The sequence below is a fragment of the Microbispora rosea genome (assembly GCF_900156315.1).
GTDB lineage: Bacteria > Actinomycetota > Actinomycetes > Streptosporangiales > Streptosporangiaceae > Microbispora > Microbispora rosea.
The window spans coordinates 75839-190164 of record NZ_FTNI01000007.1 but is presented as its reverse complement, the minus strand read 5'-3'; the positions used below and the strand labels follow the sequence as shown (position 1 = coordinate 190164).

The 114326-nt window shown below is 72.1% G+C and carries 101 protein-coding genes and 1 pseudogene (1 of these 102 cut by a window edge); 52 read left to right on the top strand and 50 right to left on the bottom strand.

Annotation, left to right across the window (positions count from 1 at the left end; all coding sequences use genetic code 11):
* Together BXA11_RS12765 and BXA11_RS12760 are read left to right on the top strand one after the other, a co-directional pair.
* Positions 1 to 130 carry the final stretch of an SDR family NAD(P)-dependent oxidoreductase gene (locus BXA11_RS12765; protein WP_051761250.1) on the top strand. Its footprint begins 632 nt before the window's first position, so 130 of the gene's 762 nt are visible here — the last part of the coding sequence; the start codon falls outside the window, past its left edge; it ends in the stop codon at positions 128 to 130.
* An 84-nt stretch (positions 131 to 214) separates the two neighbouring features.
* Entirely contained in the window at positions 215 to 1009 is a 795-nt protein-coding gene (locus tag BXA11_RS12760) for a maleylpyruvate isomerase family mycothiol-dependent enzyme (RefSeq protein ID WP_076434678.1), read from the top strand.
* Positions 1010 to 1088: 79 nt separating this feature from the next.
* Here BXA11_RS12760 and hemQ read toward each other — a convergent pair whose 3' ends face one another.
* Together hemQ and hemG are read right to left on the bottom strand one after the other, a co-directional pair.
* Positions 1089 to 1790, bottom strand: a complete 702-nt coding sequence (gene hemQ, locus BXA11_RS12755; RefSeq protein WP_076434677.1) for a hydrogen peroxide-dependent heme synthase — start codon at positions 1788 to 1790, stop codon at positions 1089 to 1091.
* A gap of 88 nt (positions 1791 to 1878) precedes the next feature.
* Positions 1879 to 3327 (bottom strand): protoporphyrinogen oxidase, encoded by a 1449-nt coding sequence (gene hemG, locus BXA11_RS12750; protein WP_076434676.1) that lies wholly within the window; start codon positions 3325 to 3327, stop codon positions 1879 to 1881.
* A 276-nt stretch (positions 3328 to 3603) separates the two neighbouring features.
* Here hemG and BXA11_RS12745 point away from each other — a divergent pair, with 276 nt between their 5' ends.
* Positions 3604 to 4782: an ROK family transcriptional regulator gene (locus BXA11_RS12745; protein ID WP_076434675.1), complete on the top strand. Its 1179-nt coding sequence runs from the start codon at positions 3604 to 3606 to the stop codon at positions 4780 to 4782.
* A gap of 79 nt (positions 4783 to 4861) precedes the next feature.
* Here BXA11_RS12745 and BXA11_RS12740 read toward each other — a convergent pair whose 3' ends face one another.
* The 7 genes from BXA11_RS12740 to BXA11_RS43095 are packed head-to-tail and all read right to left on the bottom strand — an operon-like array spanning position 4862 to position 10461.
* Entirely contained in the window at positions 4862 to 6187 is a 1326-nt protein-coding gene (locus BXA11_RS12740) for an alkaline phosphatase family protein (protein WP_030505421.1), read from the bottom strand.
* Positions 6187 to 7299 (bottom strand): metabolite traffic protein EboE, encoded by a 1113-nt coding sequence (eboE, locus tag BXA11_RS12735; RefSeq protein ID WP_030505422.1) that lies wholly within the window; start codon positions 7297 to 7299, stop codon positions 6187 to 6189. Before eboE ends, BXA11_RS12740 begins: the two co-directional genes overlap by 1 nt.
* Position 7300: 1 nt before the next feature.
* Positions 7301 to 8143 (bottom strand): TatD family hydrolase, encoded by an 843-nt coding sequence (locus BXA11_RS12730; protein ID WP_030505423.1) that lies wholly within the window; start codon positions 8141 to 8143, stop codon positions 7301 to 7303.
* Between the two features lie 6 nt (positions 8144 to 8149).
* A complete protein-coding gene (locus tag BXA11_RS12725; RefSeq protein WP_076434674.1) occupies positions 8150 to 8653 on the bottom strand; it encodes an EboA domain-containing protein in 504 nt (167 codons plus the stop codon).
* Positions 8619 to 9470: a sugar phosphate isomerase/epimerase family protein gene (locus BXA11_RS12720; RefSeq protein ID WP_239104969.1), complete on the bottom strand. Its 852-nt coding sequence runs from the start codon at positions 9468 to 9470 to the stop codon at positions 8619 to 8621. Before BXA11_RS12720 ends, BXA11_RS12725 begins: the two co-directional genes overlap by 35 nt.
* On the bottom strand, positions 9467 to 10312 hold the full coding sequence (locus BXA11_RS12715) for an SCO3242 family prenyltransferase (protein WP_076434673.1): 846 nt from the start codon (positions 10310 to 10312) through the stop codon (positions 9467 to 9469). The genes BXA11_RS12720 and BXA11_RS12715 overlap by 4 nt, the downstream gene beginning before the upstream one ends.
* Complete coding sequence (locus BXA11_RS43095; RefSeq protein WP_156080698.1) at positions 10309 to 10461, bottom strand: hypothetical protein; 153 nt, start codon at positions 10459 to 10461, stop codon at positions 10309 to 10311. Before BXA11_RS43095 ends, BXA11_RS12715 begins: the two co-directional genes overlap by 4 nt.
* Positions 10462 to 10896: 435 nt before the next feature.
* On the opposite strand from BXA11_RS43095, the gene BXA11_RS12705 reads away from it, so the two are divergent.
* The 3 genes from BXA11_RS12705 (at position 10897) to BXA11_RS12695 (ending at position 16668) form a co-directional block, all read left to right on the top strand.
* Positions 10897 to 12036 (top strand): sugar phosphate isomerase/epimerase family protein, encoded by a 1140-nt coding sequence (locus BXA11_RS12705; RefSeq protein ID WP_030505427.1) that lies wholly within the window; start codon positions 10897 to 10899, stop codon positions 12034 to 12036.
* A gap of 126 nt (positions 12037 to 12162) precedes the next feature.
* The gene (locus BXA11_RS12700; protein WP_083744187.1) at positions 12163 to 15474 is read left to right on the top strand and encodes a PQQ-dependent sugar dehydrogenase; all 3312 of its coding nucleotides are present in this window, start codon (positions 12163 to 12165) and stop codon (positions 15472 to 15474) included.
* Positions 15475 to 15642: 168 nt separating this feature from the next.
* On the top strand, positions 15643 to 16668 hold the full coding sequence (locus BXA11_RS12695) for a DUF4349 domain-containing protein (protein ID WP_076434671.1): 1026 nt from the start codon (positions 15643 to 15645) through the stop codon (positions 16666 to 16668).
* Between the two features lie 70 nt (positions 16669 to 16738).
* On the opposite strand, the gene hemE is transcribed toward BXA11_RS12695, so the two are convergent.
* A complete protein-coding gene (hemE, locus tag BXA11_RS12690; RefSeq protein WP_076434670.1) occupies positions 16739 to 17776 on the bottom strand; it encodes a uroporphyrinogen decarboxylase in 1038 nt (345 codons plus the stop codon).
* Positions 17777 to 18343: 567 nt separating this feature from the next.
* Here hemE and BXA11_RS12685 point away from each other — a divergent pair.
* The 5 genes from BXA11_RS12685 (at position 18344) to BXA11_RS12665 (ending at position 21859) form a co-directional block, all read left to right on the top strand.
* Positions 18344 to 18940, top strand: a complete 597-nt coding sequence (locus tag BXA11_RS12685) for a DUF3000 domain-containing protein (protein WP_030505431.1) — start codon at positions 18344 to 18346, stop codon at positions 18938 to 18940.
* A 3-nt stretch (positions 18941 to 18943) separates the two neighbouring features.
* Positions 18944 to 20167, top strand: coding sequence for an HRDC domain-containing protein (locus BXA11_RS12680; protein ID WP_076434669.1), 1224 nt, complete (start codon positions 18944 to 18946; stop codon positions 20165 to 20167).
* Position 20168: 1 nt separating this feature from the next.
* Complete coding sequence (locus BXA11_RS12675) at positions 20169 to 20564, top strand: VOC family protein (protein ID WP_076434668.1); 396 nt, start codon at positions 20169 to 20171, stop codon at positions 20562 to 20564.
* Positions 20565 to 20657: 93 nt separating this feature from the next.
* Entirely contained in the window at positions 20658 to 21227 is a 570-nt protein-coding gene (locus tag BXA11_RS12670; RefSeq protein ID WP_076434667.1) for an RNA polymerase sigma factor, read from the top strand.
* Entirely contained in the window at positions 21224 to 21859 is a 636-nt protein-coding gene (locus BXA11_RS12665) for a hypothetical protein (RefSeq protein WP_076434666.1), read from the top strand. Before BXA11_RS12670 ends, BXA11_RS12665 begins: the two co-directional genes overlap by 4 nt.
* Positions 21860 to 21947: 88 nt before the next feature.
* Here the strand turns inward: BXA11_RS12665 and BXA11_RS12660 are convergent, their stop codons facing one another.
* Positions 21948 to 24410 (bottom strand): alpha/beta hydrolase, encoded by a 2463-nt coding sequence (locus BXA11_RS12660; protein WP_143734225.1) that lies wholly within the window; start codon positions 24408 to 24410, stop codon positions 21948 to 21950.
* A 240-nt stretch (positions 24411 to 24650) separates the two neighbouring features.
* Here BXA11_RS12660 and BXA11_RS12655 point away from each other — a divergent pair, with 240 nt between their 5' ends.
* The 4 genes from BXA11_RS12655 (at position 24651) to BXA11_RS12640 (ending at position 28554) form a co-directional block, all read left to right on the top strand.
* Positions 24651 to 25835, top strand: a complete 1185-nt coding sequence (locus tag BXA11_RS12655; RefSeq protein WP_076434664.1) for a thiolase family protein — start codon at positions 24651 to 24653, stop codon at positions 25833 to 25835.
* Complete coding sequence (locus BXA11_RS12650) at positions 25832 to 27937, top strand: 3-hydroxyacyl-CoA dehydrogenase NAD-binding domain-containing protein (RefSeq protein WP_076434663.1); 2106 nt, start codon at positions 25832 to 25834, stop codon at positions 27935 to 27937. Before BXA11_RS12655 ends, BXA11_RS12650 begins: the two co-directional genes overlap by 4 nt.
* Positions 27938 to 28084: 147 nt before the next feature.
* On the top strand, positions 28085 to 28255 hold the full coding sequence (locus tag BXA11_RS43090; RefSeq protein ID WP_159454772.1) for a hypothetical protein: 171 nt from the start codon (positions 28085 to 28087) through the stop codon (positions 28253 to 28255).
* A gap of 62 nt (positions 28256 to 28317) precedes the next feature.
* Positions 28318 to 28554: a hypothetical protein gene (locus BXA11_RS12640; protein ID WP_076434661.1), complete on the top strand. Its 237-nt coding sequence runs from the start codon at positions 28318 to 28320 to the stop codon at positions 28552 to 28554.
* 85 nt (positions 28555 to 28639) lie between these two features.
* Here the strand turns inward: BXA11_RS12640 and BXA11_RS12635 are convergent.
* Positions 28640 to 29714, bottom strand: a pseudogene (locus BXA11_RS12635) (alkene reductase).
* Positions 29715 to 29843: 129 nt separating this feature from the next.
* On the opposite strand from BXA11_RS12635, the gene BXA11_RS12630 reads away from it, so the two are divergent.
* Together BXA11_RS12630 and BXA11_RS12625 are read left to right on the top strand one after the other, a co-directional pair.
* Positions 29844 to 30215, top strand: coding sequence for a MerR family transcriptional regulator (locus BXA11_RS12630; RefSeq protein WP_030505443.1), 372 nt, complete (start codon positions 29844 to 29846; stop codon positions 30213 to 30215).
* A gap of 131 nt (positions 30216 to 30346) precedes the next feature.
* Positions 30347 to 30967, top strand: coding sequence for a LysE family translocator (locus BXA11_RS12625; protein ID WP_083744185.1), 621 nt, complete (start codon positions 30347 to 30349; stop codon positions 30965 to 30967).
* Here the strand turns inward: BXA11_RS12625 and BXA11_RS12620 are convergent.
* Both BXA11_RS12620 and dxs read right to left on the bottom strand, forming a co-directional pair.
* Positions 30933 to 32414 carry an amino acid permease gene (locus tag BXA11_RS12620; protein ID WP_076434660.1) on the bottom strand — a complete coding sequence of 494 codons (1482 nt, stop codon included), beginning with the start codon at positions 32412 to 32414 and terminating at the stop codon, positions 30933 to 30935. The genes BXA11_RS12625 and BXA11_RS12620 overlap by 35 nt on opposite strands.
* 66 nt (positions 32415 to 32480) lie before the next feature.
* A complete protein-coding gene (gene dxs, locus BXA11_RS12615) occupies positions 32481 to 34394 on the bottom strand; it encodes a 1-deoxy-D-xylulose-5-phosphate synthase (protein WP_076434659.1) in 1914 nt (637 codons plus the stop codon).
* A gap of 240 nt (positions 34395 to 34634) precedes the next feature.
* On the opposite strand from dxs, the gene BXA11_RS12610 reads away from it, so the two are divergent.
* Complete coding sequence (locus BXA11_RS12610) at positions 34635 to 35426, top strand: neutral zinc metallopeptidase (RefSeq protein WP_083744184.1); 792 nt, start codon at positions 34635 to 34637, stop codon at positions 35424 to 35426.
* On the opposite strand, the gene BXA11_RS12605 is transcribed toward BXA11_RS12610, so the two are convergent.
* The 5 genes from BXA11_RS12605 to BXA11_RS12585 all read right to left on the bottom strand — a co-directional run bounded on the left by BXA11_RS12605 (position 35423) and on the right by BXA11_RS12585 (position 41403).
* Positions 35423 to 36643: an ROK family transcriptional regulator gene (locus tag BXA11_RS12605; protein WP_083744183.1), complete on the bottom strand. Its 1221-nt coding sequence runs from the start codon at positions 36641 to 36643 to the stop codon at positions 35423 to 35425. The genes BXA11_RS12610 and BXA11_RS12605 overlap by 4 nt on opposite strands.
* Positions 36644 to 36725: 82 nt before the next feature.
* Complete coding sequence (locus BXA11_RS12600; RefSeq protein ID WP_030505449.1) at positions 36726 to 37973, bottom strand: sugar ABC transporter permease; 1248 nt, start codon at positions 37971 to 37973, stop codon at positions 36726 to 36728.
* Complete coding sequence (locus BXA11_RS12595; protein ID WP_030505450.1) at positions 37970 to 38746, bottom strand: ATP-binding cassette domain-containing protein; 777 nt, start codon at positions 38744 to 38746, stop codon at positions 37970 to 37972. Before BXA11_RS12595 ends, BXA11_RS12600 begins: the two co-directional genes overlap by 4 nt.
* A 217-nt stretch (positions 38747 to 38963) precedes the next feature.
* Positions 38964 to 40085: a sugar ABC transporter substrate-binding protein gene (locus BXA11_RS12590; RefSeq protein WP_076434657.1), complete on the bottom strand. Its 1122-nt coding sequence runs from the start codon at positions 40083 to 40085 to the stop codon at positions 38964 to 38966.
* Between the two features lie 592 nt (positions 40086 to 40677).
* On the bottom strand, positions 40678 to 41403 hold the full coding sequence (locus tag BXA11_RS12585) for a sulfite exporter TauE/SafE family protein (RefSeq protein ID WP_076434656.1): 726 nt from the start codon (positions 41401 to 41403) through the stop codon (positions 40678 to 40680).
* A gap of 176 nt (positions 41404 to 41579) precedes the next feature.
* On the opposite strand from BXA11_RS12585, the gene BXA11_RS12580 reads away from it, so the two are divergent.
* Positions 41580 to 41894 (top strand): hypothetical protein, encoded by a 315-nt coding sequence (locus BXA11_RS12580; RefSeq protein ID WP_143734224.1) that lies wholly within the window; start codon positions 41580 to 41582, stop codon positions 41892 to 41894.
* A complete protein-coding gene (locus tag BXA11_RS12575) occupies positions 41875 to 42210 on the top strand; it encodes a type II toxin-antitoxin system PemK/MazF family toxin (RefSeq protein ID WP_204053635.1) in 336 nt (111 codons plus the stop codon). The genes BXA11_RS12580 and BXA11_RS12575 overlap by 20 nt, the downstream gene beginning before the upstream one ends.
* Before the next feature lie 181 nt (positions 42211 to 42391).
* Here the strand turns inward: BXA11_RS12575 and BXA11_RS12570 are convergent, their stop codons facing one another.
* Positions 42392 to 45166: an aconitate hydratase gene (locus BXA11_RS12570; RefSeq protein ID WP_076434653.1), complete on the bottom strand. Its 2775-nt coding sequence runs from the start codon at positions 45164 to 45166 to the stop codon at positions 42392 to 42394.
* Between the two features lie 259 nt (positions 45167 to 45425).
* Positions 45426 to 46145: a metal-dependent hydrolase gene (locus BXA11_RS12565; protein ID WP_231513698.1), complete on the bottom strand. Its 720-nt coding sequence runs from the start codon at positions 46143 to 46145 to the stop codon at positions 45426 to 45428.
* Between the two features lie 399 nt (positions 46146 to 46544).
* Between BXA11_RS12565 and BXA11_RS12560 the strand changes: the two genes are divergently transcribed.
* The 8 genes from BXA11_RS12560 to BXA11_RS12535 all read left to right on the top strand — a co-directional run bounded on the left by BXA11_RS12560 (position 46545) and on the right by BXA11_RS12535 (position 52564).
* On the top strand, positions 46545 to 47279 hold the full coding sequence (locus BXA11_RS12560) for a PadR family transcriptional regulator (RefSeq protein WP_030505456.1): 735 nt from the start codon (positions 46545 to 46547) through the stop codon (positions 47277 to 47279).
* Positions 47276 to 47992 carry a DUF1707 SHOCT-like domain-containing protein gene (locus tag BXA11_RS12555; protein ID WP_244303583.1) on the top strand — a complete coding sequence of 239 codons (717 nt, stop codon included), beginning with the start codon at positions 47276 to 47278 and terminating at the stop codon, positions 47990 to 47992. The genes BXA11_RS12560 and BXA11_RS12555 overlap by 4 nt, the downstream gene beginning before the upstream one ends.
* 85 nt (positions 47993 to 48077) lie before the next feature.
* Positions 48078 to 49187 (top strand): HesA/MoeB/ThiF family protein, encoded by a 1110-nt coding sequence (locus tag BXA11_RS12550; protein ID WP_204053634.1) that lies wholly within the window; start codon positions 48078 to 48080, stop codon positions 49185 to 49187.
* Positions 49188 to 49267: 80 nt separating this feature from the next.
* The gene (locus BXA11_RS45320) at positions 49268 to 49393 is read left to right on the top strand and encodes a hypothetical protein (RefSeq protein ID WP_264295178.1); all 126 of its coding nucleotides are present in this window, start codon (positions 49268 to 49270) and stop codon (positions 49391 to 49393) included.
* Between the two features lie 401 nt (positions 49394 to 49794).
* Complete coding sequence (locus BXA11_RS12545; RefSeq protein ID WP_076434651.1) at positions 49795 to 51009, top strand: hypothetical protein; 1215 nt, start codon at positions 49795 to 49797, stop codon at positions 51007 to 51009.
* Entirely contained in the window at positions 50984 to 51622 is a 639-nt protein-coding gene (locus BXA11_RS12540; RefSeq protein ID WP_143734223.1) for a DUF6879 family protein, read from the top strand. Before BXA11_RS12545 ends, BXA11_RS12540 begins: the two co-directional genes overlap by 26 nt.
* 80 nt (positions 51623 to 51702) lie before the next feature.
* Positions 51703 to 51831: a hypothetical protein gene (locus tag BXA11_RS45315; protein ID WP_269321757.1), complete on the top strand. Its 129-nt coding sequence runs from the start codon at positions 51703 to 51705 to the stop codon at positions 51829 to 51831.
* Between the two features lie 103 nt (positions 51832 to 51934).
* Complete coding sequence (locus BXA11_RS12535; protein ID WP_051761144.1) at positions 51935 to 52564, top strand: DUF6879 family protein; 630 nt, start codon at positions 51935 to 51937, stop codon at positions 52562 to 52564.
* 65 nt (positions 52565 to 52629) lie between these two features.
* On the opposite strand, the gene BXA11_RS12530 is transcribed toward BXA11_RS12535, so the two are convergent.
* Positions 52630 to 53073, bottom strand: coding sequence for a MarR family winged helix-turn-helix transcriptional regulator (locus BXA11_RS12530; protein WP_076434650.1), 444 nt, complete (start codon positions 53071 to 53073; stop codon positions 52630 to 52632).
* 75 nt (positions 53074 to 53148) lie between these two features.
* Here BXA11_RS12530 and BXA11_RS12525 point away from each other — a divergent pair, with 75 nt between their 5' ends.
* On the top strand, positions 53149 to 54135 hold the full coding sequence (locus BXA11_RS12525) for an alpha/beta hydrolase (RefSeq protein ID WP_239104968.1): 987 nt from the start codon (positions 53149 to 53151) through the stop codon (positions 54133 to 54135).
* Between the two features lie 83 nt (positions 54136 to 54218).
* Here the strand turns inward: BXA11_RS12525 and BXA11_RS12520 are convergent, their stop codons facing one another.
* From BXA11_RS12520 to BXA11_RS12505, 4 genes are read right to left on the bottom strand one after another with little or no spacing between them, the layout of a single operon-like run.
* A complete protein-coding gene (locus tag BXA11_RS12520) occupies positions 54219 to 54653 on the bottom strand; it encodes a VOC family protein (RefSeq protein ID WP_143734222.1) in 435 nt (144 codons plus the stop codon).
* Entirely contained in the window at positions 54650 to 55225 is a 576-nt protein-coding gene (gene mug / locus BXA11_RS12515; RefSeq protein WP_076434770.1) for a G/U mismatch-specific DNA glycosylase, read from the bottom strand. The genes BXA11_RS12520 and mug overlap by 4 nt, the downstream gene beginning before the upstream one ends.
* Before the next feature lie 28 nt (positions 55226 to 55253).
* Positions 55254 to 55760: a cupin domain-containing protein gene (locus BXA11_RS12510; protein ID WP_076434648.1), complete on the bottom strand. Its 507-nt coding sequence runs from the start codon at positions 55758 to 55760 to the stop codon at positions 55254 to 55256.
* A gap of 40 nt (positions 55761 to 55800) precedes the next feature.
* Entirely contained in the window at positions 55801 to 56172 is a 372-nt protein-coding gene (locus BXA11_RS12505; RefSeq protein WP_076434647.1) for a DUF4267 domain-containing protein, read from the bottom strand.
* An 88-nt stretch (positions 56173 to 56260) separates the two neighbouring features.
* Here BXA11_RS12505 and BXA11_RS12500 point away from each other — a divergent pair, with 88 nt between their 5' ends.
* A complete protein-coding gene (locus BXA11_RS12500) occupies positions 56261 to 56833 on the top strand; it encodes a TetR/AcrR family transcriptional regulator (protein ID WP_076434646.1) in 573 nt (190 codons plus the stop codon).
* An 82-nt stretch (positions 56834 to 56915) separates the two neighbouring features.
* On the opposite strand, the gene BXA11_RS12495 is transcribed toward BXA11_RS12500, so the two are convergent.
* A complete protein-coding gene (locus BXA11_RS12495; protein WP_076434645.1) occupies positions 56916 to 57512 on the bottom strand; it encodes a TetR/AcrR family transcriptional regulator in 597 nt (198 codons plus the stop codon).
* 199 nt (positions 57513 to 57711) lie between these two features.
* On the opposite strand from BXA11_RS12495, the gene BXA11_RS12490 reads away from it, so the two are divergent.
* The gene (locus tag BXA11_RS12490) at positions 57712 to 59202 is read left to right on the top strand and encodes an MDR family MFS transporter (RefSeq protein WP_239104976.1); all 1491 of its coding nucleotides are present in this window, start codon (positions 57712 to 57714) and stop codon (positions 59200 to 59202) included.
* Positions 59203 to 59321: 119 nt separating this feature from the next.
* Here the strand turns inward: BXA11_RS12490 and BXA11_RS12485 are convergent, their stop codons facing one another.
* The 3 genes from BXA11_RS12485 to BXA11_RS12475 all read right to left on the bottom strand — a co-directional run bounded on the left by BXA11_RS12485 (position 59322) and on the right by BXA11_RS12475 (position 64290).
* Positions 59322 to 61808, bottom strand: coding sequence for a polynucleotide kinase-phosphatase (locus BXA11_RS12485; protein WP_076434643.1), 2487 nt, complete (start codon positions 61806 to 61808; stop codon positions 59322 to 59324).
* Positions 61805 to 63241, bottom strand: coding sequence for a 3' terminal RNA ribose 2'-O-methyltransferase Hen1 (locus tag BXA11_RS12480; protein WP_076434642.1), 1437 nt, complete (start codon positions 63239 to 63241; stop codon positions 61805 to 61807). Before BXA11_RS12480 ends, BXA11_RS12485 begins: the two co-directional genes overlap by 4 nt.
* Before the next feature lie 131 nt (positions 63242 to 63372).
* Complete coding sequence (locus BXA11_RS12475) at positions 63373 to 64290, bottom strand: LLM class F420-dependent oxidoreductase (RefSeq protein ID WP_076434641.1); 918 nt, start codon at positions 64288 to 64290, stop codon at positions 63373 to 63375.
* 92 nt (positions 64291 to 64382) lie between these two features.
* Between BXA11_RS12475 and BXA11_RS12470 the strand changes: the two genes are divergently transcribed.
* Entirely contained in the window at positions 64383 to 65513 is a 1131-nt protein-coding gene (locus BXA11_RS12470; RefSeq protein WP_143734221.1) for a glycoside hydrolase family 18 protein, read from the top strand.
* Positions 65514 to 65619: 106 nt separating this feature from the next.
* Here BXA11_RS12470 and BXA11_RS12465 read toward each other — a convergent pair whose 3' ends face one another.
* Positions 65620 to 66585: an NADP-dependent oxidoreductase gene (locus BXA11_RS12465; protein ID WP_076434769.1), complete on the bottom strand. Its 966-nt coding sequence runs from the start codon at positions 66583 to 66585 to the stop codon at positions 65620 to 65622.
* A gap of 119 nt (positions 66586 to 66704) precedes the next feature.
* Between BXA11_RS12465 and BXA11_RS12460 the strand changes: the two genes are divergently transcribed.
* Entirely contained in the window at positions 66705 to 67322 is a 618-nt protein-coding gene (locus BXA11_RS12460; protein ID WP_076434639.1) for a TetR/AcrR family transcriptional regulator, read from the top strand.
* Here the strand turns inward: BXA11_RS12460 and BXA11_RS12455 are convergent.
* Positions 67283 to 68551 (bottom strand): class I SAM-dependent RNA methyltransferase, encoded by a 1269-nt coding sequence (locus BXA11_RS12455; protein WP_083744180.1) that lies wholly within the window; start codon positions 68549 to 68551, stop codon positions 67283 to 67285. The two genes, BXA11_RS12460 and BXA11_RS12455, sit on opposite strands and share 40 nt — an antisense overlap.
* Positions 68548 to 70590 (bottom strand): APC family permease, encoded by a 2043-nt coding sequence (locus BXA11_RS12450; protein ID WP_076434637.1) that lies wholly within the window; start codon positions 70588 to 70590, stop codon positions 68548 to 68550. Before BXA11_RS12450 ends, BXA11_RS12455 begins: the two co-directional genes overlap by 4 nt.
* A 106-nt stretch (positions 70591 to 70696) precedes the next feature.
* Here BXA11_RS12450 and BXA11_RS12445 point away from each other — a divergent pair, with 106 nt between their 5' ends.
* Both BXA11_RS12445 and BXA11_RS12440 read left to right on the top strand, forming a co-directional pair.
* Entirely contained in the window at positions 70697 to 71365 is a 669-nt protein-coding gene (locus tag BXA11_RS12445; RefSeq protein WP_030505479.1) for a potassium channel family protein, read from the top strand.
* Positions 71365 to 72033 carry a potassium channel family protein gene (locus tag BXA11_RS12440; RefSeq protein ID WP_076434636.1) on the top strand — a complete coding sequence of 223 codons (669 nt, stop codon included), beginning with the start codon at positions 71365 to 71367 and terminating at the stop codon, positions 72031 to 72033. Before BXA11_RS12445 ends, BXA11_RS12440 begins: the two co-directional genes overlap by 1 nt.
* A 60-nt stretch (positions 72034 to 72093) precedes the next feature.
* Here the strand turns inward: BXA11_RS12440 and BXA11_RS12435 are convergent, their stop codons facing one another.
* The 6 genes from BXA11_RS12435 to valS all read right to left on the bottom strand — a co-directional run bounded on the left by BXA11_RS12435 (position 72094) and on the right by valS (position 78641).
* Positions 72094 to 72762: a DUF3159 domain-containing protein gene (locus tag BXA11_RS12435; RefSeq protein ID WP_030505481.1), complete on the bottom strand. Its 669-nt coding sequence runs from the start codon at positions 72760 to 72762 to the stop codon at positions 72094 to 72096.
* 16 nt (positions 72763 to 72778) lie between these two features.
* Positions 72779 to 73171, bottom strand: a complete 393-nt coding sequence (locus BXA11_RS12430) for an OB-fold nucleic acid binding domain-containing protein (RefSeq protein WP_030505482.1) — start codon at positions 73169 to 73171, stop codon at positions 72779 to 72781.
* A 175-nt stretch (positions 73172 to 73346) separates the two neighbouring features.
* Positions 73347 to 74030 carry a DUF3710 domain-containing protein gene (locus tag BXA11_RS12425; RefSeq protein WP_083744179.1) on the bottom strand — a complete coding sequence of 228 codons (684 nt, stop codon included), beginning with the start codon at positions 74028 to 74030 and terminating at the stop codon, positions 73347 to 73349.
* Between the two features lie 47 nt (positions 74031 to 74077).
* Positions 74078 to 74515 carry a dUTP diphosphatase gene (gene dut / locus BXA11_RS12420; protein WP_030505484.1) on the bottom strand — a complete coding sequence of 146 codons (438 nt, stop codon included), beginning with the start codon at positions 74513 to 74515 and terminating at the stop codon, positions 74078 to 74080.
* A 91-nt stretch (positions 74516 to 74606) separates the two neighbouring features.
* A complete protein-coding gene (locus tag BXA11_RS12415) occupies positions 74607 to 75860 on the bottom strand; it encodes an AI-2E family transporter (protein ID WP_076434634.1) in 1254 nt (417 codons plus the stop codon).
* 255 nt (positions 75861 to 76115) lie between these two features.
* Positions 76116 to 78641: a valine--tRNA ligase gene (gene valS / locus BXA11_RS12410; protein ID WP_076434633.1), complete on the bottom strand. Its 2526-nt coding sequence runs from the start codon at positions 78639 to 78641 to the stop codon at positions 76116 to 76118.
* A 69-nt stretch (positions 78642 to 78710) separates the two neighbouring features.
* Here valS and BXA11_RS12405 point away from each other — a divergent pair, with 69 nt between their 5' ends.
* Positions 78711 to 79028 (top strand): DUF4235 domain-containing protein, encoded by a 318-nt coding sequence (locus BXA11_RS12405; protein ID WP_030505487.1) that lies wholly within the window; start codon positions 78711 to 78713, stop codon positions 79026 to 79028.
* On the opposite strand, the gene BXA11_RS12400 is transcribed toward BXA11_RS12405, so the two are convergent.
* The 5 genes from BXA11_RS12400 to BXA11_RS12380 all read right to left on the bottom strand — a co-directional run bounded on the left by BXA11_RS12400 (position 79018) and on the right by BXA11_RS12380 (position 84229).
* Positions 79018 to 80415: an alpha,alpha-trehalose-phosphate synthase (UDP-forming) gene (locus BXA11_RS12400; protein ID WP_076434632.1), complete on the bottom strand. Its 1398-nt coding sequence runs from the start codon at positions 80413 to 80415 to the stop codon at positions 79018 to 79020. The genes BXA11_RS12405 and BXA11_RS12400 overlap by 11 nt on opposite strands.
* 336 nt (positions 80416 to 80751) lie before the next feature.
* Entirely contained in the window at positions 80752 to 81504 is a 753-nt protein-coding gene (locus BXA11_RS12395; RefSeq protein ID WP_076434631.1) for a hypothetical protein, read from the bottom strand.
* A gap of 19 nt (positions 81505 to 81523) precedes the next feature.
* Complete coding sequence (locus BXA11_RS12390) at positions 81524 to 81823, bottom strand: DUF4193 domain-containing protein (protein WP_030505490.1); 300 nt, start codon at positions 81821 to 81823, stop codon at positions 81524 to 81526.
* A 258-nt stretch (positions 81824 to 82081) separates the two neighbouring features.
* Complete coding sequence (locus tag BXA11_RS12385; RefSeq protein WP_239104966.1) at positions 82082 to 83536, bottom strand: sensor histidine kinase; 1455 nt, start codon at positions 83534 to 83536, stop codon at positions 82082 to 82084.
* Between the two features lie 39 nt (positions 83537 to 83575).
* Positions 83576 to 84229 (bottom strand): response regulator transcription factor, encoded by a 654-nt coding sequence (locus tag BXA11_RS12380; RefSeq protein ID WP_030505492.1) that lies wholly within the window; start codon positions 84227 to 84229, stop codon positions 83576 to 83578.
* 244 nt (positions 84230 to 84473) lie between these two features.
* On the opposite strand from BXA11_RS12380, the gene BXA11_RS43650 reads away from it, so the two are divergent.
* Complete coding sequence (locus BXA11_RS43650) at positions 84474 to 84638, top strand: hypothetical protein (protein WP_167769255.1); 165 nt, start codon at positions 84474 to 84476, stop codon at positions 84636 to 84638.
* Positions 84639 to 84829: 191 nt separating this feature from the next.
* Here the strand turns inward: BXA11_RS43650 and BXA11_RS12375 are convergent, their stop codons facing one another.
* On the bottom strand, positions 84830 to 85651 hold the full coding sequence (locus tag BXA11_RS12375) for an inositol monophosphatase family protein (protein ID WP_076434630.1): 822 nt from the start codon (positions 85649 to 85651) through the stop codon (positions 84830 to 84832).
* Between the two features lie 112 nt (positions 85652 to 85763).
* Positions 85764 to 87695 carry a S9 family peptidase gene (locus BXA11_RS12370; RefSeq protein WP_076434767.1) on the bottom strand — a complete coding sequence of 644 codons (1932 nt, stop codon included), beginning with the start codon at positions 87693 to 87695 and terminating at the stop codon, positions 85764 to 85766.
* 131 nt (positions 87696 to 87826) lie between these two features.
* Here BXA11_RS12370 and BXA11_RS12365 point away from each other — a divergent pair, with 131 nt between their 5' ends.
* Positions 87827 to 88828, top strand: coding sequence for a ferrochelatase (locus BXA11_RS12365; protein WP_076434629.1), 1002 nt, complete (start codon positions 87827 to 87829; stop codon positions 88826 to 88828).
* 50 nt (positions 88829 to 88878) lie between these two features.
* Here BXA11_RS12365 and BXA11_RS12360 read toward each other — a convergent pair whose 3' ends face one another.
* Positions 88879 to 90084 (bottom strand): lytic transglycosylase domain-containing protein, encoded by a 1206-nt coding sequence (locus BXA11_RS12360; protein WP_239104965.1) that lies wholly within the window; start codon positions 90082 to 90084, stop codon positions 88879 to 88881.
* Positions 90085 to 90259: 175 nt separating this feature from the next.
* Here BXA11_RS12360 and BXA11_RS12355 point away from each other — a divergent pair, with 175 nt between their 5' ends.
* From BXA11_RS12355 to BXA11_RS12325, 7 genes are all read left to right on the top strand, one after another.
* Positions 90260 to 91453 (top strand): MFS transporter, encoded by a 1194-nt coding sequence (locus tag BXA11_RS12355; protein WP_076434628.1) that lies wholly within the window; start codon positions 90260 to 90262, stop codon positions 91451 to 91453.
* Positions 91454 to 91536: 83 nt separating this feature from the next.
* The gene (locus BXA11_RS12350) at positions 91537 to 92829 is read left to right on the top strand and encodes a D-arabinono-1,4-lactone oxidase (RefSeq protein WP_076434627.1); all 1293 of its coding nucleotides are present in this window, start codon (positions 91537 to 91539) and stop codon (positions 92827 to 92829) included.
* Between the two features lie 500 nt (positions 92830 to 93329).
* Positions 93330 to 95657, top strand: coding sequence for a septation protein SepH (gene sepH, locus BXA11_RS44505; RefSeq protein WP_076434626.1), 2328 nt, complete (start codon positions 93330 to 93332; stop codon positions 95655 to 95657).
* Positions 95658 to 96018: 361 nt separating this feature from the next.
* Positions 96019 to 97413 (top strand): vanadium-dependent haloperoxidase, encoded by a 1395-nt coding sequence (locus BXA11_RS12340; RefSeq protein WP_143734220.1) that lies wholly within the window; start codon positions 96019 to 96021, stop codon positions 97411 to 97413.
* A gap of 126 nt (positions 97414 to 97539) precedes the next feature.
* On the top strand, positions 97540 to 98820 hold the full coding sequence (locus BXA11_RS12335; protein ID WP_076434625.1) for an XRE family transcriptional regulator: 1281 nt from the start codon (positions 97540 to 97542) through the stop codon (positions 98818 to 98820).
* Positions 98821 to 98937: 117 nt separating this feature from the next.
* Positions 98938 to 99900, top strand: a complete 963-nt coding sequence (locus BXA11_RS12330; RefSeq protein WP_076434764.1) for an ATP-binding cassette domain-containing protein — start codon at positions 98938 to 98940, stop codon at positions 99898 to 99900.
* Between the two features lie 46 nt (positions 99901 to 99946).
* Positions 99947 to 100759 carry an ABC transporter permease gene (locus BXA11_RS12325; protein ID WP_076434624.1) on the top strand — a complete coding sequence of 271 codons (813 nt, stop codon included), beginning with the start codon at positions 99947 to 99949 and terminating at the stop codon, positions 100757 to 100759.
* Positions 100760 to 100780: 21 nt separating this feature from the next.
* Here BXA11_RS12325 and BXA11_RS12320 read toward each other — a convergent pair whose 3' ends face one another.
* Positions 100781 to 104044, bottom strand: coding sequence for an AfsR/SARP family transcriptional regulator (locus BXA11_RS12320; protein ID WP_239104964.1), 3264 nt, complete (start codon positions 104042 to 104044; stop codon positions 100781 to 100783).
* A 205-nt stretch (positions 104045 to 104249) separates the two neighbouring features.
* Here BXA11_RS12320 and BXA11_RS12315 point away from each other — a divergent pair, with 205 nt between their 5' ends.
* The 5 genes from BXA11_RS12315 (at position 104250) to BXA11_RS45310 (ending at position 111064) form a co-directional block, all read left to right on the top strand.
* Positions 104250 to 104768, top strand: a complete 519-nt coding sequence (locus tag BXA11_RS12315) for a YbhB/YbcL family Raf kinase inhibitor-like protein (protein ID WP_204053631.1) — start codon at positions 104250 to 104252, stop codon at positions 104766 to 104768.
* Between the two features lie 183 nt (positions 104769 to 104951).
* Complete coding sequence (locus BXA11_RS12310) at positions 104952 to 106910, top strand: hypothetical protein (protein ID WP_143734219.1); 1959 nt, start codon at positions 104952 to 104954, stop codon at positions 106908 to 106910.
* Positions 106911 to 106963: 53 nt separating this feature from the next.
* On the top strand, positions 106964 to 109240 hold the full coding sequence (locus BXA11_RS12305) for a SulP family inorganic anion transporter (RefSeq protein ID WP_076434620.1): 2277 nt from the start codon (positions 106964 to 106966) through the stop codon (positions 109238 to 109240).
* 116 nt (positions 109241 to 109356) lie between these two features.
* Positions 109357 to 110367 carry an NAD-dependent epimerase/dehydratase family protein gene (locus BXA11_RS12300; RefSeq protein ID WP_030505508.1) on the top strand — a complete coding sequence of 337 codons (1011 nt, stop codon included), beginning with the start codon at positions 109357 to 109359 and terminating at the stop codon, positions 110365 to 110367.
* A 37-nt stretch (positions 110368 to 110404) separates the two neighbouring features.
* On the top strand, positions 110405 to 111064 hold the full coding sequence (locus tag BXA11_RS45310; protein WP_076434619.1) for a type II toxin-antitoxin system PemK/MazF family toxin: 660 nt from the start codon (positions 110405 to 110407) through the stop codon (positions 111062 to 111064).
* Positions 111065 to 111182: 118 nt separating this feature from the next.
* Here the strand turns inward: BXA11_RS45310 and BXA11_RS12290 are convergent, their stop codons facing one another.
* Positions 111183 to 111929 (bottom strand): TetR/AcrR family transcriptional regulator, encoded by a 747-nt coding sequence (locus tag BXA11_RS12290; RefSeq protein ID WP_076434618.1) that lies wholly within the window; start codon positions 111927 to 111929, stop codon positions 111183 to 111185.
* Between the two features lie 116 nt (positions 111930 to 112045).
* On the opposite strand from BXA11_RS12290, the gene atpB reads away from it, so the two are divergent.
* A complete protein-coding gene (gene atpB, locus BXA11_RS12285; protein ID WP_076434617.1) occupies positions 112046 to 112834 on the top strand; it encodes a F0F1 ATP synthase subunit A in 789 nt (262 codons plus the stop codon).
* 75 nt (positions 112835 to 112909) lie between these two features.
* A complete protein-coding gene (locus BXA11_RS12280; RefSeq protein WP_030505512.1) occupies positions 112910 to 113194 on the top strand; it encodes a YiaA/YiaB family inner membrane protein in 285 nt (94 codons plus the stop codon).
* A gap of 73 nt (positions 113195 to 113267) precedes the next feature.
* On the opposite strand, the gene BXA11_RS12275 is transcribed toward BXA11_RS12280, so the two are convergent.
* The coding region (locus BXA11_RS12275; RefSeq protein ID WP_208865563.1) for an OmpL47-type beta-barrel domain-containing protein at positions 113268 to 114326 on the bottom strand (1059 nt) is incomplete at its 5' end.

The window sequence follows — 114326 nt, the reverse complement described above, 5'->3', positions numbered from 1 at the left end:
GACCCTGCCCGCCGGCCGTCCCGCCTCCCCGGAGGAGATCGCCGAAGCGATCACGTTCCTGGCCTCGCCGCGGGCGAGCTTCGTCCACGGGACGACCCTCCACGTGGACGGCGGCCGCTGGGCGGTCTGACCCCCTTCCCACCCGGCGCGGCTCGGCGGCCGGCCCTCCGCCGGCCGCCGAACCGCCGTCCACGAACCCGAAGGAGTGATCACCATGGAGACCACGCAGGACACCGCCCGTCGGCTCGCCGCGCTGCACGCCGCCTCGCGGTCGTTGACCGCGCTGGTGTGCGGGCTCTCGGAGGAGGAGCTGAAGCAGCCGTCCTACGCGGACGGCTGGAGCATCGCCCAGGTGCTGTCTCACCTGGGCAGCGGGGCGGAGATCAGCGCGAGGCTGGTGGAGCGGGGCAGGGCCGGGGACATGACCGGTCCGACCCGCGAGGAGATGCTGCCGGTCTGGGCACGCTGGGACGAGCTGCCCCCGCTCGCGCAGAGGGCGGCATGGCGGGAGGCCGACGCCCGGCACCTGGGCCTGCTGGACTCCCTCGACGCGACCGAGCGCGCCACTGTGCGGATTCCGTACTTCGCGGGACAGATCGGCGTTCCCGCCTACCTGGGCTACCGCCTGTCGGAGCAGTCGGTGCACGGCTGGGACGTGACCGTGGCCCTCGACCCCGGCGCGACCGTCCCCGACGAGGAGGCGCGCCTGCTGTGGGAACGCCTCAACCTGGTCACGAGCCGGTTCCACGACCGCGGCACGCTCCGCCGCCTCGCTCCCGCCCGGGTGGCGCTGGAGCTGACCGACCTGCGGCGCACGGTCTGTCTCGACCTGGGAGAGGAACCGCGCATCCGCCCCGAGGAGCCGGCGGACCCCGCGGCCACGGTCACCGGAACCACCGACGCCGTCCTGCGCCTCGTCTACGGACGCAACCGCCCCGGTGCCGACGGCGTCACGGCCAGGGGCTCGGTGGCGCTGGACGACCTGCGCTCCCTCTTCCCGGGCTTCTGACGAGCACGGGCGCCGCGCCGAGTGGGAAAGCCCCGGGCGGCGTCCTCGGCGCCCCGGCCCCAGGCCGGGGACCTGATCGCTAGGGCAGCGCGGCGACGAGCTCGCCGACCGGCTTGCGGGTGCCGGTGTAGAAGGGGATCTCGATCCTGGTGTGCCGCCTCGCCTCGGCTCCGCGCAGGTGGCGCATCAGGTCGACGATGCGGTGCAGCTCGTCGGCCTCGAACGCCAGCATCCACTCGTAGTCGTTGAGCGCGAAGCAGGCGACCGTGTTGGACCGCACGTCGGGGTACTCGCGCGCCATCATGCCGTGCTCGGCCAGCATCCTGCGCCGCTCGGAGTCCTCCAGCAGGTACCACTCCAGGGACCGTACGAAGGGGTAGACGCAGACGAAGCCCCTGGGCTCCTCCTCCGCGAGGAAGGCCGGGATGTGGGACTTGTTGAACTCGGCCGGGCGGTGCAGGGCCATGGCCGACCACACCGGCTCGCTCGCGCGCCCGAGGGCGGTGCGGCGGAAGCGGGTGTAGGTCTCCTGCAGGTCCTCCGGCGAGGCGGCGTGCCACCAGAACATGAAGTCGGCGTCGGCGCGGAACCCGGCCACGTCGTAGCAGCCCCGGGTCGTCACGTCCTTGCCCGCCGCCTGCGCGAGCAGTTCCTCGACCTCGTCGGCCACGCCCTCGCGGGCGTCGGGAAGGCGGTCGCGCAGCCGGAAGACCGACCACATCGTGTAGCGGATGACCAGGTTGAGATCGCGCGCCTTGGGCCGCGGGGCAGGCTCCGTCATGCCTCCATTCTGCCGGTGGGGGGCGGTGGTCCGGCCGCCGGGTGCCTCCCAGATCAGGCCCGTCGGCGGCCGGCGTCCACGCCGCCCCTCAGGCGTCCGCGGCCGGTGTGCCCTGCGTCTCCGGCAGGTGCTGCGTCTCCCGCAGGTGCTCCAGGACGAGCTTGGCGGCGGTGCGGGCGGTCGCGACGCAGGCCGGGATGCCGACGCCCTCGTACGCGGCGCCGCAGACGGCGAGGCCGGGCTGCCCGGCGATCGCGGCGCGCACGCGGGCGACGCGGTCGAGGTGGCCCACGTCGTACTGCGGGAGCGCGCCGCCCCAGCGGGTGACCCGGGTGTCCAGCGGCAGGCCCCGCACGCCCATGATCTCGGCCATCTCGTTCATCGCCAGAGCCGTCAGCTCGGCGTCGTCGCGCTGGAGCACGAGTTCCTCGCCCAGCCGGCCGAGCGAGCACCGCACGATCAGGACGTCGCGGTCGGCCTCGGCGAGGTGGGGCCACTTGACGCTGCTGAACGTCGCCGCCTTGACCGGCCTGCCCTCGACCGGCGGCACGAGGTAGCCGCTGCCCTCCGGCGGCTCGGGGAACGCCGCCCTGGGATAGGCGAGGGTGACGATCCCCATGCTGGCGTACTCGATCGCGGCCAGTTCGGCCGCCGCCTTCGGCGCCTCCCGCCGGAGCAGGCGCGAGGCGGGCCGCGCGGGGACCGCCAGGACGACGGCGTCGGCGTCGATCGTCTCCTCGTCCCTGGTGGGACCGGTGACCAGCCGCCAGCCGTCCGGCGTCCTGATCAGGTCGCGGACGGTGACGCCGGTGCGGATCTGCGCGCCCGACTCCTTGGCCACCGCGGCGGGCAGCGCGCCCAGGCCGTTCCTGAGCGTGGTGAAGACCGGCCCGGCGTCCGCGGGGGCCTCCGCCGTGATGCTCCGGGCCGCCTGCAGCAGCGACCGATCGGTGCGGGCGACGGCGGCGATCCTCGGCATGGTCGCGTCCAGCGACAGCATGTCGGCCCGGCCCGCGTACACGCCGCCGAGCAGCGGCTCGACCAGCCGGTCGACGACCTCGCTCCCCATCCGGGCCCGGATGTACGCCGCCACGGAGACGTCTCCGGTCACGAGCGTCGGCGGCAGGAACTGGTCGAGGGGCACCCGGGCGAGCCCGGCCGGCGACAGGACGCCCGAGCGCGCGAGGGCGACCACGTCGGAGGGGACGCCCATCACCTGCTGCCGGGGCAGCGGGCGCAGCGCCCCGCGCGACAGGACCGCGGCCCGGGTCGTGCCGGGGTCCACCAGGTCGTCGCCGAGGCCGGCCAGCCGGGCCAGTTCCTTGCCCTCGGGCCGCCGCGCCAGCATCGACTCGGCGCCCGCGTCGACCTCGATCCCCGCCACCTGCGAGGCGTACAGCTTGCCGCCGACCCTCGGCGCCGCCTCCAGCACTGTGACCCGCAGGCCGGCGTCGGCCCGGTTCAGGTGCAGCGCCGCGGCCAGACCCGCGATGCCCCCGCCGACGACGACCACATGACGTCCCGCAATCCCGTCCATGGGGCAAAGCTACCGGCCCGTACGCCCGGTGCCCCCACCGGCGCGGGCGTGTCCCGCCGCGAGGCGGGGAGCCCGGCCGCCACGGTAGAGCACACATAGTCATGTTTCGGAACACCGGCCGCCAAAGCCGACAGGAACGCAAGATCCTTAGAAACTTTTCACCTTCTAGGCAAAAAGTAAGGGTTCGTTGTAATAAAGTTGTTGCACTGGGAGCAGAAGTGCAGTCGCTTCTGACACTCATCCGAGTCCCCGACCCCGAAGAGCGGCGTGAAGCGTATGACGGCTCGCCCCGAGAACCCGCACCAGGCGCGAATCCTGCGCCTCCTGCGTCAGGACGGCGCGCGCTCGCGCGCCGAACTCGGCGAGGTGACCCGTCTGTCACCGTCGAAGCTCACACTCGAGCTCGACCGGCTCACCAAACTGAACCTTCTCGAATCGGGCGGGCTCGCGGCCTCGCGGGGCGGCCGCCGGTCGGGCATCGTACGGGTCGCCTCACACCTGCGGTTCGTCGGCATCGACATCGGCGCCACCTCCATCGACGTCGGGCTGACCAACGGCGAGCTGGAGGTGCTCGGCCATCTGTCGAAGCCGGCGGACGTGCGGGACGGCCCCGAGGCCGTGCTGGAGCAGGCCCTCGAACTGGTCGGCAAGCTGCGGGCCGGCGGAACGACCGAGATCCACGGCGTCGGGATCGGGGTCCCCGGCCCGGTGAGCTTCCTCGACAGGACGCCGGTCTCGCCCCCGATCATGCCGGGCTGGGACCGTTTTCCCGTGCGGGAGACGCTGAGCCGCGAGTTCGGCTGCCCGGTGCTCGTGGACAACGACGTGAACATCATGGCACTGGGCGAGCTGCACTCGGGCCTGGCCAGGGCCGTCGGCGACTTCCTGCTGGTGAAGATCGGCACCGGCATCGGCTGCGGCATCGTGGTGGACGGCGAGATCTACCGCGGTGTGACCGGCAGCGCCGGCGACATCGGCCACATCCGGGTGTCGGAGGACGGCCCGCTGTGCACCTGCGGCAACACGGGCTGCCTAGAGGCGTACTTCGGCGGCGCGGCGCTGGCCCGCGACGCGCGGGCCGCCGCGGAGTCGGGCGACTCCCCCTTCCTCGCGGAACGGCTCGCACAGGAGGGCACACTGACGGCGGAGGACGTCGCCACGGCGGCCGCCTCGGGGGACGCCGCCGCCGTACGGATGGTCCGCGAAGGCGGGCGGCACGTGGGCCTGGTGCTCGCATCGCTCGTGAGCTTCTTCAACCCCGGCCTGGTGATCATCGGAGGCGGCGTGGCCGGCCTCGGCCACGCGCTGCTCGCGGAGATCCGCAGCGTCGTCTACCAGCGCTCGCTGCCGCTGGCCACCGGCAACCTGCCCATCGTGCTGTCCGAGCTCGGCGACACGGCCGGGATCATCGGGGCGACCCGGCTGATCAGCGACCACGTCTTCTCCGTCGAGTGAGCGCGCGGCCCGCACGGCCGGGTCAAGACGCCGGACGGCCGCCGTCCCCCGCGGGGGACGGCGGCCGTCCGTAAAGGGCTCAGCCCTTCAGCAGCTGCGTGATCAGGCCCTTGACCTCGGTCGCGGCGTAGGCGTCCCGGTCGAAGGGGCCGAGCAGCACCGGCCCGTCCGCCGCCGCGTCGGGCAGGCGGCCGTGGCTGCCGCGCACCGGCTCCGGGTCGAGCGGCACGACCGACATCTTGTAGCGCATGCCCAGCTTCTTGCGGGCCAGCGCCGTGCCGGCGCGCAGCTTCACCAGCGGGTCGTCCGGGTCCATGAACAGCTCCGCCGGGTCGTATCCCGGCTTGCGGTGGATCTCCACGAGCTTCGCGAAGTCGGGCGCCCGGTCGTCGGACAGCCAGTAGTAGTAGGTGAACCACGCGTCCGGCTCCGCCACGGCGACGAGGTCGCCGGCCCGCTCGTGGTCGAGGCCGTACTTGACCTTGCCCTCCTGACCCAGCACCTCGTCCACGCCCGGCAGCTCGGCCACGACGTCCCGTGCGCGGGCCAGGTCGGCGGGGTCGTTCACGTAGACGTGGGCGACCTGGTGGTCGGCGACCGCGAAGGCCCGGGAGGCCCAGGGGTCGAGATACTCCATGCCGTCCTGCGTGTAGACCTCCAGCAGCCCCGCCCTGCGCAGCGCCCGGTTGACGTCGACCGGGCGGGACGCGTTGGTGATGCCGTACTCGGACAGCACGATCACCGTGGCGTCCTCCTGCAGCAGCGGCGCGAGCGCGGCGTCGACCTCCCGGGCCGCCGCGACGGCCTGCGGCGCGTCGGGCCCGAAGCGCTGCAGGTCGTAGTCGAGGTGCGGGATGTAGACCATGAGCAGGTCCGGCCGTTCCTTCGCGAGGATCCGGCGGGCGGCCGCGATGATCCACTTGGACGAGGTGATGCTCGCCGTCGGCCCCCAGTAGGTGAACAGCGGGAACTCGCCCAGCTCGGCGACCAGGTCGTCGTGCAGCTGCGGCGGCCTGGTGTAGCAGTCGGGCTCCTTGCGCCCGTCGGCGTAGTAGATCGGGCGCGGGGTGACGATGAAGTCGCTGGAGCCGCCCATGGCGTACCACCAGCAGACGTTGGCCGTGCGGATCCCGGGCACCGCGTCCCACAGCTGCTCGCCCTGGATCAGCCGGTTGTGCTGCCGCCACAGGAAGACCTCGCCGAGGTCCCTGAAGTACCAGCCGTTGCCGACGATGCCGTGGTCGCGCGGCATCGATCCGGTCAGCAGAGTCGCCTGCACCGAGCAGGTCACGGCGGGCAGCACGGGCCGCAAAGACGCGGCGGTGCCGACCTTGGACACGTTCGGCATGTGCGCCAGCAGGCGCGGGGTCAGGCCGACGACGTTCACGACGACGACGGGCGCCATCAGATCTCCTTAAGTCCGAGGGCGGCGAGCCGCCGCCGGGTCCAGTCCAGCTCGGCCGCGATGCCCTCCGCGACGTCCACCGGGCCGGGAAGCACGCTCCAGGTGTAGGTCTCGACCTCGAGGTGCCGGGTGAGGGGCGCGTCCGGGGAGGCCAGGAGGCGTTCCAGCAGGTCCTCCAGGTACGGGGTGGTCGTGGCGAGCGGAGGCGGGGGCGCGGCGTGCAGCGGCATGTGGAAGTGCGTGCGCCACGGCAGGTCCGCCGGGAGCCCTCCGGCCAGAGCCTCCGGCAGGTCGTCGGCGTATCCGGCCGCGCAGCGCGTCTGGTGGAGATACCGCTCCTCCTCGTACGCCGCCAGCGCGCGCTGGCCGCCCGGCGGCGCCTCGACGGCGGACGAGACCTGGAGTTTCACGATCGGCAGCCCCAGGGCGGCGGCGTCGGCGGGCTCCTCGAGACCGACGGCGAGGTGGCAGGCGTCGAGGCAGACGCCGAGATGCGCGGGGTCGGTGCCGGCCAGCAGCTCGACCGCCTGGGGCGTGGTCTCCACGATGCAGCCGGGCTCGGGCTCGAAGCCGACGCGGATCGTCTTGCCGGTGCGCTCCGCCAGCTCCCGCAGGCCGCGGGTGAGCGCGTCGAGGTTGGCGGCGACGGCCCCGGCCTTGTCCGGCGTCCAGCCGGTGCGCCAGGCGAGGGGCAGCGTCGAGATCGAGCCCTCGGTCACGTCGTCCGGCAGCAGCGCGGTGAGGATCTCCGCCAGGTCGAGGGTGTAGGCGAGCCGTTCCGGCTCCGCCCAGTCGGGCCGGTACACCCGGAGTTTCACGACCTGGTCGTGGAAGCCCTGATAGGGGAAGCCGTTGAGGGTGACGACCTCAAGACCCAGCTCGTCCAGCCGGGCGCGCAGCCGCGCCAGCTCGCCGGGGTCGGCCCGCAGCGCCCGTGCCGCGCCCGACGACAGCCACAGCCCGAGGCCGAGCACGGGCGCGCCGGTCAGCGCCCGCACCCGGGCGGCGACGCCGGACAGCTGCCCGTGGATCCCGTCGAGGTCCTCGGCGGGGTGGACGTTGGTGCAGTAGGCCAGGTGGACGACGGAACCGGAGGGATGCAGCAGACGCATGTCAGCGCGTCCCGCGCAGGATCGTGTTGCCCTCGTAGTCGCCGCCGGACTCGACGTCGTCCAGGTGCAGGCGCCCGCTCTGGCCGTAGAACGCGACCGGGTTCCGCCACAGCACCTGGTCCACGTCGTCGTCGGTGAACCCGGCGGCCAGCATGGCCTCGCCGACCTCGCGGGTCTTGAGCACATCGCTGCGCCCCCAGTCGGCGGCGGAGTTCACGATCATCCGCTCGGTGCCGTACTCCTTGAGGATCGCCACCATCCGGTCCGGGTCCATCTTGGTGTCCGGGTAGATCGAGAAACCCGCCCAGCACCCGGCGTCGCGGACCATGCCGACGGTCAGCTCGTTGAGGTGGTCGACGAGGACCCTGCCAGGCTCCATGCCCTTGACCACGTCGAGCGTCCGCCGGGTCCCGGCCGCCTTGTCGCGGTGCGGGGTGTGCACGAGCACCGGCAGGCCGTGCTCGTCGGCCAGCGCGAGCTGGGCCTCGAAGACGCGGTCCTCCTCCGGCGTCACCGAGTCGTAGCCCACCTCGCCGACCGCCACGACGGAGTCCTTCAGCAGGTAGCGGGGCAGCTCGTCCAGCACGCCCGCGCAGCGCGGGTCGTTGGCCTCCTTGGGGTTGAGCGCGAGCGTGCAGTGGTGGCGGATGCCGTACTGCGCGGCGCGGTACGGCTCCCAGCCGAGCAGCGCGTCGAAGTAGTCGAGGAAGCTGCCGACGTTCGTGCGCGGCTGGCCGAGCCAGAAGGCGGGCTCCACGACGGCACGGACCCCGGCGGCGTACATGCGCTCGTAGTCGTCCGTCGTGCGGGACGTCATGTGGACGTGGGGGTCGAAGATCCTCATCGGGAATCAGAGCCTCTCGAGAACGTCGGGGGGAACGGGCCGTCCGGCCGCGCGGCGCTCGGCGGCGAAGTCGGCGAGCATGCGCCGCAGCTCCTCGTCGAACCGCCGGTCGAGGCCCTCGACGGACGTGAGCGGGACGGACATGAAAACGCACTTGAGCACGCCCTGCCGGAAGGCGTGGTCGTCAAGCCAGGCCGAGCCGTACGGGCCGAGCGCGGCGGCGACCAGCCGGGTGTCGTTGGTCCGCAGGGCGTCGTGGACGAGCGGGAGAGCGGCCGGACCGAGGTCGAGCTGCGGAAGCGACTCCAGGATCTCCAGCCGCTCCCCCGCGTCGCCCTGCCAGTAGAGCTTCGTGATGGCCGCCACGGGGTCCTGCACGGTCTTCGTGAGCGTTCTCAGCAGCTCCGCGCGGGCGCCCGGGCCGCCCTCCCGCGCGGCCCGCGGGAACACCGCGTAGACGGTCTCAGGGTCGCGCTCAACGTCGGCTACGGCCCGCGCCAGCCAGGTCATGTGCCCTCCTCAGGAATTCGATCGACCTTCGCGCCACGTCGGGCGCCGCGTGGCTGTGCCTCGCCAGTTCGACGGCGACCAGCCCGCCGAAGCCGTCGAGGGCGGCGAGCACGGGCGGGAAGTCGATCTCGCCCTCGCCGAACTCGAGATGCTCGTGGACGCCCCGCCGCATGTCCTCGATCTGGACGTGCACCAGGTGCGGCAGCGCCCGCTCGACGCACTCGGTCACGTCGTACGGCTCCAGGCAGCGGCAGTGCCCGATGTCGAGGGTGAGGCCGAACCTCGGGTGCCCGCCGAGCAGGTCGCGCAGCCGTTCGTATCCGGCGAGATCCGCCACGAGCATGCCCGGCTCGGGCTCGAACCCGAGCGTGACGCCCGCCTCGTCCGCCTCGGAGAGCAGGCGCTCGCACTGCCGTACGAGCCGGTCCCACGCCTCCTGCTCGGGCACCTCGGGCGGCCGGATGCCGCTCCACAGATGCACCACGGGCGCGCCGAGGTCGGCCGCGGTCCGCATGGCCCCGCGCAGGAAACGCACCCGCGCCTCGGCCTCGTCGTGCAGCAGGGTCGGGAAGTGCTTGCGCCGGGGGTCGAGCGTGTAACGGCCGCCCGTCTCGACGGCGAGGGCCAGGCCGAGCCGCTCCGCCAGCGCCGCGATCCGCCCGACCTCCGCCGGGGAGGCCCCGGGCATGAGGTGCCCGTGGTCGAGGGAGACCGCCGCGCCGGTGTAGCCGAGGTCGGCGAGCACCTCCAGTGTCTGGTCGAGCGGGTGGTCGCGGAACCCGTTGGTGCAGTAGGCCCAGTTCATGAGCACGGTCACGAGGTGGCCACCTTCGCCGACAGCCACCGGCCGGCCGGCAGCGCGGCCAGCAGCGCCGCAGCCTGGGCGAGCCTGCCCCGCCCGGCCACCGCGGCCGCCTGCAGCGGGATCAGGCCGAGGATGCTCATCCGCACCGCCTGCCGCACCTGCTCGGGGTCGGGGTCGGCGCGCAGCGCCGCCTGGGCCCTTCCGGCGGTGGCGAGGTAGCCGGCGATCATCGCGGCGGCGCCCAGCCGCCCGGTGGTGTCGCCGCCGCGGCAGGCGACGGCGGCCAGCGCCGCGGACGCGCCGGTCGCGGCCAGCGCCTGCGTGACGGTCGCGGGGGTGGCGCCGTCCACCTCGGCGCGGCCGAGCAGGGTGATCCCGTAGGTGTGGGCGCCGACGGCCAGCGCCATGGGGGCGGCCGCCCGCGTGTTGGAGCCCGCCCCGAGCAGGACGTCGAGCACGCGGCAGGCCGCCATCGCGGCCGGGCCCGCCGCCGTGTGCTTGAGGCGCAGGTCGTAGGCCCAGGCGGCGCCGGCGAGCAGGCCCGCGAGCGCGAGCCCTCGGCGTCCGCCGAAGACCGCGGCGGTGGCCACCCCGGCGCCGGTCAGTGCGGCGGCGAGGCCGAGCGCGCCCTCCGGGCTGATCCGGCCGGAGGGGATGGGCCGTTCCGGCCGCTCCTTCGCGTCGATCTTCCGGTCCGACCAGTCGTTGAGCGCCATTCCGGCCCAGTAGAGCAGCACCGACGCGGCGGCGAGGCCGGGCCGGGCCGATCGTCCGGCCGCCGCGGCGCCGGCGAGCGTGTCCCCCGGAACCGACAGCGCGGCGGGCGCGCGGACCAGCTCCAACCAGGCCCTCACGGCCGCACCGCCGACGGGGCCTGCGCGAACGCCGCCCACCGGGCGTACTGGGTGGGCGGGGCCGCTCCCGCCCGGACCGCCGTCGCCCCGACCACGGCTGTGGTCGCGACGGCCCCCCGGGCGTCGACCAGCCAGACACCGATCGGCACTGTAACTCTCCCGTCAACTCGGGTATGAAGGGTGACCCCGGAACATTCGGATAGTAAGAGGGATCTTTCGGCACTGACAAGCAAAAGTTTCCCGAGAGGGCATAGAAAGTCCCCCCACCTGCACACGAACAGCGTGACGGGATCCCGGTCCCCGGCTCTCACCACGGGCACCGCGGCGCGATCACGACGACACCCGCTCGATGAGCCGGTCGCCCAACAGCCCGACTTTGTCCTCTTCAAAGACAAAGTCAAAAAGATCATTGCAAAACTTCTTCCCCATTGAGCAGAAGTCGCGTAACTTGCTCGCCATGTGGCTCCGCACCGTCCCGAAGGGCCGGAGTGAGACCCGGAGTGAAACAAGGAGCGGAGGCACCCGCGGCACGGCCGCGTCATCGGGGGGACCGAGTTCTTCACGCAGATGGAGTTGGCTAGACGATGAGCGCGTACGAAGAAGAGATGGAGACCGCCGGCAACCTCGGACGCAGGCTGGGGCTCAACCGCCGTCAGTTCCTCGCGGCCACGACCGGCATGGCGGCGGCCGCCGCCGTGGCCGCGGCAGGCCCGATGAAGTCGGCCGCGCGTGCGGCGACCGCGGGCAACGGCGTGCTCGTGCCGCCCGGCAAGCGGGGCATCATCCTGTACACCGTCCGCGACGCCGTCTCACGGGACCCGCGGTCGACCACCCTCCCGTCCGGCTTCCGCCCGGTGCTCGAAGAGCTCAGCCGGATCGGTTACAAGCAGGTGGAGTTCGCCGGCTACGCCCAGCACGCCAACGCCGAGGGCGGCGCCAACCTGGAGACCGTCGAGGGCGCCCGCCTGCTGCGCACATGGCTGGACGACAACGGCCTGGAGGCCGAGGGCAACCACGGCTTCATCCCCGGCTCCTGGCCGCTGAACCAGGCCGACCTCGACCGCTTCAAGCTCCACCTGGAGATCGCCAACATCCTCGGCATGAGCCACGTGGGCACCGGCAACGACCCGACCGGCAGCGCCTACAAGGCCGACTGGGACGTGGCCGCCGACAAGTGGAACACGCTGGGCGAGCTCGCCACCGCGGCCGGCCTCAAGCTGTACACCCACAACCACGACGTGGCCTACAGCTTCCTGCTCGACAGCGGCCCGCTCGACGCCCAGGGCCGGCCCACCCGTTCCTCCGGCATCCGCCGCCTCGAGTACTTCCTCTCGCAGACCGACCCGGGCAAGGTCTGGCTGGAGATGGACATCTTCTGGGCGCACGTGGCCCAGTACAAGTACAAGACCTACACCGCGCCCGACGGCTCCACCCAGACGCAGGTCTTCAACCCGCTCGGCGTCGTGCAGGCCCAGACGATGCGGTTCCCGCTGTTCCACGCCAAGGACGGCAAGATCAACACCGCCACCTCCAACGGGTACGACATGGTTCCGTTCGGCACCGGCGACATCGACTACAAGAGCTTCTTCTCCCAGATGGGCGCCAAGGGCTACCACAACCCGATGTACGAGCAGGACAACGCCCCCGGCGGCACGGCCAACCCGGCGCAGTCCCTGGAGTACTCGAAGCTGAGCTACGACAACATCGCCAAGCTCCGCGGCTGACGCCCGCCCGAGCAGTTCGGCTGATCGCTTGAGTATGGCGGACCGCCACGCGTTCGACCCGTTCCACCGGCACGCGGCGGCCCGCCTTTTCCTGCCACCCCCCCTGGAAGAAGAGGCGCAGCAGACTTGAAGCGTACTCGCATACTGGTCGGCGGTCTCGCCGCCGCGTTGACGCTCCCGTTCGCGGCGACGCTCACCGCCGCTCCGGCCCAGGCGCACGAAGACGCGCTGCACTGGGAGAACTACGAGAAGGTCACCCTCACCAAGGACGTCGGCGAGCCGATCGACATGGCGATCCTGCCGGACAGCCGGGTGCTGCACACCGCCCGCAACGGCGACGTCCGGATGACCGACCCCGCCACCGGCGTCACCAAGGTCGTCAACACGATCGACGTCTACAACAACTCCGAAGACGGCCTGCAGACGATCGGCCTCGACCCCGACTTCGCGAACAACAAGTGGGTCTACGTCTACTACGCGCCCAGGCAGATGACCGGGCCGTACCCGGAGACGACTCCGACCGGCTCCGCGCCCAACTCTCTGCCCGCGGGCGCCGACGAGTCGTACTGGAACCAGTGGAAGGGCTACAACCAGCTCTCCCGGTTCAAGTGGGACGGCGACAAGCTCGACCTGTCGACCGAGCAGGTCATCATCAAGATCGGGACCAACCGCGGGCAGTGCTGCCACGTCGCGGGTGACTTCGACTGGGACGACGAGGGCAACCTCTACCTGGCCACCGGCGACAACACCCCGGCCAGCACCCCCGGCGCCAACGGCTTCGCGCCCAACAACGACGCTCCCGGGATGAACCCGGGCTTCGACGACCGCCGCGGCGCGGGCAACACCAACGACCTGCGCGGCAAGATCCTGCGGATCAAGGTGCAGGAGGACGGCTCCTACACCGTCCCGGACGGCAACCTGTTCCCGAAGGGCACCGCCAAGACCAGGCCCGAGATCTTCGTGATGGGCGTGCGGAACCCGTTCCGCATGGACGTCGACGGGAAATCCGGCACGCTGTCGTGGGGCGACTACGGACCGGACGCCGGCGCCGCCGACCCCAACCGCGGCCCGATGGGGTACGTCGAGTGGAACGTGACCCCGCTGAACAAGCCGATGAACGGCGGCTGGCCGTACTGCACCGGCGACAACTTCAACTACAACCACTGGGACTACGCGAACTCCAAGCCGCGCGAGTTCTTCGACTGCGCGGGCGGCCCGACCAACAACTCCGTGTGGAACACCGGCCTGGAGAAGCTGCCCCCGGCGACCCCGGCCGACCTGTACTACGGCGACCGCGCGAGCGACCAGCCGGCCGAGTGGTCGGGGCTGACCGAGTTCGACCCGGCGCAGAACGGCCAGGCCCCGATGGGCGGCCCGGTCTACCACTACGACGCGGACAACCCCTCGACGACGAAGTTCCCCGAATACTGGGACAACAAGTTCTTCATGGGCGAGTTCTCCCAGGACTACCTGGCGGCGTTCACCGTGTCCGGCCCGGACGGCCCGGTCACCAAAATCGAGCAGGTCCTGCCCAACGCCGAGCTGACCAAGATGGCGATGCCCATCACGGACAACCCGATGGACCTCGAGTTCGGCCCCGACGGCGCGCTCTACGTCCTCGAGTACGGCGACGGCTTCTTCCGCGCCAACCCCGACTCGGGCCTCTACCGCATCGACTACTCGCCCGGCAACAAGGCGCCGCAGGCGAAGATCACCGCTGACAGGACGTCGGGCAGCAACGCGCCGCTCACCGTCCAGTTCAGCGGCGCCAAGTCCACCGACGCCGAGGCGGGCGACCTCACCTACGAGTGGGACTTCGACGGCAACGGCTCCTTCGACGCGAAGGGTGTGACGGCGAGCCACACCTACGACAAGCTCGGGCAGTACACCGCCAGGCTCCGCGTCACCGACGCGGGCGGCAGGTTCGGCCTCGCCACGACCGAGATCACCGTCGGCAACACCGCGCCCACGGTCGGCATCGAGACCCCCGGCGACGGCGGGTTCATCGACTGGGGCAACGCGGTTCCGTTCAAAGTCAAGGTGACCGACCAGGAGGACGGCGACGACCCGACCTGCAGCAGGGTCGCGTGGACCTTCGGCCTCGGCCACGACACGCACGCCCACCCGATCACCACGGGCACCGGCTGCACCGTCACCTGGGCGACCCCGGCCGACGCGCCCGAGCACGGCGAGACCGAGAACATCTTCGGCGTCGTCGTGGTCAGCTATCGCGACAACGGCGCCAACGGCATCCCCGGCGCGAGCAGCGACGCGACGCTGATCCTCAACCCGAAGCTCATGCAGGCCGAGCACGGGGACGACAGCAAGGGCGTCACCAAGACCCAGGACGAGACGGCGTCCGGCCTCAACAAGGTCACCTCGTTCGACGCCGGCGACTACATCGGCTACGACCCGGTGAACCTCAGCGGCATCACGTCCGTGAAGACCGTGGCCACCGGCGCGGGCACCCTGTCGCTGCGCTGGAACTCGCCGACCGGGGCCCCGTTCGCGACCGTCGCGATCCCGGCCGGCGCCGGCTGGCAGACGGTGACCACCGACCTGAAGAACGCCCCGACGGGCAGCGGCAAGCTGTACGTCACCTCGACCGGCGGCGTGGACGTGGACGCGTTCACCTTCGTGGGCGACGGCGTCGCCGACAAGACCCCGCCGGCCGTGACGGCCGCGCTCAACCCGGCCCAGCCGAACGGTGAGAACGGCTGGTACACCGGCAACGTGACGATGACGGTGACCGCGACCGACAACGGCACGGTGTCGAGCCGGCAGTACTCGATCAACGGCGGCGCCACCTGGCTGAGCGCCAACAACGCGGTGACGTTCAGCACCGAGGGCGCCACGGAGGTCCGCTACCGGGCCACCGACAGCGGCGGCAACGTCGGGCAGGGCACCCTCACCGTGAAGATCGACAAGACCGCGCCCGCGCTGACCGTCAGCGGCGTCGAGTCCGGTGACCACGGCGACTCGACCTCGATCACGCCCGTCTTCTCCGCCACGGACGCCGCGTCCGGGGTGGCGAGCGTGACCGCGGCCGTCGGTGACCTGCAGGTCAAGCCGGGCGAGGCGCTCCCCCTCTGGAAGCTGCCGCTCGGCGAGAACGAGCTGGTCGTGACCGCCGAGGACAAGGCCGGGCACGCCACGAAGAAGACGGCGGCCTTCACCGTCACGACCTCCTTCGAGGACGTGAAGGCCCTCCTCACCGCCTTCCGGAGCGCCGGCACGGTGACCGAGGACGGCGACGTGCTGATCGCGCAGCTCGACCAGGCGGCCAACCAGGCCGCCATGGGCAAGAAGGACAACGCGATCAAGGCCCTGGAGCGGTTCACCGGCTTCGCCGGCGACCCCAAGAGGGTGACCGACAAGGCCGCGAGCGACGCGCTCATCCGCGACGCGAAGGCGCTCATCGAGCGGCTGCGCGGCTAGCCAGACGTCCCGTGGGTCCGGCCCGGCCCGGCCGGGCCCACGGGACCCCAACACCCCACAGCCCTCTCACGCCCCGGAAACAGAGACGCCGGCGACCACGGCGGCATCGTGATGCCATCGTGATCGCCGGCGTCGAACTGCCCGTGCCGGTGAACCGATGTAAAGAGCATGAGGCGAATCCGGTACGGCGCGGCGGCCCTGCTGTCCGTCGCCTTTCTGTTGACGGGATGCGGCGGCTCGGGCGCATCCAGCAGCGACGCGGCCGGCAGCGTCGCCGGCACCATGGCACCGGCCGGGGACGCCCCCACGGCCGAGATCCCGGCTCAGGAGCGGGCGCCCGCCACGGGCGGCGCGAGCGGCGGGCAGGAGAAGACAAGGATCGACCCGGCCGCTCGCGCGATCATCTACCAGGCCGAGCTCACCGTCGAGGCCAAGGACGTCCCGTCGGCGGCCGAGCGGGCGAAGGCGATCGTGACGGGCGCGGGCGGATACGTCGCCGAGGAGCGCAGCGCGTCCATTCCCGGCGGCGAGCAGTCGACGATCGCGTTCAAGGTGCCGCCGGCGCGCTACGCCGACGTGCTGGCCCAGATCGGACGCGACCTCGGGAAACGCACCTCGGTGCGGCAGAACGCGCAGGACGTCACCGAGGAGGTCGCCGACGTCGCCAGCCGGGTGAAGTCGGCCGAGGCCGCGCTCGGGCAGTTCCGCACGCTGCTGTCGAAGGCGAACAAGATCGGCGAGATCCTCGAGATCGAGCGGGAGATCTCCAGCCGCGAGGCCGATCTGGAGTCGCTGCAGGCCAGACAGAAGGCCTTGGAGGCGCAGACCGGGATGGCCACCGTCACGCTCACCCTGCTGCCCACGCCGAAGCCCTCGCCCCGCCCCGAGCAGGAGGAGGACGGGACCGGCTTCCTCGCCGGGCTGCGCGCCGGGTGGGACACCCTGACCACGTCGGCCGTGGCGGCGCTGACCGTGCTGGGCGCGCTGCTGCCCTGGATCGTCGTGGCGGGGGTGGTGTGGCTGGCCGTCCGGGTCGTCATGCGCCGGATGCGCCGCCGTGCGGCCCCGCCGGCCGGTCCTGTGCCGCCCGGCGCCGTTCCTCCCGGGCCCGTTCCCCCCGGTCCTCCCGCTCCCCGCGAGGACCGGGACGAGAACCGGGATCAGGACCGGGAGTCCGAGCGCACGCCGCGGTGACGCCGCGGTGACGCCGCGGTGAGGCCTCAGTGAGGTCTCGGTGGTGCCCTAGTGGTACCTCAGGGGTGCTTCAGCGGGCCGACGACTCGTGGACGAAGTCGGTGAGCCGGGCGAGCTGGTCGGGGTCGGTCGAGGGAAGCACGCCGTGGCCGAGGTTGAACACGTGCCCCTCGGCCACCCGGCCCCGTTCGAGCACCTCCCTGGCCCGCCTCTCGACGACCTCCCAGGGCGCGAGCAGGATCGCCGGGTCGAGGTTGCCCTGCAGGGCCTTGCCCGCGCCCACGCGCAGCGCGGCCTCGTCGAGCGGCACCCGCCAGTCGACGCCCACCACGTCGGCGCCGGCCTCGCCCATGAGGCCGAGCAGCTCGCCGGTGCCGACGCCGAAGTGGATGCGCGGCACGCCGAGGTCCGCCAGGCCCGCGAAGATCTTGCTGGTGTGCGGCAGCACGTAGGTGCGGTAGTCCTGCGGCGCGACCGCGCCCACCCACGAGTCGAAGAGCTGGACGGCCGAGGCGCCCGCCGCGACCTGCACGCGCAGGAAGGCGAGCGTGATCGCGCCGAGCCGCTCCATCAGCTCGTGCCACAGCTCGGGCTCGCCGTACATCATGGCCTTGGTGCGGTCGTGGTTCTTGGAGGGACCGCCCTCGATGAGGTAGGACGCGAGCGTGAACGGCCCTCCGGCGAAGCCGATCAGCGGGGTGCCGCCCAGCTCGCCGGTGAGCGCGCCGACCGCCTCCGTCACGTACGGGACGTCGTCCGGCTCCAGGGGCCGCAGGACCTCCATGCCCGCCTTGTCGCGGATGGGGGTCGCGACGACCGGGCCGACGCCCGGCTTGATGTCGAGGTCGACGCCGATGGCCTTGAGCGGGACCACGATGTCGCTGAAGAAGATCGCCGCGTCCGTGCCGTACCTGCGGAACGGCTGCATGGTGATCTCGACCACGAGGTCGGGCGTGGCGCAGGCGGTGAGCATCTCGACGCCCGCGCGCACCCGGCGGTACTCGGGCAGCGACCGCCCGGCCTGGCGCATGAACCACACCGGCGTGTGCGGAACGGGCTCGCGCCGGCACGCGCGAATGAAAACGGAATCGGCGAGCTGGGGTTTCACGGCACCAGCCTGCCATGTCCCGGCGGCGCCCGGCGCGGGGACCCATGACCTGGGGCTCCAGAACGACGCGCGGACGGCCGTTGATCGCGTAAGGTGAACCCCAACCCCTCCTGTGAGTCATCTCACAGCTCGGCAATGTGTTCGTCAATCGGCCATCCGGCATCGATTCCAATACCACTTTCGAGACACGCCGAGTGCGATGCGGGGAAATGTCGCCGGGACGTGCCAACGTCGGATCAGTCCCGAGCGACCGCCACGACCGTGGATCCGACGAGAGGCCCCGGAGCGATGACTTCGATGTGGAGTTCCCCCGAACGCCGCACTGAGCGCTGTGCCGGCAGCGACGCCGCGCGCCCCGCCCGCCCGAGCGGCGCGCCGCGCGCGAGGGGGCGGCGAGACCGCGCGGACGGCCGCGGCGACCGCCGGGACCGCACGCGCGCAAGCGCCCGGGCGCGGACGGCCGACCGGGCGACGGCTCGACTGGCGGCGACGGTTTGACGACTTCCGATGCCCCCCACAGCCACCCCCCTGCTTCGCGCTATCCCGAATCCGACCTACTCTTCCGTCATGACCCTCGGTGAACCGCCTGCGCCTCCCGCCGCCTTCCGGCGCGCGCTGGAGACGCTGCGCCCCGCCGAGGTGCGGCCGGAGATCGAGCTGGAGGACATTCCCGCACCTCAGCGGCTCGCCCCCTATTCCGGGGCCGTCGGGGCGTCGGTGTACCGTGACGACGACGAACTCGCCGTCGGCCGCCTGATCATGCTGTTCGACCCCGAGGGGCAGCGCGGCTGGGAGGGACCGTTCCGCCTCGTCGCCTACGTACGCGCCGACATGGAGCCGGAGATGACCACAGACCCGCTGCTGGGGCCGGTGGCATGGAGCTGGCTCACCGAGGCGCTCGACGCCCACGGCGCGCGATACGCGGCGGTGGGTGGCACGGTCACCCGCGCCGTCTCGGAGGGATTCGGCGGCAAGGCGGACGACCCCGTCACCACGGAGATCGAGCTGCGGGCCTCGTGGTCGCCGCTCGACGAGGACCTGTCGTCGCACGCGGCCGCCTGGTGCGACCTCATGTGCCTCGCCGCGGGCATCCCCCCGCTGCCGCCCGACGTCGCCACGCTGCATCCGCGCCCCGCCCGCCGAGATGATCCGAAAGTTCCTTAGCCCGTGACAGAACCCGTAATCCAGCCGTTGTTGGAGCCGCGCGAGGGAATCCCGCCCGTCATCGAGGACTCCGCCGCGCTCGCGGCCGCCGTCGACGCCTTCGCCCGCGGGTCGGGGCCGGTGGCCGTCGACGCCGAGCGCGCCTCCGGATACCGCTACAGCGGCCGCGCCTACCTGGTGCAGCTGCGCCGGGCCGGCGCGGGCACCGCGCTGATCGACCCGATCAAGTGTCCCGACCTGTCCGCGCTGGACGAGGCCGTACGCGACGCCGAGATCGTCCTGCACGCCGCCAACCAGGACCTGCCGTGCCTGGCCGAGCTCGGCTTCCGCCCGGGGCGGCTGTTCGACACCGAGCTGGCCGGGCGGCTACTCGGCTACGAGCGGGTCGGCCTGGGCACCATGGTCGAGCTCGTTCTCGGCCTGCGGCTGGAGAAGGGCCATTCGGCGGCCGACTGGTCGGCCCGCCCGCTGCCGGAGGACTGGCTGCGCTACGCCGCCCTCGACGTCGAGGTGCTGGTCGAGCTGCGCGACGTCCTGCACGACGAGCTTTCCGGCACCGGCAAGCTGGAGTGGGCGCTGGAGGAGTTCGCGTCGATCCTGGCCGCGCCCGCCCATCCCCCGCGTACCGACCCCTGGCGGCGCACCTCGGGCATCCACCGGGTGCGCACGCTGCGCGGGCTCGCCGTGGTGCGTGAGCTGTGGACGCTGCGCGACGAGATCGCCCGGGAGTCCGACCTCGCGCCGGGCCGCGTGCTGCCCGACGCGGCGATCGTGCAGGCCGCCCTCGACCAGCCGCGCACGACCAAGGCCCTCACCGAGATCACGCCGTTCGTCGGCCGCAGCGCACGCCGCCACCTCAACGACTGGCTGACGGCGGTGAACCGGGCCCGCACGATGCCGGAGGCGTCGCTGCCGCAGCCCGTGGGGCCCGGGGACGGCCCTCCCCCGGCCAACCGGTGGGCCGACCGGGACCCGGCGGCCGCCAAGCGGCTCGCGGCGGCGCGTGCCGTCGTCGCCGCGCTCGCCGACGAGCACCGCATGCCGACGGAGAACCTCCTCCAGCCCGACGCCGTACGCAGGCTGACCTGGGAGCCGCCCGCGCCGATCAGCGAGGAGACCGTGGCGGCGCGGCTGCGCGCACTGGGCGCGCGGGAGTGGCAGATCGGCCTGACCGTCCACCCGCTGGTCAAGGCGCTCGAACGGCTGGAGATCAAGGGAGAGGTGTGACATGCGGGGCGACGGCCGGGACGCGGAGTCTCCCTTCGGCTACCGGTTGCACCACGTCCAGCTCGCCATCCCGGCCGGGGCGGAGGACGACTGCCGCGCCTTCTACGTGGACGTGCTCGGGATGACCGAGATCGGCAAGCCCCCCGCGCTCGCCGCACGCGGGGGCCTGTGGGTGCGGGCCGGCGCCCTGGAGATCCACCTCGGCGTGGAGGAGGACTTCCGCCCCGCGCGCAAGGCGCACCCGGGCATCCTGGTGACCGGCCTCGACGACCTCGCCGCGCGCCTGGCGGCCGCCGGCGTCGAGGTCTCCTGGGACCCGCACTTCCCGGGCCATCGCCGCTTCTACGCCCACGACAACGTCGGCAACCGCCTGGAGTTCCTCTCCCCGGAGACCTGACCGGCGCGTACGACCAGCAATTGAAGAAATGAAGCATTTCGCCCTGGCTCGGTAAGTACAGGTGACCGCATACGCCAGGAAAGGCCGAAATGCATGACTACCACCCGCGAAGTCGTCGCGGCGGATGATGCGACCCTCATCGAGAGATCGCTGCACGAGCCGGAGGTCTTCGCCGTCCTGTTCGACCGGCACGCACCGCTCCTCCACCGCTACGTGACCAGGCGGCTGGGACCCAGCGACGCGGAGGACGTCGTGGCCGACACCTTTCTGGCCGCCTTCCAGAACCGGGGCGACTACGACCGGGGCCGCCCCGACGCCCGCCCATGGCTGTACGGCATCGCCTCGAACATGATCGGGAAACGGCGGCGCGCCGAGACCAGCCTCTACCGCGCGTACCTCCGCAGCGGCATGCACCCGGGGGAGATACCGGGCGCGCAGGTGGAGGACGGAGTCAACACCCTGGCCGTCAACCGGCCGCTGGCGCGCGCCCTGCTGCGGCTCAACCGGGCCGACCGCGACGTGCTGCTGCTCGTCGCCTGGGCCGGGCTGAGCTACCAGGAGGTCGCCGACGCGCTCGCGATCCCCCCGGGCACCGTCGCCTCGCGGCTCAACCGCGCCCGCAACCAGATGCGCCAGGATTTACCAGAGGGAGATTGGCAATGAACGCGCTCACCGGCATGTGGCAGAACGTTCCGGCAGCCTCGCGGGACGACCTCGCCGGGGCCAGGCGGCGGCTGCTGGACGGGATGCAGGCCCGGCCCGCCCTCACCACCTCCAGGCGACGGGTCGTCACCGCCCCTCGGCTGCTGGTCGCGGCCGGCGTCGCGGCGGCGGCCGTAACCGCACCGCTGGTCGCCGGCGGCGGGACCCCGGCGTACGCGGTGACCGAGAACCCCGACGGCACGATCACGGTGGCGCTCAACGAGATGCGCGACCCCGAGGGACTGCGGGCCGATCTGCTGACGGCCGGGGTCACGGCCGACGTGTCGTTCCTGGCGCCGCACACGCGGTGTGCGGACTCCCGGTTCGAGGGCGCGGACCCCTCGTACGGGTCGCGGGGCCATACGGAGGCGCAGCTGCGGAAGGGCGTGGAACAGTGGCGCTCGTTCGCGGCCACCCAGGTGGTCGATGTCCGTGAGATCAGAATCCGTCCGGAGTTCATCCGGCCGGGCGAGACGCTCGTGCTGGAGTTCCGCGACAACCAGGACGCGCGGCGGCCCTGGAGGCTCGGCGCCTGGCTGGCCAAGGCCGGCTCGCCCGTCAAGCCCTGCACACCCGTGGCCGACGCCGGCTGAGCCCTTCCGTGTCCTGCCGGTGAGGGACGGATGGAACAGGCGGAAGCTCCCGGAGGCGCGGCCCTCGCGCCTCCGGGAGCCGTTGTGATCAGACCGCGTCGTCGTCGGTCACGACGAGCCGGGCGAAGCCGTTCCCGATCGTCGCGTTGACCGGCACCGAGGCGACCACCTGGTAGGACTGCGGCGCGGACGCCACCGCGGTGTCGCCGTTGACGGGCACCTGGAAGGTCGCCTGCGGGGACCCGGCCGGGATGACGACCTCCTGCGCCGCCGAGCCGATCACCGGGGCGTCCCCGGTCGCGATCGTCTGGATCTGGACCGTCACCGGCGTGGGGCTTTTCTTCGACAGCCGCACCGTCATCGTGGCCGTGCCCGGGCCGTCGCCCTCGTCCACCGTGGCGCCCTCCACCGACACCTGCGGCAGCCTGTCGGTGCGGGCCTCACCCGCGGCGTCCGTGGTGAACGCGACGTCGGCGAGGTAGACCGCGCCCGCCTGAGTCGCACCCGAGATCCGGATCTCGCTGATCTGCTGCGGCTTGACGCCGGTGAGCGAGCTCAGCGGGACGCGTACCGTGCGCAGCCAGGTCTTGGGCAGCGGCGAGGCCGTGCCGGGGAACGCCGTGAGCGCGTCGCTGACCTCGGACACCTTGACCGTGCGGGACGCGCCGTGCTTGTCGAGGATCTCGACCGCGAGGTCCACGTCGCCGGTCGCCGTCTCGTCCCTGGCGGTGCGGAAGGTGAGCGCGTCATAGCGGGAGACGTTCTGGTCCCGCTTGTCGAGCGGCACCGTCACCGTGCCCGTGGGGTCGCTCCAGGAGAACCGCAGCACCGGTGTCGAGGCGACGTTGTTCGCGTACGTCGCGGGCGTCCAGGACGGCGCCTGCGAGGTGGTCAGCGTGGAGGCGCAGGACGGCAGGCCGCTCTGCGGCGAGCGGTCGAGCATTCCGGCGCAGACGGCCGCGGCGGCCGAGCCGGTGACCCGCGTGGACGGCGCGAGCGACGTGAAGGAGGCCACGTCGAAGCGCTTGCCGGCGGGCGCCTGGGCGACGGCGTGCACGACGGCCCTTCCGGCGGAGGCGGCGGCGCCGCCACTGCCGTCGAACAGCGGCAGCAGACCCTGCTCGCCGCCCTGGACGAGGCGGAAGAACCCCGCGATGTACGCGGTGCCGACGGCGTACTGCTCGGCGGCGGTCAGCCGCGACGGCGCGGTGCCGCCGCAGACCGGGTCGTTGCGGTTGGACCAGTCGTCGGACGCGGGCGCGTGCGCCACGCCCGGGGTCCACTCGGTGTTGAAGAAGTTGTGGTCGGCGCCCATGACCATCAGCGAGGAGCGGAAGGCCGGGTCGTCGTCCTCGGCGTATCGGGAGTCGTCGTAGAAGTGCTGGCCCTGCTGGTTGGAGACGTCCCCGTCGCAGTAGGGCAGGATGACGGCCATCGGCGTGCCGGGCAGGGTCGCCCGCGCGAAGTCCGTCGGCGCGAGCGGGAGCACCGCCCTGATCCCGTACGGCTTGGCCCGGCCCGCGTTCATCAGCGCTGCCTTGACGACGCCCTCGCCTCCACGCGAGTGACCCATCAGGCCGACGTCGGCCATGTCGAGGCGGCCCTTGAACAGGCTGACGAGCTTCGCGTCGCCCACACCCCGGTCGGCGTCGGCGAGCAGGTCGAGGTGCCGCATGACGACCTCGCCCCGGGCCAGCGCGCCCCGGTCCTCGCTGTAGGGGTTGTCGGCGGCGTTGACGCCGTTGGCGCTCACCGACACGACGACGTACCCGTTGCTCGCGAGCACGTCGGCGGGGCCGTCGTAGCCCTGGTAGCTGGCGATCGGCTGCTGCCCCGCCGGGCAGGGCCACTGCGTGTTGGACGACGTCCAGGCCGTCGGGTTGTAGCAGGCCGAGTGGCGGCCGTGCAGGAAGACGACCAGCGGGCGCTTGCCGCGGGCGCCGTCCGGCAGGTAGACCTTCGCCCGGATCTCGGCCGGGCGGCCGCCGAGGCCCTCCAGGGTGATGGCGGTGTCGCCGAGGTCGTACTCGTCGTGGGTCACGGCGTACGGGCCGGGAGTGGCGGGGTCGACCGGCGCGGGATCCGGCTTGCCGGGCGGGCTCGGGGGGTTGCCGGGCTTACCGGGCTTGCCGGGCGGATCGGCGGGCGGATTGCCGGGCGGGGGCGCGGTCCTGCCGGCGGCCGCCGCGGCGGCCTCGGGAGCCTCGCCGTTCCAGGCCACGTCGACGGATGACGCCGTGGCGACGGCGGGGTCAGGGGTGACGAGGGTCAGCGTCATGCCGTCGGGCGACTCCTCGGCCGGGCCGAGCGAGCGGCCGTCCGCCGCGAGCTCGGGGACGGCGTCGCGGACCGGCAGCGGCTTGTTCAGGTGGAGGGTGACCCGGTGGCCGCCGCCGACGGGTTCGACGGTCCAGGCGCCGTCCTCGCCGGACGAGCCGATCGAGCCGGGCGGGGCGGCGTACGCGGTTCCCGCGAGAAGGGGGGTGGACAGGGTCGCGGCCGTGACGGCCGCGGCGAGCGCCTTGGTCCAGGCGCGCACAGGGGAGGGCATGAAGTTCTTCTCCGAGTGCAATGCCCCAAGAAATCCGCTAGCGAGAGCTAGAGGAGTGATTCTTGGGATTTGAGGGGTTGCATCCCGAATGAGATCGCCACCGGGGACCTGTACTAATTCATCCCAGTTGCCGCCCTGTTAACGATCACTCACAAGCGCGGTGGGCCCACTGATCCCAGGACCGGTTACCGACCAGTAGCATAGAGAGCCGGAAGCTACCGACAAGTAGGAGCGAACCCCGTGCCTGCGTCCCGTGAAGTCGTCTTCGTCGACGGCGTTCGGACGCCTTTCGGCAAGTCGGGCCCGAAGGGCCTGTACGCCGAGACGCGTGCCGACGACCTGGTAGTCCGTGTCATCCGCGAGCTGATGCGGCGCAACCCCGGCCTCCCCCCGGAGCGGGTGGACGAGGTGGCCATCGCGGCCACCACCCAGATCGGCGACCAGGGCCTGACCATCGGCAGGTCCGCGGCGGTGCTCGCCGGTCTGCCGAAGTCGGTCCCCGGCTACGCGATCGACCGCATGTGCGCCGGCGCGATGACCGCCGTGACCACGGTGGCGGGCGGCATCTCCTTCGGCGCGTACGACGTGGCCATCGCCGGCGGCGTCGAGCACATGGGCCGCCACCCCATGGGCGAAGGGGTGGACCCCAACCCCCGGTTCCTGTCCGAGCAGCTCGTGGACGGCTCGGCGCTGGTCATGGGCATGACCGCGGAGAACCTGCACGACCGCTACCCGTCCATCACCAAGGAGCGCGCCGACGCCTTCGCCGTCGCCTCCCAGGAGAAGGTCGCCAAGGCGTACGCCGACGGCAGGATCCAGCGCGACCTGGTGCCGATGGCCGCCCGCAAGGCCGCCGAGGGCTGGGGCCTGGCCACCGTGGACGAGGCGCCGCGCCCCGGCACGACGCTTGAGGGCCTGCGCACGCTCAAGACGCCGTTCCGCGCGCACGGACGAGTCACGGCGGGCAACGCCTCCGGCATCAACGACGGCGCGACCGGCTGCATCGTGGCCGCCGAGGACGTGGCCCGGGAGCTGGGCCTGACCCCGCGCATGCGGCTGGTGTCCTACGCCTTCGCCGGCGTGGACCCCGAGGTGATGGGCATCGGGCCGATCCCCTCCACCGAGCGCGCGCTGCGCCTGGCCGGGCTGTCCGTCGACGACATCGGCCTGTTCGAGATCAACGAGGCGTTCGCCGTCCAGGTGCTGGCCTTCCTGGAGCACTTCGGCATCGCCGACGACGACCCGCGCGTCAACCCGTACGGCGGCGCGATCGCGTTCGGCCACCCGCTGGCCTCGTCGGGCGTCCGGCTGATGACGCAGCTCTCGCGCGAGTTCGCCGAGCGTCCCGACGTCCGCTACGGGATCACCACGATGTGCGTCGGCATGGGCATGGGCGGCACCGTCATCTGGGAGAACCTGTCATGAGCACCCTCGACACCAGCAGGGCCCTCCTGGAGGGCAAGAACGCCGACGAGGTCGTCACCAAGGCGCTCGTGCGCGACGTCGAGCTTCCGTACGGCGCGGGCACGATGGCCCTGATCACGCTCGACAACGGCCTCGACCACACCAAGCCGAACACCTTCGGCCCGCACGGCCTGCTCGCGCTGAACGACGCGCTGGACGCGATCGCCGCGCGCTCCGATCTCGCGGCCGTCGGCGTCGTCGGCAAGCCGTTCATCTTCGCCGTCGGGGCCGACCTCAAGGGCGCGGCGGCGGTGTCCTCCCGCGAGGAGGCGCTCGCCATCGGGCGGCTCGGCCACCACGTGTTCCGCCGTCTCGGCGAGCTGGACGTGCCGTCGTTCGCGTTCGTCAACGGCGCGGCGATGGGCGGCGGGCTGGAGATCGCCCTGCACTGCACCTACCGCACCGTGTCGTCCGGCGTCCCGGCGATCGCGCTGCCGGAGTGCTTCCTCGGCCTGGTGCCCGGGTGGGGCGGCACCCAGCTGCTCCCCCGCCTGATCGGCCCGGAGAAGGCGCTCAAGCTCGTCATCGAGAACCCGCTGTCGCAGAACCGCATGATCAAGGGCCGTGACGCGTACGCCCTCGGCATCGCCGACGCGATGTTCGAGCCCGCCGACTTCGTCGAGGAGTCGCTGCGGTGGGCCGCCCAGGTGCTGCGCGGCGAGGTGACCGTCGAGCGGACCGACCACACCGCCGAGGACTGGGCCCCGGTGATCGACCAGGCCAGGACCCTCGTGGACCTCAAGCTGCGGGGGGCCTCCCCCGCGCCGTACCGGGCGCTCGACCTCGTGGCCCTGGCCCGTACGGCGTCGCGCGACGAGGGCTTCGCCGCGGAGGACGAGGCGCTGGCCGACCTGCTCATGAGCGACGAGCTGCGGGCCGGGCTGTACGCCTTCGACCTGGTGCAGCGCCGGGCCAAGCGGCCGGCCGGCGCGCCGGACAGGTCGCTCGCCCGCCCGGTCACCAAGGTCGGCGTGGTGGGCGCCGGGCTGATGGCCTCGCAGCTCGCGCTGCTGTTCGCCCGCCGCCTGGAGGTCCCGGTCGTGCTCACCGACCTCGACCAGGCCCGGCTCGACAAGGGCGTCGGCTACGTCCACGCCGAGGTCGACAAGCTGCTGGGCAAGGGCCGGATCTCCGCCGACCAGGCCAACCGGCTGAAGGGCCTGGTGACCGGGTCGCTGACCAAGGACGCCTTCGCCGACGCCGACTTCGTGATCGAGGCGGTGTTCGAGGACCTCGGCGTGAAGCAGAAGGTCTTCGCCGAGGTGGAGGAGGTCGTCTCCGGCACCTGCGTGCTCGCCACCAACACCTCGTCGCTGTCGGTCACCGACATGGCGGCCGGCCTGCGCCACCCCGAGCGGGTCGTGGGCTTCCACTTCTTCAACCCGGTCGCGGTGCTGCCGCTGCTGGAGATCGTCCGGGGCGCCGCCACCGACGACGCGACGCTGGCCACGGCGTTCGCGGTCGGCAAGACGCTGAAGAAGTCGTGCGTGCTGGTCAAGGACGCGCCCGCGTTCGTCGTCAACCGGCTGCTGACGCGGTTCATGGGCGAGGTCACGGCGGCGGCCGACGAGGGCACCCCGCTGGAGGTCGCCGACCACGCGCTCGACTCGCTCGGCCTGCCGATGACGCCGTTCGCACTCCTCCAGCTCGTCGGCCCGGCCGTCGCGCTGCACGTCGCCGAGACCATGCGCGCGGCGTTCCCGGACCGGTTCGGCGTCTCGGAGAACCTCGCCAAGCTGGTCGCCGCGGGCAAGCCGGGCATGTACGGCCCGGACTTCCAGATCGACCCGGAGGTGCGGACCCTGTTCGAGGGCGGCTCGTCCCCCTCGGCGGCGGAGGATGTGCGGCTGCGCGCGCTGCGGGCCCTCGCCCAGGAGATCAGGCTCATGCTCGACGAGGGCGTGGTCGCCGCGCCGCAGGACATCGACCTGTGCATGATCCTCGGCGCGGGCTGGCCGTTCCACACCGGCGGCATCACGCCCTACCTCGACCGTACGGGCATCTCCGAGGAGGTCACCGGCTCCCGCTTCCTGGAGCCCGGCGTGGCGTCCGTACCGGCCTGACCCGCATGGCCCGCCCGGCCCGAGCCGACACGGCCCGCGCCGGGCGGTCCGTCCGCGCCTTCCGCTCGAGCCTTCCGCCACGGACCCGCGAACCACGAGACCGCGAACCCGCCCCGGGCCCCGCACCAGCATGTGGTCGATGTCATCGTGAGCGACCTGCAAGACCTGATCGATGAGTCGCATGAGGACCTTGAGAGGGACATGCTGCCAAGGTTCCTGCTCTTGGCCGGGGAGCCGCCCTGGTTCCTCACGGTGGACGCGATCGTGGTCTCGATGCGCTCGACCGGCTCTCCTCCGGCGGCGAAGCCATTTGCCTGACAGGCAGCCGGATGCTTTATCGGGGCAGGTTGTACTACGCCCGCGAAGGCCGCAGGCGGTGCATGTTCGACTACGGCGGCGACATCCGGGGCGACACGGCCCCCATCGAAGAACACCTCGGCGGCCTGTTCGATCTGCACGGGAGATACGCCGACGTCGAAAGAGGCCTCGTGCCAGGCGAGCAGACGCTGGACGACTGGCGCATCCATGCCTTCGTCCTGATGGAGCGGATCACCGGGATCCGCCTGTCGTTCGAATTGCTGGAACGGGGGAACGCGCTCTACCGCTTCCGGGGTTAGGGTGACCCACCTCCGGAAGCTCCGAACCGGAACACCGAGCCGCCACGCCACATCGGCGGGGCGGCTCGCTGCGGTCCGTACGCGGTCAGGCCGCGTGCCGGTAGGCGGGGTAGGTGAGGTAGCCCGCATCGCCGCCCTGATACCAGGTGGACACGTCGTCCGGCGCGACGGGAAGCCCCTGGCGCAGCCGCTCCACCAGGTCGGGATTGGCGATGAACGCGCGGCCGAAGCTGATCAGGTCGGCGCCGAGCCCCAGCCAGTGATCGGCCGCGGCCTTGTCCGCCTTCCGGGGACCCATCGGGAGGACCGGGTTGACGATGAGCGTGCCGGGCCAGGCCTTGCGCAGTTCGACCAGCACGTCCTCGTCCGTGGTGGCCTCAAGGTGAATGTAGGCCAGGTCCAGGGGAGCCAGCTCGGCGAGCAGCGCGCCGTACAGCTCGGGGACGTCGCTCTCCTCCGCGCCCCAGAAGCCCGCGCCCGGCGAGAGCCGGATGCCCGTGCGGTCGCCGCCCACCGCCTTCACGGTCGCCGTCACCGCCTCCACGGCGAAGCGGATGCGGCCCGCGATCGACCCGCCGTACGCGTCGGTGCGCAGGTTGGCGGTGCTCGACAGGAACTGGGAGATGAGATATCCGTTCGCGCCGTGCAGTTCCACGCCGTCGAAGCCGGCGTCGACGGCTCGCACGGCGGCCCGCGCGTAGGACAGGGCGTGCTCGGGCACCTCGGCGGTCTCCAGCGCTCTCGGCACGGGCGCCGGCTTGGGCCCCGACGGGGTGAACACCTCGCCGGGGGCGGCGACGGCCGAGGGGCCCACGGGCCGCATCCCCGTGGTGTCGGGGTGGGAGACGCGGCACCCGTGCATGATCTGGGCGAAGACGCGGCCGCCGTTGGCGTGGACGGCGTCGGTGACCGGCCGCCGACGACGCGACCTGCTCGTCGGTGTGCAGCCCCGGGGTGCCCGGATTGGAGTGCCCCACGAGGCTCGGCTGCACCCCCTCGGTCACGATGAGCCCGGCGGTGCCGCGCTGGGCGTAGTAAGCCGCCATCGACGGTGTCGCCAGGCCGCCCACGGCCGCACGGACCCGGGTCATCGGGGCCATCACCACACGGTTGGGCAGGGTCAGCGAACCGAGCCGGTAGCGGTCGAAAAGGGTCGTCATTCCTACGTGCCCTTTCCAGACGTTCCTGCGGATGGTCGCGTCCGCCGGCTGGACACGCGACTACGCTAAGACCTGACATTGACGTCAGATGCAAGTGTTTGAGCCGAGTTTTCGACAGGAGGCACGACGATGCGGATCGGCGAGCTGGCGGCGCGGGCCGGGGTGAGCGTCCGTTCCCTGCGCTACTACGAGGAGCAGGGCCTGCTGACCAGCACGCGCAGCCTCAGCGGTCAGCGCCACTACACCGACGACGAGGTCGAGCGCGTACGGCTCATCCAGCGCATGTACGGCGCGGGGCTCTCCAGCCGGACGATCGCCGAAGTGCTCCCCTGTGTCGACACGCCGAGCGAGCAGAACTCCGACGAGGCGTTCGAGCGGCTGGTCCAGGAGCGGGACCGGATCAGCCGGCACATCGACGAACTCGCCGAGGCCCGCGACGCCCTCGACCGGCTCATCGAGGTCAACCGTGTCCACCGCGCCCAGCAACTGACGCCTCGCTGAATCGGCCGGGTCCGTCCCGGAACACTCGTCAGAGGCCGGCCGGGACCGGAGGTTCGCCCAAGGCGGGCCGCGTGCTCGCCCTGACCGGCCGACGATAGCCTCTCGTGCGGACGAAACGGGAGGTTACCGGCGTGACGGAACTGCTGATGGGGCTCAGCCTCGGTCTGGGGGCGGGAGTCACGCCGGGCGCGCTGCTGACGCTCGTCATCACGGCGAGCCTGCGCGGCGGGTTCCGCTCGGGAGTGCGCCTGGCCTGCGTGCCCTTGCTGTCCGACCTGCCCGTGGTGCTGCTCGCCGTGACGGCGGTCGGGGCGCTGCCGCCGGTGCTCCTGCGCGTGCTGTCGGTCGGAGGCGGGCTCTACGTCGTGTACCTGGGCGTGGAGACGCTGCGCGAGGCCCGTACGGCCCTGCCGCCCCGCCCCGGCGAGGACGCGCCCTCCTCGGCCCGGGAGGTCCTGCGGGGCGTGGTGGTGAACCTGCTCAACCCGCACCCCTGGCTGTTCTGGATCGCGGTGGGCTCACCGATCTTCGTCTCCGCGTGGGATCACGCCCCGGCGTACGCGCTGGTCTTCGTGGGCGGGTTCTATCTGGTCCTGGTGGGCTCCAAGGTGGCGCTGGCGGGGGCCGTGGGGGCCGGCCGGCATCGGCTGACCCCCCGCGGCTATCGCCTGCTGCTGGGCGCGAGCGGCGCGCTGCTGGCCGCCGTCGGCGCCGTGCTCACCGTTCGAGGACTGCTTCCCCAGGGGTTGTAGCGGCCACCCTGCTGCGGCGGCGGCCGTACAGGAAGTAGACGACGGCGCCGACGACCATCCACGCGAAGAACCGGATCCAGGTCTCCACGGGCAGGTTGAGCATCAGGTAGGCCGAGGCCAGCACCGACAGGATCGGCACCACCGGCACGAACGGCGTGCGGAAGGAGCGGGGCAGGTCGGGGCGGGTCCTGCGCAGCACCACCACCGCCATCGCGACGATCACGAACGCGAACAGCGTGCCGATGTTCACCAGCTCCGCGATGGCGCTCAGCGGGATCAGCGCGGCGAGCAGCGCGGTGGCGGCGCCGATGACGATCGTGATCCGGTACGGCGTGCGGAACGTCGGGTGGACCTTGGCGAGGGACCTGGGCAGCAGGCTGTCCCGGCACATCGCGAACAGCACCCGGCTCTGGCCCAGCATGAGGATCATCACGACGGTGGTGAGCCCGGCGATGGCTCCGACGCTGATCAGCGTCGCCATCCAGGGCTGGCCCACCGACCGGAACGCGTCGGCGAGCGGGGCCGACGCGCTGAGCTCCGAGTAGTGCTGCATGCCGACGACCACGAGCGAGACCGCCACGTAGAGGATCGTGCAGACGACCAGCGAGGCGATGATCCCGATGGGCAGGTCGCGCTGCGGGCGGCGGGTCTCCTCGGCCGCGGTCGCCACGACGTCGAAGCCGATGTAGGCGAAGAACACCAGGGCGGCGGCGGTGAAGACGCCGAAGACGCCGTACGCGACCGGCTCCACGCCGAACAGCACCTGGATGAGGGGGGCCTTCATGCCCTCCCCTGCGGCCATGTGGTGGGACGGCGGGACGAACGGCCGGTAGTTGGCCCCCTTGATGAAGAACATCCCGGCGATGATCACGAGCAGCACGACGGCCAGCTTGACCGCCACCATGGCGCCGTTGAACCGGGCCGACATCTTGATCCCGGCCACCAGCACCCCGGTCAGCACGATCACGATCAGCGCCGCCGGGATGTTGAACACGGCCTCGTCCCCGGCGATGGACGACGGCAGGTAGATCCCGAAGTTCTTCAGCAGCGAGGCGAAGTAGCCCGACCAGCCCGAGGCGACCACCGCCGCCCCCAGCGCCAGCTCCAGCATCAGGTCCCAGCCGATGATCCAGGCCGGGAACTCGCCGATCGTGGCGTACGCGTAGGTGTAGGCCGAGCCGGCGACCGGGACCGTGGCGGCGAACTCGGCGTAGCACAGTGCGGCGAGCGCGCACACGATTCCGGCGACCACGAAGGAGATCGCGACGGCCGGACCGGCCGTGTTACGCGCCGCCACGCCGGTCAGCACGAAGATGCCGGTGCCCACGATGACGCCGATGCCGAAGACGGTGAGATCGAGCGCGCTCAGGCTGCGTCTGAGCCGATGCTCGCCGCCTTCGGCATCCTCAATCGACTGTTCGACCGGCTTCGTCCGGAAAAGGCTCATCCGCAGGCTCCTCATCACGTCGATGACCTGCAGACTTCCCGGTCACACCGGTATTACTCCTGGTTATCAATCCGTGGGCTGCACGAGCCGCGCCGGATGGCTCTCCATCACCTGCGACCTGCGCGCCACGGCCTCGGTGATCTGACGGGCGAGGTCCTGCCCGGTCAGGCCGATCTCGGAGAGGATCTTGACCCGCTTGGCGTGGTCGAGGAAGCGCTGGGGGATGCCGTAGGTCCGCACCGGCACGTCCACGTCGGCGTCGCGCAGCAGGCGCGCCACGGCGTCGCCCACGCCGCCGACCCGGCCGTTGTCCTCCACCACGACGACCAGCTTGTGCGCGGCGGCGGCCAGCACCAGAGCCTCGTCCAGCGGCTTCACCCAGCGCGGGTCCACCACGGTGGCCGAGATGCCCTGCGCGTCGAGGAGGGTGGCGGCCTCCATGCAGACCTCGGCCATCGGGCCGACCGCGACCAGCAGCACGTCGGCGTCGCCGGTGCGGAGCACGTCCATCTCGCCGAGCTTGCCGACGGCCTCCACGTCCTTGGGCAGGGCACCCTTGGGGAAACGGATCACCGACGGGCCGTCCTCGATCGCGACCGCCTCGGCCAGCAGCTCGCGCAGCCGCGCGCCGTCGCGAGGGGCGGCGACCGACAGCCCGGGGATCACCTGGAGGATCGACAGGTCCCACATGCCGTTGTGGCTCGGCCCGTCGTCGCCGGTGACCCCGGCCCGGTCGAGCACGACGGTGACCGGCTGCCGGTGCAGCGCCACGTCCATCAGGAGCTGGTCGAAGGCCCGGTTGAGGAAGGTCGCGTAGACCGCCACGACCGGGTGAAGACCGCCCATCGCGAGCCCCGCGGCACTGGTCAGGGCGTGCTGCTCGGCGATGCCCACGTCGTAGATGCGGTCCGGGTACGCCTCGGCGAACGCCGCCAGGCCGGTGGGGTGGAGCATCGCCGCGGTGATCGCGACGACGTCCTTCCGCTCGGCGCCGACCTTGACCATCTCGTCGCTGAACACGTTGGTCCAGCTGTGCGGCTTGGGCCGCTCCTCGCCGGTCTCGATGTCGAAGGGCTGCGGCGAGTGGAAGCAGTCCTCGTCGTGGTTCTCCGCGTGCGTGTAGCCGTTGCCCTTGCGGGTGAGCACGTGGACGATGACGGGCCCGCGGAAGCCCCTGGCGCGGCGCAGCGCGGCCTCCACCGCGCCCTCGTCGTGGCCGTCGATCGGGCCGACGTATTTCAGCCCGAGGTCCTCGAACATGACCTGCGGGGTCAGGATGTCCTTCAGGCCCTTCTTGATGCCGTGCAGCGTGTCGTACAGCGGCGCGCCGACCACGGGCACCCGGCCGAGGTTGTTCTTCACCAGTTCGAGCACGTGCTCGTAGCCCTGGCTCATCCGCAGGGACGACAGATGGGAGGCGAGGCCGCCGATCGTCGGCGAGTAGGAGCGGCCGTTGTCGTTGACCACGATGATCAGCGGCAGGTCCTTGCGCCCGGCGATGTTGTTCAGCGCCTCCCAGGCCATGCCGCCGGTCAGCGCGCCGTCGCCGATCACCCCGACCACCGTATGGTCCGCGTCGCCGCGCAGTACGAGCGCCTTGGCCAGCCCGTCGGCGTACGACAGGACGGTGGAGGCGTGCGAGTTCTCGATGAAGTCGTGCTCCGACTCGGCCCGGCTGGGGTACCCCGACAGGCCGCCCTCCTGCCGCAGCGTGCCGAACTGGCCGGCCCGCCCGGTCAGCAGCTTGTGCACGTACGACTGGTGGCCGGTGTCGAACAGGATCGGGTCGCGCGGCGAGTCGAAGACCCTGTGGAGGGCGATGGTCAGCTCGACGACGCCGAGGTTGGGCCCGAGGTGGCCTGCGTTCCTCGCGACTGTGGAGACCAGCAGATCGCGGATCTCCGCCGCCAGCGCGGGCAACTCCCCGGCCTCAAGACGCTTCACGTCGAGCGGGTCCTTGATCGTCTCCAGAATCCCCACCGCTCATCCTTCCCGCTCGCCATCGAACGGATCGAGTCTAGTTCGAGGAAGGTGCGGGGGTATCAGGGGTTGCACCGAACCTCCACAAGACCTTCCCGGCGCCGACATCGATTCCGCTTTACCCGTCGCCGCCTCCTGCCCTACCCTCATGATCCCCTAGAAGGAAAGTCCGCGTTACCGGATATTCGGGCGATTCGCCACATTCCTGACTATCTCTCTGTCCGCTTGGGATGCCCACTGATGATTCGCATAAGCCTCCGGGCGGCCGCCGTCATGGTCGCGGCGGTGGCGGGAGCCCTGTCCCTCACCGGCACGGCGGGCGCCTCCGGCGCCTCGGCGCGGCCCATGCCCACCGGCGCGGGAGCGCTGACGAGGAACCCGCTCTACGCCACGGGCGCCTTCGGATCCTCGGAGTGCACCGAGCCGGCCCGGTGGGCCGACGACCTCGACTCCTACCGGGCCTACCTGGACGACCTGCTCGGCTGCCTCGACCGGACCTGGCGCGAGAGGTTCCGGGAGGCCGGACTGCGGTTCTCCCCGCCCAAGGTGCGTTACATCACGAAGAGCGTGTACACGGGCTGCGGCCAATTCGTGGCGAGCTACGCCGCGGCCCTGTACTGCCCCGCGAACACGACGATGTGGATCATGCTGTCCAAGGAGGAGCTGTCGGACCGCATGGGGTTCGATCTCTTCACGATCGTCGCCCACGAGTACGGCCACCACGCGCAGGACCGCGCCGGCATCCTGGCCGAGTTCGAGCGGCGGTTCCGCACGCTGAGCGGGAAGCGGGCCTACGACCTCAACCGCCGCATCGAGCTGCAGGCCGACTGCTTCTCCGGAGCCTTCGTCCGCAGCGTCTGGAACTCGCTCGGCCGCGACCGGCACGACTGGGACGAGCAGCTCGAGGAGGTCGAAGGCGACATGTGGCACGGCAAGACGCGCAACATCCGCTACTGGCTCACGCGCGGCTGGTCGGGTCGCGGCCCGAAGGCCTGCGACACCTTCTCCGCCCCCGCCTCCAAGGTCGCCTAGCCGCCGAAGGGGGCCGGGGCCACTCGGGACAGCGCTTCGAGGGGGTCGGCGAGCACCTGGGCGAAGGCCAGCTCGGCGGCCCCCATCAGCGTCGCGTCGTCGCCCAGGGCCGAGGTGCGCAGCCGCACCTGCTCCCGCGTCGCGCGCAGGGTGCCGGTGGCGATCCGGCTGCGCACCTGGGCGGCCGAGCCCAGATAGATCTCCCGCAGGATGCCGCCGAAGACGACCATCTCGGGGTTGAAGACGTTCACCAGGGTGGCCACGCCGAGCCCGAGCCAGTTGCCCACGTGGGCGAGGGCCTCCTGAGCCATCACGTCGCCCCGGTCGGCCGCGTCGACGACGGCGCGGACCGCGTCCCTGCCGATCATCTCGCCGTACCGGCCGGCGTGCTCCATCAGGGCCGGCTCCCCCACCTCGGCCTCCAGGCAGCCGCGCGAGCCGCAGGCGCACGGGCGGCCGTCGGGGTTGACCACCATGTGGCCCACCTCGCCGCCGTACCCGCCGTACCCCCCGAGAAGCTGGCCGTTCACGATGATCCCGCCGCCGATGCCCACGTCGCCGTGCAGGTAGATCAGGTCGCGGCAGCCCGCGCCGATCCCGCGGGTGTGCTCGGCGAGCGCGCCGAGGTTGGCCTCGTTGCCCACCGCCACGGGCAGCCCGAGCGCGAGCCGCTTGGTCAGCTCCTCCCCCAGCGGCACCTCGAACGCGCCGATGTTCGGCCCGATCCTGACCACGCCGTCGGAGGCGCGGACCACCCCGGAGACCGCCGCCGCCGCGCCGACGCAGATCGTGTCCTCGCGCGTCCTGCGCCGCATCTGCCGGGCGAAGCCCGCCAGCGTCCCCACGACCTGCGCCATGTCGAACGGCCCGCGCGCCCGCACGGCCTCCCGGCGGTCGAGGATCACACCGCCGAGGCCGATGCGCGCGGCGGCCAGCCGGTCGACTCCGACCTCGAAGGCGAGGACGTAGACGCGGGCCGTCTCCGGGCGGACGACCAGCGACGGCCGCCCCGCCCGGCCGGTGTCCTTGGGCAGTTCCTCCCTGACGAGGCCGGCCGCCGTCAGGTCCGCCGTGAGCGCCATGATGGTGCTCCGGTTCAACCCCATCAGCGAGGTCAGCTCGGCCCGTGAGGTCGGCCCTCCGAGATGGACGTGCCGCAGCAGCGTCCCGAGGTTGTGCTTGCGGATCTCCTCCTGTGAGGGACCGGCGCGCATCATCGGGGCAGCCTCGGATTTCGTGGGGTCGGGGGGAACCTGACCAGGTCAGGGGGCGGAGATCACCTTATCGGTCCCGATCACGTCATCTTCTGCCGGTCGCCGCCGCGCGCTTCCTCGACAGCGCGTCCACGCCCGCGGCGAGCAGGAGCACTGAGCCGGTCACGACGAACTTGACGCCGGCGCTGTAACCCATGAGGCCCATGCCGTTCTCGATGACCGCGACCACCGCGCCGCCGAGCAGCGCGTCGAGCGCCCGGCCCTTGCCGCCGAAGAGGCTGGTGCCGCCGATGACGGCCGCGCCCACCGCGAACAGCAGCACGTTGCTGCCGCCGGTGTTGGGGTCGACCGAGTTGGCCCGCGACGCCGCGATGATGCCGCCGAGCGAGGCCATGAAGGAGCAGATGACGAAGGCGGAGATGCGGATGCGGTCCACGTTGATGCCGGCCCGGCGGGCGGCCTCGGCGTTGCCGCCGACCGCGTAGATGTGCCGGCCGTACGCCGTGCGCCGCAGCACGAAGGTCCAGACGATCAGCAGGATCACGATCAGCGGGACGACGATCGGCACGCCCTTGAGCGACACGAGCGCCGCGTTGCGGCTGCGCTCCACGTTGAGCACGTACACCGCGAACCCGGCGACCACGGCGAGCGTCACGACCCGGGCGGCGATGACCGCGATCGGGGTGGCGACCAGGCCGCGTGCCGCGCGGCGGCGGGCCTGCACGAGCTGGATGGCGGCGTACGCGATGACGCCCACGGCCAGCGCGGCCCAGCCGGCCGCGGGCGGGACGTTCTTGTTGGCGATCGCGAGGATCGTCTCGTCGCGGATCGAGATGTTGGTGCCGTCCTTCACCAGCAGCAGGACGACGCCCTGGAAGGCCAGGAACGCGGCCAGCGTGACCACGAAGGACGGGATGCCGAGCTTGGCCACCAGCGACCCGAGCACCAGGCCGATGACCGCGCCGGTGACCATCGCGGCCAGGACCGCGAGATACCAGGGCCAGCCCTGCAGGGTGAGCAGCACGGCGAGCACCGCCGCGCAGACGCCGCTCGCGAAACCGGCGGACAGGTCGATCTCACCCAGGAGGAGCACGAAGATCAGGCCCATGGCGATGACGGCGACCGCCGCGCCCTGGGTGAAGAGGTTGGCGAAGTTGACCGCCGACAGGAAGGCGGGGCGCAGAACCGAGAAGACCACGCAGAGGATGACGAGGCCGAAGACCGCGGGAAGCGCCCCCAGCTCACCGCCCTTGATCCGCTCGAGGTAGCCCTTGACGTGCACACCGAGCGAGGACTCGGCGTTCTCCTGCTTGGGGAGCGTTTCGGTTGTCATGATGCCGCTCCGTTGCCGTTCTTGAGCCCGAGCTCCCCGCTGCGCCCGGAGGTGATCAGTTCCACGATCTGCGCGTGGGTCACTTCGGATGCCTTGACCTGGGCCGCCATCCGTCCCAGGTACAGCGCCGCGATCCGGTCGGACACGGCGAAGACGTCGTTCATGTTGTGGGAGATGAGCACCACCGCGAGACCCTTGTCGGCCAGGCGGCGGACCAGTTCGAGCACCTGCGCGGTCTGCGCGACGCCGAGGGCGGCGGTCGGCTCGTCGAGGATGACGACCTTGCTGTTCCAGAGCACGGCCTTGGCGATCGCCACGGTCTGCCGCTGACCGCCGGACAGGCTGGAGACGTGCTGGCGCAGCGACTTGACGGTGCGGACCGACAGGCCGGCCAGGGTCTTGGCCGCCATCTCCTCCATCGTGTCCTCGTCCAGCACCAGACCGCTGCGGCGCTCCCGGCCGAGGAACATGTTCTGCACGATGTCGAGGTTGTCGCAGAGGGCGAGGTCCTGGTAGACGATCTCGACGCCCAGCGCCGCCGCGTCCCTCGGCCCGCTCACGTGGACCCGCTCGCCATCGAAGAAGTACTCGCCCGAGTCGATCGGGTGGATGCCGCCGATGCACTTGACCAGCGTCGACTTGCCGGCGCCGTTGTCGCCGACGAGTGCTGTCACCTCGCCCGGGTAGGCCGAGAAGGCGACGTCGTGAAGGACCTGCACGGGGCCGAAGCTCTTGTTGATGCCGCGCAGTTCCAGGATCGGTCCCTGGGACACGATGGGCTACTCCGTAGATCGATGGGGCCGGTACGGCGCCGTTCTCCGGGCCGCCTCTCGTCGCTCCGGGCGGTGCGGGGCGCACTGTCCTTCCGGGACAGGTCGTCTCGGGACCGTGTCTTCATGACAGTGCGCCCCGCACGGTGCTCGTCGCGGCTCAGCACGTCGCCCGCTCAGGGGGTCCGCGTCGCCGTACGCACCCGGTGGATGGATGTGCTTAGCTGATGCCGGCCTCGGTGCACTTGTCGGCGAACTCGCCGGTGCACAGCTCGTCCTTGCTCACGAAGCCGTCGGCCACGACGTCCTTGACGTTGTCAAAGAAGATGGCCTGGGGCTCCAGCAGCACGGACGGGACGTCGCGGTTGCCCTCGGTGTCCTTGACCGTGCCGCTCGCCTGCGGCTGCTCGCCCTTGGCCAGCGAGACCGCGAGCTGCGCGGCCGCGTCGGCCTCCTTCTTGATGGCCTTGTAGACCGTCATGCACTGGTCGCCGGCGAGGATGTTCTGCAGGCCCTGCACGGTGGCGTCCTGGCCGGTGACCGGGACCTTGCCGTTCAGCTTCTGCTTCTTCAGCACCGAGATCGCGGCGTTGCCGAGGCCGTCGTTGGCGGCGAGGACACCGGCGATCTTCGGCTCCTGGGTCAGCATCTGCTCGAAGATCGTGCCGGCCTGGGTGTTGTCCCAGTCCGGAACCGACTGGTCCGGGCCCTTCTTGTAGTCGCCGGAGTCGTACTTCGGCTGCAGCACGCCGTCGTAGCCCTGCTTGAACAGCGTCGCGTTGTTGTCGGTCGGCGAGCCGTTCAGCTCGGCGACGATCGGCTTGTCGGCCTTCTTGTCGGTCAGGCACTTGACCAGGCCCTCGCCCTGCAGCTTGCCGACCGCCGTGTTGTCGAACGACACGTAGTAGGAGGCGCTGCCGCCGAGCGTGAGGCGGTCGTAGTCGATCGTCGCGACGCCCTGCGACTTGGCCTTGTCCAGCACGGCCTTGCCGGTGCCGCTGTCCAGGTTGACGATCATCAGGACGGTCGCGCCGTTGGTGATCATCTGGTCCGCGATCGTCTGGAACGCGGTCTTGTCGCCCTGGGCGTTCTGGATGTCCGACTGCACGCCCGCGGCGTCGAACGCCTCCTGGAGGTACTTGCGGTCGGCGGTCTCCCACCGGGCGGAGGACTTGCTGTCCGGCAGGATGACGCCGATCTTGCCGGGCTTGGCGTTGCCGGCGGCGGCCGAGGGGGCGCCGCTGGACTCCGCGGAGGTGTCACCGCTCTCGCCCCCGCAGGCGGTGAGACCGAGGGTGAGCGCCGCGGCGGCGGCGCCGATGCTGAGGATCCCCTTGCGCATGATGCGTGGGTCCTTTCTTTGACTGGGGGTCTATGAGGGGGTGCGGCCGAGCCGGTGCCCCTTCCCGCCGTCTGGGCAGATCTCGTGGGCTGTAGGCACCTTGGCCACCCGGTACGGCAGGGGCCGGGTCACGGCGTTCACCGCTCCAGGGAATGTTGTTTGAGACAACGTAAGCCCAAAGCCCAGGTGGTGAAAGACACAGGACGGTAACGTTTGTTGTTCGCGGTAACAATGAAGAAACGTACGATCAACATCGGCCGCGCTCCGTCGCGCCCGGCTCGACGGATGATCGTGACACGTTCGTGACCCCGGTGCGCCCACCGCCGGCGGAGACGCTCGCGCGTACGGCGGAGGGGCCCGCGACGCGGGGGCCGGCGACGCCTCCGCCCGTTCTGTCCCGCCGGTCGCTCAGCTGCCGCGCCGGGGGCCGTGAGGTCGTGCGCGACCTGTCGCCGGACATCGCGCCGGGCGGGCGCGTCGCCCTCGCCGGTCCCTCCGGCCGGGGAAGACTACCCTGCCGACCAGGCTCGGCGGACCGCCGGAGCCCGCCGGCGGCCGCGTGCCGTCCGGCGATCGGGCACAGGAGGCGCGCTCAGTGCGCGAGGCTCTGCCCGAGCAGCGCGCAGGCGGAGACGGCGGCGACGGTCAGGACGGCCGTACGCAGCCGCCCGCCGTCGAGGTAGCGGCGCAGCGGCCCCGAGGCCGCGAAGCCGAGCAGGACGAAGGGCACGAGCGCCGCCCCCGCGGCCAGGGCGCGCCCCGGGAGCCTGCCGAGGAGCGCGAGGATGACGAGCGACTGCGCGGCGCTCACGCAGAAGAACATGGCCAGTGTCGCCCGGATCTGCGGGCCGCGTGCGCTCTGGTAGACCAGGGCGATCGGCGGGCCGCCGATCCCGGTGGCCGTGCCGGTGATCCCCGACAGGAACCCGGCCGCCGTGAGCGTCGCGCCGTTGCGCGGCACGGACACGGCGCGGGCCGTCAGCACGACCGCGATCAGCACCATCACGCCGACCAGCACGCCGAGCGTCGCCGTGCTCACGTAAACGACCACGAGGGCGCCGATCGCGCTTCCCGGCAGCCGCCCCAGCAGGGCCCACCCCGCTCCCCGCCACTCGGCCCTGCGCCACTCCCTGGCCAGGGTGAACAGCGGCATCGCCATGTTGACGACCTGGACCGCCCCCGGCATGACCGAGGGATCGAGCAGCGTGATCAGGGGTGCCGCGACCAGGCCCAGACCGAACCCCACCCCGCCCTGCACGACCGCCCCGGTGAAGACGGCCACTCCCGCGAGGAGCAGCAACGCCACGTCGTGATCCATGGGCCGGACCCTAGCGGTGCCCCGGTTCCGCCCGGCAACCGGTTATCGGGCCCGAGAACTCGGACAATCACCGTCAGTAACTGAAATATGTTGCGAGAGTAATCGGGGCCTTCGTAGACTCCCACGTGGCGACATCGCCATAGCGCTTTTTGTAGACAGGATCGTAGCCTCGCGGTATGGGGAGCGAGCAACGCCACACGACGATCCGGGTCAGCACTCTTACTCGCGACAAACTCGCGGCGATCGCCAAACAGGAAGGCAGACCCATGACAGCAGTGATCGACGACGCCGTCGCCGAGTACGAACACAAGAAGTTCTGGGAAGAGATGCGAGCAGCGGTCGAACGGACCCGGCGCGAGGACCCCGAGGGCTGGGCCGATCACCTGGCGGAGACCGCCGCCTTCGACCGGGCCGCTCCAGACGGACTCGAGCCGGAGGACTGGTCCTCCCACCTGCCCCCGAAGGAGGATGATGCGGATAACCCTCGGTGACCTCTGGCTGGCCGACTACGGTCAACCGACGGGCCGAGAGCAGGGCGGGCCGCGACCAGTGGTGGTCATGAGCGGCCGCGCGATCAACGACGTGCGGATGGGCTTGGTTTTCACCGTGCCGCTGACCACCACCGAGCGCGGCTGGCCCAGCCATGTCGAGATCGCACCCGGCACGGGTTTGGAGAAGCAGAGCTGGGCGATGGTGGAGCAGTTCCGCGCCATCTCCGTGCGGCGACTGACCAGGAGGATCGGCTGGGTGGAGGAGCCGACGCTCGAGAAGATGCGCGTCGTCCTGAGCCATCTCATCAGGGCGTAGGCGAGCCGCTTGAGCGGCTCCCATGCCCGCAGGACGGAAGCGTGAGGTGCTCGTGCCGCGTGGCGCGGATTGCCTGCCTTCCCCGGGCCACTCTTCACGCCTCGGCCCAACGGGGGCCGCCCGTCCTGGACGGGACCGAGATCCCGTCCAGGACGGCGTCGTGTCCGATGAGGATGCGCGCTCAGCTCTTGGCGAGCAGGGAGCGCAGGACGTACTGCATGATGCCGCCGTGGCGGTAGTAGTCCGCCTCGCCGGGCGTGTCGATCCGCACCACGGCCTGGAACTCGACGTCCCCGGCCCGCACGGTGACGGTGGCGGGGGTCGAGCCGGTGTTGAGCTCCTCGACGCCCACGATGTCGAAGGTCTCCTCGCCGGTCAGGCCCAGCGAGCCGGCGCTCTCACCCTCGGGGAACTGCAGCGGCAGTACGCCCATGCCGATCAGGTTCGACCGGTGGATGCGCTCGTACGACTCGGCGATGACGGCGCGCACGCCGAGCAGCGCGGTGCCCTTGGCCGCCCAGTCGCGCGACGACCCCGAGCCGTACTCCTTGCCGGCCAGGACGACCAGCGGGATGCCGGCGGCCTGGTAGTTCTGCGACGCGTCGTAGATGAACGCCTGCTCCCCGCCCGCCGTGAAGTCGCGGGTGTAGCCGCCCTCCACGCCGTCCAGCAGCAGGTTGCGCAGCCGGATGTTGGCGAAGGTGCCGCGGATCATCACCTCGTGGTTGCCGCGGCGGGAGCCGTACGAGTTGAAGTCCCTGACCTCGACGCCGTGCTCGCGCAGGTAGCGGCCCGCCGGGGTGTCGGCCTTGATCGAGCCCGCCGGCGAGATGTGGTCGGTGGTGACCGAGTCGCCCAGCTTGGCCAGGACCCTGGCGCCCCGGATGTCCGTGACCGGCTCGGGCTTGGCCGGCATGCCGTCGAAGTACGGCGCCTTACGGACGTACGTCGACTCCGGGTCCCACTCGAAGGTGTCGCCGGTCGGGATCGGCAGCGACTGCCAATGCTCGTCGCCCTTGAACACGTCGGCGTAGTCACGCTTGAACATGTCCTGACTGATCGACTCCGACACCACCGTCGCGACCTCCTCGGGCGACGGCCAGATGTCCTTGAGGAAGACCGGCTGCCCGTCGGTGCCGACACCGAGCGGCTCGTTGTTCAGGTCGACGTCCATCGACCCGGCCAGCGCGTACGCCACCACGAGCGGCGGCGAGGCCAGGTAGTTCATCTTGACGTCGGGGTTGATCCGGCCCTCGAAGTTGCGGTTGCCCGACAGCACGGCGGTGACCGCGAGGTCGCTGTCCTGGATCGCGGCGGAGATCTCCGGCTCAAGCGGGCCGGAGTTGCCGATGCAGGTGGTGCAGCCGTAACCGACGAGGTTGAAGCCCAGCTTGTCCAGGTAGGGCTGGAGACCCGACCGCTCGAAGTAGCCGGTGACGACCTGGCTGCCCGGGGCGAGCGAGGTCTTCACCCACGGCTTGCGCGACAGGCCCTTGTCCACCGCGTTCTTCGCCAGCAGGGCCGCGCCGAGCATGACGTACGGGTTGGAGGTGTTCGTGCAGGACGTGATCGCCGCGATCGTGACGACACCGTGGTCGATCTCGAAGGACGTGCCGTCCGACAGCGTGACCGGCGTGGGCCGGTGCGGCCGCTCCCCGTTGCGGCGGACGGCGTGCGGCACGTCGCCCGCCCCGCTGTGGGAGATCGCCGGAGAGTCGGAGGCCGGGAACGACTCGGCGGACGCCTCGTCGGCGGGGCCCTGGATGCAGTCATCCGCGACGTAGTCCCGCACCGCCGCGCGCCAGGCCGACTTGGCGTCGGCCAGCGGGATGCGGTCCTGCGGGCGCTTGGGCCCGGCGATCGACGGGACGACGGTCGACAGGTCGAGCTCGATGTACTCGCTGAAGGCGGGCTCGGGCGCCGAGGGGTCGAGCCACAGGCCCTGCTCCTTGGCGTACGCCTCGACCAGCGCGACCTGCTCCGGCGAGCGGCCGGTGAGCTTGAGGTAGTCGACGGTCTGGCCGTCGATCGGGAAGATGGCGCAGGTGGAGCCGAACTCGGGGCTCATGTTGCCGATCGTGGCGCGGTTGGCCAGCGGCACGCTGGAGACGCCCTCGCCGTAGAACTCCACGAACTTGCCGACCACGCCGTGCTTGCGCAGCATCTCGGTGATCGTGAGCACGAGGTCGGTCGCGGTGGCGCCGGCCGGCAGCTTGCCGGTCAGCTTGAAGCCGACCACCCGCGGGATCAGCATCGAGATCGGCTGGCCGAGCATCGCGGCCTCGGCCTCGATGCCTCCGACGCCCCAGCCGAGGACGCCGATGCCGTTCTCCATCGTGGTGTGGGAGTCGGTGCCCACGCAGGTGTCCGGGTACGCCTTGCCGTCGCGGGTCATGACCACGCGGGCCAGGTGCTCGATGTTGACCTGGTGGACGATGCCGGTGCCCGGCGGGACGACCTTGAACTCGTCGAACGCCGTCTGGCCCCAGCGCAGGAACTGGTAGCGCTCGCGGTTGCGCTCGTACTCCCGCTCGACGTTGCGCTGGAAGGAGTCGGGGTGGCCGAAGAAGTCCACGATGACCGAGTGGTCGATGACCATCTCGGCCGGCGCGAGCGGGTTGATCTTCGCCGCGTCGCCGCCCAGGTCGCGTACGGCCTCGCGCATCGTGGCGAGGTCGACGACGCAGGGCACGCCGGTGAAGTCCTGCATGATCACGCGCGCGGGGGTGAACTGGATCTCGACGCTCGGCTGGGCGTTCGGGTCCCAGCCCGCGATGGCGCGGATGTGGTCGGCGGTGATGTTCGCGCCGTCCTCGGTGCGGAGCAGGTTCTCCAGCAGGATCTTGAGGCTGTACGGGAGGCGCGCCGACCCCTCGACGGCGTCCAGCCGGTAGATCTCGTATGACGCGTCACCGACGCGCAGCGTGTCACGGCTGCCGAAGCTGTTCGCGGACACGAAGTTCGCCTCCCCAGGGTTCCGGGCTTGTCACAGGTATCGTCTGCATCCTCCCGCACGCACGGGACACTCCTGACAATTAGGTTGCCCTAACCTGTGCGGCTCGGAGGATGTCTCGACATCAAGATATCCCTCAAGATATCTCGACATCAAGTTACTCTTGGGTAGGCCGACGGCCACCGCACCGACGTCGGCAGACGGGTGAATTTTTCGGTTCCGGGAAGTTCCCGCGAACGCGCCGGCCGCGAGGCCTCCCCGCTCAGGCGGGCATCAGCCGCAGGCAGAACAGCGCGATCACCACGATCGACAGCGCAGGGCCGAGGAACTGCTTCTCGAACGCCTTGCCCGTCTTGATCCCGATATCCCACGGCAGGAGCCAGCGCCCCTTGATCGGCCATAAGACGGGACAGCCGCGCTCGGTCAGACAGTCGCCGATCACGTGCACCAGACAGCCGACCCCGATGGCCAGCCCCAGCCAGGAGTAGGTGACCCCGAGCGTCATGAAGGTGAGGAACAGCGCCGCGGTGAGGCCGACGTTCACGATCGCGGAGGTGAGCGTCCTGCCGGGCACGCCGATGCCCACGGCGCGGATCGCCAGGCCGATCATCAGCACGACCAGGATGTCGCGGCCGACGGCGTAGCGGTCGCCGAGCAGGTGCGCTCCCACTCCCATCAGGACGCTGAACAGCAGCGAGTGGGTGGCGTGGCGGTGCCCGCCGCTCACGAAGTTCACGCCCTTGCTGAGCAGCCAGGTCACCGGTCCGAACGTCTGGGCGATCGTGGCACTGGGGTGGTCGAGATCGGGCAGCATGGCCGCGCCCGCGCACACCACGGCGCCCGCGACGAGCTCGGGCGGGGTCAGGATCGGCCCCGTCATCGTCGCCAGCTCAGGATGTCCCAGCGCCTCCGGCAGTGCCACCAGGACCGGCGCCACCGCCAGCCACACCGCCGCCCCGCTGAGGGCGTGCGAGTGCCCCATCATGACAAGATCACGCTTTGAGACTCTACGGCAAAGCACTGACAAATTCCGCGAAGCACCCACCGGTCCGGCTGCGTGTCGGCCCCGCAGGGCGGTGGCGGCGGGAACGTGCCAGCACCCCGGCGGCCCGGAACTTTCCCCCGTGACGGCGGCCGGAATGACAAAGACGGGATCGTCCCGCTCCAAGAGCACCCCCCAGCCCTCTCAGAGCAGAACGATCCCGTCTTCGTGAGAGGTAACGCTACGGTCTCGGGCCCTGTTCCCCCTACTCGAAAAACTTCCCCGTGAGCTACGTCACTCTTACCCGGGGATTGTCGTAAGAACCATCGCGATATATCGTTGAGCCATCGAGAACGGATCGTGAAGCAGACAAGTCGGGAACCAGAAGGGGGCACTGCGATGAGTTCGGCAGGCACGGTCGGCGGGCCCTGGGCCCGTACGGGGTTCGAGCACCGGTTGAGACACGAGATGCGGCGCGCGATGCGCGAGGCGTTCACGAAGGGGGCGGCCATGTGGCACCAGGAACATCACGAGGGCGGGGGCCCTCACGAGCACCGGCACAGGGGCGGCATGCGGGGGCGCGGCCCATGGGGCGGTTTCGGGCCCGGCCCCTTCGGGCCACCGTGGGCGGGCGGCAACTTCCCGTTCGGCCCCCGGGGCTTCGGACGGCCGAGGAAGGCCAAGCGCGGCGACGTGCGGGCGGCGATCCTCGCCCTGCTCGCCGAGGAGCCGCGCAACGGCTACCAGATCATCCAGGAGATCGCCGAGCGCAGCCAGGGCGGATGGAAGCCCAGCCCGGGCGCGGTCTACCCGGCGCTGCAGCAGCTCACCGACGAGGGCCTGGTGCGCGCGGAGGAGACCGACGGGCGCAAGACGTTCCAGCTCACCGAGACCGGTCGCGCCTACGTCGAGGAGCACGGTGACGAGGTCCGGGCGCCCTGGGAGGAGATGACGCCGGACATCGGGGACGACGTCCACGAGCTGTTCGACCTGTCCAGGCAGGCGGCGTCCGCACTGTTCCAGATCGCCCATTCGGGCAGCGAGGGGCAGGTAAGGCAGGCGAGGCAGGTCCTGACCGAGACGAGGCGGCAGTTGTACCGGATCCTCGCCGACGGCGACCCTGTGGAGGAATGACGATGGTCTCCCCCGACGAGCCCGCCGCCGCAGGCGGCGCACACGTCTCCCGCGGCGGCGGCACGCCGAGCGCAGGGTCGGCGGGCCACACCCCGCCGAGGTCAGGGTCGGCGGGCCACGCCCCGCCGAACGGTCCGGCGCACGGCGGGCTGCGGATCGGCGACCGAGAGCGCGATGAGGTGACGCGGCTCCTGCACGACGCGTTCGCGCAGGGCCGCATCACCCGCGAGGAGCTCGACGAGCGCCTCGACGCGACGCTCTCGGCGCGCACCGCCGAGGACCTCCGGCGGGTGACCGCCGACCTGCCCGGCGCGTGGCCGGCCGACGCCCGGGCGGGGGGCGCGCCGGGCGGCGGCCGCTGGGCCGGCGACGCACGGACCGGGGGCCCCTGGCACCCGGGCTTCCCCTCCGCCGGCATGCCCGGTTTCCCCGGTTCCTTCCCCCGCTCCCCCGTGGGCGCGCGCCCCGGGCCGTACGGTCCCTTCCTGCCAGGCGGCCCGCAGTGGGGACGCGGCATGGTCTCGCGGCGGCACGGCCACCGTCCGCATCCGGCGATGTTCCTCATCCCGGTGGCCGCGATCGTCCTCCTGGTGGCAGGTCCGATGTGGCCGCCGTTCCTGGTGCTCAAGCTCCTGGTCGTCGCCCTGGTGGTGAAGGCGGTGCTCGGCATGACCCACCACCGGCGTCATCACCGGCACTCCATGCGGCACTGACTTCGGGTCTTGCGAATCGGAGCCCCAGGTGATGACTTCTCGGTAGGACCGCACGCAACCCCCTGCCGAGGAGGAACCGGGACACGTGCTGTTGCCACGGGTCAAGCGGAGGCACGAGCCGCACCGCTTCGATGACGGAACGGTGCGCATCGGCGGCGAGATCTACGGGCTCGCCACCGAGATCAGCGATCCGACGGGGGGCGCGTGGGCCGCGCTCACCCTGATGGACGGCACCCGGTCTCCCGCGGACGTCGCGGAGGCCGTGTGCCGGCGGCTGCCCGGCGTCTCCGCGCCCCAGGCGGCGCGGATCGTCGCCGCCCTCATCGCGTCGGGGCACGTGGAGGACGCCGCGGCCCCGGCACCGGGCGAGCTCAGCGAACGGGAGCGCAGGCGGTACGACAGGAGCCAGGCGTTCTTCCATCAGGTCGACCTGACGCCGGGGCGGCAGGGGTGGGACGCGCAGGTGCGGCTGCGGGCCGCACGGGTCGTGGTGCTGGGCCTCGGAGGCACGGGCAGTCACGCCGCGTGGGCCCTCGCCGCCTCCGGCGTCGGCCGCCTGCACTGCGTCGACGCCGACGTGGTGGAGCTGTCGAACCTGAACCGGCAGGTCCTCTACAGCGAGGACGACCTCGGCCGCGCCAAGGTGGACGCGGCCCTCGGCAGGCTGCGCCGGCTGAACTCCGACATCGAGGTCACCGGCGAGCGGCGGGCGATCGGCAGCGAGGCGGACCTGCTGTCCGTCGTGGCGGGCGCCGACGTCCTCGCGCTGTGCGCCGACGAGCCGAGGGAGCCTGGCATCCGGATCTGGGCCAACCGCGTCTGCGCGCGGGCGGGCGTGCCCTGGGTCGGCGGAGGCTACAACGGCCCGCTCGTGACCGTGGGCGTCTTCACCCCCGGCCGCGGCGCCTGCTACGAGTGCCTGTCGGCGGGCGAGGCGCGCCGCCGCAGACCGGGTCTTCCGGTGGACCTCGGAGGACCGGCCGTGGTCGCCGCCTCGGCCGGCCTTTCGGGGCATCTGGTCGCCCACTCGGTGATCTCGCTCATCACCGGAGTGCCCGAGCCCACCACCGGAACGGTCGTCGGGCTGAACCTCGTCGCACCTGACCAGCACGTGTGGGTCCGGCATCCGCCTCGCCCCGACTGCCGGGTCTGTGGAATTCAGCGGACATCGACCAAGTCACAAAATAGGACTTGACCGATCATGTGTGACATCCGAACATTTAGATGTTTTCTCGCGCGAGGTCCGCACCAACAATCCACAACAGAAGGTGCTCGATGACCCCTCAAGAGCAAAACCAGACCCAGCCGGAGGAAGCGGCCGAGCCCGTCGCGGCCGAGATCGCGATCCGCAGACTCGACAAGATCGAGACGACGGCCTTCAGCCAGGGGAACTCGACCTGAGGCCGCCCGAGGGTGCCTGACACATGCCGTCCGCCACGAGCGGGAACCCCGGTGGATGCATCGCAAGGCGGAGGAGGCCGTAGCGGAGCCGTGGGCGCCTTTCCCGGGTCCCGCGGAAAGCCGGCGCCCGCGCGGAATTCCCGCGAGCGGATTTTCGGGCCGTATCGCTATTTCGGGCCCCGTCGTTATTTCAGGCCCCGTGGCGATTTCGGGCTTGCGCGGAATCACCACGGGCGGGACGGCGATTTCGGGCCCGCCGGAAAATCCGTTTCCGCGAGGAGTTCTTCGTGGGTGACACGCGGCGAAGCGCCGCACGGGCCACGGGCAGCGGGGTGTGATACGTCAGGCAGGACCGGGGCGGGCCGTTCGCCCGCCCCGGTGCGTCCCGCGGGCCACTCGTCATGACACCGACCCGGGTGACCCTGCACGAGCTCGGCGTACGCCGGGATCGCGAGGAGTGGATCGTCGGGCGGGTGGAGACCGGAGACGTCATCGCCGTGCCCGCGCCGGGCATGCGGATCATCCGCCTGTTCCAGGAGGGGGCCACGGTCCCCGAGGTGGAGCGCCGGCTCGGCGCGGAGACCGGGACCCGGATGAACGTGGGCGGATTCGTCGACGGCCTGGTCCGTGCGGGATTGGTGGCGGCGGTGGACGGCCGGCCCGTCCCCGGGCCCGCTCCCCCGCCGCCCACTTTTCCCCGGCTGCTGCCCCGCCACGTGCGGTGGACGCTCAATCCGTTGCTGCACGCCGCCCTGGCGGCCGTGATCCTGGCCGGGGCGGCCGTGGCGCTGCTGCGGCCGGGGACGATGCCCGGCTGGCGGGACCTGCTCTGGAGCGACCGCGGGACGCTGGTCCTGCTCGCGCAGACGGCGGCCGGATGGCTGCTGATCCTCCTCCACGAGCTGGCCCATCTGTGCACGGCTCGCGCCGCGGGCGTGCCGGGGCGCATCAGGTTCGGCACCCGCCTGCAGTTCCTCACGGCGCAGACCGAGGTGTCGGGCATCTGGCTGGCGGAGCGCCGGGTCCGGCTGACGGTCTACCTCTCCGGCATGGCGCTGGACGCCGCCGTGTGCGCGGTCTGCCTCCTGCTCACCGTGGCGACCGGTCCGCGTCCGGCCCTGTCCGTCGTCGCCCTGACGGCGCTGATCATGCTGTCGACCCAGTTCCTGGTGTTCATGCGCACCGATCTCTACTTCGTCCTGCAGGACGTGACGGGCTGCCGGAACCTCTACGGCGACTCCGCCGCGTACGCCGCGCACGTGTGCCGCCGGGCCCTGCTGCGCCGGTCGGCCGATCCGCTCGCCCGGCTGCCGCGGACCGAGAGCCGGTGGGTCCGGGCCTACACCGCGCTGCTCGTCGCCGGGACCGCACTGTGCCTCTGCCTCGCCGCCGCGGTGACGATTCCCGTGACCCTGGGCCTGCTCGCCGGTTCCGTACGCACGCTGCTCGACCCGCCCGGTTGGGTCGACGCGGCGGACGGCGTGGTCACGGTGCTGGTCGTCACCGGGTTCCACGTCCTCTGGGCCACGACGTGGTGGCGCAGGCACGGCCCGAGGGCGCGCCGTGCCGCCGGACTGCTGAGGAGGAACCGTGATCCCGAGCGATGTGTTCGATGACGTCAGGGCCGCCGACGGCGAGTTCCTGGGGCTGGACGCCTACCAGGCCGAGTTCGAGGAGGTCTATCGCGACGCGGCGGAGGTGGTGTGGAAGCTGGAGCGCGCCCAGCACTTCCACGAGCCGGCCGTGCCGAGCTGGCGGGCCGCCGACGCGGGCGACTGGGCGCTGGCCGTCGAGCTCATCGAGGAGATGCGGGCCCCGCTGACCGCTATGTACCGCGAGCGGGCCCCGTTCCGGCGGCTGCGCGTCGTCGAGCTGCCCCTGACCGCCTATCTGCAGTGGGAGGCGCAGATCTTCGTCGTACGGGTGGCGGCGGGCGAGGAGATCAGGGTGCTCGGGGCGCCGGCGGTCGCACCGCTGGAGACCCGGGCGCCGCTGCCCGAACTGGTGGTCTTCGGCCCGGGCCTGCTGTACGAGGTCCGCTACGACGAGATCGGGGCCGCCGTCGGCGCCCGCCGGATCACCGATCCCGAGGTCGTCGCCCCCTGCCTGTCGGCCCTGGCCTCCCTGTACGGCGAGGGCGAGGACCTGCTGCCGTTCTTCGACCGCGAGGTGGCCCCGCTGCCGCCTCCGTCCGGCCTGTCGGAGAAGTCCCCCGAGATTGGGCCTTGACCCCGGATCAGCAGCGGCCAACGATCGACATGTCGCCCTCGGGGGAGAGTTTGCGGCCACGCCGACGAACGGAGGGTGAGATGAAGCCGGCCGAGCCAGAACCCGAGGTGGTGCAGGAGACCGAAGGAACGGCGAGGACGAGGCAGATCACGATCAGGCTGCTGGACGCGACGGAGACGGCCGTGTGCAGCAACTCGACGGGGAACTGACTCACCAGACGTCCGCGGAAGACCCACGCGCGCCACGTTCCAGATCCGGGCCGGAGCCTGGCGCGCTCCGACCAGCGATTCGGCTTCGGCCGAAGGAGACTTCATGCCCGGAGAAGCGTTCGAGCACGTCAGACAGGCCGCGGGAGAGGTGCTTCCCGCGGCGGAGTACCGGACCGAGCTCTACGACCACCTACGCCGGATGGAGGGCGTCGTGTGGAAGCTGGAACGCGCCCAGCACTTCCACGAGCCCGACACCCCGAGCTGGGTCGCCATGATGAGCGGAGACTGGGACCGGTCGCTCGCGCTGATGGACGAGATGCGCTTCGCCGACGACCTGCCTCCCCGGGCGGAGCTGCGCCGGCTGCGGATCGTCGAGATGCCGCCGACGCCGTACCTGCAGTGGGAGATCGTGCTGCTCGCGGCGCGCACGCGGGCGGGCGAGCGGGCACGGGCGCTGCACGCCCGGTCCGTACGTCACCTGGAGAGCCGCGCGCCGCTGCCCGAGCTGCTGATCCTCACCAGGGACCTGATGTACGAGATCCTCTACGACGAGATCGGCGCCCATGTGGGCGGGCGGCGGATCACCGACGCGCCGGTTGTCGAGGGCTGCGCCCGAGCCGTCGCCGAACTGTACGCCGGCGCCGAGGACATGGTGGCCTTCCACGACCGCGAGGTGGCGCAGCTGCCCCCGCCGGCCGCCGGGCGGATCCTGTCCCGCCCCGGCCACTCCTGAGACGCGGCCGCCCGAGCCGGCGGGGCAGGTGAGCCGGCAGGGCAGGTGAACCGGCGGGGCAGGGCTCAGGCCCCGTCCCGCCGGTGCTCCTCCAACGCCGCGCGCAGGGTGGCGAGCGTCACGGCGGTCCGGGCGAGCTCGGCGGCCGGGACCACGGCGGTGCGGGCCGCGACCTCCTCCTGAAAGGTCGGGCGGGCCGCGGCCAGGAGCCGGGAACCTTCCGGCGTGAGGCTGAGGACGGAGGACCGCCGGTCGTCCGGGTGCGCCGCGCGCACGCACAGGCCCGCGCTCTCGAGCCGGTCCACGGCCTTGCTCACGGCTCCGACGGTGATCCCCACCTCGCGCACGATGTCGAGCACCCGGCAGCCGGGGCGGCCGTCGATGATCTCCAGGAACTCGAACTGCCCCAGACCGATGCCGTGCTCTTCGCGCAGCCGGTCGCTCACGCTGTTGTAGAGCCGGGTCTCGACGCGGACGAGATCGGTGAACAGGCGAGTGATGTCCGTCACAGTTCCCATTACAGTTGATTCCGAGGAATCATCTTCTCCGGAATCGGGTTGCCGACCGTACGTGCATTCCACGGAATGCATCCTTCCACCCCGACGATCCTGGAGGTCCGGATGACCCGCCAGCAGCGCGAGGCCGTCGACGCCCTGCACCGCAACGCCCCCGTGCGCCCGAACCCGACCCTGGCCGAGCGGCGCGCCGGATTCGCCCTCGCCCTCTCCCGGCCCCTGCCCGACGACGTCACGGCGCATGAGACGGTGCTCGCCGGCCGCCCCGCGCTCGACCTGACCCCGGCCACCGCCGCCGGCCGCGGGCGGCTGCTCCACTTCCACGGCGGCGGCTACGTCCTGGGGTCGCCCGGCACGCACGCGGGGTTCACCGCCCAGCTGGTGCGCCGCGCCGGGCTGCGGGCCACGTCCCTCGACTACCGGCTGGCTCCCGAGCATCCCTTCCCCGCCGCGGTGGACGACGGTCTCGCCGCCTATCGGGCACTGCTCGACGGTGGCGTGCGACCGGAGGAACTGGTGCTCGCCGGAGACTCCGCGGGCGGGGGGCTGGTCGTCGCCACCCTGGTCGCGGCCCGCGACGCCGGCCTGCCGCAGCCGGCGGGCGCCGTCGTCTTCTCCCCCTGGACCGACCTGACACTCGGCGGGCAGAGCATGAGCACGAAGAAGGACGCCGACCCGATCTTCACCCGGGAGGCGCTCCAGGCGTTCGCCACCCCCTACCTGGCCGGTCAGGACCCCGCCCAGCCGCTGGCGAGCCCCGTGTACGCCGACCTTCGGGGCCTGCCCCCGCTGCTGGTGCAGGCCGGCTCGAACGAACTCCTGCTGGACGACGCCGTCCGGCTCGCCGGGCGCGCGGCGGCCGACGAGGTGGAGGTCACGCTGCGGGTCTGGCCGCAGGTGCCGCACGTCTTCCAGAACCACTTCGGCCACCTCGACGAGGCCGACGCGGCGCTCGACGAGGCCGCCCGATTCCTGTCCACCAGTGTGCGGGCCGGGCGCGAGGCAGAGGTGGAGCGGCCTCTGGGCGGAGAGGGGCCGGGAGCGGGCCGTCCCTGACCGCGGCGGTCGATCCCGTCAGGCCGGCGGTGGGCGCAGGCGGGCCGTCTCGGCCGCGATGGCCTCCAGCCTCCAGCGGGCGTTCAGTCCGCCGAAGGGGCCGGCGGTCGCGCCTCGTGGGCCGTGAGCGGGGACCTGTCTCCGACGAGCCACAGGTGACCGAACGGGTCGAGGAAGCCGCCCTGACGGTGAACGCCCCAGGGCATCTCGTGGTCGCGAATCCGATCCACGCCGCCGTCCGCTCCGGCGGCCACGGCTCGCGCGATGAAGGCGTCCGGATCGTCGACGAATACCTCGACCCGCACGGTCCTCGTGCCCGCCTCGGCGGGGGTGGCCCAGCCGTTCTTCTCCGGCTCGCCGAGGAAGAAGGGCGCTCCACCGACCGTCAGCCCGACGACCCCGCCGAGGTCCCACAGCGTGGTGGCGCCGAGCGCCTGTGCGTACCAGCGTGCTGCCGCGCTCGCGTCGGGCACGGCAAGCATCAGTGAGAGGACGGGGCGATCCGCTGCCGCTGTCATGGACGGCCTCCTTCGGGACGATCGGCCGGCGAATCCGACGTGGCGCGCCTCAGCCGTGCGTACTCGGCAGTGAGCCTATCGAGATCGAAATGGGCGTTCAGCCCACTGGGGTTGGGCAGCACCCACAGTGCCGTCCCGCCGACCGTCTCCTCCTGCGGGCCGATCCGGGCGGCGGGGCGCGCGAAGGCGACCCGGTAGGCCGACACCCCCGCTATCGCCAGGACGCGGGGGCGGACCTCCGCGACCAGTCGCGCGAGCCGCGCGCCGCCCTCGCGCAGCTCGTCCGGGGTCAGCTCGTCGGCCCGCGCGGTCGCCCTGGCCACGATGTTGGTGATGCCGAGCCCGTACGACGGGAGCAGGTGCTGCTCGGACGGCGCGAGCCTGCGTGGCACGAGACCGGACAGGTGCAGCACGGGCCAGAACCGGTTGCCCGGCCGCGCGAAATGGTGACCGGTCGCAGCCGAGTAGAGGCTGGGGTTGATCCCGCAGAACAGCACGTCGAGCTCGGGGCCGAGCACGTCGTCGATCGTCGCGTTCCGCGCCGCCTCCAGGTCGGCCTTGGTGGGGGCCATGCCGCGATGGTAGTGCCCTTCCACCGCGCTAGACGGCCCGCCCGCTCCTGGCGGCGTTCCAGGCGGCGCTCGTGCGCAGGTGGTTGTCGTAGAGCTCCTGAACCTCCAGGAGGGACTCCAGGGGTTGCTTGCCGTAGGCGATGCGCTCCAGGTGCCGGAAGTATTCGAAGCGCTCCACGCCTGGCGTGATGACGATGAGGATGTCGGCGTCGTGGCCGGGGGCGGCGGCGAACGCGTGGGCGAGGCCGGGCGGGACGATGACGAGGTCGCCGCGTTCCGCGGTGACGACCTCATCCCCGCTCAGGAGCTGGGCGCGACCGTCGAGCAGGTAGAACAGCTCGGCGGAGCCGGCGTGGTGGTGGGGAGCGGCGCCGTCCGCGCCGTCGGTGAGGGTGACGCGCTGGGCGGACAGGGCGCCGCCCGTGGCGCTGCTGTCGGCCAGTAGCCGGATGGTGGTGGGGGTCCGGCCGATGACCTCGGCGTCGGCGGAGCGCACGATCACGGAGTCGGCGAAGCGGGGGACGACCAGCGACATTCGGGAGTCCTTTACGAAAGTGGTGCGACGGGTGCGGGGGTCACACGGCGAAGAGCAGGGCGGCGCTGATCAAGACGATCACGGCGGTCGCGAAGTGGATGCCGAACGCGACCGCCCGGGTGCCGCCGTTGCGCAGCACGATCAGGGTGTCGCCCAGGGGCAGCAGGGCGACGATCAGCATGTACCAGGCCTCGGCGCGGGCTCCGGCGAAGGCCAGCAGCGCCAGGCCCAGCAGCCCGTAGCCCCCGTCACGCAGTCCCTTGATGGTCAGGTAGGCCATGTTGCCGTCCTTCTTGGCCGGGACGCCGTAGCCGGCGGCCGCCGCGTGGGGCACGAGCAGGAAACGGGCTCCGATGAACAGGACGAACAGGTTGAGGACGACGGCGAGGCCGTACGCGATGGGGGTGAGCATGTCTCTCTCCGAGAACTAGCAGCGCTAGGAACGAGAATGACGCTAGCAGAGCATTGCAATAGATGCTAGCGCTGCTAGAGTTTCAAGCATGTCCATCCAGTCACGCAGGGAACGCGAGCGCGCCGAGCGCGAGAAGCTGATCGTCACTGCGGCCCGTGAGCTGGCCGAGGCCGAGGGCTGGGAGGCGGTGACGACCCGGCGGCTGGCCGAGCGTGTCGAGTACAGCCAGCCGGTGCTCTACAGCCACTTCACGGGCAAGGACGCGATCATGGCGGCCGTCGCCGTAGAGGGCTGCGCCGACCTGGCCGTGGAGCTGCGCGCGGCCAGGACCGCGGCGCCGGACGCCCGCCGCGCCATCGCCGGCGTCAGCGCGGCCTACATGGCCTTCGCCGACCGGCACCCGGCCCTCTACGACGTGATGTTCAACCAGATCGTCCCGCTGCCGTTCGCCACCCCCGAGGCCCCGCCCGCCCTGCAGGCGGCCTTCGGCGAGCTGGCCGAGGCCGTCCGTCCCTACTCGGGCGGCGACAGCCTGGGCGCGCTGACCGAGACCTTCTGGGCCGCCCTGCACGGCCTGGTGACCCTCATGCGCGGCGGCCGGCTCCCACGCGAGCACCACGACCTCAGGCTCGCGCTGCTCCTCGCCCGCTTCACCGGCTGAGCCCCGCAAGAGCCCGGCAGGAGAGGCAGGAGCCCGGCAGGAGTTCAGCGGAGGACCGGGCCGGCGGAGAGCCCCGGGGGGCTCAGCAGAAGGGCCGGGCCACCTCGTCGAGGGCCTGCTCCATGATCTGCGAGAGCGGGCGGGCCTCCTGCTCCTCGATCCAGACGTGCGTCGCGATGCGCAACGCGGCGAGGAAGGCGGCGGCCATGATCCGGCACTTCAGGTCGGCGGCCGGCTTCCCCGCCCCGTCGCGGTCGGAGATCGCCTGGACCAGTTCCCGTTCCAGTGCGGCGTGGTTGGCGAGCTGCCGGGCGAGCAGGGCCGGGTGGCGCCTGGTCAGAGAGGTGCGCACCGCCCACTCCCGCTCGGGCTCGCCCACGCCCTCCAGCTCGTCGCGCACGGCGCCGCGCAGCGCCCGCCAGCCCGACTCCCCCGCCGGCCGTTCGCGGATCGCCCGCACCAGGGACCGGATGCGCTGCTCCTCGCCGTACAGGAGGGCGTCTTCCTTGCTGCCGAAGTAGTTGGAGAAGGTCCGGCGCGAGATGTTGGCGGCCTCCACGATGTCGTCGACGGTGACGTGGTCCAGCCCGCGTTCCACGGCGAGCCGCAGTGTGGCCTTGTGGATGGCCTGCCGCGTCTCGGCCTTCTTACGCTCGCGCAACCCCGCCGTCGACTCCATGGTGGGCTCAGCCTAGTCGCTAAAACTTTGCCCACTGCGCAAAGTTGCCCAGTGGGCATGTAATCTTGAGGCAGTCGTCCTCACCCATCCCGATTGGAGGCTGCGCGTGAGCGCACCCACGCTGCCGGAGACGGGGGCCAAGAGCCACCGGCAGATACTCGAAGCGCTGAGCGGCCTGCTCCTCGTCCTGTTCCTCGCGATGATCAGCAGCACGGTCGTGTCGGTCTCGCTGCCCCAGATCATCGGCTCGCTCGACGGCACCCAGTCGCAGTACACCTGGGTGGTCACCGCGGCCCTGCTCACCACGACCGCCTCGACCCCCATCTGGGGCAAGCTCGCCGACCTGTTCAGCAAGAAGCTGCTGCTCGAGATCGCCATCGGCATCTTCCTCGTCGCCTCGCTGGCCTGCGGCTTCGCCCAGAACACGGCAATGCTGATCAGCTTCCGAGCGGTTCAGGGCCTGGGCATGGGCGCCCTGCAGATCCTGGTCCAGGTGATCATCGCCGCCATGATCAGCCCGAAGGAGCGGGGCAAGTACAACGGCTACCTCGGTGCGGTCATGGCCGTGGCCACGGTCGGCGGGCCGCTGCTGGGCGGCCTGATCACCGACACGTCCTGGCTGGGCTGGCGGTGGTGCTTCTTCCTGCCGATCCCGTTCACCGCGATCGCGCTGATCGTCCTGCACCGCACGCTCGACATCGTCTCGGTCCGCCGTCCGGGCACCTCGGTGGACTACCCCGGCGCGCTCCTCATCGCCGCGGGCGTGAGCATCCTGCTGGTCTGGGTCACCTTCGTCCACAACTCCTTCGACTGGATCTCCTGGCAGACCTTCGCCATGGTCGGCGCCTCGGTCGTGCTGCTGGCCGTCGCCGTCTGGGTGGAGTCCGTGGTCCGCGAGCCGGTCGTCCCGCTGCACGTCATCCGGCGGCGCACCCCGGCTCTCGCGATCCTCGCCAGCCTGGCCGTCGGCATGGCGATGTTCGGCGGTGCGGTCTTCCTGGGGCAGTACTTCCAGATCGGCCGCGGCTACAGCCCCACCGAGGCGGGCCTGCTCACCATCCCGATGATGTTCGGCGTGCTCGTGTCGTCCACGGTCTCCGGGCGGATGGTGTCGCGGAGCGGACGGGTCAAGCCGTACATCCTCGTCGGCTCGATCGTGCTCACGCTCGGTTTCGCGGCGCTGTCGATGATCGACCACGAGACCTCGCTGGTCCTCGTCGGCGCGGGGATGCTGGTCGTCGGCGCCGGTGTCGGCATGTGCATGCAGAACCTCGTCCTGGCCGTGCAGAACACCGTTCCGCTGCGCGAGCTGGGCGCCGCGAGCGGCGCGATCACGTTCTTCCGCTCGCTGGGCGGCACGATCGGCGTCTCGGTCCTGGGCGCGGTGCTGGCCAACCAGGTCACCGAGAACATCAGCACGGGCCTCACCAAGGCCGGCATCCCGGTGCCCGCGTCCCAGAGCAGCGGCGGCGCCAGCCTCAACATGGACGCGCTGCCCGAGCCGATCCGCACCATCGTGCGCGCCGCCTACGGCGACGCCACCGGCCACATCTTCCTGATCTCGGCCTGCATCGCGGTCGTCGGCATCCTCGCCGTGCTGTTCCTCCCGCAGGTGCGGCTGCGCGACAGCGTGGACCTGGCCGAGCCGGCCGCCGGGGCGGACGCGCCCGCCGCGGCAGAGTCCCACTGAGCCCGGCTTCCCGAGCCCGGCTTCCCGAGCCCGGCTTCCTGAGCTCGACCCCCTGGGCCCGGCCCCCGGGTACGGCTCCCGTGCGTGAGCGGGAGGCCGTGCCCGGGGGCCGTCCGGTCTCACAGACGGGGATCGACCGGCTCGGACTCCAGCGCGAGGACGGCGAAGACCGCCTCGTGGATCCGCCACAGCGGCTCCCCCTCGGCCAGGCGCGTCAGCGCCTCCAGACCGAGCGCGTGCTCCCGCAGCGCCAGCGACCGCTTCCTGCCGGTGAACCTGCGCTGCAGCACGTCGAGCGACTCGGTGTAGTCGGGGCCGTAGATGATCCGCAGATATTCGCGGCCCCGGACCTTCACGCCCGGCTGCACCCGTCCCTTCTGATGCGCGGCGGGCTTGACCACCATGCCCTCGCCCCCGGCCTCGGTCAGCGCGGTCCACCACGCGACCGCCGCCTCCCGCTCCTCCGGCGAGTCGAGGGAGACGAAGACGTGACGGGTCGGCGTGACGAGCGGCGAGTCCATCAGGCCGAGCGTCTTCAGGTGCCACTCGTGCGGCTCCTCCACCGCCGTCGCCCTGCCCTCGCAGGCGAGAACCTGGAACGGCGCGAGCCGTACGCCGTCGAGACCCGAGACCGGCCAGCAGTAACGGGCATAGGCGTCGCGGAACCGGGCAGCGTTGTGAGCACGGCGGCGGGTGCGGTCGAGCAGAGCGCCTACATCCAGGCCACGTCCCGCCGCCATCTCCAGCGCCGCGACCGCCTCGGGCAGCGCCACCCGGGCGGCCGCGCCCACCGAGGCGTACTGGTCGCGGATCAGTCCCTCCGCCTTGGCCGACCACGGCAGCAGCTCGCAGTCGAGCACCACCCAGTCGGTCTCCAGCGCCTCCCACAGCGGCGCGGCCGCCTCGCGCAGCCGGTCCACCAGCTCCGGCACGTGCTCGTCGAAGAAGGGCCGTCCCGTGCGGGTGTAGACGCTGCCCGTCGTGCCGTCGGCGACGCCGAAGCGACGGGCCGCGGCCTCCGGCGTCCGCGCCAGCACGGCGATCGCGCGCGAGCCCATGTGCTTCTCCTCGCACACCACCCGGGTCACCCCCGCCCGGGCGAACTCGTCGAACGCCTCAGCCGGGTGCTCCAGGTAGCCCTCCAGCGCGGAGGTCTCCGGCGGGGCCATGGTCGGCGGCAGGTAGACCAGCCAGCGGGGGTCCACGGCGAACCGGCTCATGATCTCCAGCGCGGCGCGGGAGTTCTCCTCCGCGATCCTGATCCGGCCGCCGGACCGCGTCTCCACGAAGCGGGTGCCGTCCACGTCGCCGATGTCCAGCACGCCGGGATCGCGGGCGGGGGTGGCCGCGGCCAGCGGCCGCGCCGGCTCGTACCAGACCTTCTCGGCCGGGACCGAGACGAGCTCGCGCTCGGGGTAGCGCAGGGCGGTCAGCCGACCGCCGAAGACCACGCCGGTGTCGAGGCAGATGGTGTTGTTGACCCATTCCGGCTCGGGCACCGGGGTGTGCCCGTAGACGACCATGGCCCGCCCCCGGTAGTCGTTCGCCCAGGGGTAGCGCACCGGCAGGCCGTACTCGTCGGTCTCCCCCGTCGTGTCGCCGTACAGGGCGAACGCCCGCACCCGGCCGGAGGCCCGCCCCTGGTAGGCCTCCTTGAGCCCGGCGTGCGCGACCACCAGCCTGCCGCCGTCGAGGCGGTAGTGGCTGATGAGGCCGTCCATGAACGTCCTGGCGGCCGCGCGGAACTCCTCCGGCTCGGCGGCGAGCTGCTCCAGCGAACGCTCCAGGCCGTGGGCGACCCGCACCTTGCGGCCGTCGAGGGCCCGCACCAGCTTCTGCTCGTGGTTGCCCGCCACGCACAGCGCGGTCCCCGCCTCGACCATGTTCATGACCAGCCGCAGCACGCCCGGCGTGTCCGGGCCGCGGTCGACCAGGTCGCCGACGAAGACCGCCGTACGCCCCTCGGGGTGGGCGGCGCCGTCCGGCCCGACCTTCCAGCCGAGCTTCACCAGCAGGGACTCCAGCTCGGCCCGGCAGCCGTGCACGTCGCCGATGATGTCGAACGGCCCGGTGAGGTGGGTCCTGTCGGTCCACGCCTTCTCGTACGCGATGGCCACCTCGTCGATCTCTTCGCCGCGCAGCACGTGGACCCGGCGGAAGCCGTCTTTGGAGATCTTGCCGAGCGACCGGCGCAGCTCCTTGCGCTGCCGGGTGATCACGTGGGGGCCGAAGGCCCGGTCGGGACGGCCCGCGTTGCGGGCGCGCGCCACCTCCTCCGGCACGTCGAGCACGATCGCGTCGGCGAGCACGTCGTGGGATCTGGCCAGCTCGATGAGCTTCTTGCGGGCCTCCCACTGCACGTTGGTCGCGTCCACCACGGTGAGCAGGCCCCGGCGCAGGCGGATGCCCACGATGTGGTGCAGCAGCTCGAACGCCTCGGGCGTGGCCGTCTGGTCGTTCTCGTCGTCGGAGACAAGGCCCCGGCAGAAGTCGGACGAGACGACCTGCGTGGGCGCGAAGTGCCGGGCCGCGAACGTCGACTTGCCGCTCCCGGAGACGCCCACGAGCACCACCAGCGACAGCTCCGGCACGCTGATCTCGGTCACGGCCGCTCCTCTCTCCTGCTGAAGACCGCCATCTGGGTGGGCGGGCCGACCTCGGGGTCGTCCTCGCCGACCGGCCGCAGATCGGCGGCGTAGCCGTACGTCTCGCACACGCCCGCCACCCATCGGGCGAACTCCGCCCGGCTCCACTCGAACCGGTGGTCGGGGTGGCGGCGCGCCCCCGCGAGCAGCTCGTATCTGACGTTGTGCTCCACGTTGGGCGTGGTGACGATCACGTGGGCGGGCCGCGCCGTGCCGAAGACCACGCGTTCGAGCGCGGACAGCCGCGGCGGGTCCACGTGCTCGACGACCTCCATCAGCACCGCGGCGTCGTACCCGGCCAGGCGCGCGTCGGTGTAGGTCAGCGACCCCTGGAACAGCTCCAGCCTGGCCCGTTTGGCGTCCGGCATCCGGTCGGTGCGCAGGCGGCGGCCGGCCAGCGCGAGCGCGCGGGCCGACACGTCCATGCCGGCCACCTTGGCGAAGGCCGGCTTGGCGAGCAGAGCCGACAGCAGCTGCCCAGAACCGCATCCGAGGTCGAGCACGGTGCGGGCGCCGATCTCCTCCAGCGCCGCCACGACGGCCTCCCGGCGCAGCGTGTTCAGCGGCACCCGCTCCTCGCCCGCCGGTGCGGTGGAGGCGGAGGGCTCGGCGCCCGGCTCCTCCTCCACCGGCGGGTCCAGGGTCTCCTCCACGTCGTCGCCGAGCTCGGCGAGACGGGCGAAGGCGATGCGGGTCAGCGCCCACCGCCGGCCGAGGTATCGGCGGGTGATCAGCCCCTTGTCCGGATGGGCGGCCAGCCAGCCCCCTCCCGCGCGGACGAGCTTGTCGACCTCGTCGCCCGCCAGCCAGTAGTGCTTGGCGTCGTCCAGCACCGGAAGCAGGACGTACAGGTGGTTGAGCGCGTCGGCCAGACGCACGTTCCCGCGCAGCGCGAGCCGTACGTACCGGGACTCGCCCCACTCGGGGAAACCGGGGTCCAGCGGCACGGCCTCGGCCCGGACCTCCCAGCCCAGCGGCCCGAACAGCCGGTGCGCGAGATCGGCCCCTCCCCGGCACGGCAGCGCGGGCAGGCAGATCTCCAGGGGGATCGGCCCGTCCGCGAGGTCCTGACGGGAGGCGCACCGCCCGGTCCGCGCCGTGCGGAACACGTCGGCGAGCGCCGACGCCAGCAGGGAGGACGCGGCGTACGGCCGGTCGTTGACGTACTGCCCGAGGGAGAAGTCGGGCGAGGACGAGCCTCGCGAACGGGCCAGCCGCACCGGGTCGACCTCCAGCAGCAGCGCCGCCGTGCACCGGTCCTCGCCCGCCTCCGGGTAGAAGACCCGCGCCATGCCGAACGACTGCTCGAACTCCTGCACCCGGCCGGGGTGCTTGTGCAGGAGGAAGCCGAGGTCCGTCGCGGGCCGCAGAGTCGTCGAGATCGTGAGGAGCACCCGGCAAAGTGTGCCGGATGCCCTCTTCGACCGGCTATGGCTTTTCCGACCGTGCTACCCGCTCCTCACACGTGCGGCAGCGCTGTCTCCCATGCGTAGCAGCGCTGTTTTCACACGCGCGGCAGCGCTCTCTAGACGTGCGGCAGCACCTCGGCCGCGATCAGCTCCAGGTGCTCCAGGTCCTGCAGGTCGAGGACCTGCAGGTAGAGACGCTCGGCGCCCATCTCGGCGAACCGGCCGATCTTGTCCACGATCTCCTGCGGCGTGCCCGCCAGCCCGTTGACGCGCAGCTCGTCGACCTTGCGGCCGATGTTGGCGGCGCGCCGGGCGATCTCCGCCTCGTCCCGCCCGGCGCAGACGATTTGCGCCGCGGACAGCAGGACGGTCTCCCGGCCCGCGGCGTCGCACGCCTGCCTGACCCGGTCGAAGCCCGCCGCGGTGTCCTCGGGAAGGTGGAACGGCACGTTGTACTCGTCGGCGAACCGGGCGACCAGCCGCGGCGTCCGCTTGGCGCCCCCGCCGCCGATGATGACGGGCGGCCGGGGCCGCTGCGCCGGCTTGGGCAGCCCCGGGGAGTCGGCCAGCTGGTAGTGCTCGCCCGTGAAGGAGAACGGCTTGGTCGCGGCCCACAACCCGGTCACGATCTCGAGCTGCTCCTCGAAGCGCTCGAACCGCTCACCCAGAGAGGGGAACGGGATCCCGTACGCCGTGTGCTCCTCTTCGAACCAGCCGGTGCCGAGACCGAGCTCCACACGGCCGCCGCTCATCTGGTCGACCTGGGCGACGCTGATCGCCAGCGGCCCGGGCAGGCGGAACGTCGCGGCGCTCACCAGCGTGCCCAGCCGGATGCTCGAGGTCTCCCGGGCAAGGCCGGCCAGGGTGATCCACGCGTCGGTCGGGCCCGGGGCCGGGTCGCCCTCGCCCATCCGGAGGTAATGGTCGGACCGGAAGAACGCGTCGAACCCGAGCCGCTCGGCCGCCTGCGCCACCCTGAGCAGGTCGTCGTAGCTCGCCCCCTGCTGGGGCTCGGTGAAGATTCTCAATTTCATCCGTCCATTATCCCTGCCCCCGGGTTCCCGGCTTGCTAGAGTGCGAGCCGCCTGTGCGCAACGTGGTCGCATCGCAACTCTGGGTGGTGAGCGTGGACTCCGCACGTCATTCCCGCGAAGCGGGCCGCCCCCCGCGCTCTCTCGTCTTCCTGGCGTCGGCCGCGCTCGTCGCGGGCACTGGCGCGGCGCTGTGGGCGCTGCCCGCCGCCCCGCCCGGCTGGAACGCGAGGCCCGGGGTCACGGCCGCGCCCACCGGTGAGCGGACTCCGGCCTCACCGGTGCCGGAGACGCTGGTCGCCGCGCGCCAGACGGTCGCCTCGCCCACCCCGCCCGCCGCCGCTCCCCCCGCCGACGAGCCCGCGGCTCCTTACCGGGGGTTCCTCGACGCCGCAGGGGAACCGCAACCCGAACTGCTGCGGGCGGGGGTGCGCTCGTTCGCCATCGGTCACATCGTCGCAGGACCGGGCGGCTGCGCCCCCCACTGGGCGGGGGCGCGACCGCGGGGCGGGGAGTCCGTCACCGCCCGGATCGACCGGCTGCGGGCCGACGGCGGCGAGGTGTGGCCGGCGTTCGGCGGCCCGTACGGGCAGGAGCTGGCGGCCACCTGCGAGAACCCGGCCAGGCTGCTCTCGGCCTACCGCCACGTCGTGGCGGCGCTCGACCCTCCCGGCGTCGACTTCGAGGCCGGCGGGTCGGCCGGGCCCGCCGCCGTCAGCCGCCGCGCCGCCGCCGTCGCCCGGTTGCAGCGCGAGGCGCGGGCGCGCGGCCGCGCGCTGCGGCTCACGTTCACGCTTCCCGCCTCCCGGCGCGGCCTGGAGCCGGCCGACCAGGAGATGCTGCGGGCGGCCCGCGAGGAGGGGGCGGAGATCGAGTCCGTCGGCCTGCTCGTTCCGATCGCCTCCGGCGTCTCGAACCTCCACGACCTGGCCGTCGCGGCCCGGGCGGCGCGCCTCCAGATCGCCGCGGCGCTCGACGTGCCGCCCGACCGGGTGTGGCGGCGGATGGGCCTCGTGCCGGTCCTCGCCGGCCCCGGCGACCTCGGCCCCGGCGACGCCGCGCGGCTGGCGGCGTTCCGGGCCCGCAACGGCCTGGGCTGGCTGTCCCTTCGGGGTGCCAGACCCGCCGACGACGTCGTACGGATCCTGACCCGGCCGCCGTCCCCCGACGCCGGTGTCGCCCGGCCCGAAGCCATGCCCGGCGACCGGGGCGCGCGTCCCTGGTGAACCGGTCGACGGATGGGTCAGCTCCGCGAGGCCCTGACCCTGCTTCGCGAGATCACCGATCCCCGCGTCCCGGGCTGATCCCCCCGAACCGGCTGGTGTAGCCGGCTCAGCCGCGCTCGCCTTGGACGGGCTCGCCGTGGGCGGGAGGAGCCGCGAGGACGACCTTGCCCCGGCGCGGCCCTCGCGCGGCGGCCGCGTGCGCCTCGGCCGCCCGGTCCATGGGGAACACCGCCCGAACGGGGACGCGGAAGCGCCCCTGCGACGACAGCGCGGCCGCGAGGGCGAGACCATGCCGTCCGCCCGGCTCCCCGCCGAGCTCGCCCCGGGAGATGCCGACCCCGAGCTCCGGCCCGGTGAAGTCCGCGATGGTGAGGACGGACGCCGGCGCACCGGTGATCGTGATGAGGTCGCGAAGCGAGCCCGCGCCGGCGACGTCCAGCGCGAGATCGATCCCTCCGGGCACGAGATCGCGGACGCGCTCGGCGAGCCCGGGCCCGTAGGCGACCGGGACCGCGCCGAGCCCGGCGATGAAGGCGTGGTTCTCCGGGCGGCCCGTGCCGATCACACGGGCGCCCCGGGCGACCGCCAGTTGGACGGCGACGCTGCCGACGCCGCCCGAGGCCCCCTCGACCAGGAGCGTCCTTCCCGCGCCCACATCGAGTCTGTCGAGCGCCCGGGTGGCGGTCTCGACACTCGTGGCGGCGGCCCCGGCCTCCTCCCACGACATCGAGGGCGGCTTCGCGGCCCAGAACGCCAGCACGGCGAACTCCGCGGCGGCGCCGCCCAGCCGCGAGACGTCGACGGCGCCGAAGACCTCGTCCCCGGCGGCGAACCCGGTGACGTCCGCGCCGACCTCGTCGATCACTCCGGCGGCGTCGACGCCGGGGATGTGCGGCAGGGGGAGCCGTGCGCTCGACGGCGACGTGCCCGCGCGCAGCGCGAGGTCGACCGGTGCGACTCCGGCGGCCCTGACCGCGATCCGCACCTCCTCGGGGCCCGCGTGAGGTGCGGGGAATCCTCCGACGGTGAGGACCTCGGGGGGACCGAACCGGTCGAACCCCACCGCAAACATCTTCGCATCCGGGAACATAATCACCTTTCCGGCTGTTCCGACTGGCCGTCGACCACGCTAGGCGGGCAAACGGGAGCGGCTGTCTCGGATCGCCGGAAGCGAGAGGGGCAAGGACCACATTGACTCGGAAACCCCGGACGGACGCGGAGCACAACCGGCGGCATCTCGTGTCGGTCGCCCGTGCCGCGTTCGCCGCGGACGGGCTCGACCTGCCCGTGCACGAGATCGCCCGGCGTGCCGGCCTCGGCGTCGCGACCGTCTACCGGCACTTCCCGTCGCGCCAGGACCTCGTCGGCGCCGTGCTCGCCGAACAGGTGACCGCGTGCCGCACGCAGATGCGTGCCGCCCTGGACGACCCCGACCCCTGGCACGCGCTGCGCGGCACCATTCACCGGTTCGCCGACCACCAGGTGCGGCACCGCGGGCTGAACCCGGCGCTGCTCGGCTCCCACCCCGCGGGCGCCTCGATCGCCGGACAGCGCCGCGCACAGGCCCGAAGGTTCGAGCAGCTAGTCGAACGCGCCAAGAGCGCGGGCGGCGTCCGTCCCGAGCTGTCGATCGAGGACGTGCGGATCGGCCTGGCCGCCATCGCCTCCCTCCGCGCGGGTTCGCCCGAGAGCACGGCGGTGGCGGTCCGGAGGCTGGCCGACCTCCTGGTCGCCGGCATGGCCGCCCCCGCCCGGGAGGCGGCGCCGGATCAGTCCCTGACGAGCAGCGCGACGCACTCCACATGGTGAGTCATCGGATACTGGTCGAAGGCCCGCAGGTCCTCCAGGCGGTAGCCGTGCCCGGCGAACCAGGCGACGTCCCTGGCCAGGGTGGCCGGGTCGCACGATACGTACACCACGCGCGAGGCCTCCAGGCCGGCGACGCGCTCGACCACGGGACGGCCGAGACCCGCGCGGGGCGGGTCGGCCACCACCAGGTCGGCCCGTTCGATCCGCAGCCGGTCGAGCGCCTCCTCGACCCTGCCCCGCTCGACCTGCGCCTGCGGCAGGTCACGCAGGTTGAACCGGGCGTCCTGCGCCGCCTGCGGCTCGGACTCGATGCCGAGCACGGCGCCCTCGGGGCCGACGGCCTCGGCGAGCCCGGCGGCGAACAGACCGGCGCCGCAGTAGAGGTCGAGCGCCCACTCCCCCGGCTCGGGCCGTCCGAGGTCGAGCACCGCGCCGAGCAGCGTGGCCGCCGCGCCCGGGTGGACCTGCCAGAATCCGCTCGCGGTCACGCGGAAGTCCCGCTCGCCCACCCGCTCGGTCAGCGAGGCCCGGCCACGCAGCGCGCGGGTGCCCCGCTTGCCCTCGTCGAGCAGGACCGCGGCGTCCACGTCCGGGATGTCCGCCCGGCGGTGTGGGGCGGGTTCGACGATCACGGCGCGGTCGCCGCCGGAGGCCGCCACCACCTCGACCGAGGCGGCTCCCTGCCAGGCGAGGCGTTCCGCGCCGACCTCCTCGACGCCGGGGTGCGCGATGAGGCACTCCGTGACGTGCTCGATCTCGTGGGACCGGTGGCGCCGCAGCCCCGCCGTGCCGTCCCGCTCCACGGCGAACCGCACGCGGGTGCGCCAGCCGAGGCCGTCCTCCGCCCCCGGCACCTCCTCGACCACGACCTTGAGGTCGAGGCCCGCCAGACGCCGGAACTGCTCGGCGACCACGTCGGCCTTGAGCCGGCGCTGCGCCTCCAGCGACGCGTGCTGCCAGTCGCAGCCGCCGCAGCGGCCGGGGCCGGCGAACGGGCAGGGCGGCGTGACCCGGTCGGGTGAGGGCTCCAGGATCTCGACCGCGTCGGCCCGCAGGAACCGCGCGGTCTCCTCGGTGACCTCGGCGACCACCCGCTCGCCGGGCAGGGCGTGCCGGACGAAGACCACCCGGCCCTCGTGCCTGGCCACGCACCAGCCGCCGTTGGCGACGGCGTCCACCGTCAGTTCGAGCCGTACGCCGCCCATGTCGGCCTCTTTCCTGTCGGTCATGCCTTGACCTGCGTGTTCTTCGACGGGGGCTGATAGGAGCGGCGGGAGGCGCCGGGAGCGGACGGCTCCCTGCGGCCCTTGAGGCGGTCGGAGGAGGCGAGCTGGAACGGCACGCTCGTGACCATGACCCCGGGCTTGAACAGCAGGCGCCCCTTGAGCCGCAGCGCGCTCTGGTTGTGCAGGAGGTGCTCCCACCAGCGGCCGACCACGTACTCGGGGATGTAGACCGTCACGACGTCGCGCGGCGAGCGCCGCCGCAGCGACTTCACGTACTCGAGCACCGGGCCGGTGATCTCCCGGTAGGGCGAGTCGAGGATCTTCAGCGGCACCCCGATGCCGCGCCGGTCCCACTCCTCCCTGAGCCTGTTCGCCTCGTCGGAGTCCACGCTGACGGTCACGGCCTCCAGGCTCGACGGGCGGGTCGCCCTGGCGTACGCGAGAGCGCGGAGCGTCGGCTTGTGGATCTTCGAGACGAGCACGATCGCGTGGTTGCGGGCGGGCAGCAGCGACTCGTCGGCCTCGTGCCCCTCCGGCGCGGCGAGCTCCTCGGCGACCCGATCGTAGTGCCGCCTGATGCCCTTCATCATGAGGAAGAGCACCGGCATCGCGATGCAGACGATGTACGCGCCGTGGGTGAACTTGGTGGCGAGCACGACGACGAGCACAAGCCCGGTCATGACCGCGCCGAAGCCGTTGATCACCCGTGAGCGCATCATGTGGAAGCGCGCCTTCGCGTCGGTCTCGGTCCTCAGGTGACGGGTCCAGTGCCGGACCATCCCGATCTGGCTGAGGGTGAACGAGACGAACACGCCGACGATGTAGAGGTTGAGCAGCTTGCTCACGTCCGCGTCGAACGCCCAGATCAGCAGGCAGGCCCCGGCCGCGAGGATGACGATGCCGTTGCTGAACGCGAGGCGGTCGCCGCGAGTGTGGAGCTGACGCGGCAGGTAACGGTCCTGGGCGAGGATCGAGCCGAGCACCGGGAACCCGTTGAACGCGGTGTTGGCCGCCAGGAACAGGATGAGGGCGGTCACCGCGGCGATCACGACGAACAGGAACGAGCCGTGGCCGAAGACGGCCGAGGCGACCTGCGCGATGATCGGCTGCTGGTAGTAGCCGGGCCCGGCCGGGTGCCCGCTGATGATGACGTTGCTCGCGACGGTCGCCGGGTCGGTCAGCTTCACGCCTGATTTGAGGCCGAGGAAGATGATCCCGCTGAACATCGTGACCGCGATGAGGCCCATCATCAGCAGCGTCGTCGCGGCGTTCTTGCTCTTGGGCTTGCGGAAGGCCGGCACGCCGTTGCTGATCGCCTCGACCCCGGTCAGCGCGGCGCATCCCGACGAGAAGGCGCGCAGCACCAGGAACGCCATCGCGAATCCGGCGAGATCGGCCTGCTCGCCGAGGATGCGGTAGTCCGCGGTCGGGGCGCGCAGTTCGTCGCCGAGCACGACCAGCCGGAACAGGCCCCACGCGACCATCCCGACGACGGCGATCATGAACGCGTAGGTCGGAACGGCGAACGCGACACCCGATTCCCGGATGCCGCGCAGATTCATGACCGTCAGAAGTGCGACGATGGCCACCGCGACCAGAGGCCGGTGTTCGGCGACGAAGGGGATCGTCGCGCCCACGTAGTCGGCGCCGTTGGCGACCGACACCGCCACGGTCAGCACGTAGTCGACGAGCAGGGCGCTCGCGACGGTCAGCCCCGCGGTCGGTCCCAGGTTCGTCGTCGCCACCTCGTAGTCGCCGCCGCCGCTGGGATAGGCGTGCACGTTCTGGCGGTAGGAGGCGACCACCGTGAGCATGACGAGGACGACCCCCGCGGCGACCCACGGGCTGACGCTGTAGAGGCCGACCCCGCCGATCGACAGGATGACCAGGATCTCCTGCGGCGCGTACGCCACCGAGGACAGCGCGTCACTGGCGAAAACCGGCAGTGCCACGCGCTTGGGGAGCAGCTGGTGGTGGAGCGCGGTGCTCCGCAGAGCCCGCCCCACGAGGAGCCGCTTGACAAGATCTGGCACCTTGGACACGTCTGCTGAGCCTAGTCCCCCGGTGCCGCGCCCGGGTCATGCGGTGTGCGGCACTGGCGACATACTGTCTGCATTAGGAGACCGCCACAACCCACGGCGGGGGAGCATGCATATCGTGATCATGGGATGCGGACGGGTCGGCTCGACCCTGGCGCACATCCTTGAGGACAACGGGCACTCGGTCGCCGTGATCGACCGTGACCCGCAGGCCTTCCGGCGGCTGCGGGCGGGCTTCCGCGGCCGCAGGGTGACGGGCATCGGCTTCGACCGCGACGTCCTCGAAGAGGCCGGCATCGCCTCGGCCGCCTCCTTCGTCGCCGTCAGCAGCGGAGACAACTCCAACATCATCTCTGCCCGGGTGGCCCGGGAGATGTTCGGCGTCGACAACGTGGTCGCCCGCATCTACGACCCCCGCCGGGCCGAGGTCTACCAGCGGCTCGGCATCCCCACGGTGGCGACGGTCCGCTGGACCGCCGACCAGATTCTGCGCCGCGTGCTGCCCGAGGGCGCGGAACCCCTCTGGCGGGACCCGACCGGCACGGTCGTCCTCGCCGAGGTGGCCTTCCACCAGGGCTGGATCGGCACCCGGGCCCGGGAGATCGAGAACGTCACCGGCGCGCGCGTGGCCTTCCTCAACCGCATGGGCGAGGCGCTCGTGCCGAAGGACGCGACCGTCGTCCAGGAGGGAGACATCCTCCACCTGGTCGCCGCCGAGAACGACATGGACCGCATCAACAAGACGCTGTCCGCCCCGCCGTCCGACGAGGAGCACTGATGCGCGTCACCATCGCCGGCGCCGGAGCCGTCGGCCGCTCCATCGCGGCGGAGCTCTTGGAGAACGGCCACGAGGTCCTGCTCATCGACATCGACCCCCACGCCATCAAGATCGACAGCGTGCCGCGGGCCGAGTGGCTGCTCGCCGACGCCTGCGAGATCTCCTCGCTGGACGAGGCCGGGCTCAACAGCTGCCAGGTCGTGATCGCCGCCTCCGGCGACGACAAGGTCAACCTCGTGGTCTCGCTGCTCGCCAAGACCGAGTACGGCGTGCCGCGGGTGGTCGCCCGGGTCAACCACCCCAAGAACGAGTGGCTGTTCAACGAGTCGTGGGGCGTGGACGTCGCCGTCTCCACCCCGCGCCTGCTGTCGGCCCTGGTCGAGGAGGCGGTCAGCGTCGGCGACCTGGTGCGCCTGATGACCTTCCGGCAGGGCCAGGCCAACCTGGTGGAGCTGACGCTGGCCGAGGACGCGCCGGTGGTGGGCCAGCGGGCGGGCGCGGTGCCGTGGCCCGTGGACGCCGCCCTCGTGGCGATCCTGCGGGAGGGCCGGGTGCTGGTCCCCTCGGCCGACGACCCACTGGAGGCCGGCGACGAACTGCTGTTCGTGGCCAACCAGGAGGTCGAGGACGAGCTCACCGAACTGCTGTCGGCCCACGGACGGCCCTGACCCGCAGACGACCGAGGCCCCGGGCGCGCGCCCGGGGCCTCGGTCGTCTGCGGGTGATCGTCAGACGGACGGCTGCGCCGACGGCTCGATCGGGGTACGGCCCCGGGCGAGCACCCACACCATCGCGGCGAGCCCCGCGACCTGCAGCGGCCAGCCCAGAGCGATCTTGGACACGCCGAGAGCGGTCACCTGATCCGCCCAGTAGAGCGGCAGCTGGATCACCACCCGCAGCAGGCAGGGCAGCATGAGCAGCAACGTGAGCCGCGAGCACAGCCGGACCAGCGCGGGATCCTTGTGCCAGGCCGTCGGGTCGCCGGTCACCGAGCCGATCAGGAAGCCGACGATCGGCCAGCGGACCACGATCGACAGCAGCATGCCGGCGGCGTAGGCCCCGTTGTAGAGGATCCCCGGCAGGAACACGTCCTTGGCGTCGCCGGTGCGGGCCGCGAAGAACGCCCCGATTCCGATGCCGACGAGGCTGTTGAGCACGAACTGCGGTGTGGTCCGCTGCGCGATCCGCACCAGAAGGAGCACCACCGCCGAGGCGATGCCGACGATCAGCGAGGTCTTCAGCTCGTTGGTGCCCACCCACGTGCCGGTGAAGGCGAGTGTGGGCACGGCCGCCTCGACGATGCCGCGCTTGCCGCCCAGTGCCTTGCTCATCTGTGCGCGAACCGCCGCCTCGACGGTGGCGTGCGCCGCGGGGGCCGTCATGTCCGCTGTGCTCATACGGTCTCCTGAGAGATCAAGGGCCACCGGCCGGGCGTAGCTCGTAGCGGGGGTTGAACATGACCTTGCGGCCGTCCTGGACGCTGACCAGCCCTTCGGCCCGCACCACCCGGCCCGGCTCGATGCCGGCGATCTTCCGGCGGCCGAGCCAGACCAGGTCGATAACGTCCGACCCGTCGTACAGCTCCGCCTCGAGGGCGGGCGCGCCGCCGCGCGGGCGGAGGGTCACCGTGCGCAGCGTGCCCGCCACGCACGTCCGCTGGCGCTCACCGCACCGCGCGATGGGAGTGGCCCCCTGCTGCTCCAGGTCCTCCTGGAGCTCGGCGGCCTCCAGCTCGGCCTGGCTGGTGGTCAGCCTTCGGAAGAAGCCCCGCAGTCCGCCGCGTCTGGCAGGCTCCGGCGTGCCCATCGGTCACTCACCCAGCTTCCTCGTTCACGATCCCCTTCGGGGGATTCGTCGTCCTGGCTTCCAGCCTAGGCCGGTCGTTTCCCACCGCAGCATACGTGAGCCGCCCACGGGCCAGAAGGACGGCCGAGCAGGGCTTGCCCCCCGATTCGGTCAACCAGCGCATTCCGGACGGGCGTCAGCGGATCTCGCTGATCTCCGGACCGCGCTCGAAGGGCCGGAACTCCTCCTGCCGAGCCCCCTGCTGCTGCTCCTCCATGGCCTGCCGGGCCTCGGCGGGCAGCCGGAGCTGGATCGCCTCCCTGGGCGGCATCGGCTCGTCGCCGCGCACGACGACGATGCCGCGCACGACGTCCTCCAGGGTCCGCGCCGCCTCCGGGTCGACCGCCGCCCTGCCGCTGACCACGGCGCGGAGGAACCAGCGCGGCCCGTCGACGCCGAGGTAACGCACCGGCTGCCGTCCCTGCGCCTGGCCCTGCGCGGGCACCTCGGCCGCGATCTCGGGGCCGAACGGGCCGTCCCGGTCCTCCGCCGAGCCGCCCGCGGCCACCACTTCACGGGCGAGCTCGGTGCGCACCTCGTCCCAGATCCCGCTGCGTTTGGGCGCGGCGAAGACGTTGACCTGCAGGGCGCTCTCCTCGACCAGGACGATCACACCGTCGACCTGGTCGCCCGCCATGCTGAGCTGGATCTCGAATCCGGGACCGACGGGCAGGCGAAGGCCTCCCAGGTCCACGCGCTCGGCCTCCGGGTAGTCGTCATCGGCGTCCCAGGGGCCCGTCGTCCGCGCCGGGGCGGGGCTCTCCCCCCGCACGACGGATGGTGCGGTCTCCTCCTCCGCGCGTCGCCGGCGTCGCAACACTTCTCTCACTCTCCTCGCATCGTGGCCCGTTTCCGGGCCCCGCGGTGTCAGCTCCCTGTGGAGCCGAACCCGTTCGTGCCCCGTACGGAGCCGGGCAACCGGTCGACCTCGTAGAACGCCGCCCGCTCCACCCGCTGGACGACGAGCTGGGCGATGCGGTCGCCGCGCCGGAGCCGCACCGGGTCCTTGGCATCGGTGTTGATCATCGTCACCCTGATCTCGCCCCGGTAGCCGGCGTCGATCGTGCCGGGCGCGTTGACCAGCGTGACGCCGTGCCGGGCGGCCAGGCCAGAACGCGGATGGACGAAGGCGGCGTACCCGTCCGGCAACGCGATGGCGACGCCGGTCCGCACGACCGCCCGCTCGCCGGGCAGCAACTCCACGTCCTCCGCCGCGTACAGGTCGGCCCCGGCGTCGCCCGGATGCGCGTACGACGGGAGCGGAAGATCCGGGTCGAGCCGGTGGATCAGGATCTCGACGCTCATCGGGCGGCCTCGATCCCGCGAGCGGCGGCCGCGGCCCCTCTCGGGCCCGGCGGTCCGGGGTTCGGCACAGGGCAGCTCATGAGGCAAGACCCTACCCGTTGCGCTGGGGGGACACCGCCTCTCCGGAGTCGGAGGACGGGCGTGCCGTCTCCGGTTCCCGCCCGCCCTGACCGGAGGCGGCGCGCTGGGAGGTCGCGGGCTCCGCGGCGCCGGGCTCCGCGTGCGCGGACGCGCCCTCGGCGCCCGGCTCATCGGTGCCGGGCTCCGGGTGCGGGGACGCGCCCTCGGCGCCTGGCTCCGCGGCGCCCGGCGGGCCGCCTTCCGCCGCCGGTTCGATGGCGGGCCGGCCGCGGCGCAGCTCGGGCAGCGCCCGGTAGATGACCGCCGTGAGCGGCACGGCCACCACGGCGCCCGCGATGCCGCCGAGCACGCCGCCCACCGCGAGGACGAGGATGATCGCCAGAGGGTGGAACTCCAGGGCCCGGCCCACGATGAGCGGCTGGAGCACGTGGTTCTCCAGCTGCTGCTCGACCACGAGGACGCCCACGAAGATCAGCGCCAGGAACCAGCCCCGGGACCCGAAGGTCACCAGCGTCGCGATGGTGCCCGCGAACAGGATGCCGACGATCGGGATGAAGCTGGCGAGGAAGACCAGCACCGCGAGGGGCGCCCACAACGGCACCTGCATCCCCGCGAGCACCACGCCGATCACGAGCCCGTGGATGGCCGCGACCGCGACCGTGCCGTGCACGTAGTGGGAGATCGTCGCCCAGGCGGCGCGGCCCGCCTGGTCCACGCGCGGCGCGGCGCCGCCGAAGGCGCGCAGGAACCAGGCCCAGATCCGGTCGCCGTCCTTCAGCAGGAAGAAGGTCACGAACAGGATCAGCACGATGGAGGTGAGCACCTCGACGACCGCGGTGGCGCCGCTCAGCACCGTGCTGGTGATCTGGCTGCGGTATTGGGTCACCTGGCTGCTGAGCTGGTCCACGAAGTCGGCGATCTGCGCCTCCTTCAGGTGGAGGGGGCCGTGGAGCAGCCAGTCCTGCACGTTGCGCACGGTCACCTGGATCTGCAGGACCAGCCGCGGGAACTCCTCGTTCGCCCGCACGCCGATCAGGAACCCGATGCCGACGATCAGCGCGAGGCCGAGCAGCATCGTGATCCATGTCGCGTAGATAGGCCGGAGCCCGGTGGCGCGCAGCCGCCGGGTCAGCGGGTGAAGCAGGGCCGCGAGCAACAGCGCGACGACCACCGGCATGACGACGAAGCTGATTCTCTCGATGATCAGCCACAGGACGTAGACCATCCCGCCGAGCAGCAGCAGCCGCCAGCTCCACGCGGCCATCGTGGCCAGCGTCGGCGGGACCCTCTCCGTGGTACTGCGCTTAGACGGGATCACGGATCCAGCCTGGCATGTCGGCGGGCGAGACGCGCAGCCGTTTTACCCGCCTATGGCGGCCGTTCCGCCTCGAACCCTCCGCGGTCCCCCGCCCGCGCACCGAAACGCCCGGGAACGTCCTGGAACGTCCCAAAGAAATTCGCCGGCCGCCGCCGCACCCAGGGGTAGGGCGGCGGTCTCAGGCGGTGAGCCCAGGCGGCCTCAGGCGGTCAGCTCGGCGACCGCGTCGAGCGGCCCGTCACCGGGTACGAGGACGAACTCCTCGACGTTGCCGGCGGCGCACAGGTCGTCCTGGGCCTGCCGGACGAGGTCCGCCTGGATGCCCGACACGGTGAGCCGGGCGACCTCGGCCCGCATCGACAGCCGCGCCTCGGACTTGGCCCGCCGCACCCGGCGGAGCACCTCCGCCACGGCGTCCAGCACCGCGGGATCGCCGTACCGCGCCTCGGGCAGCTCCTGGGGGGACGGCCACGGCTCGCGGTGCACCGAGCCCTCCCGCCACCACGACCAGACCTCCTCGGTCACGAAGGGCAGGAACGGCGCGAACAGCCGCAGCAGCACGTCGAGCGCCCGCCGCAGGGCCGCGACGGCCGAGGGGTCCCCCTCGTACGCGCGGGCCTTGACCAGCTCCACGTAGTCGTCGCAGAACGACCAGAAGAAGCGTTCGGTCCGCTCCAGCGCCCTGGTGTAGTCGTACGACTCGAACGCCTCGCCGGCCTCGGCGACGACCGCCCCCAGCGCGGCCAGCATCGACAGGTCGACCGGCTCGGTCACCTCGCCGCCGCCCTCGGACCGGAAGCCGAGCACGAACTTCGACGCATTGAGGATCTTGATGGCCAGCCGGCGGCCGATCTTGATCTGCCCGGTGTCGAAGGCAGTGTCGGTGCCTGGACGCCCGTTCGCGGCCCAGTAGCGGACCGCGTCGGAGCCGTACTCCTCCAGCAGGCCCATGGGCGTGACCACGTTGCCCTTGGACTTCGACATCTTCTTGCGGTCGGGGTCGAGGATCCACCCGGAGATCGCCGCGTGCCGCCAGGGCAGCCCGCCGTGCTCCAGGTGCGACCGCACGACCGTGGAGAACAGCCAGGTACGGATGATCTCGTGGGCCTGGGGCCGCAGGTCCATCGGGAACACGCGGCGGAACAGGTCGTCGTCGCGCTCCCACCCGGCGGCGATCTGCGGGCTCAGCGACGAGGTCGCCCAGGTGTCCATGACGTCGGGGTCGGCGGTGAAGCCGAGCGGCTTGCCCCGCTGGTCCTCGGAGAAGCCGGGCGGCACGTCGCTGGACGGGTCCACCGGCAGCGCCGACTCGGGCGGGACGATCGGCGCCTCGTGGATCGGCTCGCCGTCGGCGTCGAGCGGATACCAGACCGGGATCGGCACGCCGAAGAACCGCTGGCGGGAGATCAGCCAGTCGCCCGCCAGGCCCTCCACCCAGTTGTCGTACCTGACCCGCATGTGCGGCGGGTGCCACTCCAGCTCCCGGCCGCGCTCCAGCAGCTCGGCGCGCAGCTTCGCGTCCCTGCCGCCGTTGCGGATGTACCACTGCCGGGTGGTGACGATCTCGAGGGGCCGGTCGCCCTTCTCGTAGAACTTCACCGGCCGCTGGATCTTGCGCGGCTCGCCGTCCAGATGGCCGGACTCGCGCAGCATCTCCACGATGCGCTCGCGCGCGCTGTGCACGGTCTTGCCGGCCAGCTCGGCGTACGGCTCGGCCGGCACGCCCTGCGGCGGCTCGGGGAGCAGGCGGCCGTCCCAGCCGATCACCGGCCGGGTGGGCAGGTCGAGCTCGCGCCACCAGGTGACGTCGGTGACGTCGCCGAAGGTGCAGATCATCGCGATGCCCGAGCCCTTGTCCGGCTCGGCGAGGTGGTGGGCCACGATCGGCACCTCGACCTCGAAGACCGGGGTGCGGACGGTGGTGCCGAACAGCGGCCGGTAGCGCTCGTCGTCGGGGTGGGCGACCAGCGCCACGCAGGCCGGGATCAGCTCGGGACGGGTGGTCTCGATCCAGACCATGTCGCCGCCGGACGACCGCTCGAACCCGATGCGGTGGAAGGCGCCGGGCCACTCCCGGTCCTCCAGCTCGGCCTGGGCCACGGCCGTACGGAACGTCACGTCCCACAGCGTCGGGGCCTCGGCGACGTACGCCTCGCCGCGGGCGAGGTTGCGCAGGAACGCCCGCTGGGACGCCGCCCGGGCGCCCGCGTCGATCGTGGCGTAGGTCATCGACCAGTCCACCGACAGGCCGAGACGGCGCCACAGCTCCTCGAACGCCTTCTCGTCCTCGGCGGTCAGCCGCTCGCACAGCTCGATGAAGTTGCGCCGCGAGATCGGCACCTGCCGCTTGGCGTCCGGCTTCTCCGGCGGCGTGAAGTCCGGGTCGTACGGCATGGAGGGGTCGCAGCGAACGCCGAAGTGGTTCTGCACGCGGCGCTCGGTGGGCAGCCCGTTATCGTCCCACCCCATCGGGTAGAAGACCTCGCGCCCCCGCATCCGCTGGTAGCGGGCGATCGTGTCCGTATGCGTGTAGGAGAAGACGTGCCCCACGTGAAGGGACCCGGACACGGTGGGCGGCGGGGTGTCGATGGAGTAGACCTCGTCCCTGCCCCGGGACCGGTCGAACCGGTAGGTGCCCTCGGCCTCCCAGCGCGCTACCCATACCGCTTCCAAGCCGTCGAGTGTCGGTTTCTCGGGCATGGCTGCGTGGAGTCGCTGTTCGGTCATGCCACCACATGGTATGGCGTGGACCGTCACCCCGCGGGGAGACACTAAGGTCGTTATCGAGGAGGAATCATGGCGGACATGGCTCGAGAGGCCAAGCGCGAACTCGGCGCGACGGACAAGCCCGACATGCAGTGGCGGATCGTCGGCGGCCTGCTCGGCCTGGCGGTCGGCTTCTGCTCGCGCAAGGTGCTGTCGTTCGCGTGGCAGAAGGCGACCGGCAAGGAGCCGCCGGCGAGCGTCGACTCCCCCGACATCGGACTCGGCGAGGCGATCGCGTACGCCGTGGTGATGGGCCTGGGCATGGAGATCACGCGAATCATCGTCACGCGCTCGGCGGCGAAGAAGTGGCGCTCCTGGAAGGACGCCGCCCGGGACCTCACTCCCTAGAGGCGGCCGGCTCCCCGGACTCCAGGGCCTTGAGGAAGTCGCTGGCCCACCTGTCCACGTCGTAGGTCGCGACCCTGCGCCTGAGCGAGCGCATCCGGCGCGCCAGCTCGTGCGGGGTCGCCCGCATCGCCGTCAGCATCGTCCGCTTCATGCCGGCGATGTCGTACGGGTTGACCATGTAGGCCTGGCGCAGCTCGTCGGCCGCGCCGGCGAACTCGCTCAGCACGAGCGCCCCGCGCAGGTCGTGACGGCAGGCGACGTACTCCTTGGCGACGAGGTTCATGCCGTCGCGCAGCGGCGTGACGACCATGACGTCGGCCGCGCAGTAGAGCGCCGCCAGCTCCTCCTTGTTGTACGACTGGTGGAGGTAGGAGATCGGCATGCGGCCGAGCACGCCGTGCTCGCCGTTGATGCGCCCCACCCTCAGCTCGATGTCGTTGCGCAGCCGGATGTACTCGGCGACCCGCTCGCGGGTGGGCGTGGCCACCTGCACGAAGACCGCCTCGTCCGGCTTGATCGCGCCGTCGTCGAGCAGCTCGCCGAACGCCTTGAGCCGCTGGCCGATGCCCTTGGTGTAGTCGAGCCGGTCGACGCCGAGCAGCACGTGCTCGGGATCGCCCAGCTCGGCGCGGATCTCCTTGGCCCGCTGCTGGACGCGCGGCTCGCGGACGAGCTGGTCCATCTCGCCGAAGTCGACCGAGATCGGGAACGACTCGGCCCGGACCGCCCGGTCCCCGAGCTGGATCGCGTTGCGGAGGTGCTGCACGCCGAGCAGGCGGCGGCACAGGCGCAGGAAGTTGGCGGCGCCGCCCGGCCGCTGGAAGCCCACGAGATCGGCCCCGAGCAGTCCTTCGAGGATCTCGTTGCGCCAGGGCAGCTGGTAGAACAGCTCGCCCGGCGGGAACGGGATGTGCAGGAAGAACCCAATCTTCAGGTCGGGCCGCAGTTTCCGCAGCATCGCGGGCACGAGCTGGAGCTGGTAGTCCTGCACCCACACGACGGCGCCGGGCGCGGCGGCCTCCGCGGCCGCGCGGGCAAACCGGTCGTTGACCGCCCGGTAGGCGTCCCAGAGCACGCGCGAGTAGACCGGCGTGGCGACCACGTCATGGTAGAGCGGCCACAGCGTGGCGTTGGAGAAGCCTTCGTAGTACAGCTCGACCTCGAGCTGCGACAGCGGGATGGGGATCAGGTGCATCCCGTCGTGGTCGAAGGGCTTCAGCTCCTCTCCCGCCGCCCCGGTCCAGCCGAGCCAGGCCCCGTCACGCCGTTGCATGACGGGCGCGATGGCGGTCACGAGCCCGCCCGGGCTGCGCCGCCATTCGTTTTCGCCCACACGATCGACCGGCAGCCGGTTCGCGACGATCAGAAACGAGCTGGTGCCACGCATGAATCCCCTCCAGGTGGTCGCCTGTGACCACCATACGGAAAGTCACCAGGCACCCCCATACCCGTAAGAACGTGCACAATCCACGCGTGTGGCTGTGAGAATGATCTCACGCAGCTCATACGGGGTCGGCAAGAGGTTTAGACCAATCAGTGACACTTCTCTACCTGGAAGATCAGGACGGCCGGAGATCGCCGATTGGGACGGGCACCGGGGCCGCCGCGTCGCCAGGGGGACGGAGACCGGACGGAGAAGGGCCCGTACCCGGGACGGGGACCGGCGCGGGAGGGGAGTTCGGCCCGGCGGCGGGATGTCGCCCGGGTGGCGGGTGTCAGGGGGTCAACCGGGCGGCAGGGCGTGCTGGCGGCGCAGGTCCGCGCGCACCGCGCCGGCGAGTTTCCTGGTGGCGGCCCGGTTCAGCGCGCCGCCGGCCACGGCGCCGGTCAGGAAGGGGCCGAGCGTGGTGAGGTGGCGACCGAGCGTGCGCATCAGGCGGTTGCGCAGCGCGGTCTTGGCGGCGGTCCCGAGTGCGATCGTGGCCGAGCCGGGGGCGAGGGGGTTGACGCCCCGCTGCTTCGACCAGGCGAGCGCGAACGCGGCCGCCCTCTGGGTGCCGTTGCCTGGGACCTTCACGCCGTACACCTCGTGCAGTTCGGCGAGAAGCTTCACTTCTATGGCCGCGACGACCAGCGTCTCGGCCACGATCTGGGCGGGTGCGGACAGCAGGAGCGGCGGGGCGGCGAACTCGGCCGCGGCGAGCGCTCCGCCGACCGCGCCTACCGCCATCGTCGCCTTCGCGGCGGTGCGGACGAGGTCGTCGGCGAGCTGCTCGCCGGTGAGCCCGTAGTGGTGGTCCCGCAGCGTCTCGTAGTCCCTGACCGGTAACCGCGGGGCGATGTTCATGAAGACGTCGGCCAGCCACCGCCCCCGGCCGACTCCCCGTTCTCGTGCCTTTCCTGCGGACCGTGCCAAGGCCCCGCTGAGGCGGCCGAGCAGCCGACGCCGCTCGGCCCCGTCCGTCTCCTCAGGGGCGACGAGTTTGCCGACCAGGTCGGCCACCTCGTTGTTTGGTTCATCCGCTGCTGAAGTCACGGACCCTCCCAAGGGTCTCCTAGGCGGCGCACTCGCGGCAGACCTGCTGGCCGTTCTTCTCCGAGGCCAGCTGGCTGCGGTGGTGCACCAGGAAGCACCGCGAGCAGGTGAATTCATCGGCCTGCCGAGGAATCACCCGCAGCGAGAGCTCCTCGTTCGACAGGTCCGCCCCCGGCAGCTCCAGCGACTCGGCCAGATCGGTCTCGTCGATGTCGATGCTGCCCGACGACTTGTCGCTCCTACGCGCCTGGAGTTCTTGAAGGCTGTCCTCGTTCAGATCGTCGTCGGTCTTACGCGGGCTGTCGTAGTCGGTAGCCATCTGCTACTCCATCCCCCTCATCTATCTGCCTGCGCCTGTGTCGCGCGTGGATAACGCTCGGAAGGCCGGTGTTGTGCCCGCGGGGGCCGGTAAATTGTGCATTCGGTACCCGCTTGAACGAACCCTGAACCTTCCGACACGCGAGGGGCATCCCACCGGGGACTGCGGTTAGCCAAATATGGCGAAAACCACAGTATCGGCGGTATCCCCACCGCGTTCGACGGCACATCCAACCACATGTACGGCGTGCTCGCTCCATCAGCGCGCCGACTGCGGCGTCCCCGGAGATGCCCCGGCTCTGGAGAGACGCACCGTCACCACGAGACCGCCCCCGTCGCGGGGGACGGCGGCGACCGTTCCGCCGTGCGCGCGGACGATCGCGCGCACGATGGACAGACCGAGACCCGCGCCCTTGGCGGATTGAACCCGGTCGGCATTCAGCCGCCGGAACGGCTCGAACAGGCTCTCCACCTCGTACGCGGGAACGTGCGGTCCCGTGTTCGCGACCTGAACAACCGCACCCCCGTCGACAATTCCCGACCGGACCCATACTTTTCCGGACTCGCCAAGATTGTGCTTGATGCCGTTCTCGACGAGGTTGGAGACACAGCGTTCTATGAGAACCGGATCACCCGTCGTGGCCGCCGGGTGGAGGTCGTGCTCGACCGTGACGCCCTCTTCCTCGGCGAAGGGGGCCAGTTGCTCCACCGCCGTCCTGGCCACCTCCTGGACGTCCACGGGCTTTCGCACCGACAGCTGACGCTCGCTGCGGGCGAGCAGCAGCAGACCCTCGATCAGGCGCTCGTTGCGTGCGGTGGTGCCGAGGAGCGTGCGCCCGAGCACCTTGAGGTCGTCCGACGCCTCGGGGTCGGACAGAGCCACCTCCAGCACCGTACGGTTGATCGCGAGCGGCGTCCGCAGCTCGTGGGATGCGTTGTCCACGAACCTCCGCTGGGCGTCGAAGGCGGTGTTGAGCCGGATGAGCATCGCGTCGAAGGTGTCGGCCAGCTCCTTCAGCTCGTCGTCGGGGCCCTGGAGGTCGATGCGCTCGTGGGCGAGCGAGGTCTCCGACAGCTTCCGCGCGGTCGCCGTCATCTTGATGACGGGCCGCAGCGCCCGGTCGGCCACGAGGTATCCCAGCATCAGCGCCAGGATCCCCACGCCCAGCAGCGCCAGCAGCGCCCGCTTCAGCAGCTCGGCCCGCGCCACCGCGGTGACCTCCGCCTGCGACTGGGCGAACTGGTGGTTGGCCTCGTCGATCCACTCCTGCGGCACGCTCCCGCGCGGGAAGATGATCTGCGGCACACTCTGCCAGCCGATGTCGATCGCCTGGCCGATCAGCACGTACATGACCATCACCAGCAGCGCGCCGGCGACGAAGACCAGCGCGGCGTACGTGAGGGTCAGCCGCCAGCGGATGCTGACGCGGTTCTGCAGCGACCTGATCTCGTTGAGCAGGTTGCCCCGCTGCACGGGATGGGCGACCAGCGGCGGCGGGCCGTCCCAGGCGGGCGGGCCGCTGGGCGGCGGCGGCACCTGACTGCGGTAGGGACCGGTGCCCATCGGGCTCGACATCCTGCGGGTGGGACCCGCCGGGCTCCGGTCGCCGGCCGGGACCGCCGCGTCCGGCGAGGGCGTGGCGGCGTCCGGCTGCCCGGGCGGCGGGAGGATCTGGGGCGTCCTCGTCTCGGAGGCGTCACGCGGTTCGCTCACAGGGCCCCCTCCCCCGGGACGTGGCGGTGGCGCGGGTCCTCACAGCCGGTACCCGACACCGGGCACGGTCTCGATGACCGGCGGATCACCCAGTTTCTTGCGCAGCGTCATCATGGTCACCCTGACCACGTTGGTGAACGGGTCGATGTTCTCGTCCCACGCCTTGTCGAGCAGGTCCTCCTGACTGACGACGGCGCCCTCGGCCCGCATCAGCTCCTCCAGCACCGCGAACTCCTTCTTGGTGAGGTGGATCTCGGCCTCGTCCCTCGTCACCTGGCGCCTGCCGGGGTCGAGCCGGATGCCGGCGCGTTCGAGCACGGGCGGCAGCGGCGGCGCGGACCTGCGGCCGAGCGCGCGCACCCGGGCCACGAGCTCCATGAACACGAACGGCTTGGCCAGATAGTCGTCGGCGCCCAGCTCCAGCCCCTCGACCTTGTCGTCCACGTCGCCCGCGGCCGTCAGCATGATGATCCGCGAGGCCGACCGCTGGGCGACCAGGCGGCGGGCCACCTCGTCGCCGTGCACCTTGGGCAGGTCACGGTCGAGCACGATCACGTCGTAGTCGATGTAGCCGGTCTTCTCCAGGGCGGCGGCGCCGTCGTAGGCGACGTCCACGGCCATCGCCTCCCGGCGGAGGCCGGTCGCGATCGCGTCCGCGAGCACCCGCTCGTCCTCCACCACAAGCACGCGCATCAAGTCCTCCTAGCTGGCACGACGGCCCCTCATTGTGGCTATATCCGACGTAAGCCGCCGGTAAGCGGTTCCTGCGCTCTACGTGACGTAGAGCACAGAAATTCACAGGTTTACGGTCGCTCCGGACATGGGTAAGGCCCGTGACACCCTCCATTGTCGTGTGCCGGGGAAGGGCGCGCCTCTCCGCAGGATCCGTGCCGGAGCCCCCCGTGACACGTTTTCGCCCCCTGAGAAAGAAGGTGAGATGGGCGAGTTCACGACCACGATCGAAACCAGGCTCGACCAGGCCTACAAGGGTCTTGAAGAGGCCACCACGAGCGGGGACGACTTCCTCGCCGACACCCTCACCGCCGAGATCGAGGACCTGCACCGCCTCGCCGAAGATCACGGCATTGCCATCCAGCGCTGACCGGAACCGACACTGACGAGGGGGCCCGCCATACGGCGGGCCCCCTCGCCTGTACCCAGGGCGAAGCCGGAGCGAACTCGACCCGAACTCGACCCGAACTCGGGACGAACTCGGGACGAACTCGGCGCGAATTCCGCGGAAGACGGCCGGGTCGGCAGGCCGGCCGAAGAGTGGCGCCCCGATCGGGCGCGTCAGTCGCGCTCGGGGTCGAGGGGGACGAGCAGGTCGTGCAGCTCCTCGAAGAGCCCCGGGGCCGCGCACAGCACCATCTCGGGACTGACCGGCCTGCCGTTCAGACCGGCGATGCGGGCCCCGGCCTCCGCGGCGATCAGGCCCGCCGCCGCGTGGTCCCAGTAGTTGGCGCCGCGCTCGTAGTAGGCGTCGACCCGGCCCGCGGCGACCGAGCAGAGATCCACCGCGCACGAGCCGCCGCGCCGGATGTCCCTGACCTGGGGGACCACCTGCGCCAGCACCTCGGCCTGCACCCGGCGCCGTCCGGCCGCGTAGCCGAACCCGGTGGCGACGAGGGCCTTGGCCAGCGGGACGCCGGTGTTGCAGCGCAGCCGCTCGCCCCTCAGCCAGGCGCCGCCGCCCTTCGACGCGGTGAACAACTCGCCGCGCGGCACGTTGTGCACCACTCCGGCGACGATCTCGCCGTCCACCTCCACGCCGATGCTGACCGCCCAGTCCGGCAGGCCGTACAGGAAGTTGACGGTGCCGTCGATGGGGTCGACGACCCACCGGACGCCGCCCTCGCCCGGGGTGTCGCCGCCCTCCTCGCCGAGGACGGCGTCGTGCGGCCTGGCCTCGGCGATCCTGGCGCGGATCAGTTCCTCCGCCGCCCGGTCGAGCGCGGTGACGACGTCGGTGGGGCTCGACTTGGTGGCGAGCACCTCGGGCCGCGCGGGCCGCTTCGCGAGGAGCATCTGGCCGGCCTCCTCCGCTATGCCGGTCGCCAGCTCCAGCAGCTCCTCCGCCCGCGCCCGGTCATGCCGGTACTCCCGCTCGTCCATCCTGGCCTGCCCCCTCCTCGTACGTGCTGCCACCGAAGCGGCCGGCGCCCGGCTCGGGCGTCGGCCGCACGGATGACATCCTCCCAAACCAGGATGTACCGCCATTCACCCGTCAGGTGAGGGACGGCGGCCGGGTCCACTCCTCGCCCAGGACGTGCTGAGCCAGGAAGGCCAGGACGGTCTCGTACCAGGCGACGGCGTTGCCGGGCTTGAGCACCCAGTGGTTCTCGTCCGGGAAGTAGAGGAACTTCGACTCGACCCCCGAGCGCTGGAGGTCCCACCACAGCCGCAGGCCCTCGCCGATCGGCACGCGGTAGTCCCTGTCGCCGTGGATCACCAGCATCGGCGTCCTGATCTCTCCCAGCCACCGGTGGGGCGACAGCCGGGCGTACCGGGCGGACCCGAGGGCGCCGAACTCGCGCTGCCAGAAGTTGGCGCCGTCGGTGGTGCCGGCGAACTGGTCCAGGTTCCACAGCGACGCGTGCGTCACGATGGCCCGGAACCTGTCGGTGTGGCCGGCGACCCAGTTCGCCATGTAGCCGCCGAACGAGCCGCCCATCGCCGCCGTCCGCTGCTCGTCGATCTCCGGCCGCTTGAGGCACTCGTCAGTGATCGCCATGAGGTCGGCGTGGGTCACCGGCCCCCAGTCGCCCCAGCCCCGCTGGATCATGTCCTGGCCGTAGCCCGTGGACATGCAGGGGTCGGGCAACAGCACGGCGTAGCCGTGCCGCGCCATGATCCAGGGGTTCCAGCGCCAGCTCCAGTCGTTCCAGCTCGACACCGGGCCGCCGTGGATCCACAGCAGGAACGGCGCCGGGTCCTCGGCGGTCGCGTCCGCGGGGACGACCAGCCAGCCCCGGATCTCGGTCCCGTCCTCGGCCGTCGCGGTCACCTCGGTCAGCGTGCCGGGCAGGTCGAGCGGCGGCGTGGGCGAGGGCAGCGTGGTGACCGACCCGCCGGGGGCCACCCGCACCGGACGCGGCGGCGAGTCGATCGCGCCGCGCAGGGCGTAGACCGAACCGTCGGGGGCCGGGCAAAGCTCGGCGTACGCGCCGTCGTCCGAGGTCAGCCTGGTGACCGCGCCGTCCAGGGTCGCGCGGAAGATCGGCCGGCGGCCCTGGTGGTCGGCGGCGAAGAACAGCTCCCGCGAGGAGGGCGCCCACGCGACCGAGGCGGGGAAGACCTCCCCGGCGACCGCGCGCCCTTCACCCGTGGACAGGTCGACCACCCACAGGTCGAGCGCGATCGGCGTCTCCTCGGTGCCGTGGTGCTCACGCAGGCAGGCGACGTGCCGCCCGTCCGGCGACACCGTGACCGGCCCGGCGAAGTCGTGCCCTTCGGACGTCGCGAGCGTGCGCCGGGATCCGTCCGCGACGTCGACGGCGACCAGGTCCCAGCGCACGTCGCCGCTCGGGAGCGCAACCCGCCAGGTCGCGACCACGGTCTCCCCGTCGGGGGTGACGTCGAACGACAGGTGCTCGTCCAGCGCGCCGCCGGGCTCCGGCGTGAGGTCCCGCACGTCCTCCAGGCCCTCGCGCGCGGCGCGGCCGGCGAAGAACCTGGTCTGCGCAGGGCCGAGGTCGTGGTCCCAGTAGCGCACCGGGTAGCCCTCGTGCAGGATCGCGCTGACCCCGGCCTCGTCGCGGGCCTTGCGGCGCTCCTCCTCGGTGGCGGCGTCGCCGGGCAGCACCTCGGAGGCGTAGACGACCGTGCCGCCGGCCGCCCGGACGCCGCCGATCCCGCCGGGGCGGGTGGCGACGCGCACCGGCTCGCCGCGCTCGGGCAGCAGCCACAGGGCGGCCGTGTCGCCGCCGCTCTCCTTCGCCGTCTCGTCGGGCCGCCGGGAGACGAAGAACAGGGTCCCGTCGGGGGCGAACTCGGCCCCCGCCTCTCCCTTCGCCGACCGGGTCAGCCGGCGGGGCTCGCCCCCGGGATCCTGGGGGATCTCCCACAGCGCGGTGCCGTACGACTTGCCGTCGGGGTTGAGCGACTGGACCACGGACACGAGCCGGGTCCCGTCGGGTGACAGCCGCAGGGCGTTCATGCGCGGCAGGGCCGTGTATTCGCGGATGTCCGGAAATTGGCTCACCGCTCGAACCTACTCCGTGACGCACGCACCACCCAAGCCGTCAGGCGCGGGCGGAAGCGTCGTACCACCCGCGTAAGGTGTGGCGCATGGGGAGCACCAACGGATACGACGCCCTGCTCGTCGTCTCCTTCGGCGGGCCGGAGAAGCCCGAGGACGTCATGCCGTTCCTGGAGAACGTCGTGCGCGGCCGGGGCGTGCCGCGCGAGCGGCTGCTTGAGGTCGAGGCGCACTACCAGGGGTTCGGCGGGGTCAGCCCGATCAACCAGCAGTGCCGCGACCTGATCGCCGCCCTCGACGTGGACCTGCCGGTCTACTGGGGCAACCGCAACTGGCACCCGTTCCTCGAGGACACGGTCCGGCGGATGAAGGAGGACGGCGTCCGCAAGGCGGCGGCCTTCGTCACCGCCGCCTACAGCTCCTACTCCAGCTGCCGGCAGTACCTCGACGACATCGCCCGCGCCCGCGCCGCCGTCCCCGGCGCTCCCGAGATCGTCAAGCTCCGCCACTACTACGACCATCCCGGCTTCATCGCGGCGATGGCCGACCACACCCGCCAGGCCCTCGACCGGCTGCCCGCCGACGCCCGCGAGCAGGCCCGGCTCGTGTTCACCGCGCACAGCATCCCCGTCTCCATGGCCCGCACCGCCGGGCCCGCCGGGGGCGCGTACGAGGCGCAGCTCAGGCGTGCCGCGGAACTCGTGACCGCCCAGGTCGGCCGGGAACGGCAGGGCGAGGAGCGGTCCTGGGACCTGGTCTGGCAGAGCCGCAGCGGCCCGCCGCAGGTGCCCTGGCTGGAGCCCGACGTCTGCGACCACCTGGAGGCGCTGCACGCCGAGGGCGTCCGGTCGGCCGTCCTGGTGCCCATCGGCTTCGTCTCCGACCACATGGAGGTCGTCTACGACCTCGACGTGGAGGCCGCGGCCACGGCCGAGAAGCTCGGCATGGCCCTCACCAGGGCCTCGACCGCGGGCACCCACCCGCGGTTCGTGTCGATGGTGTCCGAGCTGCTGGCCGAGCCCGAGCCCGCGCCGTGCGCGGCGACCTGCTGCCCCGCCCCGGTCCGGCCCGCCGCACGGCCGGGCCGGTAGCGGCGCCGTAGCGCGACGACAGGACCGGTCCCCCGCAGGTCCCCCGCGCGTCAGGAGGCGTACGTGCGGGCGTACGCCTCGGCCAGCGACAGGACCTTGTTCACGTAGTCCCACGAGTGGTTGTAGAACCACACGGCCTTCCTGAGCTTGTCGCCGCCCGCGCCGGCCCCGTTGGCGCACAGGTATTTGGCGGCCGACGGCACCGCGTCGTAGGGGCTCCAGATGTCCGCCTCGCCGTCGCCGTCGCCGTCCACGCCGTACGCCTTCCAGGTGGCGGGCATGAACTGCATCGGCCCGAGCGCCCCCGCCGACGAGGGGCCGTTGTTGCGGCCGTGGCTGCTCTCGACCTGGCCGATCGCGGCGAGGACGGTCCACGAGAGGCCGGGGCAGACGGTGGCGGACCGCTGGTAGAGGTCCAGGTAGCTCGTGGGCCGGCCCACCAGGGCCCGTCCCGGGGTCGCCGTGGCCCGCGGCGGGACGGCGGCAGCGCCGACCCGCACGACCTGCGCGCCCTTGCCGAGCAGGCGCGCGACCGCCTTGTCGCTCACCTTGCCCGGGTCCCCGTGGACCAGCACCACGACGCCGCCGGGGAAGCCGAGCCTGCGGCCCAGGTCCTGGCTGACCAGGCCGTCCACGCCGGGCAGCCCGAGCGAGGCGGAGGCCGCCACGCGCAGCCTGGGGCCCCGGTCGATCTGGTACTCCGCGCCGAGCACCATGCCGAAACGCTTGATCGCCGCCGCGTCGCCGACCAGCTCGCCCCGCGCGAGCGCGCTCCACACCTCCGGGTGATCGGCCACGTTCTTCGGCGTCCACGACCGGAACGTGGCCGGGTCGACCGCGAGCAGCCGCAGGGCCGTGCCGGACACGCGCACCTCGCCGCCGTCGGCGACCGCCACCTTCTGCACGTGCCGCAGCTTGGCGATCTTCAACAGGGTGCTCTGCGGCACCCGCTTCGGGGAGATCGCCAGCAGGTGCGGCAGCGTGACCTGCACGCCGGGCCCGCCGACGACGGGCGCGCTCGACGGCAGCGTGCGGTCGGGCACGAGGCTTTTCGCCGTCGCCCGCGCGGCCGGAAGGGGGTTGTCGTCCCGCGTGCGGTCCGTCTCCGCCCTGGCGCCGCCTGCCGCCATCGCGCCGTCACCCGGCCAGGTGACCAGGAAGGCGGTGCCCGCGGCGATGATGCCCAGGATCACGGCGGCGAGGCCGGTCACGATCGGGCGCAGCCGTGTGGGGCCGGAATGAGTGGACGACCTCACCTCAGCCCCTCCACCCCCGACGCGGAAAAATCACTTGCCTCATGATAGGCGGGTACGCGAGGGTCAAACTGGAGATAAACGCCGTCCGCGTGTCCCGGAGCCACCCGGGGCCGCCGCTGCTGTCGAACGGCCGGCCCGGACGCACACGCACCACAGTGCTGAAGGGAAACACAACATGGTCGGGCCGTACCGGGGGCTGTTCGGCACGCCCGGAGTCAAGGGCTTCGTCATCGCGGGATTCATCGGGCGGGCGCCCATGTCGATGCTCGGCATCGGCGTCATCCTGCTGATCACCACCATCACCGGCTCGTACGCGAAGGCGGGGGCCGTGGCGGCGACCTTCTCGATCGCGGTCGCGGTGGCCGGACCTCTCTCCGGGCGGCTCGTGGACCGGTTCGGGCAGGCGCGGGTGCTGGTCCCGCTGGTGCTGCTGCACGGCTGCTCGCTCACCGTCCTGATGCTGTGCGCCCACTCCGGGATGCCCGAGTGGACGCTGTACGCCGCCGGCGCGGCGTCCGGGACCACCGGGATCTCGCTCGGCTCGATGGTCCGGGCCCGCTGGTCGCACGTGCTCGCCGACCCCGCCAAGCTGCACACCGCCTTCTCGTTCGAGTCCGTGGCCGACGAGCTGATCTTCGTTGGCGGCCCAGCCTTCGTGACCGCGCTCACGATCGCGATCAACCCCTACGCGGGCCTGATCGCCGCGATCGTGCTGACCGTGTCGGGCACGCTGGCCTTCGCCTCGCTCCGCGGCACCGAACCTCCGGCCGTACGGCACCGGGGGGCGGCCGGGTCCCCGATCGCGATCCCGGGCGTGGCGCTGCTGTCGGCGGTCTTCCTGGCCATGGGCGCGGTGTTCGGTTCCGTCGACATCATCACCGTGGCCTTCGCGGAGGAGCACGGCAGCAAGGGCGCGGCCGGTCTGCTGCTCGCGTCGATCGCGTGCGGCAGCGCGGTCTCCGGCCTGTGGTACGGCTCGCGGCACTGGAAGATCAGCCTCCGCTCCCGGTTCGTCCGCGGGCTTTCGCTGTTCGCCGCCGGGCTCACGCCGGTGCTGCTCATGCGCGACGTGCGGGTCATGGCGCTGGCGCTGTTCGTCGCCGGCCTGTCCATCTCGCCCACCATCATCACCGGGTTCTCGCTGGTGGAGCGCATGGTCCCGGCGACCCAGCTCAACGAGGGCATGGCGTGGGTCACCACCTCGATCAACCTCGGCGTGGCCGTGGGCTCCTGGGCGGGCGGACGGCTGACCGACGCGTTCGGGGCGTCCAACGCGTACGGCTTCTCCTACGCCTGCGCGCTGCTCGCGGCCGTCGTGGGCCTCGCCGGCTCCGCGCTGGTCCGGATGCGTCACCAGCACACGAACTGAGACCGCCGTCCCGTAGGCAGCGGGGCGGTCCATGAGTAGTGTTCATGTTCACTCCGGGGCGAGGTGCCGGGGCGAGGAGGAGCATGGACGCCTTCGTCAACTGGGCGGGCAACCAGTCGGTCACCCCCGCGGAGGTCCGCGCCCCCGCCTCGGCGGCCGAGGTCGCCGACGCCGTGCGGGACGCCGCGAAGACGGGCCGGCGGGTGCGCATGACCGGCACGGGGCACTCGTTCACCGGGGTCGCGCTCACCGACGGCATCCTCCTGCGGCCCGGCGCGCTGACCGGCGTCCTCGACGCGGGCGACGGGTGGGTCAAGGTCGCCGCGGGCACCCCGCTCCACGCCCTCAACGAGGAACTCGACCGGCGCGGCCTGGCACTGGCCAACATGGGCGACATCACGGCCCAGACCGCCGCGGGGGCGATCCAGACCGGGACCCACGGCACCGGCAGGCACGTCGGCGGCCTCGCCGACCAGGTCGTCGAACTGGAGATGGTGCTCGCCGACGGCTCCGTCACGACCGTGCGCGAGGGCGACCTGTTCGACGCGGCCCGGGTCGGCCTCGGCGCGCTGGGCGTCCTGACCGCCGTCACGTTCCGGGTCGAACCCGCGTTCCTGCTGCGCAACCGCCGCGAGCCGATGGCGTTCAGCCGGATCCTCGACACGCTGGACGACCTGACGGAGGCCGACGACCACCTCGACTTCTTCTGGCTGCCCCACACCGACACCTGCCTGGTCAAGCGCAACAACCGCGACGCAGGCCCGGCCCGGCCGCCCGCCGCCTTCAAGCGCTGGCTCGACAACGTCTTCCTGGAGAACACGCTGTTCGGCGCGGCCTGCGCCGTCGGGGCCCGGTTCCCCGGCGCGGTGCCCGCGATCAACGGGATCTCCGCGCGCATGCTCGGCACGTCGGAGTGCGCCGACACCTCTTACAAGATCTTCACGTCCGTGCGCGAGGTCCGCTTCCTGGAGATGGAGTACGCCATACCGCGCCACCACCTCGCCCAGGCCCTGCGGGAAACGCGGGACCTCGTGGAGCGGTCGGGCTGGCCGATCACCTTCCCTGTCGAGGTGCGGGTCACGCCGCCCTCGGACGCCTGGCTCTCCACCGCGTACGGCAGGCCCTCGGCGTACGTCGCCTGCCACGTCTACCGCCAGGCGCCCAACCCCGCATACTTCGAGGGCGTGGAGGAGATCATGGTCAGGCTGGGGGGCCGGCCCCACTGGGGCAAGCTGCACACCCGCGACGCGGACTACCTGCGTGGGGTGTATCCGAGGTTCGGCGATTTCCTCGCCCTGCGCCGCGAGATGGACCCGGACGGGCTGTTCTCCAACGATTACCTCGACCGGGTGCTCGGCGCGTCGCGGGAAGGCTGACCCCATCGCCGCGTAAAGTCCCTCTCCACGGTCCGGCGTCTTCCGCGTGTCGCGTTGCCCGCGCCGGCCCTCGGGCAGGCACATTGCGGAGCACGGGCACACCAGAGCCCGGCGCGCCACTCGAACCCGAGGGAGCAAGCAGGAATGAGACCCTCCCGCAGGTACGGCCGCACGGCGTACGGCACGGTCACGCCGCCGTGCGCCGCGCCCGCGCCGTACGTACGGGCGATGGGCGCGCACCACCTGAGGAGACACGACCCTCGCTCTCGCCTTCCGGGCCGGATCGGCGGCGCGGCCGCCGCCTGCGCACTGCCGCTTCCGGACGACCGACAGGTTGCGGAAAGGTGAACACGAAAAATGTGACCGGGGTCACAACACCTGCCTCGCCCCCTGGCGAGGCGATGTTCGGACATGCCGGGTACGGTGCTGGAAGGCAACCGGTTCACGCGAGAGACTCAAGGGTCCGGGGGAAGACAGAGCACGACGACGAAGGGACTCGCATGCAGGAGCTCCGTCTCGTCGCGGTAAGTGAAGACGGAACGTACCTCGTCCTGGCGACCGCCGGGCGGGGCACGCGCTTCACGCTGCCCGTCGACGACCGGCTCCGCGCTGCGGTTCGCGGCAACTTCTCCCGTCTCGGCCAGTACGAGATCGAAGTGGAGAGCCCGTTGCGTCCCAAGGAGATCCAGGCGCGCATCCGTGCCGGCGAGACGGCCGAGGAGATCGCGGCCACCGCCGGCATTCCGGTGGAGAGAGTCCGCTGGTTCGAGGGACCGGTTCTCCAGGAGCGCGAGTACATGGCCCAGCAGGCCCAGCGGGTCTCGGTCCGGATGCCCGGCGAGACGACCCCCGGGCCCACGCTCGGCGAGCTGGTCGCCGAGCGGCTCACCCGGCGCGGCGTGCCCGCCGACGAGATCGACTGGGACTCCGCCAAGCGCGACGACAACCTGTGGCGCGTGCGGCTCGGCTTCGTCTGGAACGGCCACACCCGTCACGCCGAGTGGCTCTTCGACCCGCGCCGCCGCCACATCACCCCGAACGACGACGAGGCCATGCGCCTGTCGGCCGCCGAATACGTCGAGCCCGAGCGGGACGACGCCACCGTGCGTCCCTTCGTGCCCCGTCTGGCGTCCAAGCTCGCCCCGGTGCCGTCGCTGCCCGCGGAGACCTCTCCCCGCCGCGACGAGCCCGGTCTCGGCGTGCCCGCCGTACGCTCCGAGCCCGCCGCGTTCCCCGAGCCCGTGCCGCCGCCGCGGCTGAGCCCGCCGCTGCGCGCGGAGACCGGCCGGCCCGAGCGGCCCGAGCCGTACGCGGACGAGCCGGCGGCGTACCGGCCCGAGCTGACCCCGGTGCCCTTCCGACTGCCGCAGTCGCTCGTCGCCGGCCCCGATGTCGTGCCCCCGCCGCCCGGCGCCGAGACCAGGGTGGAGAGCCCGGCCCAGACCGGATCCGCGGTGGAGGCCGCTCCTCCGCGTACGCCCGCCGACGCCGCCCCGGCCACCACGGGCGTTCCGCCCGCTCCGGGCCCGGACGCCGCCGGAGACGGCGTGGTCTGGGGAGACGGTCAGGACACCGTGGTGTGGCAGGCCGCGTCCCAGCCTTCCGCGCATGCCGCCACGCCCGCGCCGGTGCCCGCGCCAGTGCCCACGCTCACGCCCTCGGCGGAGGCCGCAGCGCCGGGCGCTGTGACCGGCGGGAACGGCGCAGCCGCCGAGACGGCCGGCGCGACGCGACCCGGGGGGACGACGGACGCGCAGGAGGCCGCGCGCCCGGCGACGCCCGTGGAGCGGGCGGCCCCCGAAGACTCGACGACGACCACGAGCACCACCGTGACCCCGGACTCCGCTCTGGACTCCGCTGTGGAGTCCACGGCGGAATCGGGGACGGCAAGCGCCGCGGCGACGGACGGCGTGGCCGCTGTGGCGTCCTCCCGGGACGCCGAGGACCGCGCCTCCAGCCGCGAGAGCGCGGAGGCCGCCGTGGGGGCCACCGCGGAGACCTCCGCGGATACCCCCGTGAAGACCGCCGGGGAGGCCGCCGCACCTGCGGAGGCCGCGCCGCCGGCCGAGCGACCGGCCGCCGCACCCGCGGCGCAACCTGTCGCCGCCGCGGCCCCGGTCACGGCTGCGGCTGCCGACACGGGCACGACTCCTGATACAGACAAGGCCGCGGACACGGCCGGGGGCGGCGCGCCGGACGAGGCGTCGCCGGCGGCCGCTGTTCCCGTCACCGTCCCCGCACCTGCTCCGCCGGCGGAGTCCGCGAAGGACCCCGCTGCGGGCCCCGCGGCCGACGTCACAGCGGTGACAGTGCCCGCGCCGAGCACGCCCCCGGAGAGCGCCTCGGCTCCCACGCCGAAGCCCACCGCGGCTCCCGCCGCTCCGGCGGCACAGGCCACCACACCTGCGGCTCCTGCGGCAGAGGCCACTCCAGAGGCTCCGGCGGCACAGACGCCGCCGCCCGCCCAGCCGGCGGCCGAGGCCGCTCCCGCACCGCAGGCACCCGCACAGCAGGCACCCGCACAGCAGACACCGGCACCGCAGGCACCGGCACCGCAGCCAGCGCCGCAGGCACCTCCCGCGGCCCAGGCACCCGCTGCCGCCCCGGCGCCTCGCCCGGGGGACACCCGGAAGACGCAGCGCACGGGCGACGGGTCCAAGGACGGGGCGAAGGAGGCGCAGAAGGAGGCTCCGAAGGACGCCAAGCCCGAGACGCCCGCGCCGCCCGTGCCGAAGCCCGCTCCCCCGCGGCCCCGTAAGTCGCGCGGACGCCGGGCGTCGGTGCCGACCTGGGACGAGATCATGTTCGGCGCGCGCAAGCAGGACTGACCGCGCAGGACACGGCGTCTCCCCGCACCGGGGACAGAGCCGGCGTCGTCACGACTCCGCGTGAGAGGCCGGCCGGTGGGTTCGCGAACTCGCCGGCCGGCCTCCCGTCCGTCCGGGCCCATGCCCGTGGCCTCCCGGGCTCCTCTTCGTCCCAGGACACGTATCAGGGGCGCTCGATTCGCGGCGTGACCGGACGCGCCTGTCCTGCCATTCCACACGAGGCGGACCGCACGGGAGCGTCCGGAACAGTTCCGCACGATCATGAATCTTGTCCTGCGTTCCGTCGATCAGGGATCTTCCGTGATGCACCCCTCCCCCGGCACTCGGCCGGGGCTCGGGGCCTTCCCCCCGGAGGTTCTCCTTGCATCGACGATCCCGGTGGAAACGCGTACGTGTGATCGCGGCGGCCGCCGTCGTGACCGCCGGCACGCTGGTCGCGCTTCCCCAGGCGGCGCACGCGGCGGTCACGGGGCCACCGCCGCAGGCGTCCGCCTTCGATCACGTCCTCTACTGGAACAGCGTCTTCCTCGACACCATCCGCACCCTTCCCCGCGACGGCGTCGACCCGCAGTACAGCCACGACGGGGACCCGACCCGGCTCGCGCGGGCCGGGGCCATGCTGCACATCGCCGTCCACGACGCGAACTGGCCGGCCGCGCCGGTCACGTACCTGCCGAAGATCACTCAGCAGAACCCGAACGACTCGATAGAGGCCACGATGGACGCGGCGGCGCACCGCGTGCTCGAACACCTCTATCCGTACATCGACTTCGACGCGAACCTGGCCTACGCGCTCGCGCAGATCCCCTCGTCGGTGCCGGCCCGCTACGTCCAGGGCGGCCGGACCGACGGCGAGAGGATCGGCGACCTGATGATCGCCGAACGGTCGGGGGACGGGCCGGCGTTCGACCTCTCGTACACGGAGGGCACGGTCCCCGGCGCGTGGCGGCAGACGGGCTCAGGACCGGCGGTGACGCCGAACTGGGGGAAGCTCAAGCCGTTCGCCATGACGTCCCCCACGCAGTTCCGGCCGGGGCCGCCCGGCGGCTTCACCTCCTACGACCAGCTCGTCCGCAGCTCCCAGTACGCACAGCAGGTCAACGAGGTCAAGGCGTACGGCGGGGCGAGCAATCCCACCTCGCGGTCCGCCGATCAGACGCAGGCGGCGTTCTTCTGGGCCAACGACGGCAAGGGCACCTATCGGCCCGTGGGGCAGCTGTTCGCCATCACCCAGGCGGTCTCCCGGCAGAAGGGACTGAGGCAGAACGAGACGGCCGAGTTGTTCAACCTTGTGTCCATGGCGCTGGCCGACGCGTCGATAGTCGCCTGGGGAGCGAAGTTCGACTCGCCGATCGACCTGTGGCGGCCGGAGAGCGCGATCAAGCTGGCCGACACGAGCCTCAACCCCGCCGTCACGCCCGATCCCTCCTGGGAGCCGCTGTCGGTGAACGCCGCCGGACAGCACTTCTCGCCGCCCTTCCCCGCGTACATATCGGGGCACGCCACGTTCGCGGGGGCGTGGGCAGGAGTGATGCAGAGGTGGTTCGGACACAACCTGACCTTCACGGCGACCACCGATGATCCGAACGCCAATCCCAAGACCAGGACCTTCACGAGTTTCGAGCAGGCCGCCGAGGAGGACGCGCTCAGCCGGCTCTGGCTCGGCGTCCACTACCGATGGGACGCCGACCGGGGGCTCGACGCGGGATTCAACCTGGGCGACTTCGTCTACGTGACCAAGCGCGACCAGGGATAACAGCAGAGCACCACCTCCAGGCCCTCCGGGCGGCGTAATCCGCTGACCGGGGGGCTGCCTCGCGTCATCGATCTTTGTTAGTGTTTCGCCCGGATCGACGCCGAAGCGTGGCTTGGGAGGATCGTCGTGTCAGGGCCGTTCAGCGCGCCTCCCCAGCCCGACGGTCTCGCCACCGCAGCCGAATTCGTCGCCGCGCTGGGCCGTCTCCGCCAGTGGTCCGGCCTGACCTACCGGCAGCTCACGGCCGCCGCGAAGGCGTCGGGAGACGTGCTTCCCAGCAGCACGATCGCGGGGGCGCTCGGGCGCACGACCCTCCCCAGGGAGGAGTTCGTGGCGGCCTTCGTGCGCGCCTGCGGGCTCGGCGAGGCCGAGACGGCGCGCTGGGTGGCGTACCGGAAACGGCTGGCCGCCGGCATGGCGCCTGTGACCGATCCTCACGACGCCGCCGCGGCCCGGCACCACCCGCCCGGACCGCCGGAGCAGCCCGGCCCGGACGTCCGGCCCGATCAGACCGGCCGCTTCGAGCCCGGGGGTCTCGACGGGCGCGACCAAACCGGTCCCCGTAACCAGGCCGAACCCGGCGACCAAACCGGCCCCCGCGACCAGGGCGATCCCCCTGACCCTGCGGGACCGGGCGACCCAGCCGGACCAGGCGCCCCGGCCCTACGGGCTTTACGAGGCGCAACCGCCGTACGACCGGGGCACCGGGCGCTACGGCGCTTCGCCATAGCGGGGGCCGGCATCGCGGTCCTGCTCCTCGCCACGGGTGCGGTCCTGGCGCAGCTGCGCGTCTCCTGGGCCGGCGGCGACGCGCGGCCCTCGGCTCCCTCCGCCGCCGCGGCCGCCGCGACGGCCGGAGACGACCGCACCCCACCCGCCGCCTCCCTCCCGGCCCCGACGGCCGGAAGCCGGCGCCCCCCGCGCGACGGGTGGTATCACATCGTTCCGTCGCACGTCGCCGGCCGCGACCTGTGCGTCGGGGAGGGACGCGAGCGCAACGGGCGGACCGACCGGCCACTGGCCGTGCAGCGTCCCTGCCGGGATCTCGTCCCCGACACCTACGTGCGGGCGGCCGGCGGCGGCGCCTACGAGATCCAGTGGCACCATCCCAAGGAGGGCGTCGGCTGTCTCACGGTCGACGAGGCGCTGAGCGAACCGGGCGTGCTGGTCGCTCCCGAGAACTGCACCGGGGCGGCGCACCAGCGCTTCCTGCTGAATCCCGCCGGGGCGGGGTTCACCCTGCGCCCCCTGCACAGCGGGCTGTGCCTCGGAGCGCTGTACGGCGAGCCCGACGTGGTCCCCGGCGCCGAGCTCGCCCAGGAGTCGTGCACCGGGCGAAGCGACCAGGTGTTCCTCTTCCGTCCCGTGCCCGTCCCCCCGTGGACCCGCGCTCACCACACCCGTTAGGACCCCGCGCGTCTCACCCGGCCGCCGTCAGCGATATGTCAGCTGCTGACGGCCGCCCTCAGGGAGATGTCAGCACCGCTCCGCATGGTGGAGGTGTACACGAGCGGAGGAGACACCATGGGCCATGCGATCCAGGCCGAGGGGCTGGCGAAACGGTACGGCGAGACGAGGGCGCTCGACGGGGTGGACCTGGAGGTGCCGCAGGGCCGCCTCCTGGGCGTCCTGGGCCCCAACGGAGCGGGGAAGACCACGGCGGTGCGGATCCTCGCGACGCTCGTGCGGCCGGACGAGGGCGGGGCGCACGTGGCGGGGTTCGACGTGGTCCGGCAGGCGCACCAGGTGCGTTCGCTCATCGGGCTGACCGGGCAGTACGCGGCCGTCGACGAGGCACTCACCGGGGTCGAGAACCTCGTGATGATCGGCCGCCTGCTGGGCCTGACGAGGGCGGAGGCACGGCGCCGGGCCGACGGCCTGCTCGACCGCTTCGCGCTCTCCGACGTGGGCGGGCGGGCGGCCAAGACCTACTCGGGCGGCTTGCGCCGCCGGCTCGACCTCGCCGCGAGCCTGGTGGGCCGCCCCCAGGTGCTGTTCCTGGACGAGCCGACGATCGGCCTCGATCCGCGCAGCCGCACCGACCTGTGGGGCGTCGTCCGCGGTCTGCAGGACGAGGGCGTGACCGTCCTGCTCACCACGCAGTACCTGGAGGAGGCCGACCAGCTCGCGGACGACATCGTGGTGTTCGACCACGGAAAGGTGATCGCGAGCGGCACACCCGACGCCCTGAAGGCGGCGACCGGGGGCCAGGTCCTGGAGCTGCGGCCCAGCGAGGCCGCCCACCTCGATCTCGTCCGCCGCGTGGTGGCCGACGTGCTCGACGTCACGCCGGAGGTCTCCCATGGCCAGGTCACGGCCCCGATGCGCGAGTTCGCGGCCGTCTCCGCGATCGTACGGCGCCTCGACGACCTCGGCGTGGTCGCGGCGGAGCTGTCGCTGCGCCGGGCGAGCCTCAACGAGGTGTTCCTCGCGCTGACCGGCCACCGTGCCAAGGACGAGGAACAAGACGCCGAGGCCGCGGCGTGAGACCGCGACGGAAGCCGCAGGACGCACGAAGCGACGAGGAGAGAAGATGAGCACGATCACCGGCACCGCGCCCGCGGTCGCGGCGTCCTCCCGGCCGGGCGCGGGGGCGGCCCTGCGCCACACGATGACGCTCGCCTGGCGGAGCCTGGTGCAGATCAAGCACAACCCGATGGAACTGGTCGACCTCAGCGTGCAGCCGATCATGTTCCTGCTGCTGTTCACCTACGTTTTCGGCGGCGCGATCGCGGGATCCACGGGCGACTACCTGCAGTTCGCGCTGCCCGGCCTGGTCGTGCAGAACATGCTGTTCGCGAGCATGACCACGGCCGTCGGGTTGAACATCGACATCACGAGGGGCGTGTTCGACCGGCTGCGCAGCCTGCCGATCTCCCGCTCCGCCCCGCTGGCCGGGCGCATCGTCGCCGACACACTGAAGCAGGTGTGGGCGTTCGCCCTGTTCCTCGGATTGGGCCTGGTGCTCGGGTTCCGCGTGCACATGGGGATCGCCGGGGTACTCGGCGCGCTCGCGCTGCTGCTGGCGTTCGCGCTCGCGATGTCGTGGATGGCGGTGCTGGTCGGGGTCACGGCGGCGAGCATGGAGAAAGTGCAGATCCTGATGTTCTCGCTGATGATGCCGATCACCTTCACCAGCAACGCCTTTGTCGCCACCGACACCATGCCGCCCTGGCTGCGGACATGGGTGGAGGTCAACCCGGTCAGCCACCTGGCGGACGCGGTCCGCGGACTGCTGGGCGGCGGGCCTGTCGCGTCGGACGCCACAGTCTCCCTGCTGTGGGCCGCGGGCATCGTCGTCGTCTTCGCCCCGCTCGCCGTCCGCGCCTTCCGCAACCGCGCCTGACAGCACGGCGCCCGGGGCGGCTCAGGGCGCCGCCGACGCGAAGGACAGCACCTCGTCCCGGCTCATGGCGCGCCCGCGCTCGCGGCAGCGGGAGAACTCTCCGGACCCGAGCGCGGCCCGCGCGGCGTCGGCCACCCTCCGGTGGTCGACGCTCAGGTCGTGGACGAACCCGCGGACGGCCTCCGCCCCGCCGAGGATGACGGCGGCCCGCGCGTGGTCGCCGACATGGACGGCGAGCGCAGCGTGCCCGACGAGCGCGTGCCCGATCACCGGAGCGTCGTCGGACTCCACCGCGACGGCCAGCGCCCTGTCGTGCAGGACGCGTGCCGCCGCGGGGTCTCCCTCCCGCTCGGCCAGCAGGCCGCGCGAGGTCGTCAGCGTCGCCGCGAACTGCGGGATGACCGGCGTGGGCTTCAGCAGCCGGACGGCCTCGTCGTAGTGGCGCCGCGCCGTCTCGAGGTCGCCGTCGGCCCTGGCGAAGTCACCTCGCACGTGCCGCACCCCGGCCATCCCGATGGGGTCACCGGTGGCGCCGCAGAGCCGCTCGGTCTCCCGCAGCGCCTCCTCGGCGGCCTCCCGGTCGCCCGCCCCGCTCAGCGCGACGGCCAGGCGGGTCCGCAGGAACGGCGTCTCCTCGACGGCCCCGACCTCCTCCAGGAGCGCGATCGCCTCCTTCATCAGGGGCACGGCCTTCCGGAGGTCGCCGCGCATCGCGTTCGTCTCCGCGAGGACGCTGAGGCAGTTCCCCACCCCCCACCGGTCTCCGACCGTCCTGAACCCGTCGAGCGCGAGCACCAGGTCGGCCTCGCCCTCCTCCGAACGGCCCGCGTTGAAGCACAGCCGGGCGCGGAAGACGCGGGCGGAGGCGGCCACCCAGCCGTCCGGATGTCCGAGCAGCGGCTCCAGCTGGGACTCCGCCTCCTTCTGGCGTCCGGAGAACATCGACATGATCGGCGTCGCGATCGCCACGAGGGGATGCCGGGCGGCGTCCCGGATATCGCGCGCGTAGCGGACCGTGGCCGCCAGGCTCCGCCCGGCCCGCCCCAGGTTCCCCTCTCCGCCCGCGCTCGTCATGCCGTGCACCGCGTGGGCCAGCGCCAGCCGCTCGGGGTTCGCGTCGTCACCCGCCAGGCCCAGCGCCTCCGCCGACCGCTGCGCGCCCTCCAGCCGGTGGCCGGACAGCCACCAATACCACCCGAGTCCGCCGACCAGGCGCAGCGCGAGGTCCGCCTCGGCCTCCTCGCAGGCCCATCTGAGGGCGGCCGACAGGTTGTCGTGCTCCGCCGACAGCCGGGCCAGCCACTCGATCTGCTCCGCCCCGCGCAGGTGCGGCTCGGCGGTCTCGGCGAGGCGGGCGAAGAACTCGGCGTGGGCGCGCCGCACCGGCCGCTCGTCGCCCGACTCGGCCAGGCGCTCCGCGGCGTACGCCTTGATCGTCTCCAGCATGCGGTAGCGGCCGCCGTCGAACACCACCAGCGACTTGTCCACCAGCCTGCCGAGCAGCTCGACGTCGCCCTCGCCGACCTGCTCGGCGGCCTCCAGCGTGGCCCCGCCCGCGAACACCGCCAGCCGCGCCGCGAGCGCGCGCTCGCGGGCGTCGAGCAGGTCCCAGCTCCACTCCACGACCGCGCGGAGCGTCCGGTGGCGGGGCATCGCCGTACGGCTTCCGCCGGTGAGCAGCCGGAACCGGTCGCCGAGCCGCTCGGCGATCTGCGCGGCCGACAGCGTGCGGAGCCGGGCGGCGGCCAGTTCGATGGCGAGCGGCATGCCGTCGAGCTCGCGGCAGACGCGCTCGACGGCGTCGCGTTCGCCGTCCACCACGTAGCCGGGCCGTACGGCGGCCGCACGCTCGGCGAACAGCCGCACGGCGTGATCGGCGCCGAGCGGCCCGACCGGCCACAGCCTCTCGCCGGTGATGCCGAGGGGCTCCCTGCTGGTGGCGAGGATGCGCAGGCCGGGGCACTCGGCGAGGAGCCGGTCGGCGAGCACGGCGGCCGGCTCGACCACGTGCTCGCAGTTGTCCAGCACGATCAGCGTGTCGCGCGCCGCCAGCGCGGCGACGAGCCGGGCCATCGGGCCGGACTCCCCGCCCGGCATGGCCGGCGCCGCGCGCACCGGAACCAGGCCGGCGTCGCGCAGGCCGAGCGCCGTCAGGGCGGCCTGCACCACCTCCGCCCCGTCCTCGACGGATGCGAGCTCGACCAGCCACACGCCGCCGGGCACCCGCGCGGCGATCGCCTCGGCCGACTCCACCGCCAGCCTCGTCTTGCCCGCACCGCCCGGGCCGAGCAGCGTGACCAGGCGGTCGGCGGCGAGGAGCGCGCCGATCCTGACGACGTCGTCGTCCCGGCCGACGAAGCTGGTCAGCCGGGCCCTCAGGTTGCCCCGGCGCACAGCGCGCGGCGGCGCCTGCTCCTGCTCCACCCCGGCGAACCCCCGCTCCACTCCGGCGAACCCCTGGTCCGCCCGAGCGAGCCCCTGCTTCACGCGGGCAGGCCTCGTGGGCGTGACATCCGGCGGCGGGGCTGCCCGCCCGCAGGGCTCGCCCCTCAGCATCGCGAGGTGGAGCTCGGCCAGCGCGGGCGAGGGGTCGGCCCCGAGCCGGTCGGCGAACAGCGACCGGGCCTCCTCGTAGGCGGCGAGCGCCTCGACCCGGCGGCCCGCCCCGTAGAGAGCGCGCATGAGCTGCCCGTGCGGCCGCTCCCTGAGCGGATGGGCGGTGACGAGCAGTCGCAGCTCCGGGATCAGGCCGGTGTGCCGGCCCAGCGCCAGCTCCGCCTCGATCCTGTCCTCCGTGGCCGCGGTCCTGAGGCCCTCCAGCCGGGCGACCTCGACCTCGGCGTTCGGCAGGTCGGTCAGCGGAGCGCCGCGCCACAGGCCGAGCGCCTCACGCAGCACGCCGGCGGCGCGGCCCGGCTCGCCCGCGGCCAGCGCCGCGGCGCCCTCGCTCGCCAGGCGGGCGAACAGGTGGACGTCCACCTGGTCGGGGGCGACGGCCAGGCGGTAGCCGGACGGCCCGCCGACCACCAGGCCGCGGCCGGCCGCGGCCCGCAGCCGGGACACCAGCGCCTGCAGGGCGTTTCCCACACCGCTCGGCGGGCGTTCGTCCCACACCCCCGCCACGAGCGCGTCGACGGAGACGGTGCGGCCCGCGTCCAGCAGCAGGAGCGTCAGCAGGGCGCGCAGCCGCTGCCCGCCGACCTCGATCGGCCGCCCGTCGCGCCGTACGTCGAGGGGGCCCAGAACGCCGAAGCTCATGCCCGCTCCCGGTGTGTCCCCCTGCATGCCTCGATTGTGGCGGATAAGGGCACACGGGGTCTCACACCCCCACTTTCCGGTCCTCCGCACGTACGGATCGATTCGGGAGAACACGGAGGTCAACGGCTCGCACCGGCCCGGTCATCGGTACGGATCACCGCGATCCGGTCGGGGCACCTGTCCAATCCGCGTAGCATCATCGGGCATGGGGTCGCCGAGAAAATCAGCGGTCGTGCGAGCCGCCGTCACGGTGACGGCACTCACGCTGGCCGCGTCGGGCTGCGGAATCCTGGGCGGGGGATCGCCGAGGAACCTCGACGTCATCAACGTGTCGAGCCCGCAGTTCCGTGACGGCGCACCCCTGCCGGACGACTACTCCTGCAAGGGGGGGCAGGGCAACCCGCCTCTCCGGTGGTCGGGCACGTCGGGCGCCAAGTCGGTGGCCCTCGTGGTCGACGACAGCAGTCCCCACAGCGGCCCGGAGGTGCACTGGGTGGTGTTCGACATCGACCCCGCGACGACCGAGCTGGGCATGAACGACGTCCCCCGAGGCGCCCGGCAGGGCACCACCTCGAACGGGAAGGTGGGCTATGCGCCCCCATGCCAGGCCGACGGCAGCTACCGTTTCACTGTCTACGCGCTTAACGCGAAGCTCGACCTGAAGCAGGGCGCCGACCTCGCGGAGACCTTGGAGGGCATCGCGAGTCACACCATCGCCCGCGGGCGCCTCACGGCGAACACGATCGAGTGACATGCTGAGCACCGGAGGTAGTCGTGCTACACCAATCTTCACCTAGGGTGTGACAACGGTCATTGTGGTCGAGCAGAATCGGATCCAATTGCTGAGCGCAGGTGACCAGAGGGGGCAGGTCGCGTCGATGGCCGCGCGATCTCACCGGCGCCGCAGAAAGGCCATGGCCTTGAGGGTGGTGCTATGACTGCGGTCATTGTGGGTCTTGTCGCCGTCGTGCTTCTCGTGCTGCTGGTCGTGGCGCTGGGCATGCGGTCGATGAACCGCAGGGAGAGCGCTCTCTCCGCCGAGCGCATCAAGGCGATGGCCGAGAACAAGGGCCCCAAGCCCCGGCGGCCCGCCGAGGAGACATTCTTCGAGAGCTTCCCCAAGGGGTTCGACGCCTTCGAGGAGCCGGAGAAGCAGCGGCCCGCACCGCGCCCCGCCCCCCGCCCCGGTGGGCGGCAGGCGGCGCGCCCCGCCCAGCGCGGCGGCAAACAGCCCGCCGCCGCCCGCGGCAAGCGCGGCGTGGACGAGTGGGGCGAGGCCGACGACTACGACGACGACTACTGGTCGCGCGTACGTGCCGACGATGGCGGCTTCGGGGGGACGATCGCCGCGAAGATGGCCACTCCCCGGCCGGTGGACGAGACCCCGGGCGCGCCCCGGGCGACCGACCCCGACGCGGCGACCATGCAGGCTCCCCTGCCCGCCCGTCCGAGCCGCCCCCGGCGCGCCGGCGCCGAGGAGCCCGTGCTTCCGTCCGCCCCCGTCCCCGCCTCGGCTCTCGCCGACCAGAAGACCGTCACCTTCTCCGCCCCGACGCCCGACCTGCTCGACGCCTCCGCCGCTCCGGCCGGCTCCCCCTCGACCGGCCCGTTCGACGCGAGCCGCACGACCGGCCCGTTCGACTCCCCCGCGGCGAGCGATCCCCTCGCGGGCGCCGGGACCCAGGCGGGCACGCCGGGCGCGTCCAGCCGCAGGCCGAGCAGGTCCGGCCGGTCGTCGCGGGCCGCGACCCGGCGCGCCGCCGCCGCGGCCGCTGCCGGCGAGACCGGTCAGGCCGGCGGCTCCTACGACAGCCGCCGCACCACGGGCTCGTTCCCGTCGTCACCGAGCGCCGGCTCGTACGGGACGCAGCCGGCCGCCGACCCGCTGGGGATCGCGACGAGCACCGGCCCGTTCGGGGCTCCCGCCTACGACACGCCCGCGGGCACCGGGCCGTTCGCCGCGCAGGGCGGCGCGGGCTCCCCCGACGTCCACGCCGCGGGCGGCTACGACACGGCGGCGTCCTCCCCCAACCCGGCCACCGGGCCCTTCGCCACCGGCTCGTACGATCCGGCCCGCACCAGCGGCGCGTTCGAAGCCGTGTCGGCCGACGCCCTCGCCGACCCCGCTCCCCGCTCGACCGGCGGTTCCTTCGACGCGTGGGCGGCGAGCTACGAGACGCCCCGATCCGACGCCTACGATCCGGCCCGCGAAGCGACGGGCCCGTTCCGCGCGGCCGAGGCCTCGCCGTCGTACCCGCCCAACCCGGCGGGCGCCGGTCTGCCGGGCCCCGGCGCGGCGGTGACCGGTCCCGACGCCGGCGGCGCGGCCGAACCCGGCTGGCCGGTCGCGGGCACCTACCCGCCGGTCCCCGCCGCCTCCGCCCCCACGACGGGCTCCTCCTCCTGGCCGAACGCCGCCCGCGACGTGCTCGACGATCCGGAGCCGCCGCGCGGCGCGTCGTCCTGGCCGAACGCGGAGACCTACCAGACCCCTTCCTACGACGGCTACTCGTCCGCCTACCCGGCGTCGGAGAGCGGTTACCCGGCCGCCGCGCAGCCGCCGCCCGCCGCACCCGCCACCCCGTCGTACGAGGTGAGCACGGGCTGGGCGACGATCGACGCCTCCGACACGGTGACCGGCTCGGCCGCCGGAACCGCCTCGCCGTACGAGTCGGCGGGCTACGACGCCCCGTCGGGGCAGAGCCAGTACGGCTACGACCGGCAGCAACAGCAGGGATACGGCGGCGCCCAGCCGTCGTGGCCCGAGCAGGAGGCCGGCGGAAGCTGGCCCTCCTACGACGAGGTCTACGACGACACCTCCACCTCGGCGGGCGGGCGGCGGCGGGGCAACCACCGCAACCCGGAGAGCGACTATCCCGACTACTACCGGTGATTTTCCCGTTGCCTGCCTGGTGACGGTCTCATGGGCTGACATATTGTCGGCCCATGACAATCAGTGACGGCACGATTGCGCCGCGTAACTGGAAGTCCGTGTTCCGGCACGATGTGCCCGCCTCGCTGGTGGTCTTCCTGGTGGCGGTGCCGTTGTCGCTCGGCATCGCGGTCGCGTCCGGCGCACCGGTGGCGGCCGGTCTCGTCGCCGCCGTGGTCGGCGGCGTGGTGGGCGGCGCCCTCGGCGGGTCCGTCGTCCAGGTCAGCGGACCGGCCGCGGGGCTGTCCCTGGTGGTCGCCGAGCTCGTCCACACCTACGGCTGGCGCGCCACGTGCGCCATCACCGTCATGGCCGGCCTGCTCCAGCTGGTGCTCGGCGGGCTGAAGGTGGCGCGGGCGGCGCTCGGGGTCTCCCCCGCCGTCGTCCACGGCATGCTCGCCGGGGTCGGCGTGGTGATCGCGCTGTCCCAGCTGCACATCGTGCTCGGCGGTTCGCCGCAGCGCTCCGCGCTGGAGAACGTCCTCGAACTTCCCGCGCAGATCCTCGACAACCACACGCACGCCGTCATGATCGGCGTGCTGACGATCGGGGTCCTGCTCGTGTGGGGCCGGATTCCCCGGCTGCGCGCCGTGCCCGCACCGCTCGCCGCGCTGATGGTCGCAACGCTGACGGCCGCGGTGTCGGGCTGGGATCTGACCAAGGTGGACCTCAAGGGCGGGTTCTCCTCCGTCCAGGGACCTCTGATGCCGCAGGGCGACTGGCACGCGATCGCCGGAGCCGTCCTGCTCGTCGCCCTCCTCGCCGGAGTGGAGTCGCTGCTGACCTGCGTGGCGTCCAACCGCCTGCACGACGGCCCCCGGGCCGACCTCGACCGCGAGCTCACCGCGCAGGGCGTGGCGAACGTGGTGTCCGGCGCGCTCGGCGGCCTCCCGGTGGCGGGCGTCGTCGTGCGCACGACCACCAACGCGCGGGCGGGCGCCCGCAGCCGCTGGTCCACGGTGCTCCACGGGGTGTGGGTGCTGCTGTTCACCGCCGTCTTCGCCTGGATGATCGCGCTGATCCCGCTGGAGGCGCTCGCGGCGCTGCTGCTGTTCATCGGCGTGCAGATGGTCAACCTCGCGCACGTCCGCAACCTGCGCAACCACCGCGAGATGCCGGTCTACTTCGTGACGTTGGCCGGAGTCGTGCTGATCGGCCTGGCCGAGGGCGTGGCGATCGGCCTCGGACTGGCCGCCCTGCTCGCCCTGCGCCGCCTGGCCTGGGTCTCCGTCGACGTACGGCAGGCGGGCGAGCGGCGCTGGCGGATCGTCGTCACCGGATCGCTGACGTTCCTCGGCGTGCCCCGGCTGACCGAGGCGCTGCGCGGCATCCCCGCGGGGGCCGCGGTCGAACTCGACCTGCACCTCGACTTCATGGACAACGCCGCCTTCGAGGCGCTGCACACCTGGCGGCTGGACCACGAACGCACCGGCGGCGTGATCGACGTGGACGAGCCGCACGCCGAGTGGTACTCCGCCGCGATCAACGGCGTCCGCCTGTTCCCGGCCAGAATTCCGCCCCGGCACGACCGCTGGTGGCTGCCCTGGGCCTACCGGCGCCGCTCCCGTTCCGCGGAGGCCGGCGGCGTGGGCTCCGGGTCCTACGCGGTGATCGGCGCCGATGGCACGAGGCACGACGACATCTCCGTGCTCTGCGAGCCGCAGGGCATGCCCGATCTGCTGGAGGGGATGCGGGAGTTCCAGCGCAGGACCGCGCCGATGGTCCGCCCGGTGCTCCACCGCATGGCCCGCAAGCAGTCGCCGTCGCACCTGTTCATCACCTGCGCCGACTCCCGCATCGTGCCCAACATCATCACCGCGAGCGGCCCCGGCGACCTGTTCACGCTGCGCAACATCGGCAATCTCGTGCCGCGCGCCGACGCCGTCCCCGCCGACGACTCGGTCGCGGCCACGATCGAGTACGCCGTGAAGGTGCTCGACGTGCGCATGATCACGGTCTGTGGACACTCGGGATGCGGCGCGATGTCCGCCCTGCTGGGCGAGGTCCCCGACCTGCCCGCGCTGCGCAACTGGCTGCGGCACGGGAGGCAGAGCCTGGCCAGGTTCGTGGCCGCCGAGCCGTGTGACGACGACGCCGGGCCGCTCGATCGGCTCTGCCGGACCAACGTGATCCAGCAGCTCGACAATCTGCGGTCCCACCCGTTCGTGGACACCCTCGTACGGGCCGGGAAGCTGGAGCTCACCGGCCTCTACTTCGACATCGGCGCGGCGCGGGTGCACGTGCTGGAGCAGGAGCGCTTCACGCCGGTCCCCGAGTTGCGCACCGGCTGAGCAGCCCCGGTCCGACCACGCCGGAAAGGAACGACCTGCTTCGCTGTCAGCGGATCACGTCCGCCGACCGTGAAACCGGGCAGACGTACGACGCGGACGGGCCAAGGATTGACCGTATGAAAATTCTGGTCATCGGCGGTTCGGTGTTCCTCGGACGCGCCATCGTGGACGAGGCGCTGCGGCGTGGTCATGAGGTGACGACATTCAACAGGGGCAGGAGCGGGACGGACCTGCCCGGCGTGGAGGCGGTGCGCGGCGACCGCGAGAGCACCGGCGACCTGCGGCGGCTCGCCGACGGCAGGCAGTGGGACGCGGTGATCGACGTGTGCGGGTACGTCCCCCGCGTCGTCCTGGAGTCGGTGCGGACGCTGTCGGGGCACGCTCCGCACTACACGTTCGTCTCCAGCATCTCCGCCCACCCGGGCTGGCCGGAGAAGCCCGGCGTCGACGAGACCTTCCCGCTGCACGAATGCCCGCCGGACGCGGACGCCGAGTTCGGCGAATACGGCGTGCTGAAGGCCGGCTGCGAGCGGGCGGTCGAGCAGCACTTCGACGGCGGCGCCCTGCTCATCGAGCCCGGCCTGATCCTCGGCCCGCACGAGGACGTGGGCCGGCTGCCCTGGTGGCTCACCCGAATCTCCAGAGGCGGGCGGGTGCTCGCCCCCGGCGACCCGGCGCTTGCGATGCAGCTCATCGACGCCCGCGACATCGCGGCGTTCACCCTCGACCACGCGGCCAAGGGCACCACCGGCCGCTACATGACGGGCGGGGTGCAGGGCAACACGACGTACGGCGACTGGCTGAACGCCTGCGCGGAGGTCACCGGCTCGGACCCGGAGCTGGTGTGGGTCGACGACGAGTTCCTGGTGGACCAGGGCGTGGAGATCTGGACCGAGCTTCCGCTGTGGGCTCCGGAGGCGGACCACCAGGGCGTGTGGACGCACTCCTCCGCCAAGGCCATCGCCGCGGGTCTCACCTGCAGGCCGGTGCGGGAGACCGTCCGGGACACCTGGGAGTGGCTGAAGGACATCCCCGAAGAGCGGCGCAGCTTCGGCGGCCGGATGCGCCACGGCATCGCCCCGGACAAGGAGGCGCGCATCCTCGCCGCCTGGGACGCCCGCCCCTGACCGCGACCGGGCCGCGAGGAGCCGTAGGCTGTCGGCCATGATCTGGGTGGTAGTGATCGCGGCCGTGCTGGTCGTGTTGGGGGCGCTCGGGATGGCCGGGCGCCTGCCGGGGACCTCGCGGCGGCGGTCCGCGCCGCGCCCCTCTGCGGGCGACCGCCCGCCGGGCCGCGCCGGCCGGACCGGGCAGCCCGGTGGGCGGGCCCCGGCAGGGACCACGCGGCCGGGGACCAGGCCCGGTGGCGGCACGACCGCAGGGTCCGGGGCCCGAGGCGGAAGCCGGGGTGAAGGCCGGAGTGGAGAGCGGAGTGGAAGCCGGGGTCCGGGCCGTACGCCGGGCGGCGAAGCGGGCGTACGCGGTGGCGCCGCCACCCAGGCCGGTCCGCGTCCGGGTGAGATCTGGTGGGCCGACGTGCCCTACGAGGACGGGCCGGGCCACAAGGTGCGCCCCTGCGTGGTGCTCAGGACACACCGGGGCGGCGCCGAGGTTCTGAAGATCACGAGCCAGGATCGCAGCGACCGCTCCGACCACGTGGAGATCCCCACCCGCACCTGGGACCCGGACGCCGACCACAACAGCTTCCTCGACCTCACCGGCCCGGTTCGCGTGCCCGTCGCGGACTTCCAGGACAGGGTGGGGACACTCGACGCGCGCGTCTGGCGGCAGGTCTGCCGCCTCCACGAGATCACCCCGAACTGAGCCGTCGCCCCTCCGGGACCATGCCCGCACCGGAGACCGCGCCCGCCCCGAACCACGCCCACCCCTGACCCCGTGCCGGCCTCCGAAAGGCACCCGTCCCGGAGGCCGGCCGCCTGCGTCACCGTGACCGCGCGGGCCCTTCCGCGCCGCGCCGCGGCAGACCTGCGGCCACGCCGTCGAGCAGCCGGTCGAGGCCGTAGGCGAAGCGGTCGTCGGCCCCCATGTACTGCCGCCCGGCCTCCTTCGTCATCCGCTCCAGCATGGGATATTCGCCGGTCGCGATGAGCGACTGGATGAAGGACAGGTGCTGCGCCAGCCGCTGGGCCAGCGTCAGCCCCGACCGCCGGAGCGCCTCGGCCTCGGCCAGTTCGCTCTGGATGTAACCGTTCACGTACGCGAAGACCGCGCCGACGAGGGTCAGCATCTCGTCGACGCTCAGGCCGAGACCGTCGAGCATGCCGAGGGCGGTCTCCATCAAGCGCGCGCTGTTCGGGCCGGCCTGCGGGCGACCGGCCGCCAGCGGCGCGAGCCACGGATGGCGGAGCATGGTGCGCCGGGCCTGCCAGGCGAGCAGGCGGAGCCCTTCGACCCAGTCGTCCGGCGGCCGCCGGTCCTCCGGCAGATACTCCCGCACCGCGGTGTCGACCATGAGGTCGAACACCTCGTCCTTGCTCGTCACGTAGCGATACAGGGACATCGTGCCCGCGCCGAGATCGGCGGCGAGCCGCCGCATGGAGATCGCCTCCAGTCCCTCGGCGTCCGCGACGCGGATCGCCGCCTCCGCGAGGGCGGCGCGGCTGAAGCTCGGCCGCGGTCCACGAGCAGGGCGCTCGGGACGCATCCACAGGTTCTCGTGGCCCGTCATCGTTGGTCATCCCAGGTCGTCACACTATTGCGTACACGGTACCCGGTATATAGGCTCGCACCGATAAAGCGAGTACGGCGTACTCAGTTTTGGACCGCCGGACGAGGGGATTCCCCATGCCCGCAAGCATTGCCGGAGACGACTTCAGAGCTCCCGGTGTCGAACTGTTCGACTTTCCGCCGCTCTGGCCTGGCGCGCCGTACTGGCTGACCAAACCTGTGGTGCTGGCCGCGGTCGGCGTGGTGCTGCTGTGCGCGCTCGCGTGGGGCGCGTTCGCGCGGCCGGCTCTCGTCCCGCGCGGCCTGCAGCATCTCGGCGAGTACGGCTACCTGTTCGTCCGCGACCAGGTGGCCCGGCCCTTCATCGGGGCGGACGCCGAGCGCTGGATGCCGTTCCTGCTCAGCCTCTTCTCGGTGATCCTGCTGTGGAACCTGTTGGGAGTGATCCCGGGAGTGCAGTTCCCGGTGAACGCCCACATCGCGTTCCCGGTGGTGTTCGCCCTGGTCGTGTACGTCATCAAGCTCTATCTCGCCTTCCGGCACCATGGGGTGGGCGGATATCTCAAGAGCCTGATGTTCCCGCCCGGCCTGCCGAAGCCGATCGCGCTTGTCCTGTACGCGCCGCTCGAGCTGCTCTACACGTTCGTCACCGCGCCGTTCACGCACGCCGTACGGCTGTTCGCGAACATGTTCGCGGGGCACCTGCTGCTGGCGTTCTTCAGCGCGGTGGGATTCTGGTTCCTCGTCGAACAGCCCACGGTGCTCGGAGTCCCGGTGGGCCTGCTCAGCGTGGCCATGGCCGTCGTGATGACCGCTCTGGAGATCTTCATCCAGTTCCTGCAGGCGTTCCTGTTCACCATGCTGGCGGCCATGTACATCGGCAACGCCCTGCACCTGGAGCACTGAGCGGGTGCTCGTACTCACCGGTAACTGAGTATCGGCGCTCATGCCCGGCAGGCGCGTGCCGCGGACGATGACACCATGACGCAACCGGTGAAAACCTCGACGACGACCGCCTTCTACATCCAGGCCGTGCTCTCGTTCGTGATCTCCCTCGCGGGCCTGGCCGCCGGCATCCTCTACCTTCCGGTCACGGCCTGGGTGCGCTCCTTCCTCGCCCTCGGGCTGATGTACGTGGTGACCTCGACGTTCACGCTGGCCAAGTGCGTACGGGACCGGCAGGAGGAGTCGACCGTCGTCAGCCGGGTGGACCAGGCCCGGCTCGACAAGCTCCTCGCCGAGCACGACCCCTTCCGGACCGAATGAGGGCGAGCCGCGCGCGACGAGAAGAGGCGGCCTCGGCCGTCGCCGGACCGAGGCCGCCTGTGGCCGCACGAACTCAGTCGTCCGTGCAGCCCTTGCCCTTGCCAGGCTTCGAACAGTCGGAGCCCGGCGCGGCGCCGACGACGCTGAACGTCGCCGTGCCCGCATTGGAGGTGTTGCCGGCCTTGTCGGTGGCCCGGTAGCTCACGGTGTGCGCGCCCGGCTGCTTGACCGCCACCGGCGCCGAGTACAGGCCGAACGGCTGCCCGTCGAGGGAGTACTCGACCGTGTCCACACCCGACTCGCCGTCGCTCGCCGAGACCGTCACCGTCGCAGAACCCACGTAGTTGCCGTCGGTGTCCTTGTCACCGGCCACCTGCGCCGACACCAGCGGAGGCGTGGTGTCCTTCTGCTCCGCGGAGACCACCGTGAACGACACCGACGCGACGTCGGAGGCGTTCCCGGCCTTGTCGGTGGCCCGGTAGCTCACGGTGTGCGCCCCCGGCTGGCTCACCGCCACCGGCTTGGAGTACAGCGCGAACGGCTGGCCGTCGAGGGAGTACTCCACCGTGGCCACGCCCGACCCGCTGTCGGTCGCCGAGATGGTGAGCGTGGCGGAGCCGACGTAGTTCCACGCCCAGTCCATGCTGCCGCTGAGCTGCGCCGACACCTGCGGAGCCGTGGTGTCGTCCTGCTGCGGCGCGACGACCTTGAAGGTCACCGACCCCACCGGCGACGTGTTGCCCGCCTTGTCGGTCGCCCGGTACTGCACCGTGTGCGACCCGGTCTTGTTCACCGAGACCGGAGCCGTGTAGGCCGCGAAGGCCGCGCCGTCCAGGGCGTACTCGACCTTGTCGACGCCTGACTCGGTGTCGGTCGCCGAGACCGTCACCGTCGCCGAGCCGACGTAGTTGCCGTCGGCGTCCTTGGTGCCCGACACACCGGCCGACACCTGCGGCGCGGTGGTGTCCTTGGCCGGCGGGACCACCACGGTGAACGTCACCGACGCCACCGCCGAGGTGTTGCCCGCCTTGTCGGTCGCCCGGTAGCTCACCCGGTGCGCACCCGGCTGGTCGACCGTCAGCGCCTTCGAGTAGACCGCGAACGGCTGCGAGTCGAGGGAGTACTCCACCGT

Coding starts and splice junctions, on each gene's coding strand:
- BXA11_RS12760 (WP_076434678.1), top strand. CDS start 215: ATGGAGACCACGCAGGACACCGCCCGTCGGCTCGCCGCGCTGCACGCC.
- hemQ (WP_076434677.1), bottom strand. CDS start 1,790: ATGACGGAGCCTGCCCCGCGGCCCAAGGCGCGCGATCTCAACCTGGTC.
- hemG (WP_076434676.1), bottom strand. CDS start 3,327: ATGGACGGGATTGCGGGACGTCATGTGGTCGTCGTCGGCGGGGGCATC.
- BXA11_RS12745 (WP_076434675.1), top strand. CDS start 3,604: ATGACGGCTCGCCCCGAGAACCCGCACCAGGCGCGAATCCTGCGCCTC.
- BXA11_RS12740 (WP_030505421.1), bottom strand. CDS start 6,187: ATGGCGCCCGTCGTCGTCGTGAACGTCGTCGGCCTGACCCCGCGCCTG.
- eboE (WP_030505422.1), bottom strand. CDS start 7,299: ATGCGTCTGCTGCATCCCTCCGGTTCCGTCGTCCACCTGGCCTACTGC.
- BXA11_RS12730 (WP_030505423.1), bottom strand. CDS start 8,143: ATGAGGATCTTCGACCCCCACGTCCACATGACGTCCCGCACGACGGAC.
- BXA11_RS12725 (WP_076434674.1), bottom strand. CDS start 8,653: ATGACCTGGCTGGCGCGGGCCGTAGCCGACGTTGAGCGCGACCCTGAG.
- BXA11_RS12705 (WP_030505427.1), top strand. CDS start 10,897: ATGAGCGCGTACGAAGAAGAGATGGAGACCGCCGGCAACCTCGGACGC.
- BXA11_RS12695 (WP_076434671.1), top strand. CDS start 15,643: ATGAGGCGAATCCGGTACGGCGCGGCGGCCCTGCTGTCCGTCGCCTTT.
- BXA11_RS12685 (WP_030505431.1), top strand. CDS start 18,344: ATGACCCTCGGTGAACCGCCTGCGCCTCCCGCCGCCTTCCGGCGCGCG.
- BXA11_RS12675 (WP_076434668.1), top strand. CDS start 20,169: ATGCGGGGCGACGGCCGGGACGCGGAGTCTCCCTTCGGCTACCGGTTG.
- BXA11_RS12670 (WP_076434667.1), top strand. CDS start 20,658: ATGACTACCACCCGCGAAGTCGTCGCGGCGGATGATGCGACCCTCATC.
- BXA11_RS12665 (WP_076434666.1), top strand. CDS start 21,224: ATGAACGCGCTCACCGGCATGTGGCAGAACGTTCCGGCAGCCTCGCGG.
- BXA11_RS12660 (WP_143734225.1), bottom strand. CDS start 24,410: ATGCCCTCCCCTGTGCGCGCCTGGACCAAGGCGCTCGCCGCGGCCGTC.
- BXA11_RS12650 (WP_076434663.1), top strand. CDS start 25,832: ATGAGCACCCTCGACACCAGCAGGGCCCTCCTGGAGGGCAAGAACGCC.
- BXA11_RS12640 (WP_076434661.1), top strand. CDS start 28,318: ATGTTCGACTACGGCGGCGACATCCGGGGCGACACGGCCCCCATCGAA.
- BXA11_RS12630 (WP_030505443.1), top strand. CDS start 29,844: ATGCGGATCGGCGAGCTGGCGGCGCGGGCCGGGGTGAGCGTCCGTTCC.
- BXA11_RS12620 (WP_076434660.1), bottom strand. CDS start 32,414: ATGAGCCTTTTCCGGACGAAGCCGGTCGAACAGTCGATTGAGGATGCC.
- BXA11_RS12610 (WP_083744184.1), top strand. CDS start 34,635: ATGATTCGCATAAGCCTCCGGGCGGCCGCCGTCATGGTCGCGGCGGTG.
- BXA11_RS12605 (WP_083744183.1), bottom strand. CDS start 36,643: ATGATGCGCGCCGGTCCCTCACAGGAGGAGATCCGCAAGCACAACCTC.
- BXA11_RS12600 (WP_030505449.1), bottom strand. CDS start 37,973: ATGACAACCGAAACGCTCCCCAAGCAGGAGAACGCCGAGTCCTCGCTC.
- BXA11_RS12590 (WP_076434657.1), bottom strand. CDS start 40,085: ATGCGCAAGGGGATCCTCAGCATCGGCGCCGCCGCCGCGGCGCTCACC.
- BXA11_RS12585 (WP_076434656.1), bottom strand. CDS start 41,403: ATGGATCACGACGTGGCGTTGCTGCTCCTCGCGGGAGTGGCCGTCTTC.
- BXA11_RS12580 (WP_143734224.1), top strand. CDS start 41,580: ATGGGGAGCGAGCAACGCCACACGACGATCCGGGTCAGCACTCTTACT.
- BXA11_RS12575 (WP_204053635.1), top strand. CDS start 41,875: ATGCGGATAACCCTCGGTGACCTCTGGCTGGCCGACTACGGTCAACCG.
- BXA11_RS12565 (WP_231513698.1), bottom strand. CDS start 46,145: ATGGGGCACTCGCACGCCCTCAGCGGGGCGGCGGTGTGGCTGGCGGTG.
- BXA11_RS12560 (WP_030505456.1), top strand. CDS start 46,545: ATGAGTTCGGCAGGCACGGTCGGCGGGCCCTGGGCCCGTACGGGGTTC.
- BXA11_RS12555 (WP_244303583.1), top strand. CDS start 47,276: ATGACGATGGTCTCCCCCGACGAGCCCGCCGCCGCAGGCGGCGCACAC.
- BXA11_RS45320 (WP_264295178.1), top strand. CDS start 49,268: ATGACCCCTCAAGAGCAAAACCAGACCCAGCCGGAGGAAGCGGCCGAG.
- BXA11_RS12545 (WP_076434651.1), top strand. CDS start 49,795: ATGACACCGACCCGGGTGACCCTGCACGAGCTCGGCGTACGCCGGGAT.
- BXA11_RS45315 (WP_269321757.1), top strand. CDS start 51,703: ATGAAGCCGGCCGAGCCAGAACCCGAGGTGGTGCAGGAGACCGAAGGA.
- BXA11_RS12535 (WP_051761144.1), top strand. CDS start 51,935: ATGCCCGGAGAAGCGTTCGAGCACGTCAGACAGGCCGCGGGAGAGGTG.
- BXA11_RS12525 (WP_239104968.1), top strand. CDS start 53,149: ATGCATCCTTCCACCCCGACGATCCTGGAGGTCCGGATGACCCGCCAG.
- BXA11_RS12520 (WP_143734222.1), bottom strand. CDS start 54,653: ATGACAGCGGCAGCGGATCGCCCCGTCCTCTCACTGATGCTTGCCGTG.
- mug (WP_076434770.1), bottom strand. CDS start 55,225: ATGGCCCCCACCAAGGCCGACCTGGAGGCGGCGCGGAACGCGACGATC.
- BXA11_RS12510 (WP_076434648.1), bottom strand. CDS start 55,760: ATGTCGCTGGTCGTCCCCCGCTTCGCCGACTCCGTGATCGTGCGCTCC.
- BXA11_RS12505 (WP_076434647.1), bottom strand. CDS start 56,172: ATGCTCACCCCCATCGCGTACGGCCTCGCCGTCGTCCTCAACCTGTTC.
- BXA11_RS12500 (WP_076434646.1), top strand. CDS start 56,261: ATGTCCATCCAGTCACGCAGGGAACGCGAGCGCGCCGAGCGCGAGAAG.
- BXA11_RS12495 (WP_076434645.1), bottom strand. CDS start 57,512: ATGGAGTCGACGGCGGGGTTGCGCGAGCGTAAGAAGGCCGAGACGCGG.
- BXA11_RS12490 (WP_239104976.1), top strand. CDS start 57,712: ATGATCAGCAGCACGGTCGTGTCGGTCTCGCTGCCCCAGATCATCGGC.
- BXA11_RS12475 (WP_076434641.1), bottom strand. CDS start 64,290: ATGAAATTGAGAATCTTCACCGAGCCCCAGCAGGGGGCGAGCTACGAC.
- BXA11_RS12465 (WP_076434769.1), bottom strand. CDS start 66,585: ATGTTTGCGGTGGGGTTCGACCGGTTCGGTCCCCCCGAGGTCCTCACC.
- BXA11_RS12455 (WP_083744180.1), bottom strand. CDS start 68,551: ATGACCGACAGGAAAGAGGCCGACATGGGCGGCGTACGGCTCGAACTG.
- BXA11_RS12445 (WP_030505479.1), top strand. CDS start 70,697: ATGCATATCGTGATCATGGGATGCGGACGGGTCGGCTCGACCCTGGCG.
- BXA11_RS12440 (WP_076434636.1), top strand. CDS start 71,365: ATGCGCGTCACCATCGCCGGCGCCGGAGCCGTCGGCCGCTCCATCGCG.
- BXA11_RS12435 (WP_030505481.1), bottom strand. CDS start 72,762: ATGAGCACAGCGGACATGACGGCCCCCGCGGCGCACGCCACCGTCGAG.
- BXA11_RS12430 (WP_030505482.1), bottom strand. CDS start 73,171: ATGGGCACGCCGGAGCCTGCCAGACGCGGCGGACTGCGGGGCTTCTTC.
- dut (WP_030505484.1), bottom strand. CDS start 74,515: ATGAGCGTCGAGATCCTGATCCACCGGCTCGACCCGGATCTTCCGCTC.
- BXA11_RS12415 (WP_076434634.1), bottom strand. CDS start 75,860: ATGGCCGCGTGGAGCTGGCGGCTGCTGCTGCTCGGCGGGATGGTCTAC.
- valS (WP_076434633.1), bottom strand. CDS start 78,641: ATGACCGAACAGCGACTCCACGCAGCCATGCCCGAGAAACCGACACTC.
- BXA11_RS12405 (WP_030505487.1), top strand. CDS start 78,711: ATGGCGGACATGGCTCGAGAGGCCAAGCGCGAACTCGGCGCGACGGAC.
- BXA11_RS12400 (WP_076434632.1), bottom strand. CDS start 80,415: ATGCGTGGCACCAGCTCGTTTCTGATCGTCGCGAACCGGCTGCCGGTC.
- BXA11_RS12390 (WP_030505490.1), bottom strand. CDS start 81,823: ATGGCTACCGACTACGACAGCCCGCGTAAGACCGACGACGATCTGAAC.
- BXA11_RS12380 (WP_030505492.1), bottom strand. CDS start 84,229: ATGCGCGTGCTTGTGGTGGAGGACGAGCGGGTGCTCGCGGACGCGATC.
- BXA11_RS43650 (WP_167769255.1), top strand. CDS start 84,474: ATGGGCGAGTTCACGACCACGATCGAAACCAGGCTCGACCAGGCCTAC.
- BXA11_RS12375 (WP_076434630.1), bottom strand. CDS start 85,651: ATGGACGAGCGGGAGTACCGGCATGACCGGGCGCGGGCGGAGGAGCTG.
- BXA11_RS12370 (WP_076434767.1), bottom strand. CDS start 87,695: ATGAACGCCCTGCGGCTGTCACCCGACGGGACCCGGCTCGTGTCCGTG.
- BXA11_RS12365 (WP_076434629.1), top strand. CDS start 87,827: ATGGGGAGCACCAACGGATACGACGCCCTGCTCGTCGTCTCCTTCGGC.
- BXA11_RS12355 (WP_076434628.1), top strand. CDS start 90,260: ATGGTCGGGCCGTACCGGGGGCTGTTCGGCACGCCCGGAGTCAAGGGC.
- BXA11_RS12350 (WP_076434627.1), top strand. CDS start 91,537: ATGGACGCCTTCGTCAACTGGGCGGGCAACCAGTCGGTCACCCCCGCG.
- sepH (WP_076434626.1), top strand. CDS start 93,330: ATGCAGGAGCTCCGTCTCGTCGCGGTAAGTGAAGACGGAACGTACCTC.
- BXA11_RS12330 (WP_076434764.1), top strand. CDS start 98,938: ATGGGCCATGCGATCCAGGCCGAGGGGCTGGCGAAACGGTACGGCGAG.
- BXA11_RS12325 (WP_076434624.1), top strand. CDS start 99,947: ATGAGCACGATCACCGGCACCGCGCCCGCGGTCGCGGCGTCCTCCCGG.
- BXA11_RS12320 (WP_239104964.1), bottom strand. CDS start 104,044: ATGCAGGGGGACACACCGGGAGCGGGCATGAGCTTCGGCGTTCTGGGC.
- BXA11_RS12310 (WP_143734219.1), top strand. CDS start 104,952: ATGACTGCGGTCATTGTGGGTCTTGTCGCCGTCGTGCTTCTCGTGCTG.
- BXA11_RS12305 (WP_076434620.1), top strand. CDS start 106,964: ATGACAATCAGTGACGGCACGATTGCGCCGCGTAACTGGAAGTCCGTG.
- BXA11_RS12300 (WP_030505508.1), top strand. CDS start 109,357: ATGAAAATTCTGGTCATCGGCGGTTCGGTGTTCCTCGGACGCGCCATC.
- BXA11_RS45310 (WP_076434619.1), top strand. CDS start 110,405: ATGATCTGGGTGGTAGTGATCGCGGCCGTGCTGGTCGTGTTGGGGGCG.
- BXA11_RS12290 (WP_076434618.1), bottom strand. CDS start 111,929: ATGACGGGCCACGAGAACCTGTGGATGCGTCCCGAGCGCCCTGCTCGT.
- atpB (WP_076434617.1), top strand. CDS start 112,046: ATGCCCGCAAGCATTGCCGGAGACGACTTCAGAGCTCCCGGTGTCGAA.
- BXA11_RS12280 (WP_030505512.1), top strand. CDS start 112,910: ATGACGCAACCGGTGAAAACCTCGACGACGACCGCCTTCTACATCCAG.